This is a genomic window from Rothia sp. P4278, assembly GCF_048512945.1.
Lineage (GTDB): Bacteria > Actinomycetota > Actinomycetes > Actinomycetales > Micrococcaceae > Rothia.
Genome location: NZ_JBLXXU010000003.1, coordinates 173,015 through 257,132 on the forward strand (window position 1 = coordinate 173,015; position 84,118 = coordinate 257,132).

72 protein-coding genes, 1 tRNA gene and 1 pseudogene (1 of these 74 only partly in view) are annotated in these 84,118 nt (G+C 56.8%); 46 read left to right on the plus strand and 28 right to left on the minus strand.

Annotation, left to right across the window (positions count from 1 at the left end):
- The 3 genes from ACN085_RS07780 to ACN085_RS07790 all read left to right on the plus strand — a co-directional run.
- Positions 1–743, plus strand: the final stretch of a protein-coding gene (locus tag ACN085_RS07780; protein WP_419111145.1) for a multicopper oxidase domain-containing protein. 2,122 nt of this gene lie to the left of the window's left edge; only the last 743 of its 2,865 coding nucleotides appear in the window; the start codon falls outside the window, past its left edge; its stop codon occupies positions 741–743.
- A 137-nt stretch (positions 744–880) separates the two neighbouring features.
- A complete protein-coding gene (locus ACN085_RS07785; protein WP_419100291.1) occupies positions 881–1,498 on the plus strand; it encodes a lytic transglycosylase domain-containing protein in 618 nt (205 codons plus the stop codon).
- A 106-nt stretch (positions 1,499–1,604) separates the two neighbouring features.
- Positions 1,605–1,988 carry a cupin domain-containing protein gene (locus ACN085_RS07790; protein ID WP_419100292.1) on the plus strand — a complete coding sequence of 128 codons (384 nt, stop codon included), beginning with the start codon at positions 1,605–1,607 and terminating at the stop codon, positions 1,986–1,988.
- Between the two features lie 89 nt (positions 1,989–2,077).
- Here ACN085_RS07790 and ACN085_RS07795 read toward each other — a convergent pair whose 3' ends face one another.
- Positions 2,078–3,571 (minus strand): DUF1846 domain-containing protein, encoded by a 1,494-nt coding sequence (locus ACN085_RS07795; protein WP_419100293.1) that lies wholly within the window; start codon positions 3,569–3,571, stop codon positions 2,078–2,080.
- A 112-nt stretch (positions 3,572–3,683) separates the two neighbouring features.
- Positions 3,684–4,454, minus strand: a complete 771-nt coding sequence (locus ACN085_RS07800) for a glycerophosphodiester phosphodiesterase family protein (RefSeq protein ID WP_419111146.1) — start codon at positions 4,452–4,454, stop codon at positions 3,684–3,686.
- 526 nt (positions 4,455–4,980) lie between these two features.
- Here ACN085_RS07800 and ACN085_RS07805 point away from each other — a divergent pair.
- From ACN085_RS07805 to ACN085_RS07820, 4 genes are all read left to right on the plus strand, one after another.
- The gene (locus tag ACN085_RS07805) at positions 4,981–5,196 is read left to right on the plus strand and encodes a hypothetical protein (RefSeq protein WP_419111147.1); all 216 of its coding nucleotides are present in this window, start codon (positions 4,981–4,983) and stop codon (positions 5,194–5,196) included.
- 326 nt (positions 5,197–5,522) lie between these two features.
- Entirely contained in the window at positions 5,523–5,714 is a 192-nt protein-coding gene (locus ACN085_RS07810; RefSeq protein ID WP_419111148.1) for a hypothetical protein, read from the plus strand.
- A gap of 72 nt (positions 5,715–5,786) precedes the next feature.
- Complete coding sequence (locus ACN085_RS07815) at positions 5,787–7,013, plus strand: MFS transporter (protein ID WP_419111149.1); 1,227 nt, start codon at positions 5,787–5,789, stop codon at positions 7,011–7,013.
- Between the two features lie 5 nt (positions 7,014–7,018).
- Entirely contained in the window at positions 7,019–7,516 is a 498-nt protein-coding gene (locus tag ACN085_RS07820) for a hypothetical protein (RefSeq protein WP_419111150.1), read from the plus strand.
- 15 nt (positions 7,517–7,531) lie between these two features.
- Here the strand turns inward: ACN085_RS07820 and ACN085_RS07825 are convergent, their stop codons facing one another.
- The 3 genes from ACN085_RS07825 to speB form a co-directional block, all read right to left on the minus strand.
- Positions 7,532–8,107, minus strand: coding sequence for a hypothetical protein (locus ACN085_RS07825; RefSeq protein ID WP_419111151.1), 576 nt, complete (start codon positions 8,105–8,107; stop codon positions 7,532–7,534).
- Positions 8,108–8,201: 94 nt separating this feature from the next.
- Positions 8,202–9,470 (minus strand): PLP-dependent aminotransferase family protein, encoded by a 1,269-nt coding sequence (locus tag ACN085_RS07830; protein WP_419111152.1) that lies wholly within the window; start codon positions 9,468–9,470, stop codon positions 8,202–8,204.
- 12 nt (positions 9,471–9,482) lie between these two features.
- Complete coding sequence (gene speB / locus ACN085_RS07835) at positions 9,483–10,535, minus strand: agmatinase (RefSeq protein WP_419111153.1); 1,053 nt, start codon at positions 10,533–10,535, stop codon at positions 9,483–9,485.
- Between the two features lie 583 nt (positions 10,536–11,118).
- Between speB and ACN085_RS07840 the strand changes: the two genes are divergently transcribed.
- On the plus strand, positions 11,119–11,370 hold the full coding sequence (locus ACN085_RS07840; RefSeq protein ID WP_419111154.1) for a hypothetical protein: 252 nt from the start codon (positions 11,119–11,121) through the stop codon (positions 11,368–11,370).
- A gap of 173 nt (positions 11,371–11,543) precedes the next feature.
- Entirely contained in the window at positions 11,544–12,965 is a 1,422-nt protein-coding gene (locus ACN085_RS07845; RefSeq protein ID WP_419111155.1) for a sodium:solute symporter, read from the plus strand.
- Positions 12,966–13,062: 97 nt separating this feature from the next.
- Here ACN085_RS07845 and ACN085_RS07850 read toward each other — a convergent pair whose 3' ends face one another.
- A complete protein-coding gene (locus tag ACN085_RS07850; RefSeq protein WP_419111156.1) occupies positions 13,063–14,079 on the minus strand; it encodes a hypothetical protein in 1,017 nt (338 codons plus the stop codon).
- A 177-nt stretch (positions 14,080–14,256) separates the two neighbouring features.
- Here ACN085_RS07850 and ACN085_RS07855 point away from each other — a divergent pair, with 177 nt between their 5' ends.
- Positions 14,257–15,906: a thiamine pyrophosphate-binding protein gene (locus tag ACN085_RS07855; RefSeq protein WP_419111157.1), complete on the plus strand. Its 1,650-nt coding sequence runs from the start codon at positions 14,257–14,259 to the stop codon at positions 15,904–15,906.
- 91 nt (positions 15,907–15,997) lie between these two features.
- Here ACN085_RS07855 and ACN085_RS07860 read toward each other — a convergent pair whose 3' ends face one another.
- The 4 genes from ACN085_RS07860 to ACN085_RS07875 all read right to left on the minus strand — a co-directional run bounded on the left by ACN085_RS07860 (position 15,998) and on the right by ACN085_RS07875 (position 21,275).
- Positions 15,998–17,296 (minus strand): ABC transporter permease, encoded by a 1,299-nt coding sequence (locus ACN085_RS07860; RefSeq protein WP_419111158.1) that lies wholly within the window; start codon positions 17,294–17,296, stop codon positions 15,998–16,000.
- Positions 17,293–18,135: an ABC transporter ATP-binding protein gene (locus tag ACN085_RS07865; RefSeq protein WP_419111159.1), complete on the minus strand. Its 843-nt coding sequence runs from the start codon at positions 18,133–18,135 to the stop codon at positions 17,293–17,295. Before ACN085_RS07865 ends, ACN085_RS07860 begins: the two co-directional genes overlap by 4 nt.
- Positions 18,136–18,139: 4 nt before the next feature.
- On the minus strand, positions 18,140–19,654 hold the full coding sequence (locus ACN085_RS07870) for an efflux RND transporter periplasmic adaptor subunit (RefSeq protein ID WP_419104965.1): 1,515 nt from the start codon (positions 19,652–19,654) through the stop codon (positions 18,140–18,142).
- Between the two features lie 382 nt (positions 19,655–20,036).
- Positions 20,037–21,275: an MFS transporter gene (locus ACN085_RS07875; RefSeq protein ID WP_419100312.1), complete on the minus strand. Its 1,239-nt coding sequence runs from the start codon at positions 21,273–21,275 to the stop codon at positions 20,037–20,039.
- A gap of 88 nt (positions 21,276–21,363) precedes the next feature.
- Between ACN085_RS07875 and ACN085_RS07880 the strand changes: the two genes are divergently transcribed.
- The 4 genes from ACN085_RS07880 to ACN085_RS07895 all read left to right on the plus strand — a co-directional run bounded on the left by ACN085_RS07880 (position 21,364) and on the right by ACN085_RS07895 (position 26,455).
- Entirely contained in the window at positions 21,364–22,125 is a 762-nt protein-coding gene (locus tag ACN085_RS07880; RefSeq protein ID WP_419111160.1) for a LamB/YcsF family protein, read from the plus strand.
- Positions 22,126–22,304: 179 nt separating this feature from the next.
- The gene (locus ACN085_RS07885) at positions 22,305–23,978 is read left to right on the plus strand and encodes a carboxyltransferase domain-containing protein (protein WP_419111161.1); all 1,674 of its coding nucleotides are present in this window, start codon (positions 22,305–22,307) and stop codon (positions 23,976–23,978) included.
- Between the two features lie 8 nt (positions 23,979–23,986).
- Positions 23,987–25,741 carry an acetyl/propionyl/methylcrotonyl-CoA carboxylase subunit alpha gene (locus tag ACN085_RS07890; RefSeq protein ID WP_419111162.1) on the plus strand — a complete coding sequence of 585 codons (1,755 nt, stop codon included), beginning with the start codon at positions 23,987–23,989 and terminating at the stop codon, positions 25,739–25,741.
- 21 nt (positions 25,742–25,762) lie between these two features.
- Positions 25,763–26,455, plus strand: coding sequence for a GntR family transcriptional regulator (locus ACN085_RS07895; RefSeq protein ID WP_419111163.1), 693 nt, complete (start codon positions 25,763–25,765; stop codon positions 26,453–26,455).
- A 119-nt stretch (positions 26,456–26,574) separates the two neighbouring features.
- Here ACN085_RS07895 and ACN085_RS07900 read toward each other — a convergent pair whose 3' ends face one another.
- Both ACN085_RS07900 and ACN085_RS07905 read right to left on the minus strand, forming a co-directional pair.
- Positions 26,575–27,810 carry an NRAMP family divalent metal transporter gene (locus tag ACN085_RS07900; RefSeq protein ID WP_419111164.1) on the minus strand — a complete coding sequence of 412 codons (1,236 nt, stop codon included), beginning with the start codon at positions 27,808–27,810 and terminating at the stop codon, positions 26,575–26,577.
- Between the two features lie 187 nt (positions 27,811–27,997).
- A complete protein-coding gene (locus tag ACN085_RS07905) occupies positions 27,998–30,826 on the minus strand; it encodes a choice-of-anchor M domain-containing protein (RefSeq protein ID WP_419111165.1) in 2,829 nt (942 codons plus the stop codon).
- Between the two features lie 157 nt (positions 30,827–30,983).
- On the opposite strand from ACN085_RS07905, the gene ACN085_RS07910 reads away from it, so the two are divergent.
- From ACN085_RS07910 to ACN085_RS07930, 5 genes are read left to right on the plus strand one after another with little or no spacing between them, the layout of a single operon-like run.
- Positions 30,984–33,134 carry a TIGR03773 family transporter-associated surface protein gene (locus ACN085_RS07910; protein ID WP_419111167.1) on the plus strand — a complete coding sequence of 717 codons (2,151 nt, stop codon included), beginning with the start codon at positions 30,984–30,986 and terminating at the stop codon, positions 33,132–33,134.
- Entirely contained in the window at positions 33,127–34,704 is a 1,578-nt protein-coding gene (locus tag ACN085_RS07915) for an anchored repeat ABC transporter, substrate-binding protein (protein WP_419111168.1), read from the plus strand. The genes ACN085_RS07910 and ACN085_RS07915 overlap by 8 nt, the downstream gene beginning before the upstream one ends.
- A gap of 43 nt (positions 34,705–34,747) precedes the next feature.
- Positions 34,748–35,761, plus strand: coding sequence for a choice-of-anchor M domain-containing protein (locus tag ACN085_RS07920; protein ID WP_419111169.1), 1,014 nt, complete (start codon positions 34,748–34,750; stop codon positions 35,759–35,761).
- Complete coding sequence (locus ACN085_RS07925) at positions 35,758–36,480, plus strand: anchored repeat-type ABC transporter ATP-binding subunit (protein ID WP_419111170.1); 723 nt, start codon at positions 35,758–35,760, stop codon at positions 36,478–36,480. Before ACN085_RS07920 ends, ACN085_RS07925 begins: the two co-directional genes overlap by 4 nt.
- The gene (locus ACN085_RS07930) at positions 36,477–37,337 is read left to right on the plus strand and encodes an anchored repeat-type ABC transporter permease subunit (RefSeq protein WP_419111171.1); all 861 of its coding nucleotides are present in this window, start codon (positions 36,477–36,479) and stop codon (positions 37,335–37,337) included. Before ACN085_RS07925 ends, ACN085_RS07930 begins: the two co-directional genes overlap by 4 nt.
- A gap of 82 nt (positions 37,338–37,419) precedes the next feature.
- Here ACN085_RS07930 and ACN085_RS07935 read toward each other — a convergent pair whose 3' ends face one another.
- Positions 37,420–38,481, minus strand: coding sequence for a zinc-dependent alcohol dehydrogenase family protein (locus tag ACN085_RS07935; protein WP_419111172.1), 1,062 nt, complete (start codon positions 38,479–38,481; stop codon positions 37,420–37,422).
- A 544-nt stretch (positions 38,482–39,025) separates the two neighbouring features.
- On the opposite strand from ACN085_RS07935, the gene ACN085_RS07940 reads away from it, so the two are divergent.
- Complete coding sequence (locus ACN085_RS07940; RefSeq protein ID WP_419111173.1) at positions 39,026–40,498, plus strand: hypothetical protein; 1,473 nt, start codon at positions 39,026–39,028, stop codon at positions 40,496–40,498.
- Between the two features lie 14 nt (positions 40,499–40,512).
- Here ACN085_RS07940 and ACN085_RS07945 read toward each other — a convergent pair whose 3' ends face one another.
- The 4 genes from ACN085_RS07945 to ACN085_RS07960 all read right to left on the minus strand — a co-directional run bounded on the left by ACN085_RS07945 (position 40,513) and on the right by ACN085_RS07960 (position 43,962).
- On the minus strand, positions 40,513–41,379 hold the full coding sequence (locus ACN085_RS07945) for a hypothetical protein (RefSeq protein WP_419111174.1): 867 nt from the start codon (positions 41,377–41,379) through the stop codon (positions 40,513–40,515).
- A gap of 4 nt (positions 41,380–41,383) precedes the next feature.
- Positions 41,384–42,880 (minus strand): hypothetical protein, encoded by a 1,497-nt coding sequence (locus ACN085_RS07950; RefSeq protein WP_419111175.1) that lies wholly within the window; start codon positions 42,878–42,880, stop codon positions 41,384–41,386.
- Positions 42,881–43,257: 377 nt separating this feature from the next.
- Complete coding sequence (locus ACN085_RS07955; RefSeq protein ID WP_419111176.1) at positions 43,258–43,743, minus strand: hypothetical protein; 486 nt, start codon at positions 43,741–43,743, stop codon at positions 43,258–43,260.
- Between the two features lie 6 nt (positions 43,744–43,749).
- The gene (locus ACN085_RS07960) at positions 43,750–43,962 is read right to left on the minus strand and encodes a helix-turn-helix transcriptional regulator (protein ID WP_419111177.1); all 213 of its coding nucleotides are present in this window, start codon (positions 43,960–43,962) and stop codon (positions 43,750–43,752) included.
- Between the two features lie 196 nt (positions 43,963–44,158).
- Here ACN085_RS07960 and ACN085_RS07965 point away from each other — a divergent pair, with 196 nt between their 5' ends.
- Entirely contained in the window at positions 44,159–44,479 is a 321-nt protein-coding gene (locus tag ACN085_RS07965) for a putative quinol monooxygenase (RefSeq protein WP_419100331.1), read from the plus strand.
- A gap of 91 nt (positions 44,480–44,570) precedes the next feature.
- Here the strand turns inward: ACN085_RS07965 and ACN085_RS07970 are convergent, their stop codons facing one another.
- Positions 44,571–45,770 (minus strand): hypothetical protein, encoded by a 1,200-nt coding sequence (locus tag ACN085_RS07970; protein WP_419111178.1) that lies wholly within the window; start codon positions 45,768–45,770, stop codon positions 44,571–44,573.
- Positions 45,771–46,138: 368 nt separating this feature from the next.
- Between ACN085_RS07970 and ACN085_RS07975 the strand changes: the two genes are divergently transcribed.
- Positions 46,139–46,969 (plus strand): NUDIX hydrolase, encoded by an 831-nt coding sequence (locus ACN085_RS07975; RefSeq protein ID WP_419100337.1) that lies wholly within the window; start codon positions 46,139–46,141, stop codon positions 46,967–46,969.
- Positions 46,966–47,826 carry a thermonuclease family protein gene (locus ACN085_RS07980; protein ID WP_419104981.1) on the plus strand — a complete coding sequence of 287 codons (861 nt, stop codon included), beginning with the start codon at positions 46,966–46,968 and terminating at the stop codon, positions 47,824–47,826. The genes ACN085_RS07975 and ACN085_RS07980 overlap by 4 nt, the downstream gene beginning before the upstream one ends.
- Positions 47,827–47,866: 40 nt before the next feature.
- On the opposite strand, the gene ACN085_RS07985 is transcribed toward ACN085_RS07980, so the two are convergent.
- The 3 genes from ACN085_RS07985 to ACN085_RS07995 form a co-directional block, all read right to left on the minus strand.
- A complete protein-coding gene (locus ACN085_RS07985; RefSeq protein WP_419104982.1) occupies positions 47,867–48,790 on the minus strand; it encodes a thermonuclease family protein in 924 nt (307 codons plus the stop codon).
- 165 nt (positions 48,791–48,955) lie between these two features.
- Positions 48,956–49,588 carry a superoxide dismutase gene (locus ACN085_RS07990; RefSeq protein ID WP_419100340.1) on the minus strand — a complete coding sequence of 211 codons (633 nt, stop codon included), beginning with the start codon at positions 49,586–49,588 and terminating at the stop codon, positions 48,956–48,958.
- A 780-nt stretch (positions 49,589–50,368) separates the two neighbouring features.
- Positions 50,369–50,899: a MarR family winged helix-turn-helix transcriptional regulator gene (locus tag ACN085_RS07995; RefSeq protein WP_419100341.1), complete on the minus strand. Its 531-nt coding sequence runs from the start codon at positions 50,897–50,899 to the stop codon at positions 50,369–50,371.
- Between the two features lie 320 nt (positions 50,900–51,219).
- Here ACN085_RS07995 and nhaA (ACN085_RS08000) point away from each other — a divergent pair, with 320 nt between their 5' ends.
- The 9 genes from nhaA (ACN085_RS08000) to ACN085_RS08040 all read left to right on the plus strand — a co-directional run bounded on the left by nhaA (ACN085_RS08000) (position 51,220) and on the right by ACN085_RS08040 (position 64,108).
- Positions 51,220–52,569: a Na+/H+ antiporter NhaA gene (gene nhaA / locus ACN085_RS08000; RefSeq protein ID WP_419111179.1), complete on the plus strand. Its 1,350-nt coding sequence runs from the start codon at positions 51,220–51,222 to the stop codon at positions 52,567–52,569.
- Positions 52,570–52,757: 188 nt separating this feature from the next.
- Complete coding sequence (gene nhaA, locus ACN085_RS08005) at positions 52,758–54,119, plus strand: Na+/H+ antiporter NhaA (protein ID WP_419111180.1); 1,362 nt, start codon at positions 52,758–52,760, stop codon at positions 54,117–54,119.
- A gap of 304 nt (positions 54,120–54,423) precedes the next feature.
- On the plus strand, positions 54,424–55,974 hold the full coding sequence (locus tag ACN085_RS08010; RefSeq protein WP_419104983.1) for an alanine/glycine:cation symporter family protein: 1,551 nt from the start codon (positions 54,424–54,426) through the stop codon (positions 55,972–55,974).
- A 255-nt stretch (positions 55,975–56,229) separates the two neighbouring features.
- The gene (locus ACN085_RS08015) at positions 56,230–57,732 is read left to right on the plus strand and encodes an APC family permease (RefSeq protein WP_419111181.1); all 1,503 of its coding nucleotides are present in this window, start codon (positions 56,230–56,232) and stop codon (positions 57,730–57,732) included.
- A gap of 227 nt (positions 57,733–57,959) precedes the next feature.
- Entirely contained in the window at positions 57,960–58,400 is a 441-nt protein-coding gene (locus ACN085_RS08020) for a hypothetical protein (protein WP_419104985.1), read from the plus strand.
- A gap of 30 nt (positions 58,401–58,430) precedes the next feature.
- On the plus strand, positions 58,431–59,888 hold the full coding sequence (locus ACN085_RS08025) for a TIGR01777 family oxidoreductase (RefSeq protein ID WP_419111182.1): 1,458 nt from the start codon (positions 58,431–58,433) through the stop codon (positions 59,886–59,888).
- Positions 59,889–60,022: 134 nt separating this feature from the next.
- Positions 60,023–62,452 carry a 5'-nucleotidase C-terminal domain-containing protein gene (locus ACN085_RS08030; protein ID WP_419111183.1) on the plus strand — a complete coding sequence of 810 codons (2,430 nt, stop codon included), beginning with the start codon at positions 60,023–60,025 and terminating at the stop codon, positions 62,450–62,452.
- A 244-nt stretch (positions 62,453–62,696) separates the two neighbouring features.
- Complete coding sequence (locus ACN085_RS08035; RefSeq protein ID WP_419111184.1) at positions 62,697–62,984, plus strand: PLDc N-terminal domain-containing protein; 288 nt, start codon at positions 62,697–62,699, stop codon at positions 62,982–62,984.
- Positions 62,985–63,043: 59 nt separating this feature from the next.
- Positions 63,044–64,108 (plus strand): NAD(P)-dependent alcohol dehydrogenase, encoded by a 1,065-nt coding sequence (locus ACN085_RS08040; protein ID WP_419111185.1) that lies wholly within the window; start codon positions 63,044–63,046, stop codon positions 64,106–64,108.
- 88 nt (positions 64,109–64,196) lie between these two features.
- Here ACN085_RS08040 and ACN085_RS08045 read toward each other — a convergent pair whose 3' ends face one another.
- Complete coding sequence (locus ACN085_RS08045; RefSeq protein ID WP_419111186.1) at positions 64,197–65,273, minus strand: alkene reductase; 1,077 nt, start codon at positions 65,271–65,273, stop codon at positions 64,197–64,199.
- 178 nt (positions 65,274–65,451) lie between these two features.
- Here ACN085_RS08045 and ACN085_RS08050 point away from each other — a divergent pair, with 178 nt between their 5' ends.
- The 3 genes and pseudogenes from ACN085_RS08050 (at position 65,452) to ACN085_RS08060 (ending at position 67,896) form a co-directional block, all read left to right on the plus strand.
- Positions 65,452–66,390, plus strand: a complete 939-nt coding sequence (locus ACN085_RS08050) for a DUF808 domain-containing protein (RefSeq protein WP_419111187.1) — start codon at positions 65,452–65,454, stop codon at positions 66,388–66,390.
- Positions 66,391–67,371: 981 nt separating this feature from the next.
- Positions 67,372–67,623 (plus strand): annotated as a pseudogene (locus ACN085_RS08055) (type II toxin-antitoxin system death-on-curing family toxin); the annotation flags it as partial.
- Between the two features lie 48 nt (positions 67,624–67,671).
- Positions 67,672–67,896: a hypothetical protein gene (locus tag ACN085_RS08060; RefSeq protein ID WP_419111188.1), complete on the plus strand. Its 225-nt coding sequence runs from the start codon at positions 67,672–67,674 to the stop codon at positions 67,894–67,896.
- A gap of 762 nt (positions 67,897–68,658) precedes the next feature.
- On the opposite strand, the gene ACN085_RS08065 is transcribed toward ACN085_RS08060, so the two are convergent.
- Positions 68,659–68,745 (minus strand) — tRNA-Leu (locus tag ACN085_RS08065).
- 135 nt (positions 68,746–68,880) lie between these two features.
- On the opposite strand from ACN085_RS08065, the gene ACN085_RS08070 reads away from it, so the two are divergent.
- The 8 genes from ACN085_RS08070 to pknB all read left to right on the plus strand — a co-directional run bounded on the left by ACN085_RS08070 (position 68,881) and on the right by pknB (position 79,024).
- The gene (locus ACN085_RS08070) at positions 68,881–69,180 is read left to right on the plus strand and encodes a YrhK family protein (RefSeq protein ID WP_419100772.1); all 300 of its coding nucleotides are present in this window, start codon (positions 68,881–68,883) and stop codon (positions 69,178–69,180) included.
- A gap of 221 nt (positions 69,181–69,401) precedes the next feature.
- Positions 69,402–70,208 (plus strand): FhaA domain-containing protein, encoded by an 807-nt coding sequence (locus ACN085_RS08075; RefSeq protein ID WP_419104995.1) that lies wholly within the window; start codon positions 69,402–69,404, stop codon positions 70,206–70,208.
- A 3-nt stretch (positions 70,209–70,211) separates the two neighbouring features.
- Entirely contained in the window at positions 70,212–70,703 is a 492-nt protein-coding gene (locus ACN085_RS08080; RefSeq protein WP_419111189.1) for an FHA domain-containing protein FhaB/FipA, read from the plus strand.
- A 3-nt stretch (positions 70,704–70,706) separates the two neighbouring features.
- Complete coding sequence (locus ACN085_RS08085; RefSeq protein ID WP_419111190.1) at positions 70,707–72,425, plus strand: PP2C family protein-serine/threonine phosphatase; 1,719 nt, start codon at positions 70,707–70,709, stop codon at positions 72,423–72,425.
- Positions 72,422–73,864, plus strand: a complete 1,443-nt coding sequence (locus ACN085_RS08090) for an FtsW/RodA/SpoVE family cell cycle protein (protein WP_419111191.1) — start codon at positions 72,422–72,424, stop codon at positions 73,862–73,864. The genes ACN085_RS08085 and ACN085_RS08090 overlap by 4 nt, the downstream gene beginning before the upstream one ends.
- Positions 73,857–75,299: a peptidoglycan D,D-transpeptidase FtsI family protein gene (locus ACN085_RS08095; protein WP_419104999.1), complete on the plus strand. Its 1,443-nt coding sequence runs from the start codon at positions 73,857–73,859 to the stop codon at positions 75,297–75,299. The genes ACN085_RS08090 and ACN085_RS08095 overlap by 8 nt, the downstream gene beginning before the upstream one ends.
- Complete coding sequence (locus ACN085_RS08100) at positions 75,296–77,026, plus strand: protein kinase domain-containing protein (RefSeq protein WP_419100766.1); 1,731 nt, start codon at positions 75,296–75,298, stop codon at positions 77,024–77,026. The genes ACN085_RS08095 and ACN085_RS08100 overlap by 4 nt, the downstream gene beginning before the upstream one ends.
- Before the next feature lie 27 nt (positions 77,027–77,053).
- Entirely contained in the window at positions 77,054–79,024 is a 1,971-nt protein-coding gene (gene pknB / locus ACN085_RS08105) for a Stk1 family PASTA domain-containing Ser/Thr kinase (RefSeq protein ID WP_419111193.1), read from the plus strand.
- Positions 79,025–79,101: 77 nt separating this feature from the next.
- Here the strand turns inward: pknB and ACN085_RS08110 are convergent, their stop codons facing one another.
- The 3 genes from ACN085_RS08110 to ACN085_RS08120 all read right to left on the minus strand — a co-directional run bounded on the left by ACN085_RS08110 (position 79,102) and on the right by ACN085_RS08120 (position 80,784).
- Complete coding sequence (locus tag ACN085_RS08110) at positions 79,102–79,743, minus strand: aminodeoxychorismate/anthranilate synthase component II (protein WP_419111194.1); 642 nt, start codon at positions 79,741–79,743, stop codon at positions 79,102–79,104.
- A 69-nt stretch (positions 79,744–79,812) separates the two neighbouring features.
- On the minus strand, positions 79,813–79,974 hold the full coding sequence (locus ACN085_RS08115) for a hypothetical protein (RefSeq protein ID WP_419100763.1): 162 nt from the start codon (positions 79,972–79,974) through the stop codon (positions 79,813–79,815).
- Between the two features lie 24 nt (positions 79,975–79,998).
- Complete coding sequence (locus tag ACN085_RS08120; RefSeq protein ID WP_419105003.1) at positions 79,999–80,784, minus strand: class E sortase; 786 nt, start codon at positions 80,782–80,784, stop codon at positions 79,999–80,001.
- Positions 80,785–80,911: 127 nt separating this feature from the next.
- Between ACN085_RS08120 and ACN085_RS08125 the strand changes: the two genes are divergently transcribed.
- The gene (locus ACN085_RS08125; RefSeq protein WP_419100761.1) at positions 80,912–81,187 is read left to right on the plus strand and encodes a cell division protein CrgA; all 276 of its coding nucleotides are present in this window, start codon (positions 80,912–80,914) and stop codon (positions 81,185–81,187) included.
- Positions 81,188–81,194: 7 nt separating this feature from the next.
- Positions 81,195–81,383 carry a hypothetical protein gene (locus tag ACN085_RS08130; protein ID WP_419100760.1) on the plus strand — a complete coding sequence of 63 codons (189 nt, stop codon included), beginning with the start codon at positions 81,195–81,197 and terminating at the stop codon, positions 81,381–81,383.
- Positions 81,384–81,552: 169 nt separating this feature from the next.
- On the opposite strand, the gene ACN085_RS08135 is transcribed toward ACN085_RS08130, so the two are convergent.
- Together ACN085_RS08135 and ACN085_RS08140 are read right to left on the minus strand one after the other, a co-directional pair.
- On the minus strand, positions 81,553–82,092 hold the full coding sequence (locus ACN085_RS08135) for a YceI family protein (protein ID WP_419111195.1): 540 nt from the start codon (positions 82,090–82,092) through the stop codon (positions 81,553–81,555).
- Positions 82,093–82,205: 113 nt separating this feature from the next.
- Positions 82,206–83,120: a LysR family transcriptional regulator ArgP gene (locus ACN085_RS08140; protein WP_419111196.1), complete on the minus strand. Its 915-nt coding sequence runs from the start codon at positions 83,118–83,120 to the stop codon at positions 82,206–82,208.
- A 60-nt stretch (positions 83,121–83,180) separates the two neighbouring features.
- Here ACN085_RS08140 and ACN085_RS08145 point away from each other — a divergent pair, with 60 nt between their 5' ends.
- A complete protein-coding gene (locus tag ACN085_RS08145) occupies positions 83,181–83,813 on the plus strand; it encodes a LysE/ArgO family amino acid transporter (RefSeq protein WP_419111197.1) in 633 nt (210 codons plus the stop codon).
- The last annotated feature ends 305 nt before the right edge of the window (positions 83,814–84,118 follow it).

An 84,118-nucleotide genomic window follows, 5' to 3' on the forward strand; every position in this document is an offset into this window, starting at 1 on the left:
ACATGGGCCCCACCCTGCACGGCAAAGTCGGCGATATTTTTGAAATTACACTGGTCAACAAGGGCAGTATGGGGCACTCCATCGACTTCCACGCCGGCACCGTAGCCCCCGACCAACCCATGCGCACCATAGCCCCCGGTGAAACCCTGGTCTACCGCTTCGAGGCTGCCGCCTCAGGCATCTGGCTCTACCACTGCTCCACCATGCCCATGAGCACCCACCTAGCCGCAGGCATGTTCGGCGCGGTAGTCATCGACCCACCGGACCTGCCCCCGGTAGACCGCGAATACCTGCTCGTCCAAAGCGAAGTCGCGCTCACCCAGGCCGGTAACACCCCCGAAGGCATACTGACCAACATCTCACCCGAAGGCCTGGCGGCAGGCACCCCCACCCTCACCCTCTGGAACGGCCACGCCACCCAATACCTACGCGACCCCCTGACAGCAAAAACCGGTGAGCGCGTGCGCATCTGGGTACTCAACGCCGGCCCCGGAGGCGACCTCAGCTTCCACATAGTCGGTAGCCAATTCGACACCGTCTACAAGGAGGGCGGCTACCTACTCCAAGGCGGAAGGGACGCTTTCGGCACCACCAAGGGGGCCTCCCAAGCCCTCGACCTAGCCCCCGCCCAAGGTGGCTTCGTGGAGATGACCTTCACCGAGGCAGGCACCTATACCTTCGTCAACCACGACTTCGCGGCCGCCGAACGTGGCGCTCGCGGTCAGATTAAGGTCACCGACTAGTCATTCGATAAGAAACCTGATGCCCCCGGCTCTACTAGAGCCGGGGGCATCTTGTGGGGGTTGGGTACGTCACCTTCGGGGGTATCAGGGGGCTTTTGGCCCGCTCTCAGGGTCGGTTTTCAAGTAGGCTGTTACTAATGACTACTGAACGCACCAAGCCCAAAATCGCCCTGCGCATCGGCGCGGGGTTGCTTGCGCACTGGCACATTCTTTCATCAGCGGTGCTGATGGGTGTCGGTGTCGTGGGGCTTTCTGCTACCTACGAGGACTACTGCGGGCGCACCGATTTGACCTACGCCCCCACTGAGCTTCGTGATGATATTGAAGGGGCCGCTCAGGTAGCCGGTTTGCGACCGGGTGTTTTAGCGGCCCAGCTCGAAACCGAATCTGGTTGGCGGCTGACCGCGCGTTCCCACGCGGGTGCGCACGGCCTGGCCCAGTTCACCCAGGACACCTGGGACATCTGGGGCAAGGGCGATATTGATAGCCCCGAAGATTCTATTGCCGCGCAGGGCCGCTACCTGGCCTATCTTTCAGAGCGGCTAGCTCCTTACGCTAAGGACCAGACTCCTCTGCAAGATCTCGTCTTAGCTGGCTATAACGCTGGCCCCGGCGCGGTAGAAGAATACGAGGGTATTCCCCCCTACTTTGAAACCCAGAACTATGTGGCAAAAATTGATGAACTGGCCGCCACCAAATATGCAGTGACCTGCTCCCCCTCCCCAGAATTTACACAGGCCAGGCTGGTTGGCTAAAACCTGCCGCACCTGCCTGCAGAACACACTGAGCAGAGCATGAAATAGAGTGCCTAGGCTAAGTCAGCGCGGGATAATGGAGCTAAACCTACTGTAAGGAGATCCCATGACTGATTCCCTCTTCCCCCTGGGCAAGCCCGCACCCGAAGGCGCTTTTACCGGCAAAGCCTACATGCACCCGCTGGCCCCCAGTAGCCAGCTCCAGTCACTAGCCGTCACCTTTGAAGCTGAGGCACGCACTAACTGGCACACCCACGATGTTGGCCAGCTCATTGTGGTGACCTCCGGAAGCTGCATCTACCAGCTTGAGGGCCAAGAACCCCGCACCCTCACCCCGGGCGAGGCCTTCTTCTTTGAACCCGGTGTTAACCACTGGCACGGGGCCACCGCAGAAGGGCCCATGACCCACATTGCGGTGACCCCCTTCAACCAGGCCGGTGAGTTCGTCACCTGGGGTGAACCCGTGGACGACGCCACTTACCGGGGTTAGTTATACAGCAAAGGCCCCGCCCGGCCTTCTGCACCGTGCGGGTGCCAGAACAAGGGGCGGGGCCAGCTCACTCTATGAGCGCTCAGAATCTAGCGCTTCTGGTAGAGCGACTTCTTCTGAAACTTAGGGTCGCTGGTCACCAGCATGCCCAAGGAACGGAAAATACCCTCATCCACAGACCCAAGAATCGTGGTGGTATGAACATCCACCCCACGCAGGTTCTTAAGCTGCTCTAGGGCGGCGCGGGCATCCTCATCATGGGCCGCTGACGTTGAGAGAGCAATCAGCACCTCATCGGTATGCAGGCGCGGGTTCTGGCTACCCAGGTGCAGGGTCTTGAGACGCTGGATGGGTTCTAAAGCCTCGTTGGACAGCAGGTGCTTGTTATCGTCCAGCCCGGCCAGGTGCTTAAGAGCGTTCAGCAGGGCAACAGCCGAACAGCCCAGTAGATCGGTGGTCTTACCGGTGATGATGGTGCCATCGGACAGTTCCAGGGCGGCGGCGGGTGCGCCGGTGGACTCCTGGCGGGCACGGGCAGGCTCTACCACCGGGCGATCGGTGGGCTTAAGCCCGGCCTTAGCCATAACCACAGCGGCACGATCCGACTGGGTGGAGTCCAGGCCACCGCGAGCCTCATCGACCAGGGCCTTAAAGTAGCGGCGGATAATCTCCTGCTCCGAAGCGTAGCGGCAGGCGGCATCGTCAGTGATGCAGTTACCGGCCATATTCACGCCCATGTCGGTGGGTGACTGGTAGGGGCTGGTGCCGGTCATTTTTTCCAGGAGCACCTTCAGCAGGGGGAAGGCCTCAACGTCACGGTTGTAGTTAACCGTGGACTGGCCGTAGGCGGTCAGGTGGAAGTGGTCAATGACGTTAGCGTCATCAAGGTCCACAGTGGCGGCCTCATAGGCCAGGTTGACCGGATGTTCTAGGGGCAGGTTCCAGATAGGGAAGGTTTCAAACTTGGCGTAGCCCGCCTTAACCCCACGCCTGTTCTCGTGGTAGACCTGCGAGAGCGCGGTAGCCAGCTTGCCAGAACCAGGGCCGGGTGCGGTGACAACCACCAGATCACGGGTGGTTTCCGCGAACTCGTTACGGCCCAGCCCCTCTTCGGACACAATCAGGTCGGTGTTGGTGGGGTAACCGGGAATGACGCGGTGGCGCGACACCCTCAACCCCAGTCGCTCTAGGCGCTGCTTGAAGGCAAGAGCCTGGGAGTTATCGTCCTCCATCTGGGTCAGCACAACGTGCTCAACCAGAAAACCGCGGTCGCGGAAGACATCGACCAGGCGCAGAACATCGTCCTCGTAGGTAATGCCCAGGTCGGCGCGAATCTTGTTGCGTTGCAGGTCCTTGGCGTTTAGGCAGATCAGGATTTCTACCTCGTCGCGTAGCTGCTCCAGCATGGCAATTTTGTTGTCCGGGGTGAAGCCCGGCAGGACGCGGGAGGCGTGCATATCGTCAAAGAGTTTGCCGCCCATTTCTAGGTAGAGCTTGCCGCCGATGTGCTCACGGCGCTCCTGGATATGCCGGGACTGCATCTCAATGTATTTTTCACGGTCAAAACCAATTTTGTTCACCATGGAATTCAAGCCTAGCAAGCCCGCACCGCCCAGGGCAGGGACGGCGCGGTGAGAGTAGGCACTCTAAGCCCGTGGTGGGTCGGGACTAAGCTAACCTCATGCCTGTTCCGGCCTAGCTTTCCAGGTGCAGAAGCCTCTCCGGGTAGTCGGTGAAAACGCCCGTGGCACCCCAGTTTTTGAGCTCATTGGCGCGGGCGGCGCTATTGACCGTCCACACATTGACCCCGTAGCCGGCCTGGCGCAGGGCTCGCACGCTTGCGCGGGTCAGACCCCGGTCTTCCAGGTGGGCGGCTTGAGCATCAATTAGCTCTAGGACCGATAGCCAATCCGGTTGGAAGGTCTCAGCAGTTAAGAGTGCCCCCACGGCGTACTGCGGGGCGCGGCGTTTGAACTCAGCTAAGAGCAGGTGATTGAAGGAGGACACGATAACCTGCCGCTCTGGGCTGAGCTGAGCTAGCTCAGCAATGACCCGGTCAATGAGCAGGTGGGAGCGTTCTGCCCCCTGTTCGTTGGATTTAAGTTCGATGTTGAGGCTCAGCCCGCGCTCGTTAGCCAGGGTGACGAGCTGGTCCAGGGTGGGTACAGGCTCACCGGCGTAATCGGGGCAGAACCAGGAGCCGGCGTCTGCGGTGGCAAGCTGGGCGGCGGTGTAGGTGTAGAGGGAGCCGGTCAGGTTGCTGGTGCGGTCTAGGTCGGTGTCGTGCAGGAGGACGGGGGTGCCGCAGGCGGCTAGGTCTATATCGGTTTCGACCCAGGTGGCACCGGCGTCAGCGGCGGCGGTGAAAGCGGTGAGGGTGTTTTCGGGGCGGGTTCCGGAGGCTCCCCGGTGGGCAAAGATACGCATAGCACCATTATGGGGCAGGGCGGCGGTGGGGACGCTCACGTGCGGGCAAAGCGCGGGTGAACGGTGGGCGGCAGCTCAGTGCCGGAGCCACCTGCGCTGGCATACCCATGCCCACATAGCTCATCTACGTCTCCTTGCGGGCTTAGCCTTGCCCCCCACCCACCACAAACTGAATGCGGTGAAAACCTTCACCAGCGTGTTCAAAGCACACGCACATGAAGGTTTGCGCCGCACACTAAGCACCGGGTCCGCAGATCAGAGCTTCGCCACGGCATCAACATGCCACAAACGAGACCCAAGTCACGCCATACTGTAGGTATGAGATCAAAAGTATCGCGTGTTCTAGCAGTTGCCTGGGTTCTCTCACTGGCTGGCATATCTGCAGGGTTCAGCTTGCTGAACCGGCCGGATGCCGACCCGAGCCTTGGCTCTTTCCTCGCTGTAGCCTCATTTGGCCTGGCTTTTGCCACGACCTTGGTTGCTGCTGTGGTCAATTCAAAACCTTGTCGAGATTAGAAGCTATAGCTCACCCACAAGGTATCTACACACCTAGAAAGGCAGACTCATGAACCAGAAACTGGATAAGGGTCAATTATTCGCTTCTTCGGCTCTTGTGCTGGTTGCAGTTATCGCACTGCTGATAGTCGAATGGTTGCTTATTTCTGCCCTTGCCAACGACCCGGTTGCTGTTTTTACCCCTGTTTCGGTGATATCTGCGACCGGTTTAGGACTGATGCTTAGCCCTTACCTGAGGGAGCGAGCAACCAAGAGGCAGGCGTAGACATTTCTGGCAGGGCGTTTACACCCAGCCCTTCACATAGGCCACCAGGCCCAGGACAGCACCGACTGCCATGCCGAAGTAAATCGGGCCGTTACCTGCCACCCAGCTACGCAGGGGTTCTTTCGTATCTTTCTCCACGGCTACCTCCTTGTGCCGAAACATGCGGGGGCGCACGGCGAGCGCGCCCCCACGTTAAATCTACGCGCAAAACCGTTCACATGTAAAGGGTCTTACGACCCCGCCTACGATTAGAATCAAAATAGTCAGACACTTAGTCCAATCTTCTAAATCTGGGAACACAAAACCACCCGAAAAGAGCAATAGGTATGAATGAAAAGAATCGGGCCAAGATCAGCAATAGTATTGTTGCCTGGGTTCTTGTTGCCCTCCTGGCAATAATCTTTGTCGTTCTTGCTTTTGTTGACCAAAGCTACAAGTCTGTTGTCCTGTATGTTGCCTGCCTTGCCTCTCTTGTTGCTCTAGCTTTCATTGCTTACCGGAACCGGCAGGACACCTAGCAGTTAAGCTACGGGAGCTCTGGGCTCCCCCGCTCTTTGAAGTTTGCGTTGCCCACGGATATGGAGGTCCTCATGGGTGCTCCCACCGCTGCCTCCCGCGTGTGGAAAGACCGTTCCCTGCTACCTATTGCCCTAGCAACTGTCGCAGCGGGATTTTCCTTCTACGTCCCGGTCAGCGCCCTGTTCCTGACCTCCAGGGGGCTGTCCCTAGAGGATATTTTCCTGCTGGAAAGCATCCTACTGGCCAGTATTCTCGTAGCCGAGGTGCCTTCTGGCCTGGTGGCAGACCGGGTAGATCGGCGTTGGGTCATCCTGACCGGTTTTGTGTTCAACGCGGTGGCCGAGATACTTTTTGCCGCTGGGCACTCCCTAGGCGCTTTTGCCTTATCCTTCGTATTCAGTGGGCTGGGCATTGCCATGCTCACCGGTGTGCAGGACGCCTATATTTATGACTCGCTGGGTGAGACCGCCGACGATATTTCGGTAGGTGTATGGGGTCATTTGAGTTCCTTAGAACTGGGGGCCGGGGTGGTTGGGTCTGTTGCCGGCGGTTTGATGGCGGCGCATAGCCTTTGGCTACCGGCTACCGTCAGTGCTGTCTTTGCGCTTGGTGCCGCTGTGGCTGTTGCTTTCCTGCCCGGCCAGCAACCTACAAAGGCTAATGGCCCGGAGCCTGAGAACACTTGGGCAAGCCTTAGAGGTGGTACCGGCTTGCTTTTGACCAACCCTGTTCTGCTCTATACGGCGGTTGCTTCCAGCGCGGCCTTCGTCATTTTTAACGCTGTTTTTACACTCAACCAGCCACTGTTCCAGGCTGCGCAGGTACCGGTCGCCACCTGGGGAATCATCGGCGGTTCGGCACAGTTGCTGGCCGCTCTCTATAACCACTATGCCAGTTCGGTGGTTGATCGTTTGGGCCGCAGGAACAGTTTACTCTTGGCTATGGGCTACGGGGTTGCAGGGTTCGGTTTGATGGTTGTCCCGCACCCTGCTGCTGTGATTGCGGGGTTTGTGCTGGTGGTTCTTGGTATGCACGCGCGAGGCCCCATCACACGGGCTGTGGCTAATAAGGTCATCCCGGCGCACCGTCGAGCCACGGTACTCAATGTTGCTAGCACTCTTGGTAGCCTGGTGGGTATAGCTGTGAACCCGCTGATTGGGTGGGGTGCCGGGGCCAGCCCGGGCGGTACTGTTGCCGCGCTTGCGCTTGTGCTGGCGCTCATGGCGCTCCTGTGGCTACCAATCGCTCACCGCTACCTTGATGAGGACACTAGCGCCCCCGGGGCTACCGAAAGTTGAGTGACATGGGTAAAAAGTACCTTGCCCGTCCAGGCACCATGGTTATAGCCTCCTTAGCGTTTGTTTCTATCATCCTTGCGGTATCTCTAGCGGTACCCAGATCCCTGACGGACAGGACGGGGAACATTTTGCCCGCCCTGCTGTCCTCTATCTTTGTGCTAGTACTCCTGGACGCCGCCTACCTTTCCCTCTTTAAGGTGCAGGTGCACCTCGGCTCCGCCCTGGAAATCAGGGCACCCCTGTGGCGCAGGGACATAGCCTACTCGGATATCGTGGCCGTCCAGACGGAAGAAGATTCTGGGCTCAATTCCGGGGCTATTAACTGGCCTGTTGTCAAGACCGCGCAGGGATACCGGGTCAATATGGGTGGAAAGTTCCGCGTGAGTCTCACCGTGAAGGACGGTAGCGCCTATGAGGTTGTCATGAAGGATCAAGCGCAGGCCCTAGACCTCGTGCAGACCCTGGAGCAGGTCAGAAAAGACAGCGGCCACACGAGCGTGTAGCAACCCTATAAAGTCCTACCTCAGCCCCAGGAAGACAGCCGCGAGCGCGACCCCAAAGAGCGTGCCCAGGGCCAGCTCAGGGACGGTGTGTTTGCGCAGGTAGTAGCGGGAGTAGACGGTGCTAGCCCACACTCCTGCACCCACCGCGTAACCCAGGGTGGGCAGGGGTATGTAGAGCGGGAAAACCAGGGCGAAGAGGGCGGCCACCAGTGCGTGCATACTGGCCTTAATTTTGAGGTTGACCAGGGCAACGACCAGCAACATAGCCACCGACAGGTTGAGGGCCAGGGGCACCTGGCTACTGGTATCCACGAAGTTCAGGGCCAGCGCCCCGGCGGCGAAAGAAAGCAGGGTGCCCGCGTAGAAGGGGGTGCGCTGTGCCCGGTCTTGGATGAAGCGGTCCCCTACCCTGCCGGTGCGGTGCATCCAGAGGGAAAGGGCCAGGGGGATAGCCACGATAAAGAGGAGTGAGAGCGCCACGGGTACGACCCAGGTGGGGTCTGTGGCGATCGCAATGATGGCCAGCAACAGCCCGGAGAGCACAAAGGGCGAGAAGATTTCGGTAGCGGCTTTGCTGGCTTTCTCTAACATAGGCTCCACCTCTTCTCCTGCGATCTGCTACGAATATAAAGGTGCGGGGCGCAAGCCTCACCCTACGCCGCGCACCTATTACCCTCGGCGGGGACTACCCGGCAAGCACCTCAGCCAGCCTCTTGACGCCTTCGGTCAGAGCCTCTGGCTCGATAGCGGAGAAGGCGATGCGGAGCTGGTTAGCTCCGGGATTGACCAGTTTCCCCTCGATTTCTACCGGCTCGTAGAAGGCTGAGCCGGGGATAAAGACCACACCGGCCTCAATGGCCGGGGCTAGGGCGTCGGTGGCATCGGCGTACTTGCACCCTTGGGGCAGGGTCAGCCAGGTGAAGAAGCCACCCTCAGGCACTGTCCAGGTGGTGCCTGCGGGCATGTACTTCTGGCAGGCATCCAACACAGCCTGGCAACGGGCCTGGTAGAGGGCGGCGGTGCGGCGGGTATGGGACTCCCACAGGCCCTCACTCATAAAGCCCAGCACCAGGCGCTGAGAGAGCACCGAAGGGCAGATGGTGACGGCTTCACCGGCAATCTGCAAGAACTTGCGGACGCGGAAGGGCGCGACCATCCAGCCCACGCGCACACCGGGCGAGAAGACCTTAGAGAAGGAGCCCAGGTAGAGCACGTTCTCGGGGTCCAGGGAGTAGAGAGAGCGGCGGCGCACCCCGTCAAAGGAGAGCTGGCCGTAGGGGTTATCTTCCACAATCAGTACGTCAGCTTCGCGGCAAACACGCACCAGCTCTTGACGGCGCTCATCCGAGAGGGTGATGCCGGTGGGGTTCTGGAAGTTGGGGATGGTGTAGAGGAACTTGACCTCTTTACCCTCAGCGCGGATGTCAGCAATGGCCTGGGCGACAGCGGCGGGGTCCAGGCCGTCCTGGTCGAGTGCTACCTGGCGCACATCAGCCTGGTAGCCCTCAAAAACGCCCAGGGCACCTGTGTAGGTGGGGCCTTCTGCCAGAATGACATCCCCGGGATTAACTAAGAGTTTGGTGGCCAGGTCCAGGCCCATCTGGGAGCCTGCGGTCATCTGAATATCGTCCACGGATGGGCGGGCACCTTCAGATTCCATGAACTGACAGACCAGCTCAGCCAGTTCTTCCAGGCCCGCGCCGGAGCCGTACTGCAGAACTTCTAGGCCCTCTTCTTGAATGATGCGGGCGCTCATAGCACCGAGCTGTTCCAGCGGCAGCAGGTCCAGGTCGGGGTTTCCACCGGCCAGGGAGATGATGCCGGGGCGCATGGCGACCTCAAAAACATCGCGCACTGCCGAGGGGCGGAAACCGGCGGCACGGTCGGCAAAGTGGTGCATGATGCGGGCTTCAGCGGGGGTCGCTTCTGCCAGCAGGTTAGCTATTTTACTCACGGGTCTGCCTTTCTAGCCGTTGTAGGTAGTGCCAGCAAGGCCAGCTGCCGGTGAGGCGGGCTGGTCGGTGGCACCGATTGCGTGCAGGCTGATGAGTTCGTAGACCACGTGGGCGGCGGCGATACCGGTCAGTTCGGCGTGGTCGTAGGGAGGGGCTACTTCAACAACCTCAGACCCGACCAGGTTGAGCCCGCGCAGACCGCGCAGGATTTCCAGGAGTTCGCGGGAGGTGATGCCGCCCGCTTCGGGGGTGCCGGTGCCGGGGGCGTGGGCAGGGTCGAGCACGTCAATGTCGATGGAGACGTAGAGGGGTCGGTCGCCAATGCGCTCACGGAGCAGTTGGACGACTCTCTCAACGCCCAGGTAGTAGACGTCGGCGCTGGTGACGATGCCAAAGCCGAAGCGGGCGTCGTCTTCTAGGTCTTCGGTGCCGTAGAGGGGGCCGCGAGTACCTACGTGGCAGAGAGCGTCGGTGTCCAGTAGTTCTTCTTCAAAGGCGCGGCGGAAGGGGGTGCCGTGGGTGTATTCGGCCCCGAAGTAGGTGTCCCAGGTGTCCAGGTGGGCATCAAAGTGGAGCAGGGCGATTTTGCCGTGTTTCTTGTGCAGGTTGCGCAGATTGGCCAGGGCGATGGTGTGGTCACCGCCGATGGTCACGAGCTGCGCGCCGTCCTTGGTGAGTTCGTGGGCACCGGCCTCGAACATTTCGAGGGCTTCTTCAATGTTGAAAGGGTTGCCGATGATGTCCCCGGCATCTGCTACCTGGGCTTCTTTGAAGGGGGAGATGTTGGCGGCGGGGTTGAAGGGGCGGAGCAGGCGGGAGGATTCGCGCACGTGGTTGGAGCCAAAGCGTGCGCCGGGCCGGTAGGAGACACCGGAGTCCCAGGGCATACCGGCGACTACGATATCTGCTTTTTCTACCTCGTCCAGGCGGGGTAGGCGGGCGAAGGTGGCAGTTCCGGCCCAGCGGGGTACTTCTGCGGCGTTGACGGGGCCAAGGCGTTCTACGCCGTCAGCGCCGGTGGCGATGACGCGGTTGGGTTTGGACGAGAAAAAGGCTTCTGCCATGGTGAGGGCTCCTTGGGGCAACGGAAGAGGGGGTCAAGCAGGCTCCTGTGAGCGCTGACACGAGATTTCACTCAACTATAACCCGTTTGCGGGGGCCTTTTGAGCTGTTTGCCCTGATTATTTATACCGGCGCTCATACATATACAGGTGGGGGCAAACCTAATACACGACGGCTTTGAAGCACTGCTCCCTGGCACAAGGGGGGCCGTATCTTTTTGCACCGAAGGTCTGCAAAAATGAAAGCTAGGTAAGACGCTTACGCAGGAAGCAGTTCAGCGCAAGCAGATCCCCCGAGAGGTTATGACCATGTAACCACGCAAGACAGCGCTTACAGCTTCACTGCTTGGGGTCTTTGCCGCCCATAATTGCGAGGAAGTAGCGCACTTCTACCGAGATATCGAAGCTCTCCCCCACCGCATTAGAGAGTGCGGTCCCTGGTCAAGCCAGCAGGATTTTGCCCTAGCTACGGCCCTTCTCACCGGAGCATCTGCTCTTGCACTGGTAGCAGGGGCCTGCCTTCCCCACGGTAAACTTCAGCAGGTTCTCGTGCTAGCCCCCCCCATCTGCTCTGGTGGGTAACGCGATGAGCCATATCTGCCGGGGCCTTATCCAGCGCCGCTATAACGGTGGGCTGATGACCGCACCCCTCATGGCGGGCATAGCGGGTCGCTTGATCACCAAGGCAGGGACGGGGCTTCCTGCCCGCACCCGCTGGGGCATCTACATCGGGTCTAACGCAGCAACTCTTCCCTTGATTTTTGTGGCTCTTGCAGCGGGCAAAAGAGTCCGCCCGCTCTTACCAATAGCCCTTTCGCCCCAGGCCTATTCAAAGTAGGTAAAAGGTATCCCATACCGCCCCTCCCCAAAGTACGGGCCGGGGTCAATGTGCATGTTTTTTCAAGAGACGGCTACAATAAACTGTGGCCTGCAACTCACCACCGTGAGGGCTTAGCCACATCAACGAACCCACTGGTCAAGCACACACGGCCTCAACACAAAGGAACACGCATGAACCTGGCCATTATTCTGCTGTATTTGGCAGCACTCATCCTCTTTGGCTACATCGGCAAACGAAAAGCCAAGAACGCCGAAGACTTCCGAGTAGCAGGCCGCAGGCTGGGCCCCGCACTCTACACCGGCACCATGTGCGCCGTTGTCCTGGGCGGCGCATCCACTGTGGGCGGCGTGGGCCTGGGCTACAAGTTCGGCATTTCAGGCATGTGGCTGGTTGTGGCTATCGCGGTCGGTGTACTCTTACTGTCCCTCATCTTTGCACCCATCATTGCCCGCCTGAAAATCTACACCGTCTCCCAGATGCTCTCCCTGCGCTACGGTGTGCGGGCTACCCAGGTTTCCTCCATCGTCATGCTGGCCTACACCGTCATGATTGCCGTGACCTCCACTGCAGCCTACGCCACCGTCTTCAGGGTCCTCTTAGATATGGACCGTACCAGCGCTATCCTATTGGGCTCCCTGGTCGTCATCGGCTACTCCCTCTTAGGCGGTATGTGGTCCATTACCCTGACCGACATGATGCAGTTCGCCATCATGACCGTGGGTATTTTCTTGCTCATGCTCCCCTTCTCCCTGAACAAGGCCGGTGGCTGGCAGGGCCTGACGGAACGCCTGGACTCCAGCTTCTTTGCCCCCGGGGCCATGGGTATGGACACCATTATCACTATGTTCGTGATTTACACTTTGGGCATCCTGGTGGGCCAGGACATCTGGCAGCGAGTTTTTTCCGCTCGCTCACCGCAGGTAGCCCGCTGGGGTGGGGCCGGTGCCGGTATCTACATTGCCCTCTACGGTATTGCTGGCGCTGTCATCGGTATGGCTGCCGCCGCCCTGGCTCCTGGGCTTGAGAGCAAGGACGACGCTTTTGCCACCGTTGCCCAGAACTTCCTGCCCGCAGGTATCGGCGGTATTGTCCTGGCGGCAGGTGTTGCTGCCATGATGTCCACCGCATCCGGCGCTCTGATTGCAGCAGCTACCGTAGCTCGGGTCGATGTCACCCCCTTCCTCACCGGTAAGCCTGCCATGCAGGAAGAGGACCCCGAAAGCGATACAGCCCTCAAGGCTGACCGTATCTACCTGCTCATCCTGGGTGTCATCACCACCGCTCTTGCTATTGCCCTGACCGATACGGTCACCTCCCTGACCATTGCCTACGACATCTTGGTTGGAGGGCTCATGGTAGCTATCCTGGGTGGCCTGCTCTGGAAGCGGGGTACGGGGGTAGCTGCAGCCCTGTCCATGGCGGTTGGCTCCCTGGTGACCCTAGGTTGCATGCCGATCTTTGGGGTACTGGCTAACGAACCTATCTACTACGGTATCGCGGTATCCCTGGTGGTCTATGTGGTGGCCTCGCTGGCCACCAAGCCCACCGATCCTGCTGTCATCAAGACCTGGCAGGAGCGGCTGAAATCCTAAGGTCCTGAGCGAACTGCCCGCACCCTAGCTAGCCCGGCTTACCTTCTCACATGGCCATCTTAGGCCTGGGGAAGGCATAGGCCGGGCTCTTGCTTTCTTACTGGTAGGTCACCACAAAGGGTTTAGGTTCCAGGGCGTAGGTTTCTGCCGGGCTTAGCATGGGGGTATCTTCGTCATAGAAGTTTTTCCAGGAGGGCTTAATCTCGGGGTTCAGACCGGCTAGTAGCTGCTGATAGGTTGCCTCTTTAAGTTCGGGGCTACCGTGCCCATCGGCGTGGAGGGTCAGGGCCAGCTCAGGGTGCTTGCTCTCAAGCTGGGATCTATGAGCGATCATGGACAGGGTGAACTGGTGCAGAACCACCATTTTTTGGGGCAGGTGATTTTGCTGGGTCAGCTCAGCTAGATAGTCCAGGGTCTCATTGATTTCGCTGGCATCTACGCTCCCGATCTGTTGCAGGTGCACCTGGCCGGGGTAGATTCTCCATTCAGCATCTATACCAATGCCCACGTGAGGTTCTTTGAGCAGTTCTTCATAGTCTTTGACCTGCTCTGTAAAACTGCTATACCCGGGCTGGAAATCAAGAATGACGTAGATCCCCTCCTTGGCGGCCAGGTCTACGAGGGGGCGCAGGCTCTCCAGGCTGGCTTCGTCTGAATAATCGCCGTCCACACCCGGTGCCGAGCTGGCGACGGTAGCAATGATCTCAAAGGCCGGGATAACTTTCTCCTGGCTGTACCCCTGGTATTGGCTAGCTAAATCTTTGACTCTTGTAACCGACTCTTCTGGGCTTTGCTCCCCCAATGCCCCCAGAGAGGGGCCGCTGGGGTTGCCGTAAAGGGCAACATAGCGGTGAGCAAAGATTTCTTGGCCACCGCCTATGACTTCCTGAGGTTGGGCCTGCGGTCTTGGTGATGTTTGCTGGGCTTTCTGGGTGGAAGGCGCCGGGCCCTGAGGGGTTGAGGGATTTTCTGTTCCTTGCCCAGGACCGCCGCAGGCGGCCGCGGCTAAGAGCGTGCAGGTGGTAAGGGTGAGTATCCTGAGACGACGTGGGGTGGAGAGGGGCATGGCATCCTGGCTATCTTGGGGGAGGGGGACCTGTTTGACCATTTTCATAAGTCTACTTAATATTTTATCCCTCTCTGCCGCCCACCTGCCTGACTCACCCCACAGAACCTCATAAGAATACTGTGCTGTGCATAACATTTCACAGGTCAGCCTCCCGCCCCGAGACCTTAAAAACCCGTATGCTAGAGCGGACGTTAAAAGAATATTTCAAGCTGAAAGGTACCCATGACCCACCCCTCCCTGCCTGACCGTAGCACCGAAGTAACCGAGCCACGCCGCAACGCTGGCTACGCCATCCTGGCAACCCTGCGTAACTACGGCGTCGATACCGTCTTTGGTATTCCCGGCACCCACAACTTAGAGTTCTACCGCCATCTCGAAGAACTCGGCATCCACCCGGTCACCACCCGCCACGAGCAGGGTGCCTCCTACGGTGCCGATGGCTGGTCACAGACCCGCAACCTGCCCGGCGTTGTCATTACAACCTCCGGCCCCGGTCTCTTGAACTCCCTCTCGGGAGCCGCAACCGCCTACGCAGAGTCCCGCCCCATGATTATCCTCTCCCCCGGCCGCCCGGTAGGCCAGGAGTTCCGCGATATCGGCGCCTTGCACGAGACTAAAAACCCTACCGGTGCCGTCAACTCCATTGTGGAGTTCTCCCGCCGCGTAAACTCGGCAGAGGAAGCAGTAGATATTATCCACAACGCTTTCCGCTCCTTCACCCACAACCGCCCGCGCCCCATTCACATTGAGGTGCCCCTGGATGTCCTCGAAAGCGAAGTTGAGCTTGACCCCGCAATTCTGCAGGCCCGCCCCCTGGGCAAGCCTCAGCCTGCACCGGTCGATGATGTGCGCGAAGCCGCCCGTATTCTGGCAGAAGCTAAAGCGCCGCTGATTGTGGCCGGTGGCGGTTCTATCTCTGCCGCTGATGACCTGCTTACCCTGGCTGAACTTCTCGAAGCACCGGTTATTACTTCCGTCAATGGTAAGGGCGCTATCCCCGAGAAGCACCGTCTTTCCTTGGGCGCTGACCTGCGCCTGAGCGCCGCTCACGCTTTCTGCCGGGAAGCCGATGCCATGCTTATTATTGGCTCTAAGATCGGTGAAGCTGAGCTCTGGGACGGCGATATCCACCCCGCAGGCCCAGTCATCCGCATTGATATTACCCGCGACCAGATGCTCACCAACATCACCCCGGACCTTGAGCTACCCGGGAACTCTCTGGCTGTTATCCCCCAGCTCCTTGAAGCTCTGGCGGAGCAGGGTGTCACCCCCGGTTCCCGCCAAGAGCGCAATCTCCAGGGCATCTTCGATGCCCTGGATAACGAGGGGCGCGCTATCGCCCCCGAGCTGGCAGAGCTTAACGAGCGCATCATGGAGATTCTGCCCCAGGACACCATCATTGCCGGTGACTCCTCACAGGTAACCTACATGGGCACCACCACCTTCTACCGGGCACCCCGGCCTAATTCCCTGCTCTACATGGCAACCTACGCCACCCTGGGCTACGGCCTGCCTGCTGCCATTGGCGCTAAGGTGGCAGCGCCCGAGCGTCCGGTGGTCTGTCTGCTCGGTGACGGTGCGCTCATGTTCGCTATCCAGGAGCTCATGACCGCTGTTGAGCAGCAGTTGGATCTGCCCATCATTTGTGTAGAGAACGGTGGCTACGGTGAGATTCGCCAGAACGAACGTGACCGTGGCATCGCGCCGGTTGCGGTAGACCTGGTTCAGCCTGATTGGGTCAAGCTGGCTGAGGGCTTCGGTGCCACAGGTTTCACCGCCACCATGGCCACCCTTACGGAGACTGTTCAGAAGGCCCTGGAAACCCGCGGCCCCTCGGTGGTTCACCTTAAGATCGGTGAAACCCTGCGCTAAGGCAGATACTCTCAGCGCACAAAAGCACCCCCTGTTCTCTTTGGCAAGTATGCGGAAGAGAGCAGGGGGTGCTTACACTGCGGCTAGGGATCTATTCGTATCTCAAGGCGTCAATGGGGTCCAGCTTAGCCGCCTTATTGGCCGGGTAGTAGCCAAAGAAGAGGCCGATAGCTAGCGAGAACCCCAGGGACAGGGTGACAGCGCTCAGCGGCGGGAACACAAAGGTCCCCAGCATATTTGAGCCCAGCATACCGAGCCCTCCGCCGACCAGTACGCCCAAGATGCCACCGACCAGGCAGACAATCATGGCTTCCACCACGAACTGCAGACGGATAGCTCTCCGGGTAGCGCCCAGGGCCTTACGGATGCCAATTTCGCGGGTACGTTCGGTCACGGTCACCAGCATAATGTTCATGACACCGATACCACCGACCAGCAGTGAGATACCGGCAATAGCCGAGATAGCCGCACTAATACCGGCCAGCACATCGTTGAAGGACTGTGTGGCCGCTGAGTAATCCATAATTTCAGCCATGAACTGCTCATCGGAACGATACATATTGGTGAGGTGCGCCTGAAGCAGAGCCTTGACCTGGGCCAGGTCTTTACCCTCCGCCGGGCGTACACTCAGGTAGGACCAGCCATCTGCATTCATGCTGCTGAACTGACCCTCAAAGGTGTAAGGCATCAAGACCGCGCCTGGCCCCGACATGCCCAAAAGACCGCCGGTATTATCAGGTTGGTAAACACCTACAACAACAGCATAGACGGTGCTTGAGCCACCCGAGCTAACCTCTACTTCTTGCCCCACCGCCTGAACAGGGTCGCCTCCCAGAAGTGACAGCTGGTCGGTAGAAATCATGATGACCGGTCGCTTGTTATCAATATCGGTTTGGGTGATAGCCCGGCCGGCCACCAGGTTCTTGGGGTTAAGCTCCAAGTAGTCCATATTGACGAAATTTATGAGACTCTCCGAGTTGGTCTGCCCCTCATAGGTAAGCTCAGCACCATAGGAGGCTGAGTTCCCCAGGGGAATACCGGCGATATTATCACCCATAACCTCTTTGAGGGTGTTAATGTCATCAATGCTGATGAGGGAGTCCCCGGTGGGCATTTGGCCTGAGCTACCCATCATTCCATAGGGGCTAGATATGTTTGCAGAAGTTTGGCCTTCGTCCTCACGGGGCCGTTCTTTCACCTGGATATTGAGGTCATTGGCTCCCGAACTCACAACAGCTTGGTTAGCCTGGGTTTGCAGGGAGTGACCCAGGGTCAGAATCGCAATCACTGAGGCGATACCCATGATGATGCCCAAAAGGGTCAAGAAAGAGCGCATTTTATTGTTGCGCAGGCTACCCAGCGCTAGGCTGATTGACTCTTTGATGTTCACGGCTGGACCTCCTCGGGGGTGGGCTCAGTGCCGCCCGGTGCGGGCGGAACTACCGCTGCGCTAGCCACCGGAGCCGATAGAAGACCGGTAGGGTCTGTAAGTCCATTGGCGCTCATATAAGGGGCGGCGGCCTCTTTACCGGCGACGATACGGCCATCAACCATGGTGACAATGCGGTCAGTTTCTGCGGCCAGCTCGGGGTTGTGGGTAATAAAAACGATGGTCTTACCCTGCTCTTTGTTGAGCTGATGAAAGAGGTCCATGACCATGCGCCCGGTCTGGCTATCGAGAGCACCGGTAGGCTCATCGGCCAGGAGCAGGGGCGGGTCATTGGCCAGGGCACGGGCAATGGCTACACGCTGTTTTTGGCCGCCGGAGAGGGCCGCTGGGCTGTTCTCCATCCGGTCAGCTATGCCCATCTGCTCCAGCAGGTAGGCGGCTCGTTCCCTGCGGTCACGAGCATTCATGCCCGCGTACATCATAGGCATCTCAACGTTCTTGAGCGCCGAGATGCGCCCAATCAGGTTGAAGCTCTGGAAGATGAACCCGATATTCTGGCTCCTGTAGAAAGCCAGTTCATCATCGCTCAGGTTGGGGATGTTCTCGCCATCAAAGGTGTAGTAGCCGTAGGTGGCCCGGTCCAGCAGACCAATGATGTTCATGAGGGTGGTTTTACCGGAACCGGACTGCCCCACAACCGATACGAACTCCCCACGATTGACGTGAAAGTCAATGCCAGGTAGAACGGTGATTTCGCTGGGGGTGCCCAGGTTAAAGGTTTTGACGATGCCCCGCATATCCAGCAGGGTTTCTGGAGGCTGTACTAGTTGCTGGCTCATGGTTTTACCAGCCGTAGCTCACGCCGGCGTCCAAAGTCACTGTCTCGCCCACACGGTAGCGGTAGTTCTCACCGTAGGTCAGAACCATATCCCCTTCGGCCAGCTCACCGCCGGTGATAGCAATATCGATGTCGTTGGCAAGGCCGGTTTCTACAGTGCGTTCTTCAAGGACGTAGTTCCCGCCGTCCTGGGGTACAGCTACCACGACACTCTTGGCCCCCAGGTCATTGGTGTACACGGCGTCTACGGGTACAGCCAGAGAATCAGTTTCCTCGGCGGTAATGATGTTGGCCTTGACGCTGGAGCCCAGGTAGAGGCCCTCGCGGTCGCCGGTGACCTCGATAGTGACGGTGAAGGTGGGGCTACTGCCGGTACCCACACCGCTTACGGCAGTGCCTGCGGCTTCGCTACCGGCCTGCTGGGCTGAGTCCGCAATAGAGGCTACCGAGGTAACAGTTCCGGTGTATTCTTTGGTGCCACTTGAGCCTGCAGTGAAGGTGACCTTGTTGCCTTCTTTGACCTTGGGGAGGTCAGATTCGCGCACACTTGAGGTAATGGTCAGTTTTGAATCGTCGCCGATAGTGACTACGGGGCCGGTTGCGGGGGCACCGGGCTTAGCAACGGTCATGACTACACCGTTAATGGGCGAGGTGATGGTTGCGCCATCAATGTCCTCTTGCAGGGAGGTAAGTGCCTGGTCGCGGGCCCTTTCGGCGCTGGTTAGGGAGGTCCGGGCGTTACCCAGTTCCGCTTCGAGGGTTGCAAGCTGGGTTGAGGCGGCGTTACGGGCAGTGCTAACACCGGAATCCGCGTCGGACTTTGCGCCAGCGGCCAAGCGCTGGGCTGACTCGGCGGCTGCGAGATCGGCGTTTAGAGCGGTCAGGTCAGCACCTTCGGCGGCTGCTTGGTCGCGTAGTGCCCGAGCAGTCGCCAGGCTGTTATTAGCCTGGGTGAGCTGCTCAGCCGCAGTGCGCTGGGCGGCGAGTGCAGCAAGGATTTCGGGGTTGGTACCGTTGTTGATGCCCTGGTTGTGCTGGTCGTAGGCGGTTTGTGCTGCCTTAAGCGCCGTCTGGGCGGTGGTGACTGCTCCTTCAAGCTGAACGCGCTGGGTGTCTAGTTCCCCTTGCAGAGTCGAGGTATCAATGGTGGCTAGGGTCTGGCCCATCTCAACCCGGTCGCCCACAGCCACGTTGACGGCGCTGATGGGTGAGGTCAGGTGGGTGGTGACGCTACGGATTTCACCGGGCTGGATTGTGCCCTCCACACGAACTTTGTTGCTGACCCCTTCTTTGCTCAGAATCATGTAGTCGGTGGCGGGGATGGCTCCGCCGGAGGCTGTCGAGCTAGCACCGAAAAGACTGCTGAAGACGAGAACCCCAACCAGGATGAGGGCTACGACACCGGCTGCGATAGCGATGAGGACCTTGGTGAGAGTAGACATCTTCTTTTTCTTGCGTGGCCGGTGGGCGGGAACCGGAGGGGCGGGAGGCTGATCCATTGGCAGGGTAGGAGTGTCCATCGTCTGACCCTTCTGAGCGGGGGTAAATGTGGTGTATCTATCTTTTAGTGTAGATTCCACCTCCCCAGAAAACACCGAGTGGATACTCAGAAACCCATAAATCATCCCGCAGAATGATTTATGACGTGAGACGCCCACCGAGCTCCGGCTGAGGGCATAGAAAAGGGCGGGCTCTTTCCGGCCCGCCCTCAACACGCGCTCCTTGCCCCCTCACGGCTAGCGCCCTTTGCAGAATGAAACACATTTTTCTAAGGCAATAGGTACACACATCTGGAGTTCTTCGCTTATCTCCGCCCGACAACTCTTAGTACCAGTACGGCCCAGCAGTCTATGCCCTAACCCTGCCATGCCTGTAGGTAGGCTGTGGGTTTTGGAGCGGTCGCTAGTCCATAGTTCTTCCGGCGGTTTCGGGCACAGCGCGGCGGGTAAAGGCAATCAGCCCCACACCGATGACCGCAAAGACCGCAAAAGTTGCCCCCAGCCCCAGGGCAGCAACCATCTGGGGGAAGAAGAGGGAGACGCAGAAGTTCGCCATCCAGGAGACAAAGGTGGCAACACCCATACCGGCACCGCGCACTCGGCCCGGGAAGAGTTCGCTCATGAGCACCCAGGTTACAGGGGACACCGCCCCCTGCTGGAAAACAAGGAAAATAATCGAGATCAGCAGGGTAGCCCAGGGGCGGGCGGAGGCATCAAGGAACTGAGAGGTCAAGGCCAGCAGCATCAGAGACACCGTGGTGCCTGCCAGACCCAGGGTGAGGACGAGGCGGCGGGGGAAGCGGCCCACGAACCAGAGCCCCACCGCCGCACCAATGACAGAAAGAACACCGTTAGAGATGTTGGCGGTCAGGGCGGCATCGGTAGAGAACCCGGCTTCGCGGAGTACCTGGGTGCCGTAGTACATCAGGGCGTTCACGCCGGTTGCCTGCTGGACGATACCGATAGCGCAGGCCAGAAGCAGGGTGGTACGCAGGGCCGGTTCTTGCCAGAGTTGGCCAAGTACTCCCCGGGCGGTAGCCGTAGACTTCCTATAGCCGGGCGACTCGGGAACTAGGAGCATACCCAGGAAAAGCACTAGGGCAGGGACCACGGAGATAGCGAACATGACCCGCCAAATCATGACGTTCTGGGCAAAGAGATTACCCAGTACGGCGTTCATAACGTAGGCAGCAAGCTGGCCGAAAACAATCATGAACTGGTTGCGGGTAACGATAGCCCCGCGCCGGTTAACGGGGGAAATCTCTGCCAGGTAGATAGGAACCACCGCTGAGGCCGCACCGACAGCCAAGCCCACCAATACACGGAAAGCGATGAACACCGCCAGGTTGGGGGCAGATGTCAGCCCCAAGGAACCAGCCGCAAAAACAACCGCCAGCACCAGCAAAATGCGGCGGCGGCCGAACCGGTCAATCAGCTGGCCCGCAGTCAGCGCACCAAACGCCGCGCCCAGCGTCAAGGCGGAGGTAGCCAACCCTTCAGCCGCCGGGGACAGCGTGAAATCCTGCTGGAGGAAGGGCAGGGCACCGTTGATAATGCCGGTGTCATATCCGAAGAGGAAACCACCGACCGAGATGATCCAGGTGTAAAGGGTGACCCGGCGGGGGTCGGCAGTCTGTTTCATGTGCACTCCTTGGTAGAGACCAGAGCAATTCTAGCCCCTACGCCCCGGTGATAAAAGAGGTAGCTTGTGTGACCGGTAGGCTAGGAGTATGACTGCTCTTTCCATTGACCTCAATTCTGACTGCGGGGAGTCTTTTGGCTCCTGGGTCATGGGCGATGACACTGCAATGATGCAGACCGTCTCCTCTGCCAATATCGCCTGCGGTTTCCACGCGGGCGACCCCAGCGTAGCCCGCTCCACCGTCCGAGCCGCCCACCAGAAGGGGGTAACCGTTGGGGCTCACGTTTCCTACCCCGACCTGGCTGGCTTTGGCCGCCGGTTTATGGATATGACCGCCACCGAACTCACCGATGCCGTCATCTACCAGGTGGGGGCGCTCCAAGCTATCGCGCAGGTGGAGGGCGCACAGGTGAGCTACTGCAAGCCGCACGGGGGTCTCTATAACGCCATCGTTCACCACACAGCACAAGCGCAGGCGGTTGCCACTGCCCTGCACGAGCTGGGAGACCTGCCTATCCTCTGCCTGCCGGGTTCTGCGGTAGCGAGCGCCGCCCGCGCCTTGGGCCTACCTGTCTTCTATGAGGCTTTTGCCGACCGGGGCTACACGTCAGAGGGCACCCTGGTGTCCCGTAGGGAACCGGGTGCGGTCATCCATGACCCCGAGGTGGTTGCTGAGCGGGTGGTCCGTATGGCCGTTGACGGTGAGGTGATCGCTGTGGACGGCTCACGCGTGACCCTGGATGCCGCCAGCATCTGCGTCCACGGGGACACCCCTGGGGCTGTGGCTATTGCCCAGCAGGTACGGGCCGCCCTGGAAGAGGCCGGGGTCCGTATCGAGGCCTTCGTCTAAGCCTCAAGTGCGGCGCAAACCTTCATCTGCGTGTTCTTTGAACGGCATTTGGAAGGTTTGCGCCGCGTTCACTCCCTATTAGGTACCGCAGGGGTAGCTGGCCTTGCGTGGGCACCGCCACACCTGCCAGAATTGTTGAACAATCTACGGTTTTGATGAACGGACGCAAAGGGGTGCCCATGATTCACCGCCCACACGACGGCGCAGACATCTACACGGTCAAGCCCTTTGGCGCCCTCGCAGCCCTGGTGGACTGCCGCACCCTCGAAAATGCCCTGTACCTGCACCTGCACCTCAGCAGGTACCCCGCCGTAGGCCAAACTGAGCTGATTCCGGCCGCCCGCACCGTCCTAGTTCGCTTTAGCACTTACGAGTACACCGCCGCCTTTCTGGCCGCTCCCGACCTGCCGCCGGTAATCGGTCATGTGCGCGCCCACGGTCGAACGGTCACCATTCCCGTGATCTATGACGGCCAGGACCTGGCCGATCTTGCCGCCCACCTGGGTATGAGCGAGCAGGCCCTTATCTACGCCCACACCACGGGCCGCTGGTCGGTGGCCTTCGCGGGTTTTGCTCCCGGCTTCTTCTACTTACACCGGAACGATAAGGTGCTGGATGTTCCCCGCCGTGCCAGACCGCGCACCTGCGTCCCGGCGGGGTCGGTGGGGTTGGCCGGTGATTTTTCGGGTATCTACCCGCGCTCTTCGCCGGGTGGCTGGCAGTTAATCGGGCACACTAATGCGCCCCTATGGGACTTAGCGCAGAACCCTCCGGCGCTTTTGGAGCCGGGTATGCAGGTCCAGTTTGAGGCGGTCCGGGAACTGATTACGGTAGCCGGTAGGTCCCCAGCAGAAGAGCACCCGGGTAAGCCTGCACTTAGCGAGCTGGCTGCGGGCTTGAAGGTGCGCTCCCCCGGTATGCTTACCCTTTTTCAGGATGCCGGCCGCAGCGGCCTGAGCCACTGGGGTGTTTCCCCATCAGGGCCGGTGGACCGCGCCGCCGCTGCAGAAGCTAACCGGCTGGTAGGTAACCAGTTGCAGGCAACCGTCCTGGAGAATCTTGCCGGTGGGCTGGCCCTTACGGCCCACCGCGATGTGGTTCTTGCCCTTACCGGAGCGCAGGTTCCTGCGCGGATCAGCGAAGATAACCCAGTAGATGCAGAAAGCCCTGCCCAGGAGGAACCGCTAGCTGTCACCTCCTACCGCCCCTTTGCCCTCAAACCGGGGCAAACTCTGACTCTAGGGGCTACCGAACGCGGCCTGCGCACCTACCTGGCTGTGCGTGGGGGGTTTGCGGCGCCCCAGCAGGCGACAAGTTCTTCCCGCGATACCCTGGCTGGCCTGGGCCCGGAGCCCCTAGCCCCCGGTGACCTACTTGCCCTAGCAGCAGAAAGTTCAGCACTAGTGGGCAACCCCGTTCCCCCGCTCCCTCTACCCGGCGAGCAGATATTAACGATTCGTGCGGTGCCGGGGCCCCGCCAGGACTGGTTCACCCCGGAATCGCTGACCCGTTTCACAGAGGCAATCTGGGAGATTTCGCAATCCAGCGACCGTATCGGTGCCCGCCTGGTGCTATCCGAGCCTGAGGGTGGCGGTGAAAGGCCAGAACCCACCGAGGTCCTGGCCCGTCTCAGCGACAAGGAGTTACCGAGTGAGGGCATGGTGGCGGGAGCTATGCAGGTTCCCCCCAGCGGGGAGCCTGTTATCTTCCTGGCCGATCACCCGGTTACTGGCGGCTACCCGGTGATTGCAACGGTTCATCCCGATGACCTGCGCCTGATAGCCCAGGCCCCTCCCGGCACTAAACTCCAATTCTGCCTCGTTCCCTTTGACCATCTGACCCCACAGAAGTGAGTTCTACAATGCGTAAAGTTTTGATTGCTAACCGCGGCGAGATTGCCGTCCGTATCATTGGCACCTGCGCGCAGCAGGGGATCGCTTCTGTGGCTATCTACGCAGATTCCGATGCCGAAGCTCTGCACACGGCTTTGGCTGATGAGGCCTACGCCCTAGAGGGGTCGACACCGGCTGAAACCTATCTGGATATGCATAAGGTTCTACAGATTGCCCGTATTTCTGGGGCCACCGATGTTCACCCCGGCTACGGTTTCTTGGCTGAGAACGCTGATTTTGCCCGTGCGGTCATTGACGCTGGCCTCACCTGGATTGGCCCGGCCCCCGAGACTATTGAGGCTCTGGGCGATAAGGTCAAGGCCCGTGAGCTGGCGCTGTCGGTGGGTGCGCCTTTGGCTCCGGGGTCAGACGGGCCAGTAGCCAGCGCGGCAGAAGCCCGTGCCTTTGCGCAGGAGAACGGCCTGCCTTCCATCATTAAGGCGGCGCACGGTGGCGGCGGGCGCGGTATGCGTATCGTGCGGCACCTGGATGAGGTTGAAGAGGCTTTCACCTCTGCAACACGCGAAGCCCAGGCCGCTTTTGGCAATGGGGAGTGCTTTATTGAGCGCTTTTTGGAGAGGCCCCGCCACCTTGAGGCGCAGGTGGTTGCTGACTTCCAGGGCAACGTCCTGGTAGTGGGCACCCGCGATTGTTCCCTACAGCGGCGCAACCAGAAACTTATTGAGGAGGCCCCGGCCCCCTTCCTGACCGATGACCAGCGGGCCGCTATTGAGCGGGCTTCTGCCGATATCTTCCGGGCGGCGGGCTATGTGGGTGTGGGTACAGCTGAGTTTATGGTGGCCCAGGACGGCACTATTTCCTTCCTTGAGGTCAATACCCGTATTCAAGTGGAGCACCCCGTGACCGAGGAGGTCACCGGCCTAGACCTGGTGGCTCTCCAACTGTCGGTGGCCGCCGGGGAGCCTCTGCCCATGACCCAAACCCCTGTAGCACACGGGCATGCTTTTGAATTCCGTATCAACGCGGAGGACCCGGCCCGGGGGTTTCTACCTGCCGCTGGCAGAATCGAGTCCATCAGCTTGCCCTCTGGCCCCGGTATCCGCTGGGACGCCGGTGTGCGCCCGGGTTCTGTAGTCAGCGGGGATTTTGATTCTATGCTGGCTAAGCTCATTGTTTCTGGTGCTACCCGCGAGCAGGCGCTACGGCGGGCGCGGTTTGCCCTGCGTCAGCTTGAGATTTCTGGGGTGGCTACCGTGCTTCCCTTTGATCGGCAGGTCTTAGAAGCGCCGGCTTTTACCGCCGAGGGCGGCGAATTTGGGGTCTACACCACCTGGATTGAGGACGTCTTCCTGGCAGAGGGTAGCGGTGAGCCAGATGTAGCCTACCGCCAGCCCCTGCTGCCGGTGGGTGCTAGGACCTTCCCGGGGAGCGGGGTCACCCGTTTTACCCTGGAGATCGACGGTACTCCGCACCGGGTGGGCCTACCCGATTCTGTTTTTGCGTCCCTGGGGAGCGCAGGGGCACCGGCAGGTACAGCCGAGGTAGAAGGGCCCGGTCAGGTTCTTGCACCTATGAGCGGGTCGCTTTTGCGCTTTACCGTGCAGTTAGGAGACCGTGTGGGGGCAGGCACCCAGGTAGCTCTGCTGGAGGCCATGAAAACAGAGGTTCCGGTGCTGGCGGAGTCTGCGGGAACCGTGGCTGAGCTACTGGCTGAGCCTGGTGAGCGTGTCAGCGCGGGTTCTGCTCTCATCCGTTTTGATTAGGGGCACCCGTAGGATAGTGCTGTGACTTCCCAATCCCTTGATGCCGCCTTTACCCCGGAGCTGAGCACCCTAGCGACCCATCGGCCCGCCGATATGCAGGCTCCCCAGTGGGCGGCTTCTGCCTTGCGTTCCGCTATGGATGCCGCTGCGCTGACCCCCGGCACCCAGTTAGTCGAAGAACAGCTAGCCGCCCTGCTCGATGTTTCCCGCAATACCCTGCGCCAGGCTTTCACTGAGCTTGAAGCTGAGAACCTGGTGCAGAGGATCCCCTACCGGGGAGTCTTCGTGATTCAGCCGGATGCTGAGCAGGTGCGGGAGCTCTTTATTGAGCGGTGGGCTGTTGAGTCCGCCGCGATTGGCCTCGCCCCGCTTGGGGAGAACAGTGATGCCCGTGCAGCTATTGACCGGGCCCGTACCGCCCAGGCCCGGGGGCAGGTGCCCCAAATGGCGAGCGCTAACCAGGATTTCCACCGTGCTCTGGTGGCTTCGGCCCGGTCGCAGCGGCTGAATCGGGCTATGTCCCGTATTTTGGCGGAGATGCGGCTAATTTTCTTTGAGTTGTCACACGATATGGGTTTTCATGCGCCTTTTATCGAGAAGAATGCCAAGTTGCTTGCCCTGGTTGAGGGTGGGCAACGGGAGGCGGCGCATCGGGCTTTGCGGGCCTATTTGGATCTTTCGCGTGACCGTTTTTTGCAGGAGCCTGTACTCTAAGGGCTTGTGCCAAAGCAGTGCTACAGGGTTTAACTCAATCAGCCTTTTTAACACAAAAGCACCGTGCCTGTCGGCTAGTTGAGCGCTGACAGGCACGGTGCTTTTTGAGCGGGTTGGTTTTAGCCGGCCCAGAGCTTGGCGATACCGCTGAGTGAGTTGAAGCCCAGGTAGATGGTCAGGAGCCAGGAGGCCCAGCCAATCACAATCAGCCAGATGGGGTACTTGTAGCCGTCTAGCAGGGTCTTGGCACGGAAGGTTGCCACAAAGAGGATCACACCAAAACCAAGGGGCAGAATCAGACCGTTGACTGCACCGGCCACAATCAGCAGGGTGGAGGGTGCTTTACCGGCAATGATAAAGACGACAGTTGAAATAACGATAAAACCGATGGTCAGCGCGTTCTTTACGGTGACGGAGGTCTTAGAGCTGGTCACGAAGGAAACGGAGGTGAAGGCCGCACCGATGACCGATGAGATAGCAGCGCCCCAGAGAATTAGGCCGAAGATGCGGGTACCCACTTGACCGGCGGCAATGCCGAAGGCTTGGGCGGCAATAGATTTTTCGGTGTCCATGGCAACGCCGGTGGCGACAACACCCAGGATGGCGAGGAAGAGCAGGAAGCGCATCACACCGGTGATGATGATGCCGGTGACCGATGAGCGGGAGATGTCTTTGACGTGTTCTGCACCGTGGATTCCGGCCTCCAACATACGGTGGGCACCAGCGTAGGTGATGTAGCCGCCTACGGTGCCGCCGACCAGGGTGGTGATGACGGTGAAGTCAACCTGTTCGGGCAGTACGGTGTTTTTGAGGGCGTCCCCTACGGGCGGGTTGGAGACAGCGGCAACGTAGAGGGTTGCCAGGATCATGATGGCACCCAGAATAACCACGATACGGTCCAGGGCCATACCTGCCCGCTTGGAGAGGAAGACACCGATAGCGAGGACGGCGGTGAGGATGCCGCCGGTGGTGGCGTCCATGCCGAGCATGGAGTTCATGCCCAGGCCGCCACCTGCTACGTTGCCCACGTTAAAGACGAAGCCACCCAGGGCTACCAGGATAGCTAGGAAGATGCCCAGGCCGGGGATCAGGGAGTTAGCCAGTTCTTGGGCTTTGCGTCCGGAGACACCGATGACGCGCCAGACGTTGAGCTGAACGGCGACATCGATCAGAACTGAGATCAGGATGGCAAAGGCAAAAGCCGCGCCCATTGTGTAGGTGAATTGCCCGGTTTGGGTGATGAAGCCGGGGCCGATGGCGCTGGTGGCCATGAGAAAGAGTGAGCCGAGCAGGGCGGTCCGGCGGCCCTTGGCGGCTTGCTCTTGGTCAGTGATCAGGGCTTGTGCATCTGCCATGTCTCTCCTTGGAGGTTGTCATGCCCCGGTAAGGGAGGGCATGAGTGCTCAGTTTATAGACATAGATTACAGAATGACTGCTTATTGGCGTGGGAGAAAGCTGCGAAAGCGTGGACCCGGAGCTGCCGGGCGGTCTGTTTCTTAGCGTGTAGCCACCCCTGCTCAGGGGTGGCTACATGCCCTGGTTTTATCTTGAGGGTTTAGCCTTGCGGTAGCTTCGGCATACTGCTCCTGTGAGCAGGGCCAGGGCGGCAAGACCCACCAGGAGCCCCACTGCTGATACGCCTGTGGATGCTAAGGATGGTGGAAGCTGAGCTCCCCCTTCTTGAGCTTGCTGAGCCGGTTCCTGCTCCTTATGAGGGGCCAGCAACTGTGTCTTCCCGGGTTCGCTTGAGGCTGCGGGGGACGTGCTGGTTGGTTGCTGATCCGTAGTGCCACTGGTCTCTAGCTGGTGGAATTTATGGTGACTTTCCTCCTTGGGGCTGGGACTTTCGGGTCCGCTAGCTCCTTGGGTTTTACCGCTGGGGCCTTCCCCCTTGTCCGCGGGGCCTTGCAGGGTTTTGGTTTCGCTTCCCTGCTCTGGGGTTTGGGCTGAGGGGTCAGAAGACGGGGCTGAGGGGTCAGGAGACGGGGCTGAGGGGTCAGGAGACGGAGCTGAGGGGTCAGGAGACGGAGCTGAGGGATCTGGAGACGGGGCTGGTGCGGTAGCTCCCTCAGAAGGAGCCGGGTCCGTGCCAGTTTCGCCCGGCTTTCCATCCTGCTGGCAGTCCTCAATAGCCTGATCCCCTACAAGGAATACAAGCTTTTGGGGTTGGGATGCTTTCTGCTCACCGTCAAGGGTTCTGGCACTGTAGTAGGCCTCAAATTCATAGATGCCGGGGGCCGTGAACACCCAGTGAGCGTGTACGTGGGTGGGGAAGTCTACCGGGATGAGATAATCACCTTTACGGGAATCCGCAAGTAGGTTCACCCCGGTAAAGGGGGACTCTTGATAGATAGCGAAGTTGCTACCGTCCGGTTTGTGAACCGGGTTCAGGTGTAGCTCAACCGGGCTTTCAAGACGTGAGTAGTCAATATCTTGTGTATTCCACCCTGGCCAGATGATGCCCGGCTCTTGATTTTGGGGTAGGCCATAGAAGGAGTCTCCAGCTTTACCCAGAAAATCTAGCTCCGGGGCTGTGAGCGGTCCTTGACGTAGATTTCTTGCCTGGTTACCTACGGCAAAGACGACCTCATCAAGTGATCGCTCAGTTGCCTGACGGGAGATCTGTCGGGTTTCATCTTTTAAGAATGTCTTGAGTCCCTGCTCTCCGAGCTGAGCCTTAATATCTACATGGCCCTCTGTCAGGATGTACCTTCCCTTGTAGGGTTCTATGGAACATTGTGGGGCTGATGCTGGGGTCTCAGGTGCAGGGTCAGCCGGGGCAGGATCAGCCGGGGGTGCCGGGTCTTGAGGTTCTACCGGGTCTGGCTCATCAAGCAGGGTAATACTTCCTTGAGCCTGATAGCTCTTCCCCTGGGCATAGGAGTCTGTTACCTGAATACTTGCTGCTTGAGCCTGCATATCGGGGTGGGGGATAATCTGAGCAATAACACTTTCCCCATCATAGAACCAGCTATCTTGGTAAACGTATTCAGCGATACCGTTGACAAAATGCCCCTCAAAAGTGGAGTCATAGTATTGGCTGTCAGCCTCCTTAAAACCACCAGCTAGGAAGCCTCGGAAGTTGGGGTCTTTCGCTTGCACTATCAGCTTGCTGTACCCCTCCCGCTCTGTAGGCTCAAGGGTAAGGGTAAAGTCCCCGCTACTGGGTCGGTAAAGTTCACCGGTCATCGTGAAGTTATCTGGGTCCCTGTGCTCTTGCGGCCAGCTCCCTTCTCCTTCCGAGGAATCTCTGGAGGCTTCTACACCGGGGGCATAGTCAAGAGGCTGAGAGATCCAGCGCGCTGCCTGATCATGCTCACTACTTGGGGTAAAGACAGCCTGTAGCTGCCCAGGTGTGCTCCCCAGAAGCTCATCCCAGCTGGCCCTACCCTGCGAAACCGGCAAATCCGTCAAAAAGTATCCGTTGTTAAAAAGCGTTAAAGTCCCTTCAAGAGAGCTGTTATCAGCCTCAAAAGCAATATGGGTGAGGTTCTGATCGCCGGAGCGTTGGCCTTCCCTGTAGGGGCGAATGCTGAGCCTGTAGTCCATATCTGCCAGCTTGCCTTCTGGAGCCTGCTGGTAGCGTTCGAGGGTGCTGAGACCCTGGGGGATGCCATCTCCCGGCTGGGGGGATCGGCCTCCGACCTGCCAAATAATTTTGGTGGGTTCTGATTGAATTAGCTGGCCCTCAAGGCCACGGGCAACGGTCCGGTAAGTCACCTCATAGCGACCAGCGGTCGTAAAGGTGGTTGCGTTGTGGGTATGGCTACCGGGGCGAAGCAAGGACGAATTAAGGCCGGGAGTTTTGGAGCTCATCATACGCCTGAGAGCAGATGGATCCCACTGATGGTGGTAGCGGAAGAGTTCCATTTCGCCCGGGCCGTTAACATCCATGATATCCAGGGCGAAAGTTCCATCTCTAAAGTCCTCTACGGGGATATCAGTCTCTGCACCAAAACCAACCCAAGCAGGGTCATGGTTCCCCTCCGGCAGGCCCGGTGCCATGTAGAGAGTATCGCCTGGCTTACCCAAAAAGCTCTGCTCTGCCGATTCATCGACGGTAAAGGTGTACTGGCTCCTACCTGTCATTTCTGACCAGCCCTTGCCTAACCAGATGATGCTTTCATCAGCGCTATAGGGGCCCTCTTTATCCCCTTGAGCAGGGGCTTCATTACGGAGCACAAAATGGTTATCTATCCAGGCTGTCTTGGGGGCATCAATGTGTGCCCGACTTGTAATAATTTTTCCGTCATCAGGCCCGGCTGTAGCCGGGAGCGAGCCTGCCACAAGAGAGGCCAGCACGAGTGAGGACAGGGTCAGAAGACGGGCCTTAGAAAGGCTCTTGCGAGGTGTATGTTTCTTGACTATCACGGTGTATTTTCTGTGTCGCTTGCCGGGAGGGTGTATCAACAACCCACCCTTATTTGAGAATGATTATCATTAAAGATAAACTGACTTCTGATAAAAATCAAATGATTTCCCCTCAGAACCCATCCGTCCCATACTTAGGCAAATAGAAAGCACACCCATGTACCGCCCTCAAAGCCCCCTCTCTGTAACCGCCCTGGCTCTTGCCCTCAGCCTGAGCCCTCTCGCCCCAGCACTTGCCCAGGATCAACCTTCCCCCCTAGAAATCAACAGCTCATCTTCCATCCAGGGACAAGACATAAACCAAGCATCGAAGACCGTCCTGCACACTGAACATACGGATGCCCTGGCCCTAGCTCTAGGCCAGGACGGCCTTGATATGTTTACCTACGCAGACCTCCCCCAGGCCCCCAGAAGTAGGCTCGACCCTGCAAGGACAGTTTTTAACCTTGAAGATAGAGAAGAGACGCGCTTACCCATCCCTGAGGGGTTCGACTTTCTTGGAAAACCGGGCGAAACTATCTGGCTAGCCCCCCAAACCCAGGTCAAAGGTGTCCTCTGGCCCGGGTGGAACACTGAAGATATCCGCCCCGGGCAGCTCTCAGGGGATAAGCTCAACCTTGAACTTATCCAGGCGCGGACCCCTGAAAATGGTGCTGTAGAGGTCTTCCAGTCATCACTCACTGGAACCACCCGAATATTTAGCTCCCAGCAGAGGCTAGCTGCCCACCAGCAAGCTGTCGGCTCCCATGTTCATGCCAATTGGGCCTTTACCGCCCCCGGAACCTACCAACTAACCTTCCGGGCCAGTGGCTCCTACCCAGACGGTAGCCCTGTTTCTGCAGAACAGACATACACCTTTGTCGTAGGAGAACTTTCAGCAAATCCCGAAGGGAAAGATGCCAAGGACCACAGCACTCCAAGAAAACCTGACCCCTCACAGCCAGCAACCCCAGAGCCCACCAAGCAGGTAGCTGAACCCGCTGCAGTTGAACCCCCTGTAGCTGCCGCCGCTCCACCTCAGCCTGAAGCTGGTGAGCAAGCAAGCACCACCGCTGGCCAGAAAGAAGCTAGCAGGCTCCCGGCAGCCAGCCCACAAAGCATGGAGAAGGATCTTGCCGATCCCCCGGCACCCCACCCGGCACCCCAAACCCAAGAGCACGTTGACGAAGAAGCTACAGTCTCCCAGCAGGCCAACCCGGCCGCCCAGCCCTCCCCTGCACAAACATCCCATTCCCAGCCAAGCGCTCAGGAGCAAGGAACTAGAGCTGACAGGCAACAGGACACGATCGCGCCCCAGTGCTATGCCACTGAGGAGCAGGTTCATACAGCAGTAGCATCCAAGGGTAGGCCAACCTCTGCACAAGCTAGGGCCTCTTCTACCTCACCCCAGAAGCCAGCTCTTAGTGTGATGCGAGCTGTGAACACTAAGGCCGACCGCGTTTCAAGCGGGCATTTCGATTTTGGGCCGGTCTTGAAGTCAGGTAGCCTCTCCGCCCGCGTCAAAGATGACCGCACCTCCCCTGCCCGCTGGAAAGAACCCGCCGCTCTGACCTTTATCCTTGGTCAAGATGCCAAGACCTCCTTACCTGCGGGAATGGAACATATCGCCCCAGCAGGCAGTGAAATTTACCTAATCGGTGCCACCCAAGAACCCCATGTTCCCTGGCTAGGTTGGAACACCCAAGACCCTGAGCTCGTCGCCCAGGCCGCCGGCCCCGTGGAGCTAAAGCTCAGTGAGCTCCAAGGACCTGGACAACTATCAGTCTTCCTCTCGGGCAACTTCGGGGCCGCGGGAACCACCGTCTTCAACAAGGTGGGGGACACATATTCGGTGCCACTCAACACCCACCAGCACGGTAACTGGATCTTTACAGAAGAGGGTGTGTATACCGCCACCCTCACCTGGTCAGTACCACTCAAAAATGGGCAGAGGGCAACAGCCTCCGGCACCTTACGCTTTGAAGTAGGTGATACCTCACAGAGTGCAGATCAGAAACCAGAGCAGCAAGCCGATCAGAAGACAGAGCAGAATAAGAGCTCAGAGGCCATCAAGAATGAGGCAGATATCGTCACCCGCCCCGATGGAACCAAGGTACGCATTGTAGGCAAGACCGCTCAGGGCGAAAACTGTGATCTAAGCGCCGAACAGCTAGCGAGCGCACAGCGAAAATCTGCCCGCGGGGAGTTAGCCTACACCGGCTCCACAGCCAAGAGCTTGCTAGCGGGTGGGCTTACAACCGTAACCTTGGGCACCTTGCTACTGCTGATCAAACGCCGTTCAGCCCGCCGGGTCAGCACCCATGAATAGGTCCTACCCTGTGGTAGCTAGCATCCTAGCTCTCATCCTGCCCTTAGTGGCAGGATGCAGCGCTGGGGATGCTGGGCAGCAAAAAGGGTTCCATATAGTAACTTCAACGCCCATTATGGCTGACTTGGCTAGAGCCGTGGCCGGCGATAGGGCCCAGGTTACTTCACTGATTCCGGCGGGGGCTGACCCCCATACCTATGAGCCCTCCTTGAGGAACGTGCGCGATATAGCCTACGCAGATGTAGCTTTTACCAACGGCCTGCTTCTTGAGCAGCAGAAACTCGTCCGTACTATAGATGCCAACCTGCCTGCAGGAGCCACTTCGGTAGCTGTAGCGGAAAAAATTGAAAGCTACGGTGGGACCCTGCTGCCTCTGGTAGAAGATGCTTCGCTGGATTCCATCTGGCTGGGGCTACGCACATCAGGATCACCTAAGGATCTAGACCTGGCAAGAGATGCGTCTGTCGCCTTCCGGGCAAGTCGCGCCCAGGGTCCCGGGCAGTTAGCTGCTTTTATTACCGGCACCTTTGGGTCGGTAGAAATGGTGGCAGACTCAACCCATATGGAGGCATCCGACGAGAACCGGCAGTTGGAGACCACCCTCCCCTTGCAGGCCCACACCCACCTGTCATGGTCATATGCAGAACCTGGTATATACGAGCTTGATCTTGAAGCCAGCGCCCACACAGCCCAGGGGGAAAGCCTCACCGGCCTCAAAGAAGTACCTGCCACCACTATTCATTTTGCGGTGGGGGTTGACCCCCAGGAGTTAGCTCAGCAACTTCAAGAACAGACAGGTAGCCCCGTGACCGTACTCAATAATGGCCATGCCGACCTGAATGCTGATCTGGCCACCGGAACCCTAACAATACGCACAGATTCAGATGGCCAGATAGAGAACCATGATCCGGCAACCACTGTTATCGCGGTACCTTCACGCACTTTGCAAGAAGTACCCGCTGGCAGCCAGTACCGTTTTCTTGGCAAGCCGGGGACCAAGGTGTACCTGCTGGCCCAGGCTGTACTCGGCAAGCATGTTCACGGTGAGATAGACCCCCATATCTGGCATTCAGTACCTAACGCCATGGCAGCTGTTGAGTTGATGCGAGACACCCTCAGCACAGCAGATCCAAGCGGTGCCTCCACCTACCGAGCTAATGCCCATGCTCTTCTCGAAGAGCTCTCCTCCACCCACCAGGAACTCACAGCAATCTACGGAGGGCTTAACAGTAGCCAAACTAACTTGGTGACCACCCACGACGGCTACCGTTATCTTGCCTCAACCTACGGCCTCACCGTAGCCGGGTATGTCTCTGCCGGCCCGGGGGTAGAACCCAGTATCCAGCAACGAGAACGTCTCCGCCGCACTATCACCGACTTAGGAGTACCGGCCCTTTATACAGAACACAAAAACCTTACAAGGACGCCGGTACTCCAACAGGTCAGTGAAGAGCTAGGGGTAAAAGTATGTGAACTCTACTCCGACACCATAGACTCTGCCGCCCCGACCTACAGCCACATGATGTTAAAAAACGCACACACAATTGCTCAGTGCTCCGCTAGATCCTGAGCCTTGCACCACCAGCCCACCTGCACCCCTACCGAGGACAGTTATGAACCGTATATCTCGTCTCGCTACAGCGCTCACTCTTACTACTTTTCTCCTCCTGCCAGGCACACCTCTAGGATCAGCCTCCTTTGCCGCAGAAGATAACAGGAGCGCACAGGAGCGCGCACTAGAACAGACCCTTTCGTCCGATGAACCCACCGTGACAGGCCAACACGAAATTTCGGAAGGTCATATCGACTTAGGCCCTACTTTATTTGACGGTTCTTGGGAACTCATGTTTCGCGATGATTCCGGTCTCTCACCTGTCTGGCGTGATCCGGCAGAGGTGGTGCTTCGTGGCAATGACACTTCTCTCATGGCTGTACCCGATGATCCCCGCTATTCTTTTGTCCATGCTCCACCGGGTGAGCAGGTCTATGTCATCCCCCAAACCGAAGCGGCTGGGGTAGTGTGGCCCGGCTGGAATACTCAGAACCCGCAGGTTGTGGAAGAGCTTGGGCGCGGGGTCACCCTCACCCTGGAAAAAGTTGAGGGCCCTGGAGATTTTTTCCTCTACCTTGAGAACGGTAATTTTGCCGCTCCCGAGGTCCTCTGGGACTCAAACAGTGCAGGACCTCAAGATATTTTTGTGGAACCGAATACTCATGTTCACGCCAATTGGGTTTTTACCCGCCCCGGTGCCTACTACCTTACGGTGCGGGCGCACGCTGAACTATCAGATGGAAGGCAGGTTAGCGATACCGCCCAGCTACTCTTTGCAATTGGCTCCGAGGTAGAGACAGAACAGGTATTCTCTGGGGCGAGAGTCCTCAGCACAAAAGACCAGCATAAAGATTCGGGCACCGACCTAGCAGCGCCCTCAACTGTACCGGCTCAGGCTAGTAAGACCCCTAGAGAAGATAGCTCTGTCAGCCCACAGCAGGCTCTTTCCCCAGCGCTCCTTACCGGCATAGGGCTGCTGGTGCTCTTCCTGCTTGCTGGCTCAATCTACCTGCTCCGGCGCTCTGTAGGTGCCCGTTCAAGGGCCCTCAGTGAGAACTCTGGGGAGCGTTCATGACTCTCCCTCTATCCATCCGCAACCTCACCGCAGGCTACCCTCAGCAACCGGTCTTAGAAGGTCTTAACCTGGATCTGGAAGCCGGTGAATTTGTGGGTCTTATCGGCGCTAACGGTGCGGGCAAGACCACCCTCCTGCGCTCAATTTTAGGTTTGGTACCAATCCACTGTGGCAGTATCCAGGTACTCGGGAAACCCCCCATCACAGCCCGCGCCCAGATTGGTTATGTGCCCCAAAAGCATCTCTTCCAGTGGGACTTCCCCATCACCGTTGAGCAAGCTGTACTCAGCGGTCGCACCAAAGCTATAGGTTGGTTCCGTAGGGCAGGCACATCTGACTGGCGGGCTGTCTACTCGGCATTAGATCGGACTGAACTGACTCCTTTGAGGAACCGGGTTATAGGTGAACTCTCAGGCGGGCAAAAGCAACGTGTTCTGCTAGCACGAGCGTTAGCATCCGATCCGCAATTACTTTTACTGGATGAACCTTTTACAGGGATTGATGCCCCCACCCAGACCTGTCTCAACCGTCTCTATCAAGAACTAACCGCCAGCGGGTTGGCTATTCTCATGTCCACTCATGACATGGTGGCAGCCCGCGCCTACTGCTCACGCATTATTGGGCTTCAGCGGTGTCTCGTTCTTGATGCTCCCGCTTCCCAGCACAGTGTAGAAGAACTCTATACCTTCCTCCATCACGACAGAGTGAGCCCAGCATGATTAGCCCCTTTGAGTTTGTCCAAGATCTTTTTAATCCAAACTTAGCCTTTTTAGCTCGCGCCTTGGCCGCAGTGGTTATCGCCTCGGTGGTAACCGGAATTGTTGGTTGCCATGTGGTCATGCGCGGCATGGTTTTTATTGGTGATGCAGTGGCGCACTCTGTCTTTCCCGGCCTAGCTATTGCCTTTGTGATGGGAGGCTCTTTAGCTCTGGGGGGCCTGCTAGCTGGGGTTATTACCGCAATAATGGTCGCGCTTTTTAGCCAGAATCAAAAGCTTAAAGAGGACTCGGTCATCGGTATCTTCTTTGCCGGTTCATTTGCTTTAGGTATCACGCTTATTTCGCTGGCACCGGGGTATTCAGGATCGGTTCAGGATTTTCTCTTTGGTTCAATCGTAGGTATTTCAGGGTCAGATGTTGCTCAAGCAGCCGGTATTGCAGCTACGCTCATACTGGTCTTAGGTGTTTTTCATCAGGAGATTGTGACGGTATCTCTCGATAAGGAGAGCGCGCGGGCAGCAGGCCTGCCTGTCCTGGCCCTCGATGTCTTGCTCTATGTGGTGGTAACGGTATCTGTAGTTATTTCCTTGCAGATCCTGGGCAATGTCTTGGTTCTAGCTCTGCTAGTAATCCCTGCGGCCAGCGCTCGACTGGTCTGCCGAACGCTGGGGCGCATGATGGTTTTTGCGCCGCTCTTTGGCGTGCTGACATCAGCTACCGGGCTTTACTTCTCTTGGGCTTTTAACCTGCCAACCGGAGGCGTGATTGTACTGACCATGATTGCAGGGTTTTTGGTGAGCTCTGCTGTCAGCGCCTTGAGAGGAAAACTAAAAGGGCCAGCGCTCATGACGGGCTGACCCTTAGCCTGTGACCGGTATGGAGATGGCTACCCCGCTTTCTCCGCGGGGTAGCCATGAGCTACAGACACCCGGTGAACTGTTATTTCAAGGCTTCACGGGAGATGACAACCTTGACGACCTTGTTCTCTGCGGCATGAGCAAAGAGGTCGTAGGCTTCTTCGAACTGGTCAAAGGTGAAGTAATGGGTGGCCATAGCCTTAGCGTTCAGGCGACCTGAGCGCACCATGTTGAGCAGGTTTTCCACGGTATTGCAGTTAACCAGGCCCATGTTGATGCAGACGTTGGAGATCCACATGTCCTGGATGGGTAGTTCCACAGCCTTACCGTGGACGCCGGCGTTAGCGATTGTGCCGTAGGGCCGTACGATTTCGGTGCAGGTTTTAAAGGTTGCGGGTACACCCACGGCTTCAACAGCAACGTCCACGCCTAGGCCATCTGGGGATAGAGCCTTGATTTTTTCGACAGCATCGGGCTCTGAAGCATTAACCTTATGGGTTGCCCCCAGTTCTAGGGCGGTGTCCATACGGTTTTCATCCATGTCCACGGTAATAACGGTACCGGCACCGGCCAGGTTAGCGGTCATGATCGCGCCCAGACCAACGGGACCAGCACCAACAACAGCCACGGTGTCACCGGGCTTGGTGTTGCCGTTGAGGATTCCAATTTCAAAACCGGTGGGCAGGGCATCGGTCAGGAAGAGTACTTGGTCATCCGCCAGGCCTTCGGGAACCCGGTAGAGGGAGGTCTCTGCGTAGGGTACGCGGACATACTCAGCCTGAGTGCCATCGATCAGGTGCCCAAAGATCCAGCCGATACCGCCCACGGTCTGGCAGTGGGAGTACTGGCCCTTCTTGCAGTAGGAGCACTTGCCGCAGTTGGTGACGGCGGGGATGATAACGCGGTCCCCGACTTTGAGCTCTGTGACGGCGGAGCCGACCTCGGTGATGGTTCCTACAGCTTCATGGCCTAGGATTCGACCGGGCTCGACGGCGGGTACGTCGCCTTTGAGAATGTGCAGGTCGGTTCCGCAGATGGTGGTGGTATCTACTCGTGCGATGACGTCAGTAGGTTCAATGATGGTGGGGTCGGGTACTTCTTCCCAGCTGCGCTTGCCGGGGCCGTGGTAGACGAGGGCTTTCATGGGTTCTCCTTTGAATATTTATGGGGGGGTAGGAATGTGCTCCCAATCACCATCATACGGGTAAGGTTTCGGGGCCTTCAAAAAACACGGCTCCGTTAAGGAGGTCTTCACCCAAAGAACACTCAAGAGAAGATTGACGCCCATTCACAAGGTAGGGCGCACTATAAATAGCTATATAAGATGGCGATACAATAAAATTTAAACCGCGCAAGTTCATGGGAGAATGAGGGAATTAGTCTTATCGAAAGGCCCGGTATTTACGTTGTCACGGTTTAACCCTCCACCCAACTGGCCACGATTCCCCGAAGGCTGGGTGCCGCCGGAGGGCTGGGAGCCTCACCCTTCATGGGGTACCGTTCCTCCCGGCTGGCAGCTGTGGGTTCCAAGCGTTGACCAGTCTCGCTCAAGCGAGCGTAACAAAAACCTACCAGACTACGGTTCCACACCCCGGAAGCAACAAAAATCTAGGCGCTTCGGAGCCTACTCCTCTATCATTACGGCTGGCTCCATAACCTTGAGTACAGCTGTAGTCGCTTTTGCAACTTTGGGTAATGGTGTTGACGAGATCCTTTCTCCTGAGTACGTTCAAGCCCTCGACACCCTCAGCTTCTGGAACGGTCACAATAAGACAGTTGATTTCTCTAATACGGCCACTTGGCCAGCCCACACTCTCTACCAAAACTATAGTGAGGTAGGTAGCAACTCACCCACCATAACCTCAACTCAAGAGTTATCAGGAACCGGTGAGGCTCTCCTCGATCTTTCCCGCCCCGATGGACCAGTTGAACCTGCCTGGGTTGAGTATGAAATTATCCCCTCTGATACCAAGGACCCTGAGGTAACTTTTCTGGGTGGGAGCCAGGAGCAGTATATTAATGTCACCGCTTCAGCTAATAAGCAGGAGGAACCGGTGAAGGGATCAATCTGGCTAGATGCTAATGTCAGCAAAAGCAGTCAGAAGGTTCAGGTAAGCACTCGTGGGGAATGGAAGATTACAGTGCATCCGGTTTCTGATGCCCCCTTGTATGATTCCATCAGTCAGCTAGCCGGAACAGGGCAGCAGGCCTTTATTTTGCAGCAGATTCAAGGAGCGCACCTTGTATACGCGCCACAGTCAGAAGTATCTGCACAATCTTTGAGCCCTTTTAGTGTTACTGTCCCCGATCAGCTCGGCAGAGAAGATATACAGCCGACGCAGGTTTTTACCTCCGCCTTACCAGCCCAAGACACCGATTTTAAAATACCGTCTTCCCCGTGGTTTGTTACGGTAGACGGCCAAGGCTACGAGTGGTGGATAGGCTTTAACCATGAGGCTATTTCTCCAATCGGGGCACTCAATGCTCAGCCGTATAAGTTCCTCCACGATGGGGGCCAGGAAATCGCAGCGTCAGACAGATCGCAGATTTTTACACTTGAAAATACGAATCCTATGATTCTGACGTATACGACCGCACCCACAGAAGATACGAAAAGAAGAAACCGATACCCGAAATACGGGCCGGAAGCTATTGATTTCTCCGAAGCTCAAAAATTTGCGGTAACCAACCCCGATAAGGACCTTGATGAGCCTGGGGCAATTCGCGCTAAAGAGTTCGGTCACGACGGAACCGTATATGACCTTGTCAATATGACCTCAGATCCCGTAAACCGCCTGGAGGTCTTGACCCAAAACCAGGAAAGCTGGCAGGTCAAAGCCTACCCTCTTGATGCAGCGCCTGAGATTAAACCGGGAGATGCATTTTACGGCAGAAGAGGAGACGGTGCAGGGGTCTTCTTCTGGTCTGGAGGAACCGAGGCAAAACTTGAGTTTTACCGAGAAGTGCAGGTGAGCTGGGGATTTGAGGAGGCCTCGATAACTTTCTACCGTCCGGATGGAACAGGGCACTATCGGTCACAAACGGTCTTCGCCTCAGATCTCTCAAGTACCAAAATATCTGTGGATCTCCCCGCGGAACCACTCTATATTGATGTTCGGACTCCCCTAGCCAGTAGCTGGTCTGTGTATGTGCCTCAATAAGATTTTCCGCAAGCCTATCTAAAGGTTAGAGTCCACTCTGACTCGGCTTGGACAGATACATATTCTGCATCGGAAAGCTCGATGGATTCTGTCCGGTCCGCAGATGATGGGGGGATTATCGAGCGTTCGGTAGAGCCAAAAGGCCCTGCTGTATAAAGCGCAAGGCCTAGGCGATCTTCGGACGGCTTATCAGTGGAGTAGCTAATATCTACTGCGGTTGCACCAGGCGGAATCCGGAAGGCTTGGTGCCCTAACCCCTGTATCGGTTCGTTAAGGCCATGAATGGGTATCTGAGATGCCGGATGAACCCTCACCTGCCAGCGTCCTTGAGTCTCGATTCTGAGGGCGTTTATACCCCTATCGATGTCTTTTAACGGCGGAAGGTAGGGATTTACGAGTAGAGAATACGTGCCAGCTTTAGGGATATCTATTGTTCCGTATCCCCACAGTAAATCGTCCGATACCAGCCGGCTCTCTAAAAATATGCGTACCGTATCTTGGGCATGGGCAGGCTCGTATTCAACCTCTACCCATATAGTGCTTTGGTCACCGCTGGGATCTTTAATACGGAAGTCATTGTTGCCGGTGCCAGAATACTCTGCTCCGCCGTCCTCCAGGTCAGCTACCGAGACAGGTTGAGGGTCCAAAGGTTGGGGGACGGACGGTGTCGTTGCCTCCGAGATAGCGGGGGATTCTGCAGAGACATTTGAGTCCATACTCCGGGAAGTGTATGCCTGGCCTGATTGAACAGAATTATCTGTAGCCGATTCTCTGTTCATAACCCCAAGCAGAACATAGATTAGTGCGGTAGATAGCGCCACAAAAACAACTACGATAGCTGCCAGTACTCCGCTGGATGAGCTAAAGCCTATCTTTTTCATGGTTTCAGCTATTCCTCATGCTTTGAGAGGTATCTGCCGGCTCTAAATCCTGATTGTATTCGTGAAGGAAAGCAATGAGCTGAGATGTCTCTTCAATAAGCCGGTCTTCATAGCCCAGGGCAAGACCCATTCCGGTATTCCGTTCAAGTTCTTCTACATCCCGAAGCGCCAGGGCTAATGCTCTCTCATAAAGTCGTTGAGACAGTGAAGAATAGGCAGACTGTGAATGTTCGATAATAAGTTTATTGAGCCTTGTACCGTCCAGATTAATCATGAACGTTTCAAGCTGGGAACGTAGGGCTTTCACGCGCTTACTCTGCAGTCCGATTGTTGCTAAGGCGCCCCGGTTCACGGCTTTTTTCCACGAAAGATAAAGGGCTACCATAGCGCACGGTATAAAAAGTATCGTGAAGCCAAGCATAAAAGATGTTGGAACAATGAGCAGTAGGTTGAGAGCAGTGTGCGCACTACTGACAAAGTTAATAGAACTCACAAAAAACCAGAGAGTAACTAAACCCAGGCCTATTCCACCCGCGATACCAACCGTTAGCGCCTTCCTGGGAGCACCACTATCCGTGTATGTTGCTTCTGTGACAATTTGGTCCAGCCGACTAAGGATTGAATGAGCTTTGAGAGTATCCGGTTGGGTGAGAAGCTGCCGCGCATAGTCTCTTTGGGCTTTGAGCAAACGGAATGTACCTATTTTTTGTCTAGGTGCTGGCCATAGAGCTTTTGGCCGCCAGTCTGTTCTGATGTATGAGTAGGACAGAGCAGTAGACCGTTGGAGCATGTATTCGACACTGGTCTTCACATCAACGGGCAGGCCAAGGGCCTTTCTCAGGGTCAATAAGCTGGCCCCCTGCGGTGGTACGGGAACAGGGTAATAGGATACTTCTTCGGGGTTTCTGGCAGCACTAAGCCCCCTATATATCTTCTGCGCGGCCCCATAGACTGCCCCTTCAGCTTCTTTCCATTTCACAAGGTGATGCCGGAGGGTAACTAGATCAGCCTCTTGCTGTGTACGCGGTAAAGCCTGGCTACCTGGGTTCATATTGTTGGGCTGTTGGTGGGGCGGAAAGCCTGATGTGAGACCCTCATCAGCTAATGAGACAAGTACCCCATAAGCCCTACGGAGTTCCGTTGCCCATTCCTGTTGCATATACTCGCCCGGAATGTCCTCTATGTAGAAAAGTTGTTCACGAACAAGCAGGGTAATTGGCCGGAGTAAAGTGTCAAAGACCGATTGTGCTGTATCGCCTGATATCCATATCGCCCCTGATCCCATAAGCCCCTGCGCTAAATCCTCTAATCGTGCTATTCCGCTCTCATACTCAGTGAGTTCATTGCCTAAGAGGTCGCTGGCTATAGGCAAGGTTTCAACATATTCCTGATGTTTGAGCATGCTGTAGGCAAGGTTTTGGAGAGAGTCCCACGCTACCTCTAGGTCTGCGAGACGTAATTCCACAGGAATAGTTTCGTAGGTTACCTCAAAGCTGTCCATGTCTAGGACAACCCTCGCAAGAGAACGCTTAATACAAACCCACCGCCTATAGCGCTGAGCTTTCCGCGTGTAAATGCTCCACTGCCACCACGAAGTAGCACCGAGAATAAACACCGCAGGAAAGATAAGAACAAGCGCATTCAAAGAGGTGCGGGAATCTGGACTGGCCACTATCCATACCACCGTTATCGCAAGAATAAGTATGGTTAGAAGGCTCGTAAGAACGGCCAGGTAGGGGCGTGGTTTGCGCACTACGGTAGCTTTCGTCAGGTACAGGTCTACCCCAGTTTAGCGCGCTAAAAGAGTCACCCCTGGTTCGTATGACTCATTATTGCGTTATGCATCTACGCCCACACTCTAAGCGCACATGTTTCCAGCTAGTCGTCCTCTCCTAGTTGGGCATCCAGGCGTTGGCGGTCACGCTGGCGTTGCTTGGTAGAAATATCACGCAGTATGAAGAGGCTAGCTGTCGCGCCCACTACACCACCAACAATCATTCCGCGTGACATATCGGGGTCTACAAGCCCCAGAATGTTGCGGTAGATTCCGCTCATCATGAGGATGGAAACCACAAGGGCGAACACCAACCCAACTTTTGAGTATGGGGTAATTCGAGGCCTGGGAGCGTGCTGACGTAGCCAGAAGTCTCTGATCGTCATTGAGAAGATAAGCACCCCCATGGGGAGCACAGCCCACATGGCATACCAACCGGGCAAGACCCAGGCCAGAACTGCGCAAGCCCCAAACATTAAGTTGATGACCCAGGCATAGGAAATTGCGATAGCCCTATAGAGGGCCTGCCGCTCAAATTCATCATCCATGGATGCGTCATAGCGGTCCAAGATTCTCTGGTTGATACTCATGTTTAGTCACCTTCTCGGGGGGTCAAAGATGTCCTCCACCGACCTGCCCAGAATCTTTGAGATCATCAGGGCTAGGTAGACCGAGGGAGCATAGTTGCCCTTTTCAATATTGGCGATGGTCTGGCGGGACACCCCTGCCCGTTGGGCAAGTTCTGCCTGCGATAGTTCCTTCCACCGCCGGTACTTTCGCACCAGGTTGGTGCTTGGTTGTGGTGTCATAGTGTTCTTTCGGGTTGAGGCCTCCCCTTAAATGTAAACTATTCTTTACATAAGAACAACTATCTTTGACTGAGAGGTGGCGGGCTCCCTCAGCGCCTGTAGCCTTTCCCCACACCCCGGGTTAAGGCTTGAGCCAGATACCCAGTAGATCTAGGGTTAAAGGTGCAAGACACCATCAAGCAAAGGACAGCCGAGCATGATTTTTATTGTGGTTAAATTCCAGGTTAAAGACGGCAAGCGTGAAGAATTCCTAGAAGCCGCCCGCGACTTCACCCTGGCCACCCGCGCAGAGCCGGGCAACAAGTGGTACGAATGGTCCCTGAGCGTTGAGAACCCCAACGAGGTAGTCCTGGTCGAAGCCTTCAAGGACGACGCAGCAGAAGCCCACGTTAAGTCCGAGCACTTCGCCAAGGGCATGGAGAGTATGCGCCCCTGGCTGGCCGAGACCCCCAAGATTATCTCCCGCCTCATTGAGGGCAATGATTGGGACCGCATGGGCGAACTCACTATCGATTAATCCAGCACACCCCAACACAGGCAAGGGGCGGCCACCGCATGTGGCCGCCCCTTTTGACCTGGCTCCGTCAGAAGATTACTGGGCGCAGGCGTCACAGCTTAAGCAGTGCTTCAAGGTCCAGGACCTCAACGGTAAAAGGGTGCTGGTCGCTGGGGGTCGCATCACCCACACCAGGTACGGTAGCGCGTGATTCTAGCTGCTCAGTCTCTAGGTTGTAGCGGTAGATGGTGGTCTCCCCCGAAAGGTCTAATATAAAGCGGAAGAGGTATTTATCTTCTTGCACCAGGTAGCCGATATCCTTACTCGGCTCGAAGTCACCCAGGTCGAAAGCTACCGTGTTCTGGGCGGTTGCCAGGTCGGTTTTCACCACTTTGCCGTACCCCGATACCCACCACAGGTGCCCATCGTATAGATAGAGCGGTGAGAGGGTGGGGCTCCACATCTGGTCATTTAGGCGGGTGGCCAGGTCCCCGCTTATGTCCTGCTCCCGATACTCGCCGGTCTGCGTGTCATAGGAGACCAGCTTTGACCCAGTGTAGTGCTCGGGGCCAGCGTAGGCCAGGCCCTCAGCAGGCGGGGTGATGCTGTCAATAATGTAGTAGATGACATTGTCAGAGCAGACAAAATGCTGGGTAGTGTTCGCCGGCTGCTCACTCTTATATTCGGCGACGGGGGTAGCTGAGAACTCTGGGTAGAGCTTATAAAGCCGATCCGGTGGGTACGCTGATTCAACGGGGTCTGCCTTCATCTCCCCGCTTTGGCCCATAGCCCACACCGTACCGTCGGGGCAGGTCGCCATCATGGAAAGAGAATCAGGTACCTCGTGGAGGGTGCGTTCTTGGCCCTGTACGGTGATAATTTGGGTGGGGTTCCCTGAATTTACAAGGGCGATAGATCCAGTTCCTTCACCGGGTAGGGGTATCTGTTCAGAGATAGTAAGCATTTCTTGTTGGGGGTGCTCTATGGTTTTTACCCCGTCGGCGCTCAAGATGTAGTCGTTCACCTTATCTTTGTAGTGAAGCTCTTGACCATCAAAACTAAGGGCCCCACCGTCCAGACCTTTAAGGTCCAGCCGCGACCACTCCTGTTTTTCGGGGTGGTAAAAGAGGATCCCGCTCCCAGGATTTTGCGACAGCGGCGAGTCATACCGCCCCGCGAGATACACGGCGAAAGCCCCATCGGACAGTTGTTCCTGAGGCGAATACTGGGGCATGGTCGGTGAGAACAGGCCACACCCAGTCAGGAGGGCAATGACTGAAAGACAAGAAAATAATTTTATTTTTTTCATCATTTCTCAACTTCTTTGTTGATACCTGTCCCCATTATTTAGTGGAGTACCTTCCCCAGAAAATTCACCACGATAAAACAATGCGGATTATAAATTAATAATAATTATATGTATCTGCTTCACACAACCCTGATGCAGCTCCCCGGCTGGCAGTGAACTCGCCCTCCGATTGCGCCTTTCCATAAGTACATTTCTTCCCCAAAACCAATTAATGATGTACCCAGCTACCGATTCAAGACCGGTAGCTTGCAGAGCCCACCGCGCTTGAAGAAGCCCCGCGAAAGGTTGCTCTTCCGTTCCCGCACGAACTCTGCCCCTTTTTCTTGACTAGAATGTAGGAGACAAGACCATCGCTAACCGTGGGGAACCCTATGACCTTGCCTGAGCCAGCTGCCCAGAGCCACCATGAAGAGCACCTCGATGCCGATCACACCTCGGTTTCGCTTGCTGTTTCTACAGTGATTTTGGCCTTGCGCCGCAAGGAGGGCCAAAGCCACCACTCCCTCTGGTTACCGCTTGTACGCCGTCTACGCGAACCCTACAAGGGCCAGTGGGCTCTACCCGGTGGGCCCTTACACCCGGAGCTCTCGCTCGAAGAAGCCGCAGGGTCCACTCTCAAGCGCGCAACGGGGCTGGTACCGGGCTATCTTGAACAGCTCTACGCCTTTGGCGACGTACACCGCACCCCCGATTACAAGATTATGCGTGAGGGCGGGTCACTCCCCGTACCCGCCGAAGAGGACGCCCACGAGCGGGTAGTTTCTATCATCTACTGGGCCTCTATCCCCCAGACCGAGGTCAAGCGCACCCGCGTCCACGAGAACATTCGGTGGTTCCCCATCGATGAGCTCCCCATTCTTGCTTTTGACCACAATGAAATCGTTGAATACGCCCTCTACCGTTTGCAGAATAAGGTGGAGTATTCCCGTATCGCACATTCTTTCCTGGGGGAAGAATTCACTCTTGCCCAGTTGCGTGAGGTCTACGAAGCTATCCTGGGGCGCCCCCTAGACCCGGCTAACTTCCGCCGGCAAATTGCGGCCTCAAAATCAATCATTGACACCGGCAAGCGGGTTGAGGGAACCCGCCACCGCCCGCCGCGTCTTTACCGTTATAACCATTCGCGCGCATTTGCGGATCAAGGCCCCTTGGGCATGTACCGCGAGGCCGCTTATAAAGCCCAGGAAGGCACCCTTTCATGAAGCGTCTTATCCCCCTAGTCGCTAGTGCACTGCTTGTTCTGACCGGTTGCGGCCAGAACGATCAAGCCAACAGCACGGCGACGTCTTCTCCCACGATCAGTTACACGGACGGTATGACCGTTACCGTTGTTTCCGTTGAATCAGCGAACACCTTTACCGCAGAGATCGAGGGTCTTAAAAAGCAGGTCCGTCTAGTTAATCTTGCTGCGCCTTCCCCCAACGGGCTGGCACTTTCTAGTGACTGCCTGGTCGATGAGTCAAAAGCCCTTCTTGCAGAGAAACTACCTGCCAACAGCCAGGTGACGCTCAAATTTGATGAGAACCAGCGCGGCAAGACCGGCTATGTTGAGGCCGCTGTTTACTCGGGTGACGCTTTCATCAACCGGGATATGGCACGAGCCGGTATGGTAGCCACAACTTTCTCCACTGCCAGCGATAAGTTCTACCCCGAGATTTCTCAAGCCCAACAGGATGCCGCCAACGAGGGCCTGGGCCTTTATTCCCGCGACCTTAAATGCGCTATCCCCGCGCTGATCCAGGAGCAGAAGAAGGCTGTTGACGACGCCAAAACCTGGGAGGTCAATACCGGCCAGGACGCCTCTGCTGAGGACCAGCAGAAGGAGGCAGAACGTCAAAAAATCTACAAAGATGCCTCTGCTTTCTACCGGGAACTCAAGGATCAGGTTAAGTCACCGGCCCAATGGGTGGGCTCTATCGTCACTCTGGATTCTGTCTCCAAGCAACTGACAGATTTGGAGCAGACCCTCGGTGATGATTTCTATCCACAGAATGGCACCAGTGTAAACCAGCAGAAGAAGTCCGGGGTGCAAAGCACCCCGGCACGTCCCGGCTCCTAAAACCTACAGCTTTACTACTTTTTCTTGGCCTCCGGTGGCCTCACTTTTTGGGTGAGGGCTCACCGGAGGCTGATTTTTTGCCCTGGTCCCTAGCGCTAGGGGGCGGGGAGGCGCTGGCTTCTTTAGCTTTCTGCTCCCGTTCAGCCTCTTCGGCAACAGTGTAAGCAACCCTTTTGCTTTCGTGGGCACGGGTGAGGGCCGCTCTTTGGGTTTTGACAGACTGGGTTTCAACGATGGAGGCAAGCAGAGGCAGGTCGGGGTTTTTCTCGTAGCCTGCGAGAGTTCCAGTGAGCTGGGTTGCCTCTTCCAGAGGGTCTTTGAGGTCTAGCCCCTGTGCCCCGGTGAGGTTATTGGTCGCGGTCTTGAGCTGAGCTGGCAGGGTGCAGGCCATATCCCTGCTGTAGAGGCCTGCTTGTTTCTGGTCGGCTTCGTCTTGGGCTTGGCTGACCTGATCGTAGTAGAGGCTAGCACCGTCATGGGTTGCCACCCCGTAGCCCGCTCTGGCTATCTCAGCGTTGACCAGTTTGCCGTTAGGTAGGGTGACCCCGGCTGTGACAGTGGGCGGTGGCTCGGTAGCTGCTGACTCGGTGGGGCTGGGCCTGGTGCCGGTTCCTAGGGCGGTATCGTAGGTTAGTTCCACAGGTGAGCCCACCGGCAGCATACGGGTGAGGTAGTCGGTGGATTCTTCTGCCAGGCAGTGTATATCGGGGTTGTCGTGCCTGGTCTGAGGGGTGGCTAGGTTCATCAGGTCAACGATTACAGTGGCGCCATCACGGTCCACCACAATGGTATCTGCATCTTTTACCGAGATAATGCGAGCGCTGGTGAGGTCTTCGGTGGGGGTGGCAGTTGGGGTGGTTTCAGCTGGTTCTTCCTGGCCACCGCCCAGCAGACCGCAGCCGGTAAAAGTGAGCGCACCGAGGGCCAGAGCCGTCATGGGTGTGGTGTAGCGGTGTGGGCGCATGGGTTTTACTCCTTAGGGTTGAAGACCATAGCAGCCAGCGGGTGGGGCGGTTCCGTCCTTCTTGTGCCGCGACCGGCTTGTCTGGCCCGCAGATGACGAAGGCACCCGCGCTCTTCCCCGGTCAGGGAGGGGCGCGGGTGCCTGCTTGAGCCTAGTTTCTTGGGCTTAAGCTTCGGGGATGATGAGGCCCTTGGTCTGGGATACAGCGCGGTCCAAGCGTGCTGCAACGTCTGCCCAGTTGACGATGTTCCAGAATGCCTTGACATAGTCGCCCTTGACGTTCTGGTAGTCCAGGTAGAAGGCGTGCTCCCACATGTCCAGCTGCAGGACGGGGATGAGGGCTACGGAGATGTTGCCCTGCTGATCGTAGAGTTGTTCGATGACCAGGCGCTTACCGACGGTGTCCCAGGCCAGGATTGCCCAGCCAGAGCCCTGGATGGTGAGGGCTACGTTCTCGAAGTGGGCACGGAAGCCGTCGAAGGAACCGAAGTCGTTGTCGATTGCTGCGGCCAGTTCGCCGGTGGGCTTGTCGCCACCCTCGGGTGAGAGGTTCTTCCAGAAGATGGAGTGGTTGGTGTGGCCGCCCAGGTTGAAGGCCAGGTCCTTGGAGAGCTTGCCGATGTTGGCGAAGTCGCCGTTTGCGCGGGCTTCTTCCATCTTCTCGATGGCGGTATTGGCTCCAGCAACGTAGGTGGCGTGGTGCTTGGAGTGGTGTAGCTCCATGATGCGTGCTGAGATGTGGGGTTCTAGCGCCGCATAGTCATAGTCGAGTTCAGGAAGAGCGTACTTCTCTGCCATGGTGTGTTCCTTTCGTTAAAGGCCCTGTCTTAGGGTCTTTCTGGGTTTAACTCTACACACTCGGGGCCAAGCGGTCACGGGGCGGCTCCTATCTGTCTGCGGGATTGCTCCTGGGCTGATGCTAGGGGAGCCCCGTGGAAGCAGTTATCCACAATTCTCCACCGGCCAGGATATAAAGTTATCCACAGGTGGGGATAAAACTGGGGATATTCGAATTACAGGAGCGTGAGTTTCGAAGATATTCGATACCACACCACCCACAGGGGTAAGCATTAGGCCCTCAATCTTCGAAAATACAAGGGTGTTATTCGAAGAGCTAGACTGTCCCTGGGGGTTCCACTTGTGGAGAAAGCCTGTGGACAAAGCGTTAAAAGGCCACGAAAAGCATGGTCATTAAGGCTCTAGAGAGGGTTTTTCCCCAGGCTTTTAGCGATTTCCCCACCTTAAGTGGAAATTGTTCACAGACTTATCCACAGGTGGGGATAAAAGGGGTAGGCGGCAGCCCAAGATCTTATGGTTGGCGCATGAGTGACCTCATGGGCAGCACAAGGTGCCCCTGATTCTGCACGGAGCAGAGGGTCACGGTTCAAAAAGTACTGAACCCGATCCCTCAAAATAACAAGCTTGTAATCACACCCCTGGAACTTATTAACACTGTGGATAAGACCTGTGGATAAAAACTATAAGTTTTCACACGCACAAAGAACCTGCCCCACCACTGTGTGCGGTGGGGCAGGTTCTTTATATTTTAAAAGTCTCTATGATGTCCGACAGGTGAGACTATTCATCCTCATCAAGAGAAGAAATATTCGCTACGTTGATGACGGCACTGGGCTTATCACCCAGAACGGCCTCACCGATCTTGGCAAGTGACTTGACCTGGCGGGCATTGAGCCGGTCAAAAATGATACTCCGAACGGCCTCAACATGCCCCGGCGCGGCCTCCTGCACCTTGTCCAGACCGGCAGGCAAAAGGTGACAGATAGACACGCGGCGATCCTTTTCCCAGATGCTGCGATCTACAAAACCCCACTTTTCTAAGCGGGTCACCACGCGAGAAAGGCGCGGTAGAAGAGTGTTTGTCTGGCAAGCCAGCTCGGTCATAGTGAGCTTATGTTGCTTGGATTCTGAGAGCATGGCCAAGACCATATACTCCACGAAGCTCAGCCCCGAGTCCTTATGAAGCTGACTTTCCAGTTGCCCCGGCAATTTAAACATCATGGACGATATAAACAGCCAGCCTTCACGTTCTTCTTCAGATAACCAGCGGGTGGTATCAACACCAACAGGCGTGGAGTTTTCTGTGCTCATGGTTCCTCAAGGTAATCAGCAGAATCATCTATTCAACAAGTCTATAGTTTCATTGAAAGATGGGCCCGCTCTAGCCAACCCGTGCTCAATGTGTTGCTCACCCCATGAGCATGACCGGCACCACCGCCATCACCAAGCTTTTACCCCGCTCCACCATTTGATAGGCTTAATCACTAAAGGTGTGCCGGGAAGACTGGTCGGCTCGCTGACTCTCTCAACACCAGGCGAGCTCACAAGGCGAAGCTGTCTATCGCTTCACTCCCCTTGGTAGGTAGAAATCAGCGGTGATATATCTGTCATCGACCCCAAAGGTTAGCCCTATGTCCTCAGAAAACACCGTCCTATCGCGCGGCTCCTACAGGGAGTCTCAGCGTGTCTCCGAGATTCTTTCCAAGGAATCTACCGGCGGCATCATTTTGCTGGTCGCAACTATTGCGGCCCTCATCTTTGCCAACTCAGCTGCCGCCGAACACTACTTTGGCCTGCGCGATACCTACCTGGGTGCCGACTTCTGGGGCCTGCACCTTAAGCTTTCCATCGGACACTGGGCCGCCGACGGCCTGCTAGCTGTCTTCTTCTTCCTAGTCGGCCTTGAACTCAAAAAAGAGTTTGTCGAAGGCGATTTACGCAACCCCGGCAAAGCCCTCGTCCCCATTGTGGCCGCAGCAGGCGGTGTCGCTCTACCCGCTATTATCTACACCGTTATTAACCTGCGAGGTAGCGATGAGGCAATCGGGGGCTGGGCTATCCCTGCGGCAACCGATATCGCCTTTGCAGTAGCCGTCCTCGCCGTTATCGGCTCACACCTGCCCAGCGCGCTGCGTACTTTCCTGCTCACCCTGGCCGTAGTCGATGACCTCATTGCCATCACGATTATTGCCATCTTCTACACCAGCGACCTGCAAATCGGCTACCTGGCACTGTCCATCATTCCGATTGCCCTCTACGCCCTGATTGCTCGCAAGGGCGAAAAGCTCTTCCATCTCTCCCCTACCGCAAGCTGGCTAATCCTACTTCCCATCGGTTTCGTGACCTGGGTACTCTTCCTCAACTCTGGTATTCACGCCACCATCGCCGGCGTTATCCTAGCCTTTATGATTCCCGTGCGCCATAACAAGCGCACCGAGGCCGCCGATGCCGACCACGGCCTAGCCGAGGTCATGGAGCACCGTATCCGCCCCTTCTCCGCAGGCTTTTGTGTCCCCGTCTTTGCCTTCTTCTCAGCAGGTGTAGCTATCGGTGGTGTCCAGGGCTTTATGGACGCGGTCAGCGAACCCATTGCCTACGGCATCATTGCCGCCCTGATCTTAGGCAAGATGATCGGCATTACCGCCTCCACCTGGCTGGTGACCCGCCTACGCCATGCCAATCTGGATCCAGACATTGCCTGGATTGACGTTATAGGCGTTGCAACTCTGGCCGGGATTGGCTTTACCGTCTCCCTGCTTATTGCTGAGCTGTCCTTCGGCCTGGGCTCCCCCCACAACGATGCCGCCAAGGTTGCTATCTTGACCGCTTCCGTAGGTGCCGCCCTAGGTGGGGCAACCATCCTGTCACTCCGTAATAAGCATTACAAGCAGGTTGAAGTGAAGGAAAGCCTGGATGAAAACCAGGACGGCATCCCCGATGTCTTTAGCGATGACAGCGCCAGGGTTCAAGACTCCCAGTAACAAGAAGCCTGGCCCACCTCTTCATCGACCGCCCCCTCTCCACAAGACGCAGGGGGCGGTTTTCAGTCCCTGGGATAATTTCGTAGGCTTATTTTACAGTTCTGCACCTTAGCTACAGGCTGGAAACAGCCTTAGGGAGCATAATGGAAACTAAACCGACGAGAAACCCACCCGACAGAAGGAGAGGCATGTCCCAAACGCCTCAGACAGATCCTCTTTTTTCACGCGGATCCTACGCCGAAACAAGTCGCATCTCAGAGATCATACGCAAGGAGTCAGTGGGCGGGTTCATTCTACTTGCCGCCACTGTTCTAGCTATCGTGCTGGCTAATACCCAAGCAGTCGACTTCTATGAAAGCATCCGCGATAGCCAAATCGGTCTAGCCATACCGGGCTTTAGCCACCTGATGATGAACGTCCATCTCTGGGCCGCAGACGGGCTACTCACCGTCTTCTTCTTCCTCACCGGCTTGGAGCTTAAAAGAGAGTTTGTGGTCGGTGATCTGCGTGATCCGGGTAAGGCCATTGTCCCCGTAGCCGCAGCCTTCGGTGGAGCCATGACTCCGGCTATCATCTACTTCGCTATCAATCACAACAGCCCAAGCGCAGTAAGTGGCTGGGCTATCCCCGCCGCTACCGATATCGCTTTTGCGGTAGCTGTCCTTGCAGGGGTAGGCACTTTTCTTCCTGCCGCCCTGCGCACCTTCTTGCTCACCCTAGCTGTCGTTGATGATCTCATTGCCATCGTCATTATCGCCCTCTTCTACACCAGCAATTTCCACCCCTGGTACCTTATTGCCTCAATTATTCCTATTGGCGCATATTTCTGGTTGACCCACAAGCACGAGAAACTTTTCCACCAAAAAGGGTGGGCGGCCTGGGTAATTCTGCTCCCCCTGGGTCTGATTACCTGGGCTCTCTTCCTAGAATCAGGCATCCACGCTACCATCGCAGGTGTCATCCTCGGTTTCTGCGTACCCGTGCGGATGACAGCTCAGGCCAATCAGGTAGATGCAGATTCCAGCCTGGCTGAAACCCTTGAACACCGCCTCCGCCCCCTATCCACCGGCATCTGTGTACCCCTCTTTGCCTTCTTCTCGGCTGGTGTCGCTATCGGCGGCTGGGAGGGACTCACCACCGCACTAGCTGACTCTGTAGCTATCGGCATCATGCTAGGTCTTGTTCTTGGAAAGACCGTAGGCATTACAGGCACAGCCTGGTTGATTACCCGCTTCCGCGGCGCCAATCTTGACCCCGATATCAAATGGATTGATGTTGTAGGCCTAGCCGTCACCGGCGGTATCGGTTTTACAGTTTCCATGCTGGTAGCCGAGCTCTCCTTTAAAGAGGGGAGCATGCACACGGAAGACGCCAAAATTGGCATTATGATTGGTTCGCTTCTTGCTGCTATTCTCGGAGCCATCATTCTTTCCATCCGCAATAAGAACTACAAGCTCATTGCGCAGAAAGAAAGCCTGGATGCCAACCACGACGGCATCCCCGATGTCTTCAGCGACAACACCGAGGCACCAGCGCCAAGCCCCAAGTAAGAATGAACCCCACCGACAGGGCCCAGGCCAATACCAAGGCTTAGCCTGTCGGTGGGGTTAAATTTTAGGGCTTCCGGCCCTGAGACAGCTGTGCCAAGCAGCGACCCGGCAACATCACACTTGCGGGTATTTTGCAGATTGGTGCACGACCTGTGAGAATTACCTGAGTATTCACCGCACCATACAGCAGGTGAAAGCCCGCTCCTGTTGCCCACCCGTGCCGCAACAGGTAGTCAACCACCAGGGACAGCTGCCAGCCCATACACATCAGAGCAGTTGTACCCTTTAACGATTTGGAGCACGCATGGATTTTCTGCTCGACGCAGTGAACTGGATTAATGAATCCACCGCTGGGGCCACAGAGGTCATTACCTCAATTTCAGATTCCCTCTGGACCAACTTCCTGATGTATGCCCTGGTCCTTGCAGGTCTGGGCATTACCATCGCAACCCGTGGCGTTCAGTTCCGGTCCCTGGGTGAGATGTTCCGCACCCTCAAGGATCCGGCAGGCACCGAATACAACGGCAAGAAAAGCATCTCAGCCTTCCGAGCTTTCACCGTCTCAGCTGCCTCCCGAGTAGGTGTCGGTAACATCGTCGGTGTAGCCCTGGCTATCACCATGGGCGGCCCCGGTGCCGTCTTCTGGATGTGGGTCATCGCCTCTGTTGGCGCAGCTTCTGCTTTCGCAGAATCACTCCTAGGTCAGCTGTACAAACGTAAGGGTGAGGACTCCTATATCGGTGGCCCTGCTTACTACATGGCTCGCGGCCTGAACGCCCGCTGGCTCGGCCTGATCTTTGTTGCTTTCATTGTTATCACCTACGCTTTCGTCTTTGTTGCCGTTCAGACCAACGCGATTGTCGGTGCCGTAGCGGGCTCTTTTAACGTTGATATTGCTGAAACCAACGGTATGGGCTTCCGTATCGCGATTGGTGCAGTGATCGCCCTGCTCTCTGCTTTCATCATCTTCGGCGGTATCCGCGCCATCTCATCGGTCACCGAAATTCTCGTGCCCTTCATGGCCGTGCTCTACCTGGTGCTGGGTCTGATTGTAGTTGTGCTCAACATTGGTGCCGTACCCGATGTTATTGCTGAAATCATTACCGGTGCCTTTGGTATCCGTGAATTTGTCACCGGCAGCGTCATCGGTGTGATTACCCAGGGCATGCGCCGAGGCCTACTCTCCAACGAAGCAGGTATGGGTACAGCCCCCAATGCCGGCGCAACCGCCTCTGTTTCCCACCCCGCTAAGCAGGGCTTTGTTCAGTCTCTGGGTGTCTACTTCGATACCGTTCTGGTCTGCTCGGTGACCGCCTTTATCGTACTGGTTGCGGGCAACGTTCCCTACGGGGACCGTAGCCAGGCAGGTACCCTCACTCAGACCGCGCTCTCCACCCACCTGGGAGGCTGGGCCGTTCACTTCCTGACTGTGGCTATCGCTCTCTTCGCTTTCTCATCAATTATCGGTAACTACTACTACGGTGAATCCAACATCCGTTTTGTGACTGAGAAGCACCTGCCCATGAATATCTTCCGTGTGATTGTCATCGGCTTCGTCTTCTTCGGTGCCATTGCATCACTGGATCTGCTCTGGAACCTAGCTGACCTACTCAACGGCGGCATGGTCATTGTCAACCTAACCGCTGTCTGCCTGCTCATGCCCAACGTCATGAAGCTACTTCGCAACTATGAGGCTCAGCGCAAGGCCGGTCTGGAACCTGTCTTCCAAGCCAGTGATCTGCCCGAGATCAAGAACCTGGATGCCTGGGATGGCACAGACCAGCTGACCCAGCGTAGCTACTGGGAAAACTACGACCGTCTACAGCTTGAAAAACAAGCGGCAAGGCGCAAGTAGACAGGCTATACCCTGTAGGGGTTAGAGCCATGACAAAGGACCGGCAGGTCAGAGACAAGAGCATAAAGTGCACCCTCTGATTGAGCCGGTCCTTTCGTCTTTAAGGTAATTGAGTCCTATACTGAGACTTTGTTTATTCTTATCTACCGTCTGAAGGCCCCACCCAGCTATCCACCTGTACGTCACCTCCCCTGAGCTGCGGGGTGTGGAGGCTGTTGGTGAGTGCCTCCCTGCAGAGGATGATCTTTAGCGATAATGACCAAAGACTTTCACCATAAAGGCCTTGCCGAGGGGCGCTTGGGGCTGGCTTCTTCAACCGTCATCGGGGTAGCCTCGACCGCCCCCATGTACTCACTGGCCGCATCTGTTGGCTTCATCGTGGTAGCTGTTGGCTATCAGGCCCCTATCGCCCTTGTCTTGGGCTTTATCCCCATGCTGATTACAGCGCTGTCCTATAAGGAACTCAACGAAGCTGTCCCCGACTCCGGGACCATATTTACCTGGGGAACAAAAACCTTTGGCCCCAAGGTTGGATGGATTTCCGGCTGGGGGGTTATTGTTGCTGGTGTCATAGCTATGGCTAATCAGACCCAGATTGCAGCTATCTACCTCTGGCTTTTTTTGGGGCGGGAAGATTTTGCCCACAATAAGCATATAGTGGTGCTCACCGGTGTTTTGGTCATAGCTCTAACCACCTGGATTTCCTACCGCAATATCGAAGCGGGTTCGCTGACCCAGTGGCTCCTCGTGGGAATCCAGTATCTTGCTATTGCTCTGCTCGCCCTGGGTGTTTTTAAGGCGCTAGCCTCCGGGGCCACGAGCTGGTATGAGTTTGAGATGAGCTGGTTCAACCCCTTTGAATCCAGCTTTAGCAGTATGGTGCAGGCGGTACTCATCTCAATCTTCATCTACTGGGGCTGGGACACCTGCCTAGCTATTAGCGAAGAAACCAAAGACCCCCACCGCACACCCGGCCGCGCAGCAGTGCTCTCCAGCTCTATTCTGGTGGTCACCTACGTCTTTGTAACCGTCGTGGCCTTAATGTACGCGGGTGCGGGATCCGAAGGGATTGGCCTCGCTAACCCAGATAACTCCGATGATGTCTTTACCCCCTTCAAGGACGCCGCTCTCGGGTCCTGGGGTTGGGTTATTATCCTGGCGGTTGCGGTTTCTGCGCTGGCTACCTGTCAGACCACTATCCTGCCCTCTTCTCGGGGTGTTTTTGCTATGGCCGTCTACCGGTCTGTACCCAAAAAGTTTGGCGATGTGCACCCCAAGTTTAAGACGCCCAAGACTGCCACCATCTATATGGGTGTCTGCTCCGCGGTCTTCTATACGGGAATGACCTACATCAGTGAGAACATGCTGGCTGACACCATCGAAGCTGCCAGCGTAGCGGTAGCTGTTTACTATGCGGTCTCATCTTTTGCCTGTATTCGGTATTACCGTGGCAGTATCTTTACAAGCGCCCGTAACGTAGTGTTCCGCCTGATTATCCCGCTAGCCGGCGGGCTCATGATGACCTGTATTCTGGCTGTCTCACTTTTCAATATGGCTGACCCCGACTACGGTTACACCAAGATGCTGGGGACCAGCGGGGTCTTTATTACTGCCGTGACCTCTTTCGCTATTGGTTTTGCGCTCATGGTTGCTCTCATGAGGCGGGATGAGTTTAAGCCTTTCTTCAGGGGGGAGACTCTGAACATGAATACCGGTGTGAAGGTGCCTGAGTCTGTTGATTTGGATGAGGTGCTCTAGGCCGGTAACTCTAGCGCTGGTTTCACCCAGATAGGCCCTGTCTGTCTTTTCACAAGATGCCAAGAGCTGGTGTATTTGCCAAGTTTTTGGCCATCTCATCAGGCTTGAGTACTTATTTTTCCTTGCCATGGTGAAATAAGGCGCTACTAGCACCTCTGCTGGGTGGCTCCTAGGTGCGGGGCGGGTACAGTTGAAGACATAAGACAAACCCGCCCAGAAGGAGAACCGTGGCTATCGACCCAAACAATACCCAGATTAAAGAAACCGCTTTCGCACTGGCCCGTAAGTTTGGCTGGGCTTTAGAGTACAACGGTGGCTTAGAACTGGACGGCGAATTCCTTGACGATGCTGACCTGTCCATTGAGCGGCCAGAGGACGGCACCCAGGTGGAGTACGTCCTCAATATCAGCTATGCAGATAGCACGGCCTACGGATTTACCCTCACCCGCGAAGCTGCGAGCGCCCCTCAGGCACCTAGTTTTGGGGCAAGTTTTAGTAAAGAAGCAAGGAGCTCCCTGGGGCAGTCTCATAGTTTTGCTATGGGTTCATTTGCCACCGATGGCCTACCGAGTGAGAACGCGATCACTCTGGCTGAGAAGTATTACATCACCACTTTGGCTGACCTGATTGAAGAGGTTGAGGCCAAGCTGAGGGCGCTAGCTCTCTAAAGACATTTATTGACCATTTTAGGAGTCCTCATGACCGGCAATTTTAGCTATACCTCAACCTATCCCTTTGATCTTGAGACGGTGCGTACCTGGTTTCATCGCCCGGGCGCGCTGACCCGAGCAACCCCTCACTGGGCTGGTCAGGTGCAGCAGGAAGGTAACCCTCAGGCCCCGGGGAGCATAGCGCGTACTAGCGTTGCGCTACCACTGACCTATGGCCTGCTTACCCTTCCCTGGCAGGCCCGCCATACAGCTGCTGAAGCCAACTCTTTTACAGATGAGATGGCTCGCGGGCCTTTTACTCGGTGGAAGCATACTCATAGTTTCTCCGCAGGTCATGAGCGCACCTTGGTTCGTGACGCGGTTGAGTTCCGGGTTCTGCCCGACTACAGCCTTGCTGGTTCAGACGGTAGTAACCGAGTGCTCACGGGCGCGGACTCGGCACTTCAGGCTATCTTGGGCGGGGGCGAGAAGGTCACCGGACCTGCTATTGAGCGTCAGCTAGAGCGTGTCTTTACCGCCCGCGAGCGCCGTATCACCGCCGACCTAAGCTTTCAGCAGCGCTATGCCAGGGAGCCGATGACCGTGGTGGTAGCTGGGGCCTCCGGCACGGTAGGCAAGCAGGTAACAGCCCTGCTGACCGGCGGTGGGCACACCGTCCGCACGCTGGTGCGCGGTAACGTAACCAGCGAGAACGAGTTTGCTTGGGATCCCGAGAGCGGGCAGATTGATGAGGCTGTTTTTGAGGGTGCCGATGCGCTGATTCATTTGGGCGGTGTCAGTATTAGCCAGCGCTTCACGGCGCAGAATAAAAAAGCGATTCTTCAGTCACGGGTAGGCTCTACAACGGTGCTGGCGCAGACTCTTGCTCGGCTGGCCGCTGAGGGCAGGGGGCCGCGTGTCTTTGTGTGTGCGTCGGCTGTCGGTTTTTACGGTTTGGGCAGGGGTGATGAGCTACTGACTGAGGATATGCCAGCTGGGAACGGCTTCCTGGCCGAGGTGTGTCAGCAGTGGGAGGCTGCCTGCCAACCCGCCCGGGATGCCGGGGTGCGCGTGGTCAATGTGCGCACAGGCCTGGTGCAGTCGGTATTGGGCGGTATGCTACGCCTCCAGCTACCTCTCTTTGCAACCGGGATGGGTGGCTGGGTTGGGAACGGTCAGCAGGTGCAGAGCTGGATCAGCCTAGATGACATTGCCGGTATCTATGTGCACGCGGTGATGACCGAGTCGCTCAGGGGGCCGGTCAATGCGGTCGCTCCAGACCCTGTTACGGCCCGGGAGCTTGCTAAGACAGTGGGTGCGGTGCTCAAACGCCCGGTTTTCCTGCCTGTCCCAAAGTTCGGCCCAGCCTTACTCTTGGGAGCCGAGGGCGCACAGGAGCTTGCCCTAGCAAGCCAGAACGCTAGCGCAGAAAAGCTCCTGGCGAGTGGCTATGTGTTTTTTGAGCCAGCGCTCCGCACGGCACTTGAGCACGAACTGGCTTCCTAGTTTCCCAAGAGGTCCATAGACCGCCTGCCGGCAATGGCATTTCATCTAAAAGTCACTGCCTTCTGCCGGGCTTGTGCGCCACTTCGGGCTATCCTGTTGTGTAGCACACTCCCAAAAACACACGAAAGATAAGCATGGCTTCCTCTCTGTCACGCCGCCTTGCCGGTATTACCGCAACCGGTGCCACTGTTCTTGCCCTGGTGGTAGCTCCCCTACCGGGTGCTGGTGCCGCAGATTCAACAACTCTCACCCTGCTCAACATCAACGACTTTCACGGCCGTGTATCTACTAGCATCGCTATGGGCCTTGCTAACACGGTTCAGGCTGAGCGGTCGAAAGCGCACGGGGGTTCACTCCTGCTCGCCGCTGGTGATAACGTGGGTGCCTCCCTCTATGTTTCAAGCGTACAAAAGGATCAGCCCACCCTGGAGTACCTCAATGCCCTCGGCCTCAGAGCCAGCGCTGTAGGTAACCACGAGTTCGATGCCGGCGCTCAGGATCTCTTCAACCGCATTATCCCCGCCGCATCTTTTTCTTACCTGGGCGCTAACGTCCTCAAGACGGACGGCTCCCCTGCCCTGGAACCCTATTACATCACCGAGGTCAACGGCACCTCTGTTGCTGTGATTGGTGCAGTCACTACCGAGACCCCTCAGCTAACTGACCCGTCTCAGCTTGCCTCTCTACAGTTCACCGACCCGGTTGCTGCGGTCAATAAATACGCCGCCCAGCTCTCTGACGGGGACCCCTCCAACGGTGAGGCCCAAGTCATTGTTGCCGAGTACCATGAGGGCGTCAATACTGCTGATCCTGCCGGTGATGACATTATCAACCAGACCAGCGCAAATGTTGATGTTATCTTCACAGGCCATACGCACCAGGAGTACGTGATTGAGGGCGCTGTTCCCGGGCAGCCGGGCAAGACTCGCCCCGTGGTCCAGACCGGTAACTATGGCGATAACCTGGGTAAGGTTGTCCTGAGGTTGAATGATGCAGGTGAGGTAACAGCCTATTCTTCTGAGCTGGTCAAACGTATGGATGCGCCCACTGCCGATCAGATTGCCGCTGATCCGGTACTAGCCCAGGTTAACACTATTGTCAGCCAAGCTAATTCTTATGCAACTGAGCAAGGCTCAGTCCTTGCTGGGCAGGTTGGCGCCCCTATTACCACTGGCTTCGATGCTGGCAAGGAGGCGCGGGGTGGGTTCGATATGCGCAACTACGAATCCACTATGGGCCACCTGGTTGCCGATATGTACCTGGCAGCCGCGAACTCAACCGGTCGCACACCCGCCGATATCGGCATCGTCAACCCCGGTGGCTTGCGCGATGAGCTACCCGGTGGCCTGCGCACCAGCCTGGGTCTGGCCGCTAACCAGAACGTGCGGGTCATGGATATCGTCAATGTCACCCCCTTCGCTAACAACCTGTGGACCACCGAATTGACAGGCCAACAGCTTAAGGCTGTGCTGGAAGAGCAGTGGCAGCAGAACGCCGCAGGCGACATGGCTAACCGCCCCTACCTGCAGCTAGGTTTCTCGTCCAATGTCACCTACACCTACACCGGGTCTACCGATGCAGCCGGGTACGCAACTCGCGGCTCAAATATCCTCGATGTATATGTGAACGGTAAGAAGGTAGAAGATACCGATACCTTTACCGTCGCTATCCCCAGCTTCCTGCTCGGTGGCGGCGATAACTTCAGTACTTTTACCCAGGGCACCAACCCCAAAGATACGGCGCTGGTGGATTCTGATGCCTTCGTGAATTATTTCAAGGCAAACGGAACCGTGGACCCCAACTATGCCAAGCAGGCTGTTAAGGTCCAGGACCTGGCAGCCGGCTACGACGTAAATGGCCAGCTCACGTTCTCGCTGGCTGACCTGAATGTACGGAGCTTCGGCGTCCCTGCACTGACCGAACTTAAGGTCACCATTGATGGTATTGAGGTGGGCACCGTTGAGGTAGCCACAGACGGCACCGCAACTGTAGCTCTAGATTTGGCGGGTCAGGGCATTACCGCCGGGCAGCATGAGATTGAACTGGCCGATCCCAGCGATGTCACAGGCACCCTTGTTCGCCTGAGCGCCAAGTTCACAGGCTCCTCCGCTGAGCCCCCTGCACCGGTTGAGCCCCCTCAGCCTACTCCCACCGCTGATCCCACAGACCAGCCGGCTCCTAGCCCCAGTCAAGGGGCAGTAACCCCGGCTCCGAAGACAAGCAGCGCCCCGGCCCCCACCACTCCTGAAACCCCTTTTACCTACGAGAACTGTGCCGCTGTCTGGGATAAGCTAGGTCGCCCCATTGGCTCCGACGAAGCCGGTTTCCACAAGGGATTGGACGCCGATGGTGACCAGCTCGGGTGCGAGCTGAACCCCAACTACACCAATAGGGCAGAGGACGGTAGCACGGTGAATGCCTCATCTGGCGCTACTAAATCAAGCTCTGCTTCGTCAAACCGCCTGGCTAACACCGGCTTTACCGCCAGCCTGATTGCCGCCGCTGGCGGCCTGGCTCTGCTAGCTGGTGTAGCTGTTCTTCGGGCAGGTCGCCGCAAGGCATAGAGGCTTGTTCATCAGGGGTAGGTAAGGCAGGCTCAGGCTCGTTGCTGGCCCTCTCACCTGGTTCGCTAGCGTTCACAAGGTGATTCACGCCAGCCCCGGAGCCAGCAACTTCGATGTGATCCTGGAGCACCTTAGGAATAGGCCCCTTGCCAAGGCCCTCTGAGGTAAACCCTTAGCGGGTGCCCTCTCCCCAGCGGAGCAGGCACCCGCGCTTTCTTTAAGCCCGGTAGTTACAATGGTGGGTATGCCTCACCCCACCGTGACCCTTCTTGCCACAGAAACCAGCTCCACCGTCAGTGTTTTCGGCTGGTTCTTCTACCCCATTCTTTTTCTGTCTTTAGGTTTGGCCCTGTATTGTGTGTTCACTATTCACCGCCAGAGCCACCTGACCGAGATACAGAAGCTCAAGTGGGTTCTCTTCACCCTTTTCCTACCCCTGGTGGGTCCGCTGGCCTACTGGTTGCGGTTGCGGGCCGACCGGCAGCAGCTCTTGGCAGCACCTCGTCACTCTGAGGGTGAACCCGAGGCCTAAAAGTCTCGAGCAGGGCGTAGAGTTAGAGCTACCCTGGCAGATTCACACAAAGGAAAGTTATGCCCTATACCGTCAAAGCCCTGCAAAAATTTGGCCCCGACCAGCCTTTTAAGGTCACTGAGCTTGAGCGCCGGGACCCCCGTGAAGATGATGTTGTCATCAAGATTGAGGCAGCAGGTATCTGCCACTCCGATATTCACACGATTCATAACGAGTGGGGTGAAGCCCATTTCCCCCTGGCTGTGGGGCATGAGATTGCCGGCACCGTTGAGGCGGTAGGCTCGGCTGTTACCAAGTTCAAGGTAGGCGACCGCGTAGGTGTGGGGTGTCTGGTCAATTCCTGCGGTGAGTGCGAGCAGTGCACCGCCGGGTTTGAGAACAACTGCCTGAACGGGGCCGTGGGAACCTACAATTCCAAGGATGTTGACGGCTCTATCACCCAGGGTGGTTATTCCCAGAAGATCACCGTCAATGAGCGGTTTGTGCTGAATATTCCCGATGCTCTTGAGTTCGATGTGGCCGCTCCCCTGCTGTGCGCTGGCATCACCACCTTCTCGCCTCTGGCTCGCTGGGGCCTTGAGCCCGGAGCTAAGGTCGCTATTCTGGGCCTGGGGGGCCTGGGGCATATGGGTGTGCAGATTGCTGCCGCCATGGGTGCTGAGGTAACGGTTCTCTCCCGCAATCTGAAGAAGGCTGAGGCCGCCGCCGCGCTGGGCGCTTCCCGTACCCTGGCAACCAGTGAGGAAGGTTTTTTTGAGGAGCACCGCGGGGAGTTTGACCTGATCCTCAACACTATTTCTGCCCCCATTGATTTGGATTCCTACCTGGGCTTACTTAAGCCCCGTGGCATTATGAGCGTGGTGGGCCTGCCGCCGGAGGCTCTCTCCCTCCACATGAACCGTCTGATTGGCGGCGGCAAGGTACTGACCGGCAACAATATCGGCGGTATTCCCGAGACTCAGCAGATGCTGGATTTCTGCGCCGAGCACGGTATTGCCGCTGTGATTGAGAAGGTCGGTGTCGATCAGGTCGATGAGGCCTACGAACGTGTCGCCGCGGGCGATGTCCAGTTTCGCGTAGTCATTGATACGGCAACCTTTGAGAAGGCAGAAGTCAGCGCCTAGCACGTCTGCTCAGATCTCATGAGCCGCCTTCTTTCCCTTGATATCAAAGGAAAGAAGGTGGCTCTTTTATATGCCTGAATAGTTATATTTACGAGCCAGCAAAGGGGTAGTCGGTGTAGCCCTGAGCGCCGGGGGTGTAGAAGGTTGCCATGTCGGGAGCAGTGAGTTCTAGGTTTTCCTGCCAGCGGCGCACCAAGTCCGGGTTGGAAATGAGCAGGCGGCCAACTACTGCGGCATCCGCTAGGTTACCCTCAACGATACGCTCTGCCTCGGCACGGTCGGTTACCTCAGCGAACCCACTGTTGAGCAGGGTGAAGCCACCGAAGGCCTGGCGCAGGTGGGCAACAAAGTCCCCCTCAATATCTGCGTGCAGGATTGAGAGGTAGGCCAGGTCCAGATCGCTGATTCCCGCCAGGAGAGCGTCGTAGGTTGCTAGAGTCTCGGCGCGGTTATCTTCAATGTTGCCTTGGACGTTGTGCTCGGGTGAGATACGCAGGGCGGTGCGGTCGGCACCAATAGCATCAGCAACGGCGCGGACCACCTCAATAACCAGACGGGCACGATTTTCGGGTGAACCACCGTAGGAGTCAGTGCGCTGGTTGGCTGAGGGGGCAAGGAACTCGTGTAGGAGGTAGCCGTTGGCACCGTGAATTTCTACGCCGTCCATACCGGCTTCAATAGTGTTGCGGGCAGCTGTCACGAACTCTTCCACGATGCGGGGCAGTTCAGCTGAGTCAAGGGCGCGTGGGGTGGGTACGTCTTCGCGGCCGTTAGCACCGTGCAGGGTAACGCCGGGGGCAATGGCACTGGGCGCTTCAGCCTGTTCACCCTTGTTGATGGTGGGCAGGGTTAGGCGACCACCGTGCATAATCTGCATGACGATGGTACCACCGGCGGAATGTACGGAGTCAGCTACACGGCGCCAGCCGGCGATCTGGTCCTGGGTGTGGATACCGGGTTGTCCGAGGAAGGCCTGACCAACATGGCTGGTGCGGGTGCCTTCAGTGACGATGAGGCCAGCATTGGCTCGCTGGGTGTAGTACTCTACGTGTAGGTCGCTGGGCACCCCGTCTAGTCCCGCGCGGGAGCGGGTGAGGGCGGCCATGGTGATGCGGTTCTTGAGGGTAAGTGAGCCAGCCTGTGCTGGTTCAAAGAGGGTGGTCAATGGGGTGCCTTTCGTGAGCCTAATGTACGCAGTGCATAACTGTTTCCATGCCCCGCTTATTCCCTCGGAGCTGGCATAAGATACCCCGGGAGCGAAAATGTGCCCAGGGCCCTAGTGGGTTCTCGCAGGTGGGGCACTATTCTTAGAGGCAGATATTCACTTTTTCCAAGGAGTTACTATGGCCGGTGGTTTAGCCGCTTTACTTGATGATGTTGCCGCTCTGGCTAAGCTGGCGGCAGCTAGCACCGATGATATTGTGGCAGCTACCGGTCGAGCCAGCATTAAGGCCGCTGGCGTGGTGGTTGATGATGCGGCAGTAACACCTCAGTATGTGCAGGGTGTTGAGCCTAAACGTGAGCTACCGATTATTCGGAAGATCGCGGTGGGTTCACTGCGGAATAAGCTGATTTTTATTCTGCCAGCGGCTCTTGTACTCAGCCAGTACCTGCCCTGGGCCCTCACTCCCTTACTCATGATCGGCGGTACCTACCTGTGCTTTGAGGGCGCTGAGAAGGTTATTGAGTTACTTTCCCCGAAGGAAGACATAGAGGCTGAGGCTCCAGTCCTCCTTGCAGGCCCGGAGGCCGAGAAGAAGGTTGTTTCCGGCGCGGTACGCACCGACTTTATTTTGAGCGCGGAAATCATGGTGATTGCGCTCAATGAGGTTGCTAGTGAGGGTTTCTGGTCGCGGGCTATTATTCTGGCGATCGTTGGTGTCGCTATCACCGTAGCGGTTTATGGTGCGGTGGGCCTGCTGGTCAAGATGGACGATATCGGCCTGCATATGGCTCAGAGCAAGTCTGCTGGTGCCCAGAAGTTTGGCCTGGGCCTGGTCAAGGCCATGCCGGTCCTGATGAACATCATTTCTATTGTTGGTACTTTCGCCATGCTGTGGGTGGGTGGCCACATTATTCTGGTTGGCCTGGATGAGCTGGGCTGGCATGCTCCTTACAGCTTTGTTCACCACTTGGAGCACTATGGCACCCTGGTTCCTGCTTTGAGCGGTGCGCTGACCTGGTGCATTAATACTTTCTGCTCCATGGTTTTGGGTACGATTTGGGGCGGTTTCATTGCCCTGGTTATGCACTTCCTGCCGATAGGTAAGAAGCACCACTAGCCTGCTGAGGCATACCGAGGGTAGGTTACTCCCTTTCCGAGGCCTTGCGGCCCCGCACACTTCACACAGAAGGTGCGGGGCGGCGGTGTATCTAAAAGCTAGGTCAGGTAGCACAGCGGTGGTTCAGGCTGGTAGAAGGCCGGGCCCAAGAAAAAACTCTCTAACCGGGTTTACAGCCTTTAAATAAAGACTCTTGGTGCGCAAGGGGGACTTGAACCCCTATAGACCCCCTAATGAAAGCCTGAAAAGTGCTTTTGACAGAGAGCGAGAGAAACAGAAAAAGGCAGAGCAAGACCAAGCAGAGAACTTCCTACCATCAGAGGCCACAAACCCCACAACCGGGATAGGAGATTACCCGCCAGGGTATAACCCACACTCTCAATGGGCCACAGCCACACCGGGTAGCGGGGGAACCTGGCAATAACCAAGAGGGCAGACCTAAACCGTCTGCTCTCTCTTTTTATGCCACCCCATAGATAACGTCACGCCGTATAGATAAAGACATAGACATAGGGATAACTGCCCACCCCAGAGAAAAACTCACCGGGCACCAAGACACCCCAAGCTCATTATTAGGTGCAACCTCAGCATCACTGCAAGCGCTCGCAGATACCGACAACACACCACCAACCCCTAGCCACATCGCCACCCTTAACGCTAGGCTTAAGCACATCTCACAAGGAGACCACCAACCCCTAGCCTGCTAGAAGGCACACCAACATGACTACCATCGCACCAGAAACCCCCACCAGCCAGGACTTCCAAGAAGCCTTAGAGACAGTTCTCGACAGGCTGGAAGGAGTAAACGCTATCCTGGCTACCCAGTAGCCCAGCCGCCCCTCTCATGCGGTACATAGCCCTATCTGAGGCCCTAGCGGTCCACGCCCGTCTAGCACCCGGCAAGCATCTAAAACCTGGTGGGGAACATCTTCTAGAAAGCGCTCTCGCCCGACCAGCTACGCAGGGCATGAACTCTACCCTGGTATCTTCGATAAGGCCGCAGCTCTCCTAGAAGCACTGGTCCAGAATCACCCTTTTACGGACGGCAATAAGCGCACTGCCTACACCTGCACCGTCCTTTTCATGTACCTGAACGGCTGGGATATGCTTTCCCCGCAGGAGCTAGAAGACAGCCAGCAGGCCCAGTTCGTTATTCAGGTAGCAGAGCACGCCCTGACCTTTGAGCAGATAGCCCAGCAACTAGAAAGCTGGTCAGTGCCTCGTAGCAGGTAAAGCAAGAACTGACCCATCGTGTTGTTGGTCTCTGTTAATCTGGGAGCCATGAGCACCAGCCCACAGTTCCCAGCGCTCGCACCCGAAGCTCTAGCCCACCTCTCACAGTCCCTAGACGGCTACACAGCCAGCTCCCACCCTGCTCACCGTGGTTTGGCCGCCCGCCACGCTATCCGCACCCTCACAGCTCTCCAGGCCCATGCGTGGGAACAGGCCGCCGAAACCCTGGGCACCCAGCCACCCACAAGCCGTTGCTACCCTCAAAGCCTCTAACCCTTACCAGCAACCCACAGGTGACACCCTGGCTTCTTTGGCTCGGGAGGTTCTATCCCAGGTTCCTGTACCTCTGACCATCGACAACCAGCACGACACAGACAAGCCCACCACTGCCCAGGGGTGCCCTACCTGTGGCGACCCGGTAGACGAGAGCACAACCGGTTCTTACTGTTCCCTGTTCTGCCAGCACCAAGCCCTCTAGACCCTGCCCCGACCAGTCCAGTCACCAACAAACAGCCAGGCACTCAACCTATACCAGCACACCCAAGGGGTTTAGAACCCAACACGACAAGAAGCACAAGCTCCACAAGGACACAGCACAAGGCATCTACCGGCGTAAGGCACCAGCCGGCACAACAAAGGGTCTGCCCATTCAACAGCCCCCGCGACCCCATGTGAAACCCCAAGAACAACCCACACCCCAAGGAGAGCCTAAGAGCCAGGCACCTAGTCCCTCAACGGGGTCTTTTCCCCTGACCTGGTCCGTCTGTCGCTCGGGCTGTGTACGGTGCCAGGGCCTTTGAAAGTTTTAATTGTTCCCTGAGTCTGAGCGGAAACTTGCCTGATTACCGGGCGCTCGCAGGCTTCTAAGATAGGCCCCTTGTTGGCATCGGGCAGGGTTCTTTAGCCCTGGTTCTCACCTGCTTTGATACAGGGTTGCTGGGCAAACGAGTATCAAATCAGTATCACAGAGCTGTTTTAGGGCAGAGAAAAACCCGTTTTCCCTGGCTCTCACCTGGGGAAACGGGTTTATTTTCGTGGTGCGCAAGGGGGGACTTGAACCCCCACGATCTTGCGATCACTGGCACCTGAAGCCAGCGCGTCTGCCAATTCCGCCACTTGCGCATTATTCTTTTTTGAGTTGCTCAATGGGCAACGAAGATAACTATACACGCTAGAGACCGACACGTCTACTTGAGGGTCTTATGGCATCCAGCACATTAGGGGCCTTCTGGTTGTAAGGCGTGAAATGATGGAACAATGAATGACTCAGCCCAGGATATAAGACTGACTTTCGGCCGTGACGAGCTCATTATTCAAGGCCGCTACGAAACGCTCTCAATCTGTAACGATATCCTCATCGGACTTATTTTCCTCATCGGGTCCTTTCTCTTTTTCTCGCAAGAAACCGTTGAGACAGGGACCTGGTTTTTTGTTGTCGGCTCAGCTCTCATGCTCGTACGCCCCTGCATACGTATCAGCAGGAGAATCCATCTCAAAAAACTTCATGGGACACCCAGTGGGCTACAGGCGACTCAGCCCGGAGCTTTTGATAACTAATGAAATGGGGGTGACCAGCCACCCTGGCTATAACCCCATAGGGCCCTCAGATTTAAGAGGGGTAAGTAGCAGGTATTTACCAGCTTGTCTCGGGGAGTTTTTACGGTTATCCACTAGACTAGATGCTTAGGCTATACGCTAACCCTGCGTATTAACCAGTTTCAGAGCGCCCGCTATCTTCAGGGTGGTAAGCCTGATATGTGATGTTGAAGGAGGCAAGCATGGGGTTCATCGACAAACTTGAACAGGGCCTAGAAAAGGCCGTGCGCGGCACCTTCGGCAAGGGTGGCACCTTTGAGCCGGTTGATATCGCTAACCGTCTGCGTACCGAAATGGACAACAAGGCTTACGCCGTATCCAATGGCCGCACCCTGGCACCCAACGTTTTTACCGTGGAGTTCTCAGCCCCTGATTTTTCACGGGCCCAGCAGTGGGGTGTGCCCCTAGCTGAGGAGCTGTGCGATGTTGTTATCCGCCATGCCCGCGACCAGGGCTATTCCTTGCGCGGTTCTGTGCGCGTGACGTTCACCCTGGGTGAGCAGCTAGAACCCGGTGATTTTGAAGTCACGGGTTCCCAGCAGAAGGTTGCCTCCCCCCAGGAGGCCCCGGCACAGCACCTTCCGCCTGCTGTTGCCCAAGATTCCCTGCCCTCGCGTATCAGCAAGCCAGCCGCTCCACCTCCTACCGAGCCAGTCCCGGCTCACAAGCTCCCCCAGCCCAAGCGACCGGCCCCCAAGCCACAGGTTGTGCTTGAAATTAACGGCGAGCGCCTTGCTGTAAAGGATCTACCCGTCACTCTGGGGCGCGGCTCAAATGCCGATATTACTGTTGAGGACACCGGCGTTTCCCGCCGTCACCTTGAAATCGTTCAGCAGGATGACACCTACCTGGCTGTTGATTTGGGGTCAACCAACGGGTCCTACGTTAATGGGCGGCGTTTGATTGGCCGCGTTGAAATTAAAAACGGCGCGGTGATTGAAATGGGTCGTGCTCGTATCATTTTCCGTCTCATGGTCCGTAAGGGGTAGCTTGTGGCATCTGAAATAACCGTGACGGTTTTGCGTTTTGCCTTCCTTATTCTGCTGTGGCTTTTTGTCTTTATGGTGCTTGCCGCTTCTCGCCGTGATTTGGGTGTGGGGCGTAATGTTCGTACTACCCGAGCCCAGATGGACGCGCCGATGGCGGCTGTCCCGCCGACCCCGGCCCACCCAGCTCCCACAGTACCCCCGGTTCGACCTTCACTCTTGACTATTGTTGACGGCGCCCAGGCAGGTGCCAGCATGCGACTGGGTAATTCCCCGGTGACGATCGGTCGTGCCACCGACATTGAGGTTTCTTTACAGGACGACTACGCTTCGGGTCGTCACGCCCGTCTCTTTCCGCAAGGGTCCCGCTGGTTCCTTGAGGATATGGGTTCCACCAACGGCACCTTTATTGGCGATCAGCGACTCACCCGCGCCACCCCTGTTCAGGTGGGGCAGCCTTTCCGTGTGGGTCGCACAACCATGCAGTTGAAAGACTAGTTAATGAGTATCGCTTTCCGTTTTGCGGCTCGATCCGATGTGGGTCGTGTGCGCTCTAAGAACGATGACTCCGGCTACGCCGGGCACTACCTAGCGGTAGTTGCCGACGGTATGGGCGGCCATGTTGGTGGCGATGTCGCATCTGCTACTACGGTCCTCGATTTGGCTCCGCTTGACCGTGCAGGTTTTGAGGGCAATGCCGGAATCTACCTGGCCGATGAGATTGTGAACGCCAATATCATCATGAATGAGCTAGTGGGCCTCAACCCTCGGCTGGCCGGCATGGGGACCACCTGCACGGCCTTGCTGATTGACGGTGACCAGGTTGAGATGGCTCATATCGGCGACTCGCGGGCCTACCGTTTGCGTGACGGCATTTTTGAGCAGATCACGACCGACCACACTTTTGTTCAACGTCTTGTGCAGGAGGGGCGGATTAGCCCCGATGAGGCTGAGCTTCACCCGCACAAGAATGTGATTATGCGCGTCTTGGGCGATGTCGATGCCTCCCCTGAGCTGGAGCTTCGCACTTTAGATGCCCAGGTGGGCGAGAAGTGGCTCTTGAGTTCCGATGGGCTGGATGCTGTGGTCTCAGTCCAGGAGATTGAGGCTGTTATGCGGTCAACCGGTGACCTGCGCCAGATGGTTGATGTGCTGGTTGATATGACCCTAGAGCGCGGTGCCCCCGATAATGTCACCGTTGTCGCCCTGTCGGTCATTAATGAGGACTCCCTGTCGGCGGCGGTCACTGCACCGCAACCGATTATTCCGGTGCGTAAGTACGGGGCTGACGGCAAGCTTGTGGGTGTTCATCCCACCCTTGAGCAGGAATCTGGTGTTCAGCTATCTGAGCAAACCGTCGAAGAAACAAACGTAGACACCGATGACAGTATCAACGGGGGCAGTTCTCGCCATCAGGCTCCTTGGCGGCGGCGGATGCCGCAGCACGCTAAGGTACACAACGCCCTGCGTCATGGTAAGTGGCGTGGTGAGTCCTTTACAGACGGCGTGCTCAATACTATGAGCGTTAAAGCCGGCGTGGATACTTCGCACCCGGTAACTGATGGTGCCGAGGATGTGCCGACCCCCGCTTCTATTCTTCGTCAGGAACTTTCTGAGCGCCCCCACGACCTGGTGGGATCAGCTGCGAACGCTACCCAGACCGGCATGATTCCGGCTGTTACCGCGCGAACAGCGAAAACGCTGAGCACTCTGTCGCATCCGGCAGAGGACCAGTCTGTGGAGCCCGCTGAGCTACCCGAGGAGTACCGGGCTGCCCTCAGTAATCTGGTGGAACCTTCTCCCCACCGCTGGCCCATGCGCATTTTTGTGGTTGTACTAACCCTGGCTGTCGCTCTTGCTACTGTCTGGAGCTTTGTCGCCTGGACCGGTGAACAGTACTACGTGGGGGTTAAAGACAACCACGTCGCGGTCTTTAACGGTATTAACCAGACCCTTGGGCCTATCACTCTTCACTCTGTGGTTGAGGAAACTGATATTGAGGTCAGTTCGCTGCCCGAACATTCGCAGACCAGGCTCACCAGCACGATTACTGCAAGGAATCAGGCTGATGCCGAACAGATTGTAAAAAATCTTCGGGAGCAGGTTCCCTCTGAGGTGGAGCCTGGGTCGGTAACTACCGCTTCACCGAGTGCATCGGCCTCTGCGCCTATCCCGTCTGCATCGCCAACAGCTAGTCCCGGACAAGGAGGTAACCAGTGAGCGCACCCAAACCGGTCGATGTGCCCCGCTCCCGCCGTTTCACCGAGTTCGTGCTGACGGCTCTTGCAGTTTTGCTCTGCCCTGCTGCCATGTACCTGGTTGATGCAGAAGCGGTGCTGGCCAATCGTATGTGGCTTCAGGCGCTTATTATCCAGGGTATTGGTGCCCTGATACTGCACACTGTGATGTACATTCGGGCTCGCTATGCTGACCCCTTTATCCTGCCTATTGCGGTTGCTCTCAACGGCCTGGGGTTAGCCATGATTTACCGCATTGACCTCACTACCCCGGCGAATGCTGGCTCAACTCAGCTCATGTGGACCGGCCTGGCCATGGTAGTTTCTGCCATCGTCCTGTTTTTCCTACGGGACCATAGGGTACTCCGCAAGGTCACCTATATCTCTCTCACGGTATCTTTGGTCTTGCTCGTCCTTCCCTTGCTGCCACTTATTGGCACCGAGATTAACGGCGCTCGTATTTGGATCTCGGTCGGTGGGCGTACCTTCCAGCCCGGCGAAATCGCTAAAATTACGCTGGCTATATTCTTCGCCGGTTATCTCTCAGCCCACCGGGATCTCATCATGCTGGCGGGTAAGAAGATTGGGCCAGTGCGCCTACCCCGCTTCAAAGATATGGCACCCATGATGATAGCCTGGCTTGTTTCTTTGGGTGTTCTGGTCTTCCAGCGTGATTTGGGTTCCGCTATCCTCTTCTTCGGCATCTTCTTGGCTATGCTCTTCCTAGCCACCGGACGCCTAACCTGGGTTGCGCTGGGGTTGCTCTTCGTAGCGGCAGGTGGCTTCCTAGCCTATACCTACATCTCCCACGTCTACTACCGAATTAACTCCTGGGTTCATGCCTTTGACCCCGAGATTTATAACCAGCCGCTGGGCGGTTCCGGGCAGATCGTCCAGGGCCTGTTCGGGCTGGCCTCGGGCGGCCTCTTTGGGCGGGGCTGGGGCAATGGGCGCCCTGATCTGGTCTCCTATTCCAACTCAGACATGATTATCACAGCGTTGGGTGAGGAGCTGGGTCTCCTGGGTCTGGGCGCTATTCTCATGCTTTTCTTGTTGCTGGTCTCTCGCGGCTTTCGCGCAGCCTTGGGAACGCGTGATGCTTTCGGTAAGCTGCTGGCCTCTGGTTTCTCAGCACTCATCGTTATTCAGCTTTTTGTCGTCATCGGCGGTGTGACCCGCCTGATTCCGCTGACCGGCCTGACGACACCTTTCATGTCAGCCGGCGGCTCCTCCCTTCTCTCTAACTGGGTTATTGTCGCTATTTTGCTAGCTATTTCCCATACTGCTCGCGCCCCCCATGTGGTCGAGGCCTTCGACGAAGCAGATAGCATCAACTACGACGGTCGTGAAGCTGAAGGGGCTACCGCCGTCATATCTCGTATCTCTGAAAGCAACCGGGCAGGAGGTTCTCGCGGTGAATAAAGCAATCCGTAGGGCCTGGATAGCCGCCTCGTGTGTCTTTGTACTTCTCTTAGGCACTTTGACCTACATCCAGTTCTTTGACGCCAAGAGTTTGCAGGCCAACGCCTGGAACTCCCGTACCCTCTACGAAAGTTACGGCTCGCAGCGTGGTTCTATCGTGGTGAACGGTGTCGATATCGCTTCATCGGTTGAGTCGAATGATGGCTACGCTTTCCAGCGTACCTACTCTGCCCCTGAGCTTTACGCCGGAATCACTGGATACTATTCCTCGATCTATGGGGCGACCGGCCTTGAGTCAGCAATGAACGAGCAGCTCACGGGTAACTCCGATGCCCAGTTCTACGATCGTCTAGCCCAGATGTTTACCGGGGGATCTTCCCAGGGGGCAAGTGTTGAGCTTACTATCGACCCGGAACTTCAGCAGTTGGCCTATACCCTCTTGGACGGTCATAAAGGTGCAATCGTGGCTCTGAACCCCAAGACCGGTGAAATTCTGGCTATGGTGTCAACTCCCTCCTATGACCCCAATGCTCTTTCCTCCCATAATTCTGAGTCGGTGCTGGCCCAGTACGCGACCTTAAATGAGGACTCCAACCACCCGCTCTATAACCGAGCTATTGCCGGTGATACCTACGCACCCGGTTCTACCTTCAAAATTATTGATGCTGTAGCCGCCCTGGAGTCGGGTAAATACGATGCAAATTCTGTGATTGATAACCCCCAGAACCTCACCCTGCCCAATACCAACGTCACTCTGCCTAACTATGTAGGTGGTCAGTGCTCAACCCAAACCACTGCCACTATAGAGTGGGCGTTAGCACAGTCCTGCAACACTCCTTTTGCGCAGATTGCTATGGACCTGGGTGAGGATACAATCGCGCAGACAGCTAAGAACTTTGGGTACGGCCAAGACCTACGGATTCCCTTGCCTGTTTCCCAGTCTGTCTTCCCCACCAACATGGAGAAAAGCCAGCTAGCACAGGCGGCAATTGGACAGTACGATGTGAAGACCACCCCTTTGCAGGTTGCCATGATGAGTGCCGCGATTGCTAATGACGGTGTGCAAATGAAACCTAACCTGATTCGGTCGGTTAAATCCCACAACCTGAGTTCGCTCTACGAGTTCTCCGCTGAGGAGCTAAAAAGATCGACTTCAGCGGATGTCGCCAACCAGGTTACCGATTGGATGGTTAACGATGTTGATAACGGTATCGCCTCGGCGGCTTCCGTGAACGGTGTCAAGGTTGCGGGTAAAACGGGAACTGCTGAGATCGGTGATAGCGGCTTAAATAATTCCTGGTTCACGGGTTTCGCGCCGGCGGACGACCCGCAGGTCGCTATCGCGGTAGTCTATGAAGGTGTAGACGTCACAATAGGGGCGCAGCTTGCTGCTCCCGCAGGTAAACAACTTTTTGAGGCGGTGTTAAAGAAGTGAGGCCTTCGGTAGATGTGACTCTCGGTGGTCGCTACACCCTGACTGAGCGTATCGCTATTGGCGGTATGGGCGAGGTCTGGAAGGCGCGCGATAAGGTTCTAGGCCGCACCGTCGCCGTTAAAATTCTGAAAGAGGAATATACTGGCGATCCCGGTTTCCTAGAGCGTTTCCGTGCCGAGGCGCGCCACACCGCCCTGCTCAATCACCCCGGTGTCGCTAACGTCTTTGACTACGGCGAAGAAGACGGCTCTGCCTACCTGGTCATGGAACTGGTGCCGGGCGAACCGCTTTCTAACATTATTGAGCGCGATAAGCAGCTCCCGGCTGACCGTATCCTCAACATCATGGCGCAGACTGCCCGCGCTCTGGCCGCAGCCCACGCGCAGGGCTTGGTTCACCGTGACGTCAAACCGGGCAACCTGATTATCACCCCCGATGAGCGTGTTAAGGTTACCGACTTCGGTATTGCCCGACTGGCTGATCAGGTACCTCTGACCGCAACCGGCCAGGTTATGGGCACCGCCCAGTACCTGGCTCCTGAGCAGGCTACCGGCCAGCAGGCTACGCAGTCTTCCGATATGTACTCCCTGGGTATTATCGGCTACGAGTGCTTGGCGGGCCGTCGCCCCTTTACTGGCGAGTCACAGATTGCTATTGCTCTTGCCCAGGTAAACGATCCTCCGCCACCGCTACCGCAGGACGTACCTGCACCAGCGGCAGCACTGATTATGTGCCTGCTCTCTAAGGACCCTGCCGACCGCCCTGAAACCGCCACCGCTCTGGCCTCAGCCATTGATGCGATTAGACGGCGGGATATTCCTGCGGCTGTTAAGGCTGTACCGCCCCTAGGGCATTTCCTCCCTCAGGGTGCTGATACTCAAGCAACACAGGTGATGACTGCACCCACGAGTGTCACCTCCGCGGCGGCACGGTTTGGTTCTGGTGTCCGCTATGAGCCTGAGCCCACAACGGCCCGTGTTCCCAGTGCCGCCCCCCTGCCACCCGGTGGCTACCCGCCGCGGGCTGTGGAGCAGAAGAAAAAGAACCCCTGGGGTTGGGTCTCCTTGGTTTTGGCCTTACTGCTCATTGCGGGCGTTGTCTGGTTTGTGGTCTTTAACAACAGCCAGCCTCAGGTGACCGATACCCCCAAGCCAACGGCGTCGGGAACGGTGTCTACGGTAAGCGCTTCGCCTACCCCCGGTACCGAAACAACGACTCAGCAAGACACCCGCGTTGAAATCACTTCTGCTGACTTTGAAGGCCGTGCCCTCGATGAGGTAGTCAACCAGCTGGCAGGAATGGGGTTCTCCACACGGACCACAGGTGTTACCTCCGACGCTGCGGTTGATACTGTACTCTCGGTATCACCAACCGGTAGTGTGAAAGTGGGCGAAACCATCACCGTTCAGTACTCTACAGGGCCCAAATCTGTGACCCTACCCAGTAATCTGGAGGGTACAAACTCGGAAGATGCAATCGCGGCGATTACCACCCTGGGTGTCAATGTTCAGATTCACTTTGAAGAGAGCAGTAGCGCCCAGGAAGGTACCGTGCTGCGCACTTCCCCCACCTCAAGCTCACGCGTTGAGGTCGGCAGCAGTGTTGATGTCTATGTGGCTAAGGCCCCGGCCAGCACCACAGCTTCCCCGAGCGCTTCAACCAGCGCCCCGTCAGATAATAACGATTCCGGGTCAGACTCATCGAGTGACACCGGAACCGGCAACTAGATTCCACCGGAAATGATAGGTGACTACATGGACCAGCAGGTTCCTGAAACTATCGATCAGCGTTACGAGGTTGGGGCCGTTATCGGCTCCGGCGCAATGGCAACTGTCTACGAAGCGGTTGATACTCGTCTGGGTCGAAAGGTTGCGCTGAAGGTTCTGCGGACTGAGCACGCTCAGGACGCTATTTTCCGTGCTCGCTTCCAGCGTGAAGCGGAGGCTGTTGCAGCTCTCAACCATCGCTCCATTGTGGCCGTGTACGATACCGGGGCTTTTGATATCCAGTCAGGAAGTAGCCAAGTATCAGTTCCTTTTATGGTGATGGAGCTTGTTCAGGGTACAACCCTGCATGAGGCAATCTCAAACGGTGACGTTGATCAGGCCCTGGCTCTTGCTTACGGTGTGCAGATTCTGGAGGCTTTGGAGTACAGCCACAGCGCCGGAATTATCCACCGCGATATCAAGCCAGCTAATGTGATGATTCTTCCGCAGACCGATGAGGATAAGCAGCTTGGGGAGCCCTCCCAGATCAAGGTGATGGACTTCGGTATCGCTCGCGCGGCTGAAGAGGCCAGTGACGCGATTACTAAGGCTAACACCGTCATGGGTACAGCACGTTATATCTCTCCTGAGCAGGCTCGCGGCCAGACAGCTGACGCCCGTAGCGATGTCTATTCTGCCGCCTGTGTGGTCTATGAGATGCTTGCAGGCTGCTCACCCTTTGATGCTCCCACGAATGTCGAGCTGGCGGGTAAGCACCTGAGTGAAGCCCCTCAGCCTCCCAGTACCTATGCTGCGGAAATTTCGCCAGCTTTGGATCAGGTTGTTCTCAAGGGCCTGAGCAAGAATCCAGCGGACCGCTACCAGAGCGCCGCAGAATTTGCTGAAGCTCTCAAGTCAACCGATGGGGCAACCGTTCCGTTTGATGTCCAGGACCCCACCGAGGCTACCGCCGCTTTTAGTGCCGCTGGCCTGGGCACTACCCTTGCGAGCGCGGCTGCTCTGCCTGATCATAAGCGTGAGACGGAGGAAGCCGGTCTTGGCAGCTTCTTTGACTCAGCGCAAGAAGAGTTCACCGATGAGGAGCTGTACGGGTACGGCTACGGCGAGGATGCCCTTAAGGCGCGTAAGAAGCGTCGTAGGAGTGCGTGGGGTAAGGCTCTTACCACTCTGCTAATTATCTTCCTTGCGGCCTTTGGTGTGGGCTCTGTGCTCTACTACCAGGCTGAGCTCAATAAGGTTCCTACGCATGTGATCCCGGCTGTTCAGGGCCAGACCAAGGAGGAAGCTGAGACTCAGCTTCGCAACCTCAACTATGTTCTTAAGTTTGAGGAGGAGCATTCTGACAGTATCCCGAAGGGTTCTGTTATTAAGACTTCTCCTGTGACCGGGCTTGAGGCTGAGGAAGGTACCGAGATTGTGGTTACGGTGTCTTCTGGTCCTTCGGTTCTGATGATTCCCGGTAATTTGGAGGGCCAGAGTGAGCAGTATGTCCGTGAGACTCTGACGGCCGCTGGCTTTGTTCCTGGCCGTACAACTACAGTCAATAGCCCGACTATTCCTGCTGGCATGGTTATTGGGGTTACTCCTGAGTCTGGTGCGCAGGCCGATGCTGGGTCAACCGTTGATATTATTCTGTCGAATGGCAAGGTAGAGGTTCCTAGCCTGGTTGGTTTGAGCAGGGATGCGGCTATTGCGGCTCTTACTTCTGCCGATACGCTTCTGAGCACCAACATTGAAACCGTCACGACGTCTGCTCAGCCTGCGGGTACCGTTGTGTCGCAGAGTGCGGCGCCTGGCACGCTGGTGGAGCAGGGCTCAACGATTACTATCCGTGTTGCAGTTGCTCCGGCACCTACGGTTGCGCCTGCGCCTACGGCTGCTGCAACTAGCCAGCCTGCTGCAACTACTCAGCCTGCTGCGTCACCGTCGCCTAGCTCTTCGAGTGCAGCTCCAAGGCCTGCGCCTAGCACTAGTAGTAGCAATAAGGACAAAGAGTAAGCCAGAGGGTCTATATCAGTAAGAAGCCTCCCTCCCCAGTTGCGGGGAGGGAGGCTTACTGATATGAGCTGGGTGTATTAGGCGTTGCCTTCGATAAGGGGTGAGAGGGCTGCTCCCTTGGCGGCGGCGCCTTCTAGTCCTACTTCTTCGAGCCAGTTACCCAGCATGAGGTAGCCGCCTTCAGTGAGCACGGATTCGGGGTGGAACTGGACACCGTGCATGGGTGATTGCTTGTGGCGTAGGCCCATGATGATTCCCTTATCGGTACTGGAGGTAACCTCGAGTTCCTGCGGCAGGGTATCGGGTTCTACAGCCAGGGAGTGGTAGCGGGTAGCGGTAAAGGAGCTGGGTAGGCCTTTGAAGACAGACTGGCCGGTGTGGACGAGTTGGGAGGTCTTGCCGTGCATTAGTTCGGGGGCGTGGCTGACAACTCCGCCGAAGGCTTCTGCGATCGCTTGATGCCCCAGACAGACCCCAAGGAGGGGTTTGTGTTCTTGGGCGGCCCAGGTGATGGTGTCGATGATGACTCCGGCATCTGCGGGGGCACCGGGCCCGGGCGAGATAAGTAGACCGTCGTGCTCTTGGGCGAGGGTGATGGTTTGTTCGAGGGTGAGCTCGTCGTTGCGGATGACGGTGGTTTCGGCACCGAGTTGCTGGATATAGCCGACCAGGGTGAAGACAAAACTGTCGTAGTTATCGATAACGAGGATTTTGGTCATGGTGCGCCCTTTCGTGATGCTGCCTTGATTCTATCGCAGGCAGGTTTTGGCCTGCCGGGGTGGGGGGGGTTAGTTCCCTATGGTCACCTCGGTGCCGAAGGGGCTGTAATGAGCAAGGTAGGGGAAGACGTATTCCATGAGCCCGTAAACGGCCAAGCAGATGAGCGCGATGGCAGTGATGATACGGACCCAGAGGGGGCCGGGCAGGTGGCGGAAAATCCAGGCGTACATGGTGGTGTGTCTTTCGGGTCAGTTTTAGGAGCCGGCAACAGAGGCGATTTCGGCGGGGGGTCCGGCCTGGTTGGGTTGCCAGCTGACGAATTCTGCGTGGACGATGTAGCGTTCGGTGCTGCCGTAGCGCGGGTGGCAGCTGGTGAGGGTGAGGAGGCGGCGGGTGGCTTCTTCGACGGGGGCTTCTAGCTGGTCTGGGTTGGGGGCTATAACCTCTACCTGGCTGGGGAGGACGATCTGTGACTGGTAGACCCGGTAGGTGTAGTAGCCTTCGGCGGTACGGATATAGATGTTGTCTCCGGTTTGGAGTTGGTCGATGTGGTCAAGAACAGCACCGTTGGTTTGCCGGTGCCCTGCGAGGGCGAAGTTTCCGTAGGCCCCGAGCGCCTGGCTTTCGGGGTAGTGCCCTAGTCCGAGAGTGTCGAGCACGTCGCTGCCTACTCCCTCTGCCAGGGGGCGGGTATAGTCGGCACCCAGCCTAGGGATATAGACCACTCCGTAAGCTTGTCCATAGCTGGGAGATAGGGTGAGCGTCGGGTTGGCTGGGTCGTAGGCGGGTATTTCTGCTGTTTTGGCGGAGTCTGGTGTAGTGGTCGGGTTGAATTCTTGAATTAGCCCTTGGACGGTATCGCCCTGGATCCGGTTGGCGGCCAGGTTGGTCCACCAGAGTTGCCAGGCCACGAAGAGAAGCAAGATGAGTCCGAGGGTAATAAGGAGCTCACCCACGACCGAGAGTGTCAGTTGCAGCGGGGTACCTTGAGCTGCCGCTTGGGGGCGGGGTGACGTTTGGGGTGCTGACTTTGAAGTCAAGGTTGTACCTCGGCAGGTCGAAAGGGGTGTACCGTTACAATGTTAGAACTTTTTATGGTGCTAGAGCTAAAATCGTTGTGACCGTACTTTATTGTCAACTGCTGGGGCACCCCCTACTGGAGGAAATGTGGCTGAGTCTAAGTCAATCCGCGATGAGGATCTTGAAGAGGCGGAGCTTCGCCGCATCGCTGAGTCTATGTATAGCGATGAGGAGTTTCCCTCACCTACGCCGCTCTGGTACCGGGTGATTATGTTCTCCCTGATTATTCTGGGTGTGCTGTGGATTATCGTTTTCTATATCACCCAGTCTCTGTACCCTGTTCCGGGTATCGGCAACTGGAATATTGGTATCGGTATCGGGCTGATGATGATTGGCCTAATGATGACGACTCGCTGGCGTTAGGTTGAGCGTGGCTGATAAGAAACCTGAGGTCACGAATCCCGCTAATCTTGCCCCTGTTGACCCGAACGAGCCCTTAGATGAGCGCCCCGATATAAGGGCTGCTCGGTTTGAGACTAAGTTGCGGCGTTGGGCGCTCTTTGGCGTGGTAGCCGCTATCGCTCTTTATTTTGCCTGGCAGGCTGTAACCGGCTCTTAGCGCCTGGCTTAGAAAACAGGTTTAGAAGAACTCCGTTTCTGCCCTGAGAGGGCGGGGCGGAGTTTTTCTGTGCATACTAAAAAGGCCTGCTCTCCGCTACCTTACGGTAGCAGAGGGCAGGACCACATGACACACAGTGTTCTCGTCGACGCTCTTGCGCCGGGAGTCTTTAGGACTCGGGGGCGATGAAGGCGACATCCAGGTTGATGACCACCTTATCGGAAACAAGCACTCCGCCAGCTTCTACAGCGGCGTTCCAGGTAATACCGAAGTCCTTGCGGGAGATGGTGGTGGTTACCGAAGCACCAGCGCGGGTGGCACCGAAGGCGTCAACAATGGCACCGGTGAATTCGCCGGTGAAGGTGACAGGGCGGGTCTCACCCTTGATGGTGAGATTGCCAGCGATGGTGAGGTCTTGACCGTCAAGCTCAAAGGAAGTGGAGGTGAAGATCATCTCGGGGTGGTTTTCTGCGTCGAAGAAGTCAGCGCCGCGCAGGTGGCCGTCGCGGTCTGCGTTACCGATGCTAACGGAGTCCATGCCTACGGTAGCTTCTACGGTTGATTCTGCAATGTTTTCAGCGATGGTGAGCTCTGCTTCAACCTGGCTAAAGCTGCCGCGCACCTTGGTGATACCTGCGTGGCGGACGGTGAAACCGACTTCTGAATGGGTTGCATCGTAGTTCCATGTGCCGGTGGTCAGTTCTGCCATGATTTTCTCCTTGTCTAGGTGTTTTCTTTCAACACCATTTACTTTACATGTAAAGTTTTAGGAATACAAAGCCACCGACTGCTTTAGACAGAAAATTTTTTACAGCAGCACTTCTACCTCAGAACACCCTCCCGAGAAGCCGCAGAATACACGCGCTCACCTAATCTCTCCAAGACAGGTGAACTAATCTTCCAGTGCTGCCAATAGAGGGGCACATCAACCGGCTCTGCAGCCAGCTCCACCAGCTCACCATTCTCCAGCTCACGAACACACTGGACCTCCGGAATGATCCCCCAGGCGATACCCGAAAGCACAGCTCTAACATAGTCCGGGGAGCTGGGCAGGTAGATAACAGGAGGGGTGAGTAATTCCTGCCGCCCCAATCCAAACCGGTCAAGGAGCAGTTCTTGCGCCGAAGCAAGGCCAAAATCCTTACGATCAAATTCCACAAGAGGGGAAAGGCCCAACTGTTCTACAGTAACTGCCGGGTAATCCGGGAAATGACGGTCAATATAGGCGCGCGAAGCCACTACCCGGTAGCGCAGCACCCCGAGCCGCTCGACGGCACACCCTGGGATGGGTTCCGGGTTGGAGGTAAGCGCTGCCATTACCTCACCAGAACGCAAGAGGGCAGATGAGTGATATTCAGCTTCCCGGCGAACGTCGCAAAAGATCCGATCCTCGGTAGCCAGCTCCCCCACCGCACTGAGAAACCAGGTAGCTAAAGAGTCTGCATTGACAGCCACAGCTACGCTCTGGGAACCTTCAGCGCCACCGAGTTCACGCATCATTTCGGTATGCAGGAACTCGCTCTGGCGCGCCACCCGCAAAACGCTCTGGCCCGCCTCGGTAGCAACAACAGGGTTAGTTCGCTTGAGAAGGACTTTACCGGCGAGCTGTTCCATAGCTTTCACACGCTGTGAAATAGCAGAAGCACTGACCCCAAGAATGTCTGCGGCGGCCTCAAAGGTCCCATATTCAATGACGGTGACAAAGGTTTGTAGCTGGTCGGTAGTAAAACGTATCATAAGTAAATCTTATGCTATTTAATTTTCATTAGATGGCTTTATTGGTTGAGGTCACCTACGATGGGTTGCGTGGTAGCAGCAAATTTTTTAGCACCCGTGCTTATGGGGTTGGGGACGTCCCTCTCTCTCATTGTGGCTATTGGGGCGCAGAATGCCTATATCCTCAAGCAGGGTATTATTGGCCGTTTTATCTGGCCTATCGCCCTGTTCTGCATTTTCTCTGATGCCCTGCTCATTGGGCTGGGCGTTCTTGGTATGGGTGCCCTGGCTGATTCTGCCGTATGGGTTCTTGAAGTTCTACGCTGGGGCGGTGGGCTCTTCCTAGTTGTCTATGGCCTTTTCGCTGCTCGGCGGGCTCTATGCCCTTCTGTGCTGACAGTCACGAGCAAGGAATCAGGCCCGCAGACCCTGGCCAAGGCTCTGCTACTTGCTGCTGCCATGACCTACCTTAACCCTCACACCTACCTCGACACCATTGTATTTATCGGTGGTCTTGCGGCCCAGCAGGGAGATAGCCGCTGGTTCTTCTATGCCGGAGCTGTCGCGGGGAGCGTCCTTTGGTTCACCTTTTTAGCCTCCTGTAGCCGCTTTCTTCGCTCCGTCTTTGCTAACCCTAAGGCCTGGCGTGTACTCGATGCCGGTATTGCGGCACTCATGTTCTTCCTGGCCTACCAGATTATCTTTAGTGCGTAAAAATAGACATTCATGCTTGCCCTTTATGGGGGGAACCAGAGGTTTCTAGCCTGGACCCTTGGTTACCGACTTTTCTACATTATGTGGCTCTTCTTCTGTTTCTAGGGGCACAGAGAACCAGCAGTAGCCTTCAGAAGAAGTAACCCTTTGGGCGCAGAGTAGGCGGTGGAGGGAACTTTATCATCGGCCAGATGTGCGGTGTTTTACCTTATTTTTTGAGCAGGCAGGAATTTGGGGCATGAAAAAGCGAGGGAGTCTAGAGCGTTAGCTCTAGACTCCCTCGCTGAATAACCAGGGTTATTATT

Coding starts and splice junctions, on each gene's coding strand:
- ACN085_RS07785 (WP_419100291.1), top strand. CDS start 881: ATGACTACTGAACGCACCAAGCCCAAAATCGCCCTGCGCATCGGCGCG.
- ACN085_RS07790 (WP_419100292.1), top strand. CDS start 1,605: ATGACTGATTCCCTCTTCCCCCTGGGCAAGCCCGCACCCGAAGGCGCT.
- ACN085_RS07795 (WP_419100293.1), bottom strand. CDS start 3,571: ATGGTGAACAAAATTGGTTTTGACCGTGAAAAATACATTGAGATGCAG.
- ACN085_RS07805 (WP_419111147.1), top strand. CDS start 4,981: ATGAACCAGAAACTGGATAAGGGTCAATTATTCGCTTCTTCGGCTCTT.
- ACN085_RS07810 (WP_419111148.1), top strand. CDS start 5,523: ATGAATGAAAAGAATCGGGCCAAGATCAGCAATAGTATTGTTGCCTGG.
- ACN085_RS07815 (WP_419111149.1), top strand. CDS start 5,787: ATGGGTGCTCCCACCGCTGCCTCCCGCGTGTGGAAAGACCGTTCCCTG.
- ACN085_RS07820 (WP_419111150.1), top strand. CDS start 7,019: ATGGGTAAAAAGTACCTTGCCCGTCCAGGCACCATGGTTATAGCCTCC.
- ACN085_RS07825 (WP_419111151.1), bottom strand. CDS start 8,107: ATGTTAGAGAAAGCCAGCAAAGCCGCTACCGAAATCTTCTCGCCCTTT.
- speB (WP_419111153.1), bottom strand. CDS start 10,535: ATGGCAGAAGCCTTTTTCTCGTCCAAACCCAACCGCGTCATCGCCACC.
- ACN085_RS07840 (WP_419111154.1), top strand. CDS start 11,119: ATGAGCCATATCTGCCGGGGCCTTATCCAGCGCCGCTATAACGGTGGG.
- ACN085_RS07845 (WP_419111155.1), top strand. CDS start 11,544: ATGAACCTGGCCATTATTCTGCTGTATTTGGCAGCACTCATCCTCTTT.
- ACN085_RS07850 (WP_419111156.1), bottom strand. CDS start 14,079: ATGAAAATGGTCAAACAGGTCCCCCTCCCCCAAGATAGCCAGGATGCC.
- ACN085_RS07855 (WP_419111157.1), top strand. CDS start 14,257: ATGACCCACCCCTCCCTGCCTGACCGTAGCACCGAAGTAACCGAGCCA.
- ACN085_RS07865 (WP_419111159.1), bottom strand. CDS start 18,135: ATGAGCCAGCAACTAGTACAGCCTCCAGAAACCCTGCTGGATATGCGG.
- ACN085_RS07870 (WP_419104965.1), bottom strand. CDS start 19,654: ATGGACACTCCTACCCTGCCAATGGATCAGCCTCCCGCCCCTCCGGTT.
- ACN085_RS07875 (WP_419100312.1), bottom strand. CDS start 21,275: ATGAAACAGACTGCCGACCCCCGCCGGGTCACCCTTTACACCTGGATC.
- ACN085_RS07880 (WP_419111160.1), top strand. CDS start 21,364: ATGACTGCTCTTTCCATTGACCTCAATTCTGACTGCGGGGAGTCTTTT.
- ACN085_RS07885 (WP_419111161.1), top strand. CDS start 22,305: ATGATTCACCGCCCACACGACGGCGCAGACATCTACACGGTCAAGCCC.
- ACN085_RS07890 (WP_419111162.1), top strand. CDS start 23,987: ATGCGTAAAGTTTTGATTGCTAACCGCGGCGAGATTGCCGTCCGTATC.
- ACN085_RS07900 (WP_419111164.1), bottom strand. CDS start 27,810: ATGGCAGATGCACAAGCCCTGATCACTGACCAAGAGCAAGCCGCCAAG.
- ACN085_RS07910 (WP_419111167.1), top strand. CDS start 30,984: ATGTACCGCCCTCAAAGCCCCCTCTCTGTAACCGCCCTGGCTCTTGCC.
- ACN085_RS07915 (WP_419111168.1), top strand. CDS start 33,127: ATGAATAGGTCCTACCCTGTGGTAGCTAGCATCCTAGCTCTCATCCTG.
- ACN085_RS07920 (WP_419111169.1), top strand. CDS start 34,748: ATGAACCGTATATCTCGTCTCGCTACAGCGCTCACTCTTACTACTTTT.
- ACN085_RS07925 (WP_419111170.1), top strand. CDS start 35,758: ATGACTCTCCCTCTATCCATCCGCAACCTCACCGCAGGCTACCCTCAG.
- ACN085_RS07930 (WP_419111171.1), top strand. CDS start 36,477: ATGATTAGCCCCTTTGAGTTTGTCCAAGATCTTTTTAATCCAAACTTA.
- ACN085_RS07935 (WP_419111172.1), bottom strand. CDS start 38,481: ATGAAAGCCCTCGTCTACCACGGCCCCGGCAAGCGCAGCTGGGAAGAA.
- ACN085_RS07945 (WP_419111174.1), bottom strand. CDS start 41,379: ATGAAAAAGATAGGCTTTAGCTCATCCAGCGGAGTACTGGCAGCTATC.
- ACN085_RS07950 (WP_419111175.1), bottom strand. CDS start 42,880: ATGGACAGCTTTGAGGTAACCTACGAAACTATTCCTGTGGAATTACGT.
- ACN085_RS07955 (WP_419111176.1), bottom strand. CDS start 43,743: ATGAGTATCAACCAGAGAATCTTGGACCGCTATGACGCATCCATGGAT.
- ACN085_RS07960 (WP_419111177.1), bottom strand. CDS start 43,962: ATGACACCACAACCAAGCACCAACCTGGTGCGAAAGTACCGGCGGTGG.
- ACN085_RS07965 (WP_419100331.1), top strand. CDS start 44,159: ATGATTTTTATTGTGGTTAAATTCCAGGTTAAAGACGGCAAGCGTGAA.
- ACN085_RS07970 (WP_419111178.1), bottom strand. CDS start 45,770: ATGATGAAAAAAATAAAATTATTTTCTTGTCTTTCAGTCATTGCCCTC.
- ACN085_RS07975 (WP_419100337.1), top strand. CDS start 46,139: ATGACCTTGCCTGAGCCAGCTGCCCAGAGCCACCATGAAGAGCACCTC.
- ACN085_RS07980 (WP_419104981.1), top strand. CDS start 46,966: ATGAAGCGTCTTATCCCCCTAGTCGCTAGTGCACTGCTTGTTCTGACC.
- ACN085_RS07985 (WP_419104982.1), bottom strand. CDS start 48,790: ATGCGCCCACACCGCTACACCACACCCATGACGGCTCTGGCCCTCGGT.
- ACN085_RS07990 (WP_419100340.1), bottom strand. CDS start 49,588: ATGGCAGAGAAGTACGCTCTTCCTGAACTCGACTATGACTATGCGGCG.
- ACN085_RS07995 (WP_419100341.1), bottom strand. CDS start 50,899: ATGAGCACAGAAAACTCCACGCCTGTTGGTGTTGATACCACCCGCTGG.
- nhaA (WP_419111179.1), top strand. CDS start 51,220: ATGTCCTCAGAAAACACCGTCCTATCGCGCGGCTCCTACAGGGAGTCT.
- nhaA (WP_419111180.1), top strand. CDS start 52,758: ATGTCCCAAACGCCTCAGACAGATCCTCTTTTTTCACGCGGATCCTAC.
- ACN085_RS08010 (WP_419104983.1), top strand. CDS start 54,424: ATGGATTTTCTGCTCGACGCAGTGAACTGGATTAATGAATCCACCGCT.
- ACN085_RS08015 (WP_419111181.1), top strand. CDS start 56,230: ATGACCAAAGACTTTCACCATAAAGGCCTTGCCGAGGGGCGCTTGGGG.
- ACN085_RS08025 (WP_419111182.1), top strand. CDS start 58,431: ATGACCGGCAATTTTAGCTATACCTCAACCTATCCCTTTGATCTTGAG.
- ACN085_RS08030 (WP_419111183.1), top strand. CDS start 60,023: ATGGCTTCCTCTCTGTCACGCCGCCTTGCCGGTATTACCGCAACCGGT.
- ACN085_RS08035 (WP_419111184.1), top strand. CDS start 62,697: ATGCCTCACCCCACCGTGACCCTTCTTGCCACAGAAACCAGCTCCACC.
- ACN085_RS08040 (WP_419111185.1), top strand. CDS start 63,044: ATGCCCTATACCGTCAAAGCCCTGCAAAAATTTGGCCCCGACCAGCCT.
- ACN085_RS08050 (WP_419111187.1), top strand. CDS start 65,452: ATGGCCGGTGGTTTAGCCGCTTTACTTGATGATGTTGCCGCTCTGGCT.
- ACN085_RS08060 (WP_419111188.1), top strand. CDS start 67,672: ATGAGCACCAGCCCACAGTTCCCAGCGCTCGCACCCGAAGCTCTAGCC.
- ACN085_RS08070 (WP_419100772.1), top strand. CDS start 68,881: ATGAATGACTCAGCCCAGGATATAAGACTGACTTTCGGCCGTGACGAG.
- ACN085_RS08075 (WP_419104995.1), top strand. CDS start 69,402: ATGGGGTTCATCGACAAACTTGAACAGGGCCTAGAAAAGGCCGTGCGC.
- ACN085_RS08085 (WP_419111190.1), top strand. CDS start 70,707: ATGAGTATCGCTTTCCGTTTTGCGGCTCGATCCGATGTGGGTCGTGTG.
- pknB (WP_419111193.1), top strand. CDS start 77,054: ATGGACCAGCAGGTTCCTGAAACTATCGATCAGCGTTACGAGGTTGGG.
- ACN085_RS08110 (WP_419111194.1), bottom strand. CDS start 79,743: ATGACCAAAATCCTCGTTATCGATAACTACGACAGTTTTGTCTTCACC.
- ACN085_RS08115 (WP_419100763.1), bottom strand. CDS start 79,974: ATGTACGCCTGGATTTTCCGCCACCTGCCCGGCCCCCTCTGGGTCCGT.
- ACN085_RS08135 (WP_419111195.1), bottom strand. CDS start 82,092: ATGGCAGAACTGACCACCGGCACATGGAACTACGATGCAACCCATTCA.
- ACN085_RS08140 (WP_419111196.1), bottom strand. CDS start 83,120: ATGATACGTTTTACTACCGACCAGCTACAAACCTTTGTCACCGTCATT.
- ACN085_RS08145 (WP_419111197.1), top strand. CDS start 83,181: ATGGGTTGCGTGGTAGCAGCAAATTTTTTAGCACCCGTGCTTATGGGG.